Genomic DNA, 115343 nt, shown 5'->3' on the forward strand with positions numbered 1-115343 from the left:
ATCAGGCGAAACAGACGCAGACGGCCGCGCATAAATCGCGCCTTCAGCACCGATTCCGCTTTACCGTCGTGGCCAAAGGCGAGAGTCAAATCTTCCCCTGGCCGCCATACCGGCCAGTCAGGTTCTCCGTCGAGCCGCAGCCGATGGCTGAACTCACTGGCATCCCGTGCAAAGGCCACCCACCAGGCGCTGACGCGACCGGCAAAGGCGATATCGCTGGCACTGTAATGCCAGTCACCCGGCGGCGGCAGCGTCGCGAGCGTATTGAAGACATAAGGAATTTCGTTGCCGTGCCAGGTGCCGTGCGGGTAGAGATGACGCGCGTTTTCTGACACATAATCAAACCAGTAACGCCACGCAGGCATGCCGATGCTGTGCTGTGACTGTGCCACCAGCAGCGGCATGACGGTAAACGCCATGTCGCGCGCCACCGCGCGCCCCAGCAGGCTGTCATCATGGATATCGTACAGCCACTTCAGCAGGCGATAACTCAGGCGACTTTTGCTGCGCAGCTGTTGTAACACGCTGCGGGCATCCACGCCGAAGTAGTCCAGCACGCTGGCTTCGTCGCTGTTGCTGCCAATCATCAACGGCACGCGATGCTGTTTACCCGCCATAAAGGTGTCGAGCATGGGTCTGGGTAGCACCGCATCGCCGCTGATGGCCACCGGCCCGAGCGCCAGCGGTCGCTCCAGCGGCCAGAAACTGTCGGCCGGCAGTGCGCGCAGCTGCTCCGCACTGGCATCCGCGGCCAGATTGAAATGCGCTGCCACCTGCAGGCCGGTTTGCTGCGCCTGCTTATGCGGCACGTCCGGCAGACTGTAGGCACTTTGCACAATACCCTTATGAAACAGCCCTTCGGCCAGCGGCGAGCAGCACAGCGACAATACGCTGCGCGCGCCGGACGATTCGCCAAACAGCGTGACGTTATGGCGGTCGCCGCCAAATGCCGGGATGTTACGCTGAATCCACTGCAGCGCGGCAATCTGATCCAGCAGCGCAAAATTATTGACCACCTTGCCCGGCGGATACTGGGCGTCGAGCGCCGGATGCGCAAAAAAGCCGAAATGGCCAAGGCGGTAATTGAGTGTCACCACCACCACGCCCTGCGCTGCCAGCGCTTTGCCGCGATAGGGATCAAGGCTGCCGGCGCCGATGCTGAAGCCGCCGCCGTGCAGCCATACCATCACCGGTAACGGCGTAGCGGGTTCGACATCCGGCGTCCAGACATTCAGATAGAGGCAATCTTCGCTGAAGCGGCCCGGATCGCCGCCGCCGGCCGCCACGCAGTAATCACGATTTTGCCAGCTGGCATCGCCCCACGCGGTGGCGTCGCGCAGCGTTTGCCACGGTACCACCGGCTGCGGCGGACGCCAGCGCAGTGCGCCAACCGGCGGCGCTGCATAAGGTATTCCTTTAAAGATAAACAGTTCATCATCCATCAGGCCTCTGAGTTCACCTTCTGCCGTCATGATCCTCAGACGTCGTTCATTTTTCATTGCGGGTTCCTGGTAAAGCCTGATTCCATTATTTGCAGGCCTCAGTGGAATGTCTATGTTCTGCAAGCATTTGCAGATTAAGCCGAATAAGCGACCGATTCATTGAACAACTTCATCAAATTTTTTGGTTAACTGCAGCGGTGCATTCTGTTTTATGGTTGCAAGTTAACCTGGCGTGACGGAGAGACGCGATGTTTGCTGGCATCAATCAGCTGTTCACCCGGATGAGCGATCACCCGGATTTCGGTAAATTGCTGTTACGCTTAACCTTCGGCGGGCTGTTGCTGTTTCATGGCGAGTTTAAGGCGATTCATGGCGTCGGCTGGATCGCCCATCTGCTCAGCGTCAAAGGCATGCCAGGTTTCATCGCTTACGGTGCTTACATCGGGGAAATTGTGGCACCCATTATGGTCATCGTTGGCCTGCTGACGCGCCCGGCGGCCTTTATCATTGCCGTTAACATGGTAGTCGCAACGCTGCTGGTGAAAATGGGCGCACTCTGGCATCGCACCGATGTCGGCGCCTGGTCGCTGGAAACGGAAGCGCTTTACCTGCTGGGCGCGCTGGCCATCCTGTTCCTGGGTGCCGGAAAATATACGCTGGTGCGCGACGCACGCCTGCAATAATCATTAGAAAGAAAACCAGCCGGCCTGTAAAAGTGATCCTGTCACTTTTCAGGCCGCTTTTTTACGCCCTACTCCTGCACGCCGCAGCGCGCCAGACTGCGCTGTTGAGTCTGCTGATACAGCACCATCTCATCCTGCACGGCGGCACCGAGCGCGGCTTCAAAATCAGCACGACTGGCATTGCCGGCGCTGCGCGCCTGAGTCTGGTTGCCCAGATTAGACTGGAAGATGCCGGCCGCGCTCACCGGCAGAAAATCTTCGTAGACAATCGGTTCCGCCTGTAAACGTCCGGTGGCCAGCAGCTGCGCCACGGTTTCCCCGGCGCGCGGCGGCTGATGCTCGCCCTGCGGCGTCAGACGGTAGCGGAACCACGCCAGCTCCTGCTCGCGCAGCGTCTGTTCATCATCAGGAAAATCACGAAACACCGCGCTGAGGTGCTGCTGATGCTGCTGGTTATCGCTGCCGGTACCGGCCTGCGCCAGCAGCCGGTCGTACAGCGCGCGGCCTTTAGGCGTAAGCGCCGCGCCGCGCTGCTCAATTTCACCAAAGCGCGCGGTATGGGTGCCAGGCGTGCCATCATTAAAATGCACCGCCTCTTCCAGCGCTTTGAAGCTGGTCTGGCGCAGCAGAATCGGCACCGCGCGCGGCGGCGGCCCCTCAATCAGGATTTTCGGTTCGATGCCGCGCGAAGGCATCAGGGCCTGCACGCGATCGATGTCCAGCGTGCGTGGCGTCAGGTGATTGATGTGGCAGCCGCGGAAGCACACGACGTCGGCAATCAGGCGATGCTGCTGGCTCAGCGCGCGGTAGGTGGCGCTGTCCACCGTGGTGTGCGCATGCCAGCGAAAGGTTTCCAGCGCCTCCTGAACAAAGCGGGCGGCATCGGCAGCATTGAGACCGCCCTGCTGCTGATGCTGCGCGATCAGTGCCCGGCAGCCAGGCGTGAAGATGTCGCGCGCCGCCAGGATAGCCGCGGCTTTGTCGCGCAGTGCGGCATCGTCGATCAGATCCAGCCGCAGCAGCGAGGTGAAAACGCGGAAGGGATTGCGCCGCAGCGCGCTGTCGCTGACCGGGCGAAAGGCAGTTGAGTGCACCGGCACGCCCGCCTGTGACAGATCGTAATAGCCCACCGGCTCCATCCCCATCACGGCAAACATCTGCCGCAGCGTGCTGAGCTCTGCGGCAGTGCCGACGCGAATGGCACCGTGACGCTCCACGCCGAGGCGGCTCAGCTCATCGGCGGCGGCCAGACGGTTTTTCAGCGCCGGCTGCGCTTCTAAGGTGCGTTCGTTAACGGCGGTAACCAGCTGCGTCAGGGTGCCATACTGCGGCACCTCCTGCTGGTACATGGCCGACATGGCCTGAGAGAACAGCGTGCGGATGGCATCGCGGGTGAGAAAGTTATCCATGGTCATCACCTTGGGCTAAAGGGTTGCTGCTACTGTAGATCAACCCTTTAGCGGCGGGTAACATTTTCGCGGAACTGTGATCGCCCTGTCACTCGGTGGCGCGCGGCTGGTCACCAAAGCGGCATTTCAGTACCAGCATCAGCGTGGTCAGCGCCGCCGGCAACGCCAGCAGCAGAAAGATCTGGCTAAACGACCAGCCGAGGGACAGCAGCTCAGCGCCGACGAAGGCGCTGATGATCGCGCCGATGCGGCCAACGCCGTGCATCCAGCTGGAGCCGGTCGCGCGGGCATGAGTGGGATAGTAACTGGCCGAGAGTGCATTCATGCCGGTGTTGGCACCGTTAAAACAGAAGCCGCTGCAGAAGGCGATGGCGCTCATCAACCCGACCTGCGCCGGGGAAAACCCGAGCGCCACGATGGCGATGCCGCCGCAAAAGTAAATAATGGCCAGCGCCAGATTGGCGTTGATGCGGTCCATCAGCCAGCCGGCAAACAGTGAGCCAACGGTGCCGCCCGCCTGATACATGGCGGTGACGATGGCCGCTTCGGTGACAGACATGCCCAGCGTGTTGATCAGCGATGGCAGCCAGCTGCCAATCAGATAGACCAGAAACAGTCCCATGAAGTAGCCGCCCCACAGCATCAGGCTGCCAAACAGATAGCGGGGTGAGACGACGGTGGCCACTGCACCGTGGCGCGCGGCCAGCGGTTCACTGCTTTGAAAATGGCTGTCAGGCCGGACGCTACCCGGCAGCATGCGCGCCAGAATAGCGTGAATGCGCGCAGCGGGCGCGCGCTGGCTGATGAGAAAGCGCACCGACTCCGGCAGGCCGCGCAGCAGAAACGGCAGCACCAGCAGCGGCAGCACGCCGCCCATCAGCATCACCGAATGCCAGTCATAGCGCGGCAGCAGCCACGAGGCGGCAAAACCGCCGGAGGCCGCGCCAAAGGTGAAGCCGCAGAACACCACGGTGATAATAAACGAGCGACGCCGCTCGGGCGCGTATTCGGCCACCAGCGTGCCGACGTTGGGCATCGCCGCTCCCAGCCCCAGACCGGTGAGGAAGCGGAACAGCATCATCTGTTCGATGTTTTGCGCCATGGCGGTCGCCAGCGTCCAGAGGCCAAAAAACAGCACGCTGAGCAGAATCATCACGCGGCGGCCGTAGCGATCGGCCAGCGGTCCAGCCACCATGGCACCCAGCGCCAGGCCAATCAGCGCCGCGCTGATCACCATCCCCAACTGATGATTGGTCACGCCCCAGCTGGCTTTCAGCGTCGGTGCGATAAAGCCCATCAGCGCGATATCCATGCCGTCCAGCGCCACCACGACAAAGCACAGCGCAATTAAACGCTTCTGCCAGCTGCTTAACGCGCTCTGGTTGATGAGCTGGCGGACGTCAATGGCTTCAGCGCTGGTCACGGTACCACTCCTGCAGGATTATCACGAATAGGTCATCAGTTTTGGTAAAAAAAACGGCGCTTATGATAGCGCATCGTTAACAATAACGGGCAGGATTTTTAAGTGAAATTGAGAATTATTCAACATTTTACCCGCTAAGCTACTGATAACGCTGAATGCAGAAACGCGCCCGGATGCCCGGTTATTTATAAAGCCAACCAATACAGCCACTTACTAAAACTTCTCACGCTGACCGTTTTTGTTAATATAATTTTGCAGGTAAGTTAACAGAATCTCGGTCAGCCACTTGCCGCTGACCGCTCTGACTCATTACGCTGGCGTTTATGGACAAAAATCATCTCTTTAATCAGCGCATTCGTCTGCGCCATTTACACACCTTCGTGGCAGTCGCGCAACAGGGCACGCTGGGCCGCGCGGCGGAAACCCTCAATCTGAGTCAGCCGGCGCTGTCTAAGACGCTGAATGAGCTGGAGGAACTGGCGGGCGCGCGTCTGTTTGAGCGCGGTCGTCTCGGTGCTCAGCTGACGACGCTGGGAGAACAGTTCCTGACCCACGCGGTGAAAGTACTGGATGCGCTTAACCACGCCGGACAAAGTTTCAACTCGCCGGTTTCCGGACGCCCGATCGTGATCCGCCTTGGCGCCCTCACCACCGCCGCCATGGGGATGCTGCCGCAGATCCTGGATCGCTTCCATGAACAGCAGCCGAACACCACGGTACAGGTGGCCACGCTGCACAATAATGTGCTGCTGGCTGGCCTGCGCGCCGGGGAGTTTGATATTGGCATTGGCCGTATGGCGGACAGCGAAATGATGACCGGCCTGACCTACGAATTGCTGTTTCTCGAATCGCTCAAGCTGGTGGTGCGACCGGAACACCCGCTTTTAAGTGACAACGTCACACTTTCCCGCGCCATGCAGTGGCCGGTGGTGATATCGCCTGAAGGCACCGCGCCGCGGCGTATTGCCCAGCACATGCTGGATGAACAAGGCTGCTCGCTGCCGGGCAACTGTGTCGAAACCTCGTCCACCTCGCTGGCCCGCCAGCTGGCGCTGCGTTATGACTATGTGTGGTTTGTGCCATCCGGCGCGGTGAAGGAAGATTTAAGTCACAATGCGCTCAGCGCACTGCCCATCGCATCGCCCGGCCCCGGCGAGCCGGTGGGCATTATTACCCGCAGCGGCCACTCGCTCTCGCTAAGCGCGGAAGTGCTGATGGCCACCATCCGCAAATTTCACAGTTAACGGCTGCGTTTGGCGTGGCGTTCGCGATTGTCGAGGCGCGCGCGATCGGTTTTGCGCAGCCCGACATAAACTGCACCGCTGCCACCGTGCTGCGGTTGCGCGCTGCAGAAGGTCTGAACGTCGTCAAATTGCCGCAGCCAGCGTGCCACGTAGCTGCGGACAATATTGGCGTGCGCTTCATCATCCCGCCCTTTACCATGAATAATCAGCAGATTGCGCAGGCCCTGTTTGCGCGCTTCCAGCATAAAGCTGAACAGCGATTGCCGGCAGGTCTCCACCGGCTGGCGCAACAGATTAAGACTAGCGTCCAGCGTATATTTGCCCAGCCGCAGCTTATCGAGCACGCCCTGCTGAATGCCATCGGCTTTATATTCCAGCGGCGTGTCGCGCGGGATAATCTCAAGGAAGCCACGCGTCAGGAAGTTTTCCGGTGCGTCGTCATGCGGCTGCTGGCGCGGCGCTTTAGTTGACGGCGCGCGCAGCCACTGGGTGTTGGCGCAATCTTTTAACGGGGTTACATCACCCATGGCATCGCGGAAAAGGTCTTCATCATCAAGGTTCATGGTGTTTTCCTCACGCCTGGTGGTGAATCGGGCGCAACATGCCACCCGAAAGCAAAATAGTAGCAAAGGTTATCGGCTATCACATCCGTCACTTTCTGCGCGGGATCAGGTTGTGTCCGGATGTAAATATGGAAAGAAAACGTTCCAGATCAAAAACCGGCTGGTCATTTGCAGACTTCAAAGCCGCGAATACCCAGCATTTGTGCGGTTTTGATCATTATTACTGCTCGGATGAGTTCACATGACAAAGAAAAATGTTAAAATTGACGACAGTCAATAATCATCGAGCGTACCTATATGATCCCGGAAAAACGCAGCATTCGACGTATTCAGTCTGGCGGTTGTGCCATCCACTGTCAGGATTGCAGTATCAGCCAGTTGTGTATTCCCTTCACGCTGAACGAACATGAACTGGATCAGCTGGACAATATTATTGAACGCAAAAAGCCGATTCAGAAAGGCCAGACGCTGTTCAAAGCCGGTGATGAACTGAAATCCCTTTATGCTATCCGCTCCGGCACCATTAAAAGTTACACCATTACCGAACAGGGTGATGAACAGATCACCGGTTTCCATCTGGCGGGCGATCTGGTGGGCTTTGACGCCATCGTCAGCGCGCATCATCCGAGCTTCGCTCAGGCGCTGGAAACGGCCATGGTATGTGAAATTCCGTTTGAAACCCTCGACGATCTGTCCGGTAAAATGCCGGCGCTGCGTCAGCAGATGATGCGTCTGATGAGCGGCGAGATCAAAGGCGATCAGGATATGATCCTGCTGTTATCGAAAAAGAACGCGGAAGAGCGTCTGGCGGCGTTTATCTGGAACCTGTCGCGCCGCTTCGGCCAGCGCGGTTTCTCACAGCGTGAATTCCGCCTGACCATGACGCGCGGCGACATCGGTAACTATCTGGGACTCACCGTCGAAACCATCAGCCGTCTGCTGGGACGTTTCCAGAAAAGCGGCATGCTGGCGGTGAAAGGCAAATATATTACCATCGAAAACCATGCGCTGCTGGCTGAACTGGCCGGCCAGACCGATCAGGCAGCGTAACCGCCTGCCGGGTCGATAAATGTTATTTTATTGATCCGGCAACAACTTTTCCGCTTCTGCCCTGCGCCATCTTAGGCTATCTTTAATCCAACTTCGCTTTGGTTTGAGGAGAGTGCCTTATGTCCCGGTATCAGCATATTCTGGTGGCGATTGATGCTCAGCAGGACGACCAGCCGGCGCTGCGGCGTGCGGTGTATCTCAATCAACGTATCGGCGGAAAAATCAAAGCCTTCCTGCCTATCTACGACTTCTCCTACGAAATGACCACCCTGCTGTCGCCCGACGAGCGCGTCAACATGCGCAAAGGGGTGATTAGCCAGCGTACCGAATGGATCCGCGAACAGGCGCAGGCCTATCTGGAAGCCGGCGTGGATATCGAGATCAAAGTGGTGTGGCATAACCGGCCGTACGAAGCCATCATTCTGGAAGTGCTGGCGCATCAGCATGATTTGGTCCTGAAGATGGCGCACCAGCACGATCGTCTGGAAGCAGTGATTTTCACCCCCACCGACTGGCACCTGCTGCGTAAGTGCCCGTGCCCGGTATGGATGGTCAAAGACCAGCCGTGGCCGGAAGGCGGCAAAGCGGTGGTGGCGGTAAATCTTGCCAGCGAGGAACCGCATCATGATGAGCTTAATCAAAAACTGATCCGCGAGACCACACGACTGGCCGAAATGGTGAATCACACCGAGGTGCATCTGGTGGGCGCTTATCCTGTCACGCCGATTAACATTGCCATCGAACTGCCGGATTTTGATCCCAGCGTCTATAACGATGCGATTCGCGGCCAGCACCTGGTGGCGATGAAAGCGCTGCGCCAGAAATTCTCCATCGGCGAGGAGTTCACTCACGTGGCGAAGGGCCTGCCGGAAGAAGTCATCCCGGATATCGCTTCGCATCTCGACGCCGGGATTGTGGTGCTGGGCACCATCGGTCGTACCGGTCTGTCAGCTGCGTTTCTCGGCAATACCGCTGAACAGGTGATCGATCACCTGCGCTGTGATTTGCTGGCGATTAAGCCGGATGATTTCAAATCGCCGATTGACCTCGACGATGAGGAAGATGAAGAGGATTAAATAACACAGGGCGGCCATCCTGCGCCGCCCCGGTTTGAGCTTGTCAGGGCGGTGACATCACCGCCCTTTTCGTTTCCTACAGCGCGCGCAGAATGCCTTCGACGCTGGCTTTGGCATCGCCAAACAGCATCTGGGTGTTCTCTTTAAAGAACAGCGGGTTCTGCACCCCGGCATAGCCGGTGTTCATCGAGCGTTTGAACACGATGACGTTTTGCGCTTTCCACACTTCCAGCACCGGCATACCGGCAATCGGGCTGCGCGGATCGTCCTGGGCCGCCGGGTTGACGGTGTCATTGGCACCGATAACCAGCACGGTGTCGGTATCGCTGAAATCATCGTTGATCTCATCCATCTCCAGCACCACATCGTACGGCACTTTGGCTTCCGCCAGCAGCACGTTCATGTGCCCCGGCAAACGACCGGCTACCGGGTGAATACCGAAACGCACCTTAATACCGCGCGCGCGCAGCTTCTCGGTGATCTCTGCCACCGGATACTGCGCCTGGGCGACCGCCATCCCGTAGCCCGGCGTGATGATCACTGAGGTCGAGTTTTTCAGTAATTCTGCCGTCTCTTCCGCGCTGAATTCACGGTGTTCGCCCGCCTCTTCGCTCTCGCCGGCGCCGCTCACGTCGGTGCCGAAACCACCGGCAATCACGCTGATAAACGAACGGTTCATCGCTTTACACATGATGTACGACAGGATGGCACCGGAAGAGCCCACCAGCGCACCGGTGACAATCAGCAGGTCGTTGCTCAGCATGAAACCTGCCGCCGCCGCCGCCCAGCCCGAATAGGAGTTGAGCATGGAGACCACTACCGGCATATCCGCGCCGCCAATCGACGCCACCAGATGCCAGCCGAACACCAGCGCAATCACCGTCATCAGCAGCAGCGCAACGACCTGCGCACCGGTGCTGTCGGTGCGCACAAACCACAGCATCAGCAGGAACGAGACCACCAGCGCCGCCAGGTTCATTTTATGGCGATGCGGCAGCATCAGCGCTTTTGAGGAGATCTTGCCGCGCAGTTTGCCAAATGCCACCACCGAACCGGTGAAGGTCACCGCGCCGATAAAGATGCCGAGGAACACTTCGGTCAGATGGATATTTTCCATCACCGCCGACAGTCCTGGCGCGTGATCAAGGTAGCTGTTGACCCCGACCAGCACCGCCGCCAGACCGACAAAGCTGTGCAAAATCGCCACCAGCTCCGGCATTTCGGTCATTTCGACTTTCTTCGCCAGACGCACGCCAATCGCACCGCCGATCACCATCGCCAGCAGAATCCACGCCACGTTGCCGCTGTGCGGACCAAAAATGGTGGCGAGCAGCGCCAGCGCCATGCCGCTGATACCAAAGATATTGCCCTGCTTTGAGGTCTCATGCTTCGAGAGCCCGGCCAGGCTGAAAATAAACAGAATTGCGGCAACAATGTATGCTGCAGTCACTAATCCGCCAGACATGTTGTTACCCCTTAATTCTTACGAAACATTTTCAGCATGCGCTGGGTGACGGTGAAACCACCGAAGATATTGATGCTGGCAATCAGGACGGCGATAAACGCCAGAAAAGTGACCCAGCCGCCGTGGCCCATCTGCAGCACCGCGCCCACCACAATAATGCCGGAGATGGCGTTGGTGACGGACATTAACGGCGTATGCAGCGCGTGACTGACGTTCCACACCACATAATACCCGACGACGCAGGCAAGCGCGAACACGGTAAAGTGCGACAGGAATTCCGCTGGCGCGACGTTGGCCAGGCAGCCGAACAGCACTACCGCCAGCGCCAGCAGCAGATATTTGCGCCACGGCGCAGCGGGCTTCTCTGCCGCTTTCACCTGCGGCTGTGCGGCAGGTTTTGCGGCCTGTGGCGCAGCAGAGACCTGAATCGGCGGTGCTGGCCAGGTGACTTCGCCATCACGGATCACCGTGACGCCGCGCACCACCACATCATCGAAGTCAACGGTGATCTCGCCGTTTTTCTCTTTACACAGCAGCTTCAGCAGGTTCACCAGGTTGGTGCCGTACAGCTGCGAGGACTGCGTTGGCAGCCGGCTCGGCAGATCGGTGTAGCCGATGATTTTGACGCCGTTGTCGCTCAGCGTGACGCGGTCGGCGACGGTCAGATCGCAGTTACCGCCGGTGGCTGCCGCCAGATCAACAATCACGCTGCCCGGCTTCATGCTGGCGACCATCTCTGCGGTGATCAGCTTCGGTGCCGGCTTGCCTGGGATCAGCGCGGTAGTGACGATAATGTCCACCTCCTGCGCCTGCGCCGCGAACAGCGCCATCTCCGCCTTGATAAAGGCTTCGGACATCACTTTGGCGTAACCGTCGCCGCTGCCCGCTTCCTCTTCAAAGTCGAGTTCAAGGAACTCGGCGCCCATACTCTGCACCTGCTCCTTCACTTCCGGACGGGTATCGAAGGCGCGCACGATGGCGCCGAGGCTGCCCGCCGCGCCAATCGCCGCCAGACCGGCCACGCCAGCCCCGATAACCATCACTTTTGCCGGTGGCACTTTACCGGCAGCGGTGATTTGCCCGGTGAAGAAGCGGCCAAACTCATGGGCTGCTTCGACAATGGCACGATAACCGGCGATGTTCGCCATCGAGCTGAGCGCATCCAGCGACTGCGCGCGTGAAATACGCGGTACGGAATCCATCGCCATTACGGTGATGTTGCGTGCGGCTAATTTCTCCAGCAGCGCCGGGTTCTGCGCTGGCCAGATAAAGCTCACCAGCGTGCTGCCCGCGCGCATCAGGGCGATCTCGCTGTCGTCTGGCGCGTTCACCTTCAGTACGATGTCGGACTGCCAGACATCCTGTGTGTTACTGATGCTGGCACCGGCGGCGATAAAACTGTCATCATCAAAGCTGGCGCGTAAACCGGCGCCCTGCTCAACGGTGACGCTGAATCCCAGCCTGATGAGCTGCTCAACGGTCTTTGGCGTCGCTGCGACGCGGGACTCATTGGCTAACCGCTCTTTGGGTATCCCAATTAACATACTGTTTCCTTTCCATGATTAAAGGATGAGGTTCTGTAAGGGGCACATGCTTAAAAGCCGAAACGCTGTTTCAGCTTTTTATGAGCGAAATGCACTATGTAACAAAGTCTTTATAACCTACTGAAAATGCCCAGGACGATCTAGCGCCATAACGCACACTTATGACATTCACACAGATATTCAGATGCCAGCGATGAATACCGCGGTATGCGACCAGGTTTGCGGCATTATGGAAAATAATCTGCTGTGCCTAATCGTGTCATGACGAATTAACTGTTTTTAAAAACCTATATTTAACAATGCGTTAACTATTCTGGTACTAAGCGATACCGGTTAAAGCGGTAAGCTGACCAAAAAAAAGCCATAACAGCGAAAGATGACAGGCCGATGAATAAAATGCTGGGATTGTCAATGTTATGCGCATAAATTGGCTGAGACAGGCCGATTATTACATGCAATAATCAGCGGCTAATCTGTTATACATCAAGAGTCCAGCACGTTTTCGTACTCAATTTGCGTAAGGCGAAGGATCATTTTTATGAAGCTGAAGAACACCATTCTGGCGTCGACCCTGTTATCACTGCTGGCAGCCAATGCGTTTGCTGCCAAAGAGTTAACGCCAGAACAAGCGGCCGCGTTAAAACCATTCGAACGCATCAATATTAGCGGCCGTTTTAATGCAATTGGCGATGCAACAGACGCCGTGTCTAAAGCCGCCGACGCCAAAGGCGCGGACTCTTTCTACGTGCAGGGCATCAACGACAGCAACGGTAACGGTGGCAACTGGCGCGTTACCGCCGATCTGTACAAAGCCAATGCAGCGAAAGTGGAACAAAGCACGCAATACCGGATGTTCAACGGCGTGAAAGAGCTGCCGAAGGCGGAAGCATATCGCCTTGAGCCGTTTGACACCGTCTCCGTCAGCGGCTTCTTCTCCAGCCAGCCGGACGTGAACGAAGCCATCGCCAAAGCGGCGAAAAACAAAGGCGCGGCCTCCTTCTTTATTGTGCGTCAGGTGGATGCTAACAACGGTGGTAACCAGTACGTGACCGCCTACGTGTATAAAGCCGATGCCAAAGCGCGCGTGGTACAGGATACGTCTGACTCCATTCCGGCTGATTCAGAAGCCGGTAAAGCAGCCCTGGCTGCGGGCGGCGCAGCGGCGAAGAAAGTGGCAATCCCTGGCGTTGCTTCATCAGATACGCCAAGCACCAGCGTGGGTCGTTTCTTTGAAACCCAAAGCTCTACCGGTCAGCGTTATACTGTGACGCAGCCGGATGGCCGCAGCGTGCAGGAAGTCAATGCGATCACGGCCGCACAGATGCAGCCGTTTGACACCATCTCCTTCTCCGATCACTTCGGCACGCCAACCGAGATCTCAGAAGCCGTGGGCAAACGCGCCATCGCCAAAGGCGCGAAGTATTATCACATTACGCGCCAGTGGCAGAACCAGAGCGGCGGCAACCTGACCGTTACCGCTGACCTGTTTAAATAATCCCCGCGCAGGGCGGCGCCCGTCGCCCTGCCGTTTGCATAATCCGTGTGCAAATCTGCATAGTCTTGCATTGCCTTCACCGTTCGCTCTCCGTAAAATCTGCCGCCTGTTTTCAGGGTATTCCGTTTTAAACGGGACTGATTGCCACGTTACACTCTGGCTGAACAACTACTACCCAGCACACTCTGCTGCTCAGGAATGGCGTTTTGGATAAAAAATTAGGTCTTAGCGCGCTCACTGCGCTGGTGCTCAGCTCGATGCTCGGCGCGGGCGTCTTTAGCCTGCCACAAAATATGGCGGCGGTTGCCGGTCCGGCCGCGCTGCTGATCGGCTGGCTGATCACCGGTGTCGGTATCCTCTTTCTGTCGCTGGCGATGTTGCTGCTGACGCGTCTGCGCCCGGAACTGGATGGCGGCATCTTCACTTACGCGCGCGCCGGCTTCGGCGAGCTGACCGGCTTCTGCTCGGCCTGGGGTTACTGGCTGTGCGCGGTGATTGCCAACGTCTCGTATCTGGTGATTGTATTTTCAGCGCTGAGCTTCTTTACCGATACGCCGGATCGCATCGTGTTTGGCGATGGCAATACGTGGCAGGCGATGCTTGGCGCTTCCGTGCTGCTGTGGCTGGTGCACTGGCTGGTGCTGCGCGGCGTACAGACGGCGGCCAGTATCAACCTGCTGGCGACGCTGGGCAAACTGGTGCCGCTGCTGCTGTTCGTGGTACTGGCGCTGCTGGCGTTTAATTACGATCGCTTCCGTTTTGATTTTGACGGCGCGGCACTCGGCCAGCCGCTGTGGCAGCAGGTTAAACAGACCATGCTGATCACCCTGTGGGTGTTTATTGGTGTGGAAGGCGCGGTGGTGGTCTCCGCCCGCGCGCGGCACAAAAAAGATGTCGGGCGTGCGACGCTGCTGGCGGTGCTGGCCGCGCTGCTGGTCTATCTGCTGGTGACGCTGCTGTCGCTTGGCGTGGTGCCGCGTGCGGAACTGGCGCAGATGCGCAATCCGTCGATGGCCGGTCTGATGGAACGCCTGCTGGGTCACTGGGGCGATGCGGTGATTGCGGTTGGCCTGATTATCTCGGTATGCGGTGCCTACCTCAGCTGGACCATTATGGCGGCAGAAGTCCCGTTCCTCGCCGCGCAGCAGGGCGCGTTTCCGCGCAGCATTGCCCGGCAAAACCGCCATAACGCGCCGGCGGCGTCGCTGTGGCTGACCAACGGTAGCGTGCAGGTGTGCCTGATTCTGATTGCGGTTACCGGCGCGGATTACAACACACTGCTGACCATCGCCTCAGAAATGATCCTCGTGCCCTATTTGCTGGTCGGTCTGTTTCTGGTGAAAGTGGTGCGCGGTCAGCATAAACCGCTGGCCCTGCTGACGGGCCTCGGTGCCAGCGCCTATGGACTCTGGCTGCTGTACGCCTCGGGGCCGCTGCATCTGCTGTTGTCGGTGGTGCTTTACGCGCCGGGTCTGCTGCTGTTCCTGTATGCACGACGCGGTGGCCGCGGCGATCAACCGCTGTTTGCGCTGGAGCGCATCGCCATCGTGCTGTTAATTGCCGCCTCACTGCCCGCGCTGTGGCAGCTGACGCGCTAATCAGTGCGGTTGTAAGGGAATGGAAACGCACAGCAGATCGTTCTGCTGTGTCAGATTGAGCGGCTTGCGGTATTCCAGATGGATGGCGTCAAGCTGCTCAGCGGACAGCGGATAAGGCAGCTGAATATCGAAGCGGCTGATGTGCTGCTGTTCGGCCAGGGTGATCAGTCGGGCGATGTTAATTTCGTCGCTGACCTGGGTTGAAATGATTTGTAATGCTAATTCTTTCAGATGGTCGTCGCTGGCCTGTAAACTGTGCCCGGACTTGCGCGTCACCATGCCAAAAATTGGCATCACGCCGTAAATGGCATCGACAAAGCTCCAGCGTTTTTTGCAGGAAGCGGAAAGGAAGTCACTGTAGTTGAAGCAGATGCGGTCACTGTATCCGGCTGAAGCCAGCTCTTTATCAGACACCCTCGCACTCCTCCTGTTTTCAGTACGATTCCGAACCTTGCGCCAGAACGCGCCGGTAATAATGGCACATTTCACGGTGTACATACCAGTAAGACAAGGATAATTCGTGCGGTAGCGTAGAGCTCAGGACCAGGAAAAGCTATGCTGCTGACATTCTCAGCCATGACAGAGCATTATGAACAAAATTGTCTATGTGGAAGATGAGCCGGAAGTCGGCGAACTGATTGCGGCTTATCTTGGCCGCCACGATATTGAGGTGCTGGTTGAGACGCGCGGCGATCGCGCGGAAGCGACCATTCTCGCCGCCGATCCGGATCTGGTGTTGCTGGATATCATGCTGCCGGGCAAAGATGGCATGACGCTGTGCCGCGACTTACGCGCCCACTGGCAGGGACCGATTGTGCTGCTGACCTCGCTCGACAGCGACATGAATCACATTCTGGCGCTGGAGATGGGCGCCAATGATTACATTCTGAAAACCACGCCGCCCGCGGTATTACTGGCACGCCTGCGCCTGCATCTGCGCCAGGCGCACGTGGCCAAACCGGAAGCCGCGCCCGCCGTGCAGAGCTCGCAAAAGGTACTGCGTTTTGGTTCACTGACCATTGATGCGCTCAACCGCCAGGTGATCCTGTTCGACGAACCGATCACCCTTTCGACCGCCGATTTTGACCTGCTGTGGGAGCTGGCGAGCCACGCCGGAGAAATTCTCGACCGTGACGCGTTGCTGAAAACCCTGCGCGGCGTGAGCTATGACGGCATGGATCGCAGCATCGACGTCGCCATTTCACGCCTGCGCAAGAAACTGTACGACAGCGCCACCGAGCCGTTCCGCATCAAAACCATCCGTAACAAAGGCTATCTGTTCGCGCCGCAGGCCTGGGATACCCGCTCCTGATGAGAAAGCTCTTCATTCAGTTCTATCTGCTGCTGTTCGTCTGCTTCCTGGTGATGACGCTGCTGGTGGGTCTGGTGTACAAATTCACCGCCGAGCGCGCCGGACGCCAGTCGATGAACGACCTGATGGCCAGCTCGCTGTTTCTGATGCGCAGCGAACTGCGTGAGATCCCGCCGCGCGACTGGAATAAAACCATCCGCAACCTCGATCTCGATTTATCCTTTGAGCTGCACATCGAACCGATGAGCAAATATCAGCTGGACGAAGCCGACATGAAGCGGCTGCGCGCCGGTGAGATCGTCGCCCTTGACGATCAGTACACCTTCCTGCAGCACATCCCGCGCAGCCACTATGTGCTGTCGGTCGGACCGATTCCTTACCTGTTTTATCTGCACCAGATGCGCATCCTTGATATCGCCCTGCTGGCGTTTATTGGCATGTCGCTGGCGCTACCGGTGTTCATCTGGCTGCGCCCGCACTGGCAGGAGATGCAGCGGCTGGAGAAAGCGGCTCAGCGCTTTGGTCGCGGCGAGCTTGACGTGCGCACCCATTTTGAAAACACCTCCAGCCTGCACAGCCTTGGCGTGGCGTTCAACCAGATGGCGGACAACATCAATACCCTGGTGGCGAGTAAAAAACAGCTGATTGACGGTATCGCGCACGAACTGCGCACGCCGCTGGTCCGGCTGCGTTACCGGCTGGAGATGAGTGAAAACCTCAGCGCGGCAGAATCCGCGGCGCTGAACCGTGACGTCGGCCAGCTGGAGAGCCTGATTGAGGAGCTGCTGACCTATGCGCGCCTCGACCGGCCGCGCGTTGACCTCAATCTGCAATCTTTCGATCTGGCCCAGTGGCTGCGCGTGCACATCGCTGACGTGCAGACCATGAATCCGCAAACGCACATTACGCTGGATATTCCGCAGCTGGAAAACATTGGCGCGGCAGATACGCGCCTGATGGAGCGCGTGCTGGATAACCTCGTTAATAACGCCCTGCGCTATGCGCAGCAGCGGCTGCGCGTCAGCCTGTGGTTTGACGGCGCCATCGGCAATCTGCAGGTTGAAGATGATGGTCCGGGCATTCCGCCGGATGAACGCCAGCGGGTATTCGAGCCTTTCGTACGGCTCGATCCCAGCCGCGATCGCGCCACCGGCGGCTGCGGCCTCGGTCTGGCGATTGTGCACTCTATTGCCCAGGCGCTGCAGGGACAGGTCTCGATTGAGAGCAGTCCCCTCGGCGGTGCCTGCGTGCGCTTCTGCTGGCCGGTTGATCTCCCCCTGCGCGACGTTACGCCGCGCTTACCTTCATAAGGAGCTTGTTACATGACTGCAGCTTATCAGGAACTTAGCCGCACTTTTCAGCGCCTGGCGCGTTTTGGCCATCTGGGCGCGATTGCCGGCGTGGATATGCAAACCACCATGCCGCCGGGCGGCAGCCAGGCGCGTGGAGAAGCGATGGCGGAGCTGAGCGTATTTATGCACGAGCTGCTGACCGACAAGCGCCTCGGCGGGCTGTTTGACGCCGCCGGGCAGGAGTCGCTGAACGATGTGGAGCAGGCCAATCTGGGCGAAATGCAGCGCGCGTGGCGCCAGGCAACGCTGCTGCCGGCCTCGCTGGTGGAAGCCAAATCGCTGGCCGGCTCGCGCTGTGAACACGCGTGGCGCAGTCAGCGTCCGGCCAATGACTGGCAGGGCTTCAGCGCTAACCTGAAAGAAGTGGTGAAGCTGAGCCGCGAAGAGGCACAGCTGCGCGCCGATGCGCTCGGCGTATCACGCTACGATGCGCTGCTGGATGTGTTTGAGCCAGGCATGACCAGCGCGCAGCTCGACAGCACCTTTGGCGATCTGAAAAGCTGGCTGCCGGATCTGCTGCAAAAAGCGGTAGCCCGCCAGCAGGCAACGCCGATTGCCCAGCCGGTCGGCCCCTTCGCCATTGAATCGCAGAAGCAGCTCGGCCTTAGCGTGATGGCGACGCTAGGGTTTGATTTTAATCACGGCCGACTGGACGTGAGCGCCCACCCGTTCTGCGGCGGCGTACCGGAAGATGTGCGTATCACCACACGCTACAACGAAAACGATTTTCTCAGCGCGCTGATGGGCGTGATCCACGAAACCGGCCATGCGCGCTATGAGCAGAATCTGCCACAGCAGTGGCGCGGACAGCCGGTGGCGCTGGCGCGCTCGACCGCGATGCATGAATCGCAAAGCCTGTTTATGGAGATGCAGCTGGGGCGCAGTCACGCCTTCCTGCAGCATATTCATCCCCAGGTGGTGGCGCTGATGGGCGACCAGCCGGCACTGGAGCGCAACAACTTTATTCGGCTGACCCAGCGCGTGAAGCCGGGCTTTATCCGCGTCGATGCCGACGAGCTGAGCTATCCGGCCCATGTGATTTTACGTTACGAAATCGAGCGAGCGCTGATTGAAGGCGAGATTGAAGTCGAGGATATTCCGGCGCTGTGGGATGAAAAAATGCAGCAGTCGCTGGGGATCGATACGCGCGGCAACTACCGCGACGGCTGTATGCAGGATATTCACTGGACCGACGGCGCCTTCGGCTACTTCCCGACCTACACGCTGGGCGCGATGTACGCTGCTCAGCTGTTCCAGGCGGTAAAACGCGCCATTCCGCAGGTGGACGAATTGATTCAGCAGGGCGAACTGCAACCGGTGTTTGACTGGCTGCAGCAGAACATCTGGCAGCACGGCAGCCGCTTCCCGACGCAGCAGCTGCTGATCAATGCCACTGGCGAAGCGCTCAATCCACACTATTTCCGTCAGCATCTGGAACAGCGTTATCTCTCTGCCTGATCCGTGCGGCGGCCTGCCCGGCCGCCGTTTTTTGCGCGGAGAGTGGTCCGCAACCATCCCCGCCCTGACCGGTTTTCCTGCTTTGTACAATCCGTTACACGCCGATACCATTCCCTCACTGAAGGCGCGAATTGTTTTACATATAGTGCATTCACCGGCCCCGCAGTGGGCTACACATGAAAAAATAGTTCGAGGGTTTTGCAATGAAAAAATTATTTGCGCTGGTGATCGCCGCTGCTATGGGTCTGTCTTCTGTAGCCTTCGCTGCTGAGACAACAACTGCTGCTCCTGCTGCTGCTGCAACTACCGCTGCACCGGCTAAGCACAAAGCTGTTCACCACAAAAAAGCCGCTGCTCAGAAAGCGCAGGCTGCCAAAAAGCACAAGAAAGTAGAGAAGAAAGCACCAGCGGCTCAGAAAGCGCAGGCGGCTAAAAAGCACCACAAGAAAGCCACCAAACCAGCTGCTCAGAAAGCCCAGGCCGCTAAAAAGCACCACAAGAAAGCCACCAAGCCAGCGGCTCAGAAAGCCCAGGCTGCTAAAAAACACCACAAAGCCACCAAGCCAGCTGCACAGAAAGCTCAGGCGGCTAAAAAGCACCACAAAAAAGTAACCAAACCTGCTGCTCAGAAAGCTCAGGCTGCTAAAAAGCACCACAAAGCAAAAAAAGCTGCTAAATAAGGTTGCCTTGCGCGCCAACACCGCATTAATGATTGAAAACACCCGGTTCTGCCGGGTGTTTATTTACTGGAGTAGCGAAAAATGGTGCGTCGCTATCGCTTCGAAATTATCCTGATTGTCATGATTCTGTGCGGCATTATTGCGGCCAGCTTTTTTATCTAGTCGTTGTAGCGTGCTGATTACTCCAATATTTCTCCCTTTTTTACCGCTCACCGACTATAGTTATCGCTCAAGCGTGATGACCATAACCTCTATTTATTCTCGCCATTGAGAGAACTATGCGCCTGGCTATCCTGTTATTTGTAGGTCTTTTTAGCTTTAACCTCACAGCACATGCCGATGATGAAGACGGCCCCAGCCCGGAAGAGATTAAGACCCTGTTCTTCGGCAAAGATCATCGTAAAGCCATTACCGACGTCAGTGCGGCGCCGTGGGATGCCATTGGTCAGTTAGAGACGGAAAGCGGCAATCTGTGCAGTGCCACGTTGATTTCGGCCCATCTGGCGCTGACGGCCGGACACTGCTTACTGACGCCCCCGGGCAAATTCGACAAGCCGGTCGCGCTGCGCTTTATGGCGGGTGCCAAAGGCTGGCGTTACGAAATTCATGATATTGACGCGCGCGTGGAGCCTTCGCTGGCGCGGCGTCTGCAGGCGGATGGTGAAGGCTGGATCGTGCCGCCAGACGCGGCGCCTTACGATTACGGCCTGGTGATACTGCACAATCCGCCATCCGGTATCGTGCCGATTCCGCTGTTTGACGGTTCGCGCAGCGATTTAACCGCCGCGCTGAAAACCACCGACCGCAAAGTAACACAGGCCGGTTATCCCGCTGACCATCTGGATACGCTCTACTCGCACAGCGATTGCCTGATCACCGGCTGGGCGCAGCGTGCCGTGCTGTCGCACCAGTGCGACACCCTGCCGGGCGACAGCGGTTCACCGCTGCTGCTGAAGCGCGACGGCGAGTGGCAGCTGATTGCGGTACAGAGCTCGGCACCGGCACCGGCCGATCGCTATCGCGCCGATAACCGCGCCATTGCCGTTACATCCTTTAAAGACAAGCTGGAAGCGCTGGCGCAATAAGTCAGCCCAGCTGCTCCATCGCCTGCAGGATACGTTTGTCGGAGATCGGATACGGCGTGCCCAGCTGCTGCGCAAAATAACTGATGCGCAGCTCCTCCAGCATCCAGCGAATCGCCTGTACCTCTTCATCGTCCTGACGCTGCGGCGGCAGCTTGTTACGCCAGCTTTGCCACGCCTGCTCTACCGCCTGCACTTTCAGCATCCGCGCCCGATCGCTGTGCGGATCGACCGGCAGCTTCTCCAGCCGGCGCTCAATACCGTGCAGATAGCGCAGTGTGTCGCCCAGCCGCTGATAGCCGTTGCCGGTGACAAAACCGCGATACACCAGGCCGCTCAGCTGCGTTTTGATATCCGCCAGCGCCAGTGCCAGCGTCATGTCCACCCGCCCCTTGAGGAACTTGTTGATGTTGAACACGCTGGTGAGAATCTGCTCGACCTGGCTGGCGATGGTCACCACCGTGTCGTTGAGTTCGGCGCGTACTTTATCGCGCAGCTGCTCGAAATTTTCCTGCTGCCACGCCGGCCCACCGGCGTCCGCCATCAGCTTATCCACGCCGCAGGCGATACAGTCATCAATCAGCTCCAGCACTTTGCCGTACGGATTAAAATAGAGTCCGAGCTTGGCTTTGTTTGGCAGCTTCTCGTGCAGATACTTGATCGGCGAAGGGATGTTCAGCAGCAATAACCGCCGCTGGCCGCGCCACATCATCTTCTGCTGCTCGCGTTCACTGTCAAACAGGCGAATCGCGACGCTGTCTTTTTCATCCACCAGCGCCGGCCAGGCTTTGACCTGATAATTGCCGCGCTTCTGCTCGTAGCTTTGCGGCAAATCACCGAAGCTCCACAGATGCAGCCCGCGCTGTTCCAGCCCGTCATCCGCCACGTTGGACAGCGTCTCCTGCACCTTGCCTTTCAGCACCTGCTTCAGCTGATGCAGGTCTTTGCCTTCCTGCAGCTTACGGTTGTGCTCATCCACCACGCGGAAGGTCATTTTCAGGTGATCGGGCACCTGATCCCACTGCCAGGCGTCGCGCTCAATGGTGACGCCAGACATGCGGCGGAACTCACGCTCCAGCGCATCCAGCAGCGGCTGCTCCAGCGCCGTCACGCGGCCAAGGAAGGCTTCGGCATAGTTGGGCGCCGGCACAAAGTTGCGTCGCACCGGCTTGGGCAGCGACTTGATTAGTGCGATGATCAGCTCGCGGCGCACGCCGGGGATCTGCCACTCGAAGCCGGCTTCGTCGACCTGGTTGAGCAGCGGCAGCGGGATGTGCACCGTCACCCCATCCGCATCGGCCCCCGGTTCAAACTGGTAGCTGAGCTTCAGTTTCAGGTTGCCCTGATACCAGAAATTCGGGTAATCCAGCTGGCTGACCTTCTCCGCGCCGTCTTTGATCAGCATCTGCTTATCAAAGCTCAGCAGATCCGGATTGTCCTTACTGGCCTGTTTCCACCAGCTGTCAAAGTGCCGCGCTGAGACCACCTCGCTGCCAATGCGGCGATCGTAAAACGCAAACAGCGTCTCGTCATCGACTAAAATGTCGCGCCGCCGCGATTTGTGCTCCAGATCCTCGATTTCACTGCGCAGTTTCAGGTTATTGCGGAAGAAGGCGTGACGCGTCTGCCAGTCGCCTTCCACCAGCGCATGACGGATAAACAGCTCCCGGCTGAGTTGCGGATCGATGCGGCTGTAATTGACCTTACGCGCCTGCACAATCGGCAGCCCGTACAGCGTGACCTTCTCGGTGGCCATGACTGCGCCCTGCGCTTTCTCCCAGTGCGGTTCACTGTAGCTGCGCTTCAGCAGATGCTGGGCCAGCGGTTCGATCCACTCCGGGTCGATGCGCGCCGCAACGCGGCCCCACAGGCGACTGGTTTCCACCAGTTCCGCCACCACGGTCCATTTTGGCGGCTTCTTAAACAGCCCGGAACCGGGGAAAATAGCAAAACGCGCGTTGCGTGCGCCGGTAAACTCCTGCTTTTCCGCATCTTTCTGACCGATGTGTGACAGTAAACCGGTGAGCAGCGCGCAGTGCACTTCGCGATACGGTGCCGGCTCGCTGTTAAGCGGCATGCCCAGTTCCCGCACCACCTGACGCAGCTGGGTGTAGATGTCCTGCCATTCGCGCACGCGCAGGTAATTGAGATAATCGCTTTTACACTGGCGGCGGAACTGGTTACCGGACAGCGCTTTCTGCTGTTCCTGCAGGTAGTTCCAGAGATTAACAAAAGCGAGAAAATCCGACTCTTTGTCGGCAAAACGCCGGTGTTTCTCGTCAGATGCCTGCTGTTTCTCCACCGGACGCTCGCGCGGATCCTGAATCGACAGCGCAGCGGCAATAATCATCACTTCGCGCACACAGCCAAATTTCTGCGCTTCCAGCACCATGCGCGCCAGCCGCGGATCGACCGGCAGCTGCGCCAGGCTGCGCCCGGACGGCGTCAGTTTGTACGCACCTTCCTCGCTCAGGGTGATCGCGCCGAGCTCCTCCAGCAGGCGCACGCCGTCCTGAATATTGCGCTTATCCGGCGCTTCGACGAACGGGAATGCGGCGATGTCGCCCAGTCCAAGCGCCGTCATCTGCAAAATTACCGACGCCAGGTTGGTACGCAGAATTTCCGGGTCAGTAAACGCCGGGCGGCTGAGGAAATCATCCTCTGAATAAAGGCGGATACAGATCCCTTCCGACACGCGGCCGCAGCGCCCTTTGCGCTGGTTAGCCGACGCCTGCGAGATCGGCTCGATCGGCAGACGCTGCACTTTGGTACGGTAGCTGTAACGGCTGATGCGCGCGGTGCCCGGATCGATGACATATTTAATGCCCGGCACGGTGAGCGAGGTCTCGGCGACGTTGGTCGCCAGCACAATGCGGCGGCCGCTGTGCGCCTGGAACACCCGGTTCTGTTCGGCGTTGGACAGGCGCGCATAGAGCGGCAGAATCTCGGTGTGCGGTAAATCGCGCTTCATCAGCGCATCGGCGGTATCGCGAATTTCGCGCTCGCCGCTCATGAAGATCAGGATATCGCCGCGCCCTTCGCTGCTCAGTTCGTCAACCGCATCGAAAATTGCCTGCAGCTGATCGCGCTCGGTGTCTTCGGCATCTTCTACCACCGGACGATAGCGTACATCGACCGGATAAGTGCGGCCCGAAACCTCGATTACCGGGGCATTATTGAAGTGGCGCGAAAAGCGCTGCGGATCGATGGTCGCGGAGGTGATGATCACTTTCAGATCGGGACGACGCGGCAGCAGCTCGCGCAGGTAACCCAGCAGGAAATCGATGTTCAGACTGCGTTCATGCGCTTCATCGATGATGATGGTGTCATACTGCAGCAGCAGACGATCCTGCTGAATTTCCGCCAGCAGAATACCGTCGGTCATCAGTTTGACCTGGGTGGTTTCGCTGACCTGATCGTTAAACCGCACCTTATAACCGACGGTGCCGCCGGGTGTGGTTTCCAGCTCTTCGGCAATGCGGTTCGCCACGGTGCGTGCCGCCAGGCGACGCGGCTGCGTATGCCCAATCAGCCCTTTCACACCGCGCCCGAGCGCCAGACAGATCTTTGGCAGCTGGGTGGTTTTACCTGAGCCGGTCTCACCGGCGACAATCACTACCTGATGATCGCGAATCGCGTCGGCGATGTCCTGCTGCTTCTGGCTGACCGGCAGATTGTCCGGAAACGTAATACGCGGCGTCGCGGCGGCGCGCTGCGCCACGCGCTGTTCTGCCGCGGCGAACACCGGCTCCAGCTCAGCCATAATTTCCTGCTGCGCAGCGGGATTTTTCACCTTTGCCGCACCGTGCAGACGACGCTGCAGCGCTTTGCGGTCGCGCAGCATCAGGTTATCGAGCCGCGACCAGAGGGGGGCCAGAGGTGACGTAACGGATGATGACATAGTGATGAATTACCTGTTGTTGCAGTGAGCCGGCACTTGCGGCTCGGCGCCGGGCAGAATTTTCCGGCGGATTCAATCGATTAATGCCCGCCATCTTAGCACAGATTGGAACATCTCACCTGACCGGACGTGCCACCTTATTCAATAATTTCGAACATAGGCCTCGAAATATTGCGCTTTTACCTGCCGGACGAACTCCGTAGAGTGTAACGCATTGAGCGGTAAGCCAACCGCGTAACGTACAGGAAAATACCATGAGCAAAGTTTTAGTTCTGAAATCAAGCATCCTTGCCGGTTACTCACAGTCTAACCAGCTGGCAGACTTCTACGCTGATGAAGCCCGCGCCAAAGGCGACGAAGTCACGGTACGCGATCTGGCTGCCCAGCCGATTCCGGTACTGGACGGTGAACTGGTTGGCGCCCTGCGTCCTTCAGACGCGCCGCTGTCGCCACGTCAGCAGGACGCGCTGGCCCTGTCCGATGAACTGATTGCTGAACTGCAGGCGCACGATACCGTGGTTATCGCCGCTCCGATGTACAACTTCAACATTCCTACTCAGCTGAAAAACTACTTTGACCTGATTGCCCGTGCCGGCGTCACCTTCCGCTACACCGAAGCAGGCCCGGAAGGTCTGGTGAAAGGCAAACGTGCGGTGATCCTCTCCAGCCGTGGCGGCATTCACAAAGACACCCCGACTGATCTGCTGACCCCGTACGTGAAACTGTTCCTCGGCTTCATCGGCATCACCGACGTTGACTTCGTGTTCGCCGAAGGCATTGCCTACGGCCCGGAAGTGGCAACCAAAGCCGCCAGCGATGCCAAAGACGCCATCAAACAGATTGTTGCTGCGTAATCATCATTAAAACAATGCTATCTGTCTTGCCGGGCCTGAGTGCCCGGCTTTTTTATGCCTGCGCTGTCGTGGAAGCAGTTATTTCTGCACCCACTGGCCATTTATCCCGCGCACATATTCGCCGCTGCCGGCACGGTTAACCAGCTTCTCGCCGGCGATGCGCGCCACCTCGGCGGTGGTGAGGTTGTTCTGCTGCGCCACGCGTTGATACTGCTGGCTGCGGCCGTCATTGATGCGCTTAACCAGCGCCAGCGTCTCGTCATCCTGCTGACGGGCGGCGATGTAACCGCTCAGCGTTTCGCCCACGCGCCCCTGCTGGCGCGCCTGATCCAGCGTCAGCGCCCAGGCCGACGGCACCAGCAAAAACGCCAGCAACAGCGCTATCCCCTTGCGTTTCATCGGGCCTCTCCTCAAAACAGTCCGCTCTGATTCTTCAGCAGCGCTTCGACGTCTTTATCCACCTTGATGTGGATTTCATGTTCGATTTTTACGTTCATGTTGATGGTGATTGGCTCTTTGGGTGCGGCGACTTCGATGCGCGGCACACAGCCCAGCAGCGGCAGTCCCGCTGTCAGCACCAGTAATGCCCTCAGGCTCATGGTTTCGGGTCCTTGTTGGATGGCAGGGTGGCGTTTTGCTCCACCCAGGATTGCAAATTATCGCCAAAGCGCAGGCTGCGCCACAGCTGGAACAGGTTTTCCTGATGACGGTAATTAAGATTGACGGACTGGCGGCGGTTACTGAACTGGCTGGTGCCTTTCACCTCGCTTTGCAGAATCAGGTTACCGAAGTTATCCAGATCCAGCGTCGCCCACGAACGGGCAATCTCCATGTAGCGCAGCCAGTCCATCGCCGCCCCGGCGGCCACATTATTGCTGACAATCGCATCCGCCATGTCTTTGTCCATGCGGAACGTCAGCGGGCCACTGTTGGCGACCCAGCCCTTTTCAATCAGCCAGTGCGGATTGTTCACCCACAGCGGCAATTCGCCATTCACTTTACCGGACATGGCAAACTGCTTCGGCTTGAGCGCCGTCACCAGCCGGCTGAGATCAATGTCACGCAGCGAAATCCGCGCCGGCTGATGCTGCGGTAAACGCAATGCTGGCATGCTGACGTGCCCGCCGAGCAGATCGAGATTGACGTTGCTGAGCGTCAGCGGCTGGCGCTCCTGCCACGGATAGTGGCCCTGCAGATCCGCAGTTATGTTTTGCAGCGCAAACTGGTTTTTCACTTCGGCGATGCGCAGCGACACCGGCCCGCGGCGCCCCAGCTGCCACTGATGATCTTTCAGGCGGAACGGCAGGGTAAAATCGATGCCGTTAATTTCACTGTCCGGCATCCATACGCTGCCCTGTTTCACCGCCCAGAAACCGCCCGCCTCAAACCCCTGGCCGCTGGCGGCAGAAAAGGCCATCTGCGCGCGCAGTTCGCCAGACTGAATGCGCATTTTCAGATCGCTGCTCAGCAGCGGCTGAAAGACACTGAGCGACTGCGCCGGCCACCAGGCTTCGCCGCGCAGCCGCTCGCCGTCCCAGCGGCCATGCACGCGCAGCGGTCCGATGTCTTCAGCGGTGAGCTGACCGCGCCACAGAAAATGTCCTGGATCGCGCCCTTTGGCATCGAAACGCAGTTCGGACGGCGGCAGCCAGCCACCGTAGCTAAAGCGGGTCTGGCCGGAACGCAGCGCAAACCCGCCGTTAAACGCCGGCTGTGCCACATCGCGCTGCCAGCGCACCGGCGCGGTCAGCGTCAGGCGCGGCTTATCCACCTGCACCATGCCGTACGCCAGCTGATCAAACCCGGTGTTCAGCGTATCGAGGCTGATCAGGGTGTCGTGCCAGCTGCCGGTGCCCTTCACATCCCATTTGGCGCTAAGCGGCGCCATCACGCCTTCGCCCCAGTAACGCCAGTTCCAGCGTCCGCTGTCTGGCCAGAAGTCGCTGGCGCGCCCGTCGAGATGCAGCCTGAAGCGGCCGAAACTGGGGTCGTGCGCGTTGAGAATCGCCTGTAACCGGCCGTTGATGCCGCGCGAAGCCACGCTGACGCCGGCCAGCGGCCAGCGCGCTTCATCCACTTCCAGCGTCGAGAGTATGCGTCCGCGCAGGCGCAACAGTGCGCCCGGCTGCAGGCTGAGCTGCGGATCGCTCAGCATGCCATGTAATTGTCCGGGAATGGTGCCGTACAGCTGCAGGTCGGCAAACTTGCTTTCGCCGGTTAACTGGAACGGCAGTGCGCTGTCAGTCAGGCTCAGCTTGCCCGGCCCAACGCTCAGTACCAGGTTGCCTTTCCCGCCGCGTCCGGCGGTCAGTAAATTAAAGCGGCCGCGGATCTGCGTCTGTTCCAGCCCCTGCTGCCAGTCATCCAGCGTCAGCGCCACGCCGCCCGACAGCGGCTGCGACCCGAACGGCCAGCGCCAGTGACCGGCAGTGATGCGGATTTGCTGCGCATCGACCTGCCACGGCAGCTGCAACAACGGCTGTGGTTCCTGTTGCTGGCGCACCACCAGTTCGCCCTGCTGCTGCTGCCAGTTAAGCGTCAGCGCCAGCGGCTGCGGCCACTGCGTCAGGTTAAGCGCACCGCTGAGCTCACCCGCCACCGGCAGGCCATCGGCAAACGTTGGCAGCGTCAGATTGCCATGCAGTTCGACCGGTTGCGGCAGAATGGGATGGCTGAGCTGGAGCTGATCAATGTGCAGCTGCTGCCCCTGCAGGCGCGCGGCGACGCGCAGGTTGTCGCCCTGATAACGCAGCTGCTGAAGGTCTTTGTCTAAAGTCAGATCGAAGCGGCCGGCATATTGCTGCCATGGCAAAATACTGAGCTGTTGCAGATGGATATCCGCGCCGGGCAGCATCTGCTGCCACTCTGCGAGGCTGCGCGGCGCATCGCGCGTGGCACTGTGCGGCAGCGCCTGCAGACAATCGCTGTTGAGCGCCACCTCGCGCGCATCAAGCTGCCAGCGCTGTTGCGTCCGGCCAAGCGCCACGTCGGCGACCTGCGCCAGCAGGCAGTCACCGGCCAGATAGCGCACATCAGGAAACACAAGCCGGCCCTGCTGCCAGTGCGGCGCGCCGTGTAGCTCGACGCGGGTATTTTCCGGCAGCCAGATACCTGCCAGCCGCGGCAGCCAGTGCGTCAGCGTCAGCAGCAATCCCAGCAGCAGCAGTATCAGCGCCAGTAGCGCAGCAAGTAGTCGACGGAGGCCCCGCGTCATGGCTGTTAACGTTCCTGTTCTTTACCCAATCCTGACAGAGATGATGGCATGTTACGCCCGGCAAATGAAGGCGTTACCGCTTTAGTCTGGCTGAAGAACAGCAAAATGACGCGGAAAACGTTATCCTGATGTGATACCGACGTAACATTTTTCAGGAGCGAAACAATGAAAGTTGCGGTTTACAGCACCAAGCATTACGACCAGAAATACCTCGAGCACGTTAACGAAAGCTACGGATTTGAGCTGCAGTTTTTTGACTTCCTGCTGAGCGAAACCACGGCGAAAAACGCCGCTGGCTGTGATGCGGTCTGTATCTTCGTTAACGATGACGGGAGCAAAGCGGTGCTGGCGGAGCTGGCGGCGCTGGGCGTGAAATATATCGCGCTGCGCTGTGCCGGTTTCAACAACGTCGACCTCGACGCAGCCGCCGCGCTGGGACTGCAGGTGGTGCGCGTGCCCGCTTACTCGCCGGAAGCGGTAGCGGAACACGCGGTAGGTCTGATGATGACGCTCAACCGCCGCATTCACCGCGCTTACCAGCGCACGCGCGATGCCAACTTCTCGCTGGACGGCCTGACAGGTTTCAACATGCATAACAAAACCGCTGGCGTGGTCGGCACCGGCAAGATTGGTGTGGCGACGATGCGCATCCTGAAAGGTTTTGGCATGCGTCTGCTGGCGTACGATCCGTATCCCAGTGACGCCGCGCTGGCGCTCGGGGCGGAGTATGTTGATTTGAAAACGCTGCTGGCGGAGTCCGATGTCATCACCCTGCACTGTCCGCTGACGCCGGAAAACCACCATCTGCTCAATGCGCAGGCGTTTAGCCAGATGAAAGATGGGGTGATGATTATCAATACCAGCCGCGGTGGGCTGATTGATTCACAGGCGGCGATTGAGGCGCTGAAACAGCAGAAAATCGGCTCGCTCGGCATGGACGTGTATGAGAACGAACGCGACCTGTTTTTTGAAGACAAGTCGAATGACGTGATTCAGGACGACGTGTTCCGCCGCCTGTCGGCCTGTCACAACGTGTTATTTACCGGCCATCAGGCCTTTCTCACCGCCGAAGCGCTGACGGCGATTTCAGAAACCACGCTCAGCAATTTACAGCAGCTGGCGCGCGGGGAAACCTGTGCAAATCAGGTGAAGGCGTAACGTTCTGCGCCTGCGTTAGCGGGCGCAGGCACCGCCAATCAGCGCCTGTTCGTCGCAGCGACGACCATTTGCCAGCTGACACATCCCGATGCGTGAACCGTCTAACTGACGCGAGAACGCCAGCGTGCCACCTGCGCTGTTGCAGTTGGCTTCTGCCATGGACGACATCACGACGTGCGGCTGCACGTGCGCGGCGGTGGCCTGTTGCGGCGGTTCATTGTCGCTGTTGCTGCTGCAGGCAGAGAGTAACAGCGCTGCGCCGGCCAGCAGTAAAGTTGCGGCTTTCATCGGTCGGGCTCCGGGAGTGTGAGCGGAAAAGTCGCACCAGCATATGTCAGCAGCGGTGCGCGATCGATAGGCGACACAGCTTTTTACAAAATTTAATATCGTCGTTGGCAAGCAGAATTATCCTGATTGCAGCGTTTTCCCTCTTTCTCTGCCTGTTCATACGCAACATCAATCAATAAGGAGGAAGGATGTTAGCCGACATGCTCATCCGCATCGCGTTAGCCGGAATACTGGGCGGACTGATTGGCCTGGAGCGCCAGATGCGCGCTAAAGAAGCCGGCCTGCGCACTCACATTCTGGTCGGTATTGGCAGCGCCATGTTCATGCTGGTGTCAAAATATGGCTTTGCCGATATGCTGACTAACGAACATGTGGCGCTGGATCCCAGCCGTATTGCGGCGCAGGTGGTCAGCGGCATGGGCTTCCTTGGCGCTGGCACGATCATCATTCAAAAGCAGATTGTGAAAGGCCTGACAACCGCCGCCGGCCTGTGGGTGACCGCCGCGATTGGCCTGGTGATCGGTAGCGGTATGTACGAAATCGGTATTTACGGTACGGTGCTGGCGCTGGTGGTGCTGGAAACGTTCCGCCGTATCAGCCACTGGCTGATTGGCCGCCATCACACTCTTATCGTCCATCTCAAAGCCAAAAGCGTACCGCTGGTGTTGCTGGTACTACAGCGCGAAAATTTGCGCTATGGCCACATCGCTGTGGTCAATCGTAACGAAGAGAGCGGCCTGTGCGAGCTGAGCGTTGAGGTGACGTTGTCACGCAGATTTCCTATGCACAGCATTTATGACAAAGTGATGGAAATCAAAGGCGTGCAGTCGCTGGAAATGGTTTGACTGCGCTGCCGCTGGCGGGTTAATCGCTGCGGTGGAGGGGAGATAAAAAGCCCGGCGCTGAAGGCCGGGCGGCTGGGTTAGCAGGGTTTGAGTTGTCCAATCGCCATTTCAACGGCGCGGTTAGGCGCGCCGGTTAATTCCCGGTAGCGCAGTTGCAGGTTACGCAACTCGCTGGCCAGCACCTCTTTTTCGGTAGCGGCACCGCGCTGCGCCAGTTCCAGATAGCATTGCCCCACCAGCCGGCATGCCTCCTCAAACACCATATCGTACGTTTGCATTGTCCTCTCCTCACCTTTAAAAACTAAAAAAAGCGCTGAATCCATCCTGTCAGCGCAGTGAGAAGAAATCTTTACCCAGATCAATAAATATGCAGTTACCGCTGGCAAAATGTGCGCAATGGTAGCCGACTGCGGCGCTGCGCGATTAGAACGGGTCCTTTTTATCGTCATCGCTGGCGCTGCTCACACCGGTAATACCTTCCAGCGCCTGCTGGTTGATGACATCATCGGCGCTGTCAACCGCACGCGAAATCGTCAACAGATCCTGAAACTCGCTCAGCAAAATAGCGGCGTCCGACTTAAGCATATCGTCAGCCTCGGCTGACTCAATCACCATGTTGATGGCTTTGTTGGCGCTTTCAATAACTTCAGTGACGCCGCCTTTCTTACTGACGGCCAGTACCAGCGCACCGATCAGCAGCGACTGAGCCTCAACGCGCGCGGTCAACTGCTTGGTGGTGGCATCAATTTGTGAAATCTTCGCCAGCATGCTTAACACAACATTTTTCATCGCTTATTCCTCCCTGGGGAAGCAGGCAGTGTACCGCTTGCCAAATCCGCGACAAACTAAAAATTGTGAATAGCGCAACAGGTCTCTGACCGCGATCGCGCGGCGCACAGAGCGCATCACCGGCAAACCCATAAATCGTGCTGGAATTTGGCGCTGTAATCCGTACCATACGCCACAGACTTTTCCTGCTGACTGCGGTCAGCCGGCACCCATAAAGGCCAGCGCAGCGACCCGCAGCGTGCGCGGACACGGTTAATGCAGGCCTGACCAGGGCCGCATCAACGCGACATCCGCAGCTGACCAGCGATCACCGAGACCGAAATTCATGTCTGAACATCAAGAAGTTAATAAAAAAGAGCAGTACAACCTGAACAAACTGCAGAAGCGCCTGCGCCGTAACGTCGGTGAAGCGATTGCGGATTTCAACATGATTGAGGAAGGCGATCGCATCATGGTGTGCCTGTCCGGCGGTAAAGACAGCTACACCATGCTGGAAATTCTGCGTAACCTGCAGCAGAGCGCGCCGGTCAACTTTTCGCTGGTGGCGGTGAATCTTGACCAGAAACAGCCGGGATTCCCGGCACACGTGCTGCCGGCTTACCTCGACACGCTGGGCGTGGAGTACCAGATCGTCAACGAAGACACTTACTCCATCGTTAAAGAAAAAATACCGGAGGGCAAAACCACCTGCTCGCTCTGTTCACGCCTGCGTCGCGGTATTCTTTACCGTACCGCCACTGAACTGGGCTGCACTAAGATTGCCTTAGGTCACCACCGCGATGACATCCTGCAGACGCTATTCCTCAACATGTTTTACGGCGGCAAGATGAAAGGCATGCCGCCAAAACTGATGAGCGACGACGGTAAACATATCGTAATCCGCCCGCTGGCCTACTGCCGCGAAAAAGATATCGTGCGGTTTGCCGAAGCGCGCCAGTACCCTATCATTCCGTGCAACCTGTGTGGTTCACAGCCGAACCTGCAGCGCCAGGTGGTTGCCGATATGCTGCGTGACTGGGACAAGCGCTATCCGGGCCGCATTGAAACCATGTTCAGCGCCATGCAGAACATCGTGCCATCACATATGGCTGATATTAATCTGTTTGATTTCAAAGGCATTAAGCATGGTGATGCGGTGGTTGACGGCGGGGACATTGGTTTCGATCGCGAATCGCTGCCAGCGCAGCCAGTCGGCTGGCAGGCTGACGAGGACGATCAGCCGGACCTGAGCGCTCGCCTCGACGTGCTGGAAATTAAATAACGCGGTGACTTTGCAGCATAAAGGCGCGTCGCTCCGGCAACGCGCCTTTTTTATTAGCGGTGCGGTGGAGGATCGCTAATCGGCGGAAATTCAGGATCGTGCGGCGGCTCAGGCTCGGGGATCGGCTGCGGTTGCGGCACGGGTTCGGGAATCGGTGGCGGATCGGTCGGGATAGGTTCGCTGGCGTGAATCATGCGCATGCCGTTCTCCTGTTCGCTGAATGTCTGTTAAGCATAGGAAAGGATGCGGCAGCAAGCCAAACGGCAAAAAAAAAGCCGGCGGATAAGCCGGCGTCGTACGAATCAAATGTGCTATGCAGTAATTCAAAAAAAGGAAGTAAGACAATATGGAGCGCAACGCCCATCGCTTGACGTTGCATTCACCTGCGGGAGAGAGTTTGCCCCGGTTGGGCTATGCGCTTATTGATGTCGATCAGGTTTTTTCCGCTTTTCTCCCCTGCACCGCCACAATTACCCGTACATGACCTGCAGATAACGCCGTAGTAACATCACAGCCAGTTGCGGCGTTTCAGCCACAGCGCGACCCCCAGCACCATCACCAGTAACAACCCGCAGAACATGGTAAAGCCGTGCGGCCAGCTGCCACCGGGAATGCCACCGAGATTGACGCCAAACAGCCCGGTGAGAAACGTGGCGGGCAGGAAAATCATCGCCATCAGCGACATGGTGTAAGTGCGCCGGTTCATGGATTCCGCCAGCAGCGAGGCCACTTCATCCGCCAGAATACCGGTACGCGCCACACCCGCATTGAGGTCATCCAGCCCGCGCCCCAGCCGGTCCGCAACATCCTGCATGCGGCGGCGATCGTCGTCGCTCATCCACGGCAGTTTCTCGCTTGCCAGCCGCGCATAGACATCACGCTGCGGCGCCATATAGCGGCGCATCACGATCAGCTGTTTGCGCAGCAGCGCCAGTTCACCGCGCGCCGGGACCTGCTGGTCCATCAGCGCATCTTCCAGCGCGATAATTTTATCGTGCATCTCTTCAATGAATTCGCTGGCGTGATCGGTGAGCGCATCGCAGACGTCCACCAGCCAGCTGCCGCCGTCCACCGGGCCGTTGCCGTTTTGCAGATCGGTCAGCACTTCATCGATGGCATACACTTTGCGACGGCGGGTAGAAACAATCAGCTTGTCATTGATAAATACCCGCATCGCCACCAGCTGGTCCGGGCGCGAATCGGCATTATGATTCACGCTGCGCAGCACGATCATAAAGCCGTCACCGAGACGCGTCACGCGCGGTCGCATGCTGTCACCGGCCAGCGCATCCCGCACCGCATCAGGGATCAGCGGCGTGTGCTGCAACCAGTCGGCGCTTTGCCGCTGGGTATAGTTCAGGTGTAGCCAGCAGTGACGCTCGCAGTTGATGACATCTTTATCTTCAATGGCGATAACGCCACCCTTGCCGTCGAACTGGCAGGCGACAATCGCATCCGACACCTGCAGCGCTTTTCCTTCAATGACGTTCACGTACTCGCCTCACTAGCAAAAACAATACGATACAGTCTAGCGCGGCGCGGGACAGTTGCAATTACCAGGGTGTGAGTAAAAATGACAGCGCAACCGGGCCGTTTGCCGCCCTCCCTGGCGGTTCAGCGTCAGTGCTTCTCAATCCACAATTCCCGGCTGTAGGCAACGTCTTCCGGATTAGCGATAGGATAGCCCTTAACCCACGGCTTGATCAGCCGCCCGTTGGTGTACTGGTAGATCGGCGCAATCGGCGCCTGGTCAGCGATGATCTGCTCGGCTTTGTTGTAATCGGCATTACGCGCCGCCACGCTGGTTTCATTGCTGGCCTTACTCAACACCGCATCATATTCCGCGTTACTGAAGCGGGAAATATTGCCGCTGTGGCTGGCGGTCAGCAGGCTGAGGAAGGTCGACGGCTCATTGTAATCGCCCACCCAGGAAGCGCGGATCACATCGAAATTACCGCTGTTGCGGCTGTCGATATAGGTTTTCCACTCCTGGTTCTGCAATGTCACGTCAACGCCGAGATTCTTTTTCCACATCGAGGCCACCGCAATCGCAATCTTCTGGTGACTTTCAGAGGTGTTATACAGCAGCGTCAGGTGCAGCGGTTTAGCCGGGCCGTAACCGGCGGCGGTGAGCAGGGCTTTGGCCTGCGCATTCAGTTCCTGCTGGCTGTGCTGCTGCAGATAGCTCTGCTGCGGCGTGAAGCCGGCGGTGACGTCTGGTGTGAAGTGCCATGCCGGTTTCTCGCCGGTGCCCAGCACTTTTTCCGCGATGATGCGGCGGTCAATGCTCCATGACAGCGCCTTACGCACCCGCACATCCGCCGTCGGCCCTTTCTGGGTATTAAACGCGTAATAGTAGGTGCCAAGCTGATCCGGCGTATACACCTGCCCCGGCAGCTCTTTTTTCAACAGGCCGTACATATTTTTCGGGAAGGATTCCGTGATATCGATGTCCCCGGCGCGGTAACGCTTGGTGGCGCTGGATTCTTCATTGATGGGAATAAAGGTCACTTTCGTCAGCACCGAATGGGCGTTATCCCAGTAGTGCGGGTTACGCACCAGCACAATCTTTTCGTTAACTACGCGCTCCTGCAATTGATAAGCGCCGTTGCCCACCAGCTTACCCGGCACAGTCCAGCCATCGCCGTTTTGCGCGATGACCTTTTGCGGCACCGGGAACATCGCCACGTTAGCCACCATGCTGGGGAACCACGGCAGTGGACGTGACAATGTCACCTTAAGATGCGTTTCATCGGTCGCCACCACGCCCAGCTTGTCCGGGCTCATCTGCCCTTTGGTGATGGCTTCAGCATTCTCAATGCCGCTCAGCGCGGCAAACCAGGCGAAAGGCGAGCTATTTTTGGGATCGACCAAACGTTGCCAGCTATAGACAAAATCCTGTGCGGTCACCGGTTCACCGCTGGACCAGCGCGCATCTTTGCGCAGCGTAAACAGCCAGGTTTTGTTGTCATTGCTGCTCCAGCTCTGCGCAACGCCCGGCACGATTTTGCCCTGTGCGTCCTGGTTAGTCAGCCCTTCAAACAGATCGCGCAGCACCTGAATCTCCGGCAGACCGACCGCTTTGAGCGGATCAAGCGAGGCCGGTTCATCTTTGATATGGCGGACGATTTCCTGACTGCTGGCCAGTTGCGCCCCGGCTGGCACACTGGCGGCATAGGCGGATGAGAGAGCGCTGCTGATGATGAGCGCGGCCAGCGTGGTGCGGAAAGTTAGTTTCATCACGACTCCTTGACCCGAAAAAAGGGCGACGGCCAAACCAATGCGTCGCCAGCAACTTTTCGCACTTTATCGCAAATCGCTGATTGATAAATAGCTATTTCCCCGTCTGCTGTTTACCGTTATGTTGAGGCTGGATTGCAGCTCACAATTTTTGCGGCTGAACGCGATGCATGACAGAGAGGAAGGTTATGTCGACACACCACCCGCGCCCGCTGCGCGGTAAGCTGGACGCCGTCTGGCAACAGTATGGACATTCGGTGCTGGGTGCGCCGCTGCTGTGGTTTCCGGCACCGGCGGCTGACGAGGACAGCGGACTGATTATTGCCGGCACCCACGGCGATGAAAACGCGGCGGTGGCCACGCTCTCTGCCGCCATGCGCACGCTGCCGGACACGCTGCGGCGTCATCATGTGATTCTGGCGGTCAATCCGGATGGCTGCCAGCTCGGGCTGCGCGCCAATGTCAACGGTGTCGATCTCAACCGCAACTTCCCTGCCGCCAACTGGCAAGCGGGCGATACTGTCTATCGCTGGAACAGCGTGGCCGACGCGCGCGATGTGCTGCTCTCAACCGGAAACGCACCAGCGTCAGAGCCGGAAACCGCCGCACTGTGCCAGCTGATTCATCGCATCCGGCCGCGCTGGGTCGTCTCCTGGCACGAACCGCTGGCCTGTATTGACGATCCGCACCACAGCCCGCTGGCCAGCTGGCTGGCGGAACAAACCGGTCTGCCGGTGGTGAGCAGCGTCGGCTACGCCACGCCGGGCTCGTTTGGCAGCTGGTGCGCCGATCTCAGTCTGCCCTGCATCACCGCCGAAATGCCGGCCATCTCGGTGGACGAAGCCACCGAGATGTATCTTGATGCGATGATCAACCTGCTGCGCTGGCAGCCGTCGTCTTAAGCACGCCGTGCGAGAAGTGCAGCGACGGTTCCACATCGGCCGCCAGCCACGTCGGACCGTCGAGGTCAGCAAACGTGGCCTGCGGCGTTAACGGTAGCGCGGCGCGAATGGCGCGTGAGGTACACAACATACAGCCCAGCATGATGGCAAATCCCTGCGCGCGCGCGGCCGTGGCCAGCGCCAGCGCTTCGGTCAGCCCACCGGTTTTATCCAGTTTGATATTCACCATGTCGTAGCGCCCGTGCAGGGCTGCCAGACTGTCGCGCGTGTGGCAGCTCTCATCCGCACAGATCGGTAGCGGATGGATAAAATGGGCCAGCGCCGCATCCTGCGCGGCAGGCAGCGGCTGCTCCAGCATCGCCACCTGCAAATCCGCCAGCAACTGGCAACGCGCCGCCAGCCCCTCTGCCTGCCAGGATTCATTGGCATCGACGATCAGCGTGGCGTCCGGCACCGCACTGCGGATCGCCACCAGCCGTTCGCTGATCAGATGGTTATCCAGCTTAATTTTCAGAAGGCGCGCGCCGTGCTGCCACAGCGCCAGCGCGCTGCTGGCCATCGCTTCTGGCGTATCGATGCTGACGGTATGCGCCGTGACGATCTCCTGTGCCGGCAGCGCCTCACACAGCGCCGCCAGGCTGGTGCGCTGCTGCTGACGTTCCAGATCCCACAGCGCGCAATCAATCGCGTTGCGCGCGGCACCGGCCGGCAACGCCTGTTGCAGCGCTGCCCGCGTCATGCCGTTTTGTAACGCACCGAGCTGTGAAGCAATCTGCTGCAGCACCGAAGCCTCACTTTCGCCATAGCGCGCATAGGGCGTGGCCTCGCCAATCCCTTTGAGGCCATCCTGCTCAATCTCCACCACCACCACGTGCGCCTCGGTGCGGCTGCCGCGCGAAATCACAAACGGCGAGTGCAGCGGCCAGGCTTCCGGATAACTTTTCACTGTTCTCATACTGACTCCTCAAATCCATGACGTCATAACGTGCTGGTGCAGCTCCACGTTGAATTAGGCTCGTAAACCCTTAAAATTTATGTCATAAACAAACGCTATACCTGTTCTGGTGGGGTTAACGCCAGATATTTCATCGTTAAAAGGAAATTGTATGTCGCAGAATGTTCACTTTCAGGGCAATCCGGTGCCGGTTGCCGGCCACTTCCCGCAGGCTGGCGAGCAGGCAAAACCGTTCAACCTGGTAGCGAAAGATCTCAGTGATGTGTCCCTTTCTCAGTATGCAGGCAAACGCAAAGTTCTGAACATTTTCCCAAGCATTGATACCGGCGTGTGTGCCGCGTCGGTGCGCAAATTCAACGAGCGTTCTGGCGAAGCTGACAACACCGTGGTGCTGTGCATCTCTGCCGATCTGCCGTTTGCGCAGTCGCGCTTCTGCGGCGCCGAGAACGTCAACAACGTAGTGACGCTGTCTACGCTGCGCGGTGCAGAATTTATTGAAAATTACGGCGTCGCGATCGCCGATGGCCCGCTGAAAGGCCTGACCGCCCGCGCGGTGGTGGTGCTGGATGAGAACGATAAGGTGCTGTACAGCGAGCTGGTGAATGAAATCACCGAAGAGCCGAACTATGAAGCGGCACTGGCAGCGCTGAAGTAAGGCTATTGCTGATAAAAAAGCCGTCTGTCACAGACGGCTTGTTGATGCAGAACGCGGATTATTCGCCTTCGCTGCGTTTCTGACCGAGGCCATATTCGCGCAGCTTGTTGGCAATCGCGGTGTGTGACACCCCAAGGCGTTTCGCCAGTTTACGCGTGCTGGGATACGACAGATAGAGACGAGTCAGCACTGAACGCTCGAAACGGCTGGTGATTTCATCCAGCGACCCTTCCATTGCCTCTTCGCCCAGCGACACATCCAGCGCCTGCTCCGGCAGTACGATATCCTGCGGACGCAGTTCATAACCTTCCAGTTGCGTGAGCGCGCGGTACAGCGCATTTTTCAACTGGCGCACGTTGCCCGGCCAGTTATAGCGCGTCAGGAACGGCGTCAGCTGCGGTGACAAACGCGGGCGCGGCAGTCCCTGCTCATCGGCGAAGCGCGCCACAAACATTTCGGTGAGCGGCAGAATATCCAGCGGACGTTCGCGCAGCGGCGGCAGATTCAGCGTCAGCACGTTCAGACGATAGAACAGGTCTTCGCGGAACTCACCGCGCTGCACCAGCTCAATCAGGTTCTTTTGCGTGGCGCAGATCACGCGCACATCCACATGCACTTCATGATCCTCGCCGACGCGGCGGAAGGTGCCATCGTTCAGGAAGCGCAGCAGTTTGGTCTGCATGCGCGGCGACATCTCGCCGATTTCATCCAGCAGCACCGAGCCGCCGTTCGCCTGCTCAAAGAAGCCCTTCTTCCCTTCCAGCGCGTTGGGATACGCGCCCGCCGCGTGACCAAACAACTCGCTCTCAGCGACGTCATCCGGAATCGAGCCGCAGTTGAGCGCCAGGAACGGTTTTTTACCGCGTGCGCTGCGCAGATGGCAGGCGCGCGCCAGCATATCTTTACCGGTGCCGGTGTCGCCGACAATCAGCAGCGGCGCATCGTGCATCGCCAGCTTGCGCGCCTGGTCGATCACCTGACGCATTTTCGGCGTCACCGCCACGATGTGATCGAATTCGGAGTCATCGGTAACGCTGAGATTCTGCAACTGCCGCCCCATGCGTGCGGTGGATTTCAGAGTGATCATCGCGCCTACCGGCTGGTCGTTCTGCTCATCTTCCTGCGCCAGATAGATCGGGCGCGCTTCCATGAGAAAATCACGCCCCTGGATCACCACATGCTGCGCCTGCGCGTCAACACGTTCACTCTCCAGCCAGCGCTGGAAATTAAAGCCGGCAATCAGCGTGCCGGCGTTCTGATTACGGATCTTCTGTTCGTCGAGGTTAAACAGGTTTTGCGCCGCCGGATTCGCCAGTTCGACTTTACCTTTCAGGTCGAGGGAGAACACCGGCTCGGGCATCGCCACCAGCAGCGCGCTCAACGCGCGATGTTCACGCTCAGACGGCATGAAAGACACGGTGCGAACGTCTGTCACGCCCGGTGTGCGGCGAATCTCCGCCATCAGGTTGCTGAATGCGTCAAATTCCAGCGCAGAAAAGTTGAGGTAGATGCGGCCCAGCGAGGCAATTTCAATGCCGCGCAGGTCAATATTACGGGCAACCAGCAGGTCGAGTAGCTCGCGCGCCAGACCGATACGGTCCTGGCAGAAAACTTCCAAACGCATTGCGATGAGCCTTAGTCAGGTTTTGATTTTAGAGATAATACGCTAACTTGCAGCGCCTCAGAAGGGTTCTGTCATGAAAAGTTGACACTCTGAGGCAGGTGACGAAGAGAAGTGTAGCGGAACAACCAACAATAATCCCGCCAGAAATCACTCTGAGCACAGATAATTTCACCTTTCACGCCATCGGCAGCGTGAAAGGCAGACATGGTGAGATTATTTAGCAGCCTGACCTGCTTTATCACCGCTTTTGGCCAGCGATTCTTTAAGCTGTCCCACCAGTTCACGGCGGAAATCGCCGAGCCGCGGTTTGTCCTCCGCCAGCCACGGCAGCGGACGGCATAATTCCATGGCTTTGATCCCCAGTCGGGCGGTGAGCAGCCCGGCACCGATGCCCTGCGCCGCACGCGCCGAGAGACGGGCGGCGATGTCCTGCGACATCCAGTCCATGCCCACCTCACGCACCAGCTCTGACGCACCGGCAAACGCCATATTCAGCAATACCAGCCGGAACAGCCGGATGCGACTGAAGTAGCCAAGTTCAATGCCGTAGATGGCCGCGATGCGGTTCACCAGCCGCAGGTTGCGCCAGGCGATAAACGCCATGTCCACCAGCGCCAGCGGGCTGACGGCAATCATCAGCGTCGATTCTGCCGCGTGGCGGCTGATTTCGCGCCGCGCCTGCCGGTCCAGCACCGGCTGCACCAGCTGGGCATACAGCGTGACAATTTCGCGGTCGTTATGGGTTTCGTGCAGTGCCGCGTGCCAGCGCTGCAGTGCCGGATGCGCCTGATCCAGCTGCGCCTGGCGCGCCAGCTTTTCGCAGAACGCCCGGCCTTTGCCGATGCCGTGGCTGGCCAACAGCTCACGGCCAACGTCCCGCTCTTCCGCCCGCTGACGCAGACGATACAGCCGACGCCATTCGCCAATCAGCGCGCCCGCGCCAGCGGCGACAATCAGCCCACCAGCCACGCCGCTGCCCAGTGCAAACCAGTCGCGCGTCAGCCAGGCATCGTGCAGCCACTGGGCGCCCTGCGCCACCACGCTGATGCCAAAGATGCCCAGCCCGACGCCCACCATTTTGCGCCACAGGCTGCGCTTTGGCCGCAGCGCGGCTTCCACCACTTTCTCGCCGGCGCCCTCTTCCAGCGGCTCCGCGTCAGGCGTCACCAGAAACCCCTGTTGCGCGTCGCTGCTAAAGGTGTGCGCCGCGCGCAGGGTCGGCTCCACAGGCTCCTGCAACGGGCGGGCAAAATCTATCCGTGGTTTGAGTGGCGTTTCATTGCTCATCGCAATTTATCTCCCAGTAAAAATTCCAGCGCAGCATCCATGCGGATATGCGGCAATGGCCGATCGACATCCAGCTGCTGCGGCCGGAACTGTTCAAACTGAAACCCCTGCTGCTGCCAGAAGCTGTTGCCCGGCAGGCGCGGCGGTACTTCGCCCGGGTAAAAAGTCAGCGGTTCACCGTCGGAGAGGCGATGACCGCGCAGCGCCGGTAATTTTTCTCCGCGATGATCCACCAGCCCGCTCTCGGTCGCCTGCACCGACGCCAGCCCCAGGCAATCCATGCTGATGCCTTCAAACGCGGCGTTCTGCCACGCGTCCTGCACCAGCTGCTGCAGCAGAGACACCATATTGGCGTGCTGATCGGCAGTGATGTGATCGGCCTTGGTGGCGGCAAACAGCAACTTATCGATGACCGGCGAGAATAGACGGCGGAACAGCGTGCGCTGGCCATAGTGAAAACTTTGCATCAGCTGGGTCAGCGCCAGCCGCATATCATTGAACGCCTGCGGTCCACTGTTGAGCGGCTGCAGGCAATCGACCAGCACGATCTGACGATCGAAGCGCAGGAAGTGATTTTTATAAAACCCTTTCACCACATGCTGACAGTAGTAGTGAAAACGCTGCTGCAGCATGGCGAAATTGCTGCCGGCCGGCGCCTGAAGCAGCTTGCCGGCCTGCTGTTCATCGACGTTGGGCCACGGGAAAAACTGCAGTGCCGGCGCGCCAGCCATGTCACCCGGCAACACAAAACGTCCCGGCTGGATGAAGTGCAATCCTTCGGTTTTGCACTGATGCAGGTAGTCGGTCCAGGCCGCGGCGATCTCCGCCAGGCGGTTTTCATCGGCGGGCGCGAACGGGTCGAGATCGGCGCTCAGGCTGTGCCAGCGCGCGGCCCACTGCTGACGATCGCCCTGCAGCAGGCCGACCATCTGGCGTGACCAGCTGAGATAATCCTGCGCCAGCATCGGCAGATCGAGCAGCCACTCGCCGGGATAATCGACAATTTCGAGGTAAAGGGTGGCGGTATCTTTGAAATGACGCAGCAGAGACTGATCCGGCCGGTAGCGCAGCGCCAGGCGCATCTCGCTGACGCCGCGCGTCGGGGTCGGCCACATCGGCGGCGTGCCGTACAGCTGGGCCAGCCCTTCGTCATAGGTAAAGCGCGGCGTGCCCAACTCACGCTGGGGTACGCGCTTCACGCCCAGCAGTCGCTCTTCGCGTACCACGGAAAACAGCGGCAGACGCGCGCCGCTGTGGACATTAAGCAGCTGGTTAACCAGCGAGGTGATAAAGGCGGTTTTGCCGCTGCGGCTCAGGCCGGTGACGGCGAGGCGCAGATGACGATCCACGCCGCGGTTCATCAGCCCCATCAACTCATTTTGCAGTCTTTTCATCGCTCTCCCTGATGAAACGTGCTGACAGGCGGTTAAACGCCTTACTCAGCAACGGTTCCAGGGCGGCCGCCAGCAACAGGCGCAGCGGACGGCGCGCCACCGATTTCACTGCCCAGCCGGCCAGGCCGCCGGGCGCATAGGTTACTGCACTGATGATGATGAATTTTCCCGCCGACTTCAACGCAGGCGTTGCGCGGCGGCGCAGAGCAGTAAAACGTTGCGTATGCATAGCGCCTCTCTTAGAGCAGCGGACCCGCTGACGGGCCCGCGACAGGGATTAAATCTGGCGGAAACGGCTGCGTACGCTGAAGGTTTCTGAGGTCACGTAACGCTCAATATCGCGTACGTTACGCTCATCCGCGGTGAGCGTGTTCTCCAGCTCATCCAGCAGTTCGCGCGCCGTTGGTGTGCGCTCAGAGGGTGCGTCCAGCGGTTTTTCATCCAGCACGTAGCCGAGGATAAAGTAGGCGGTCACGGTGATCATAAACAGACCGAAAAACAGTGACAGCACCACAATCACACGCAGCAGCCGCACCGGAATATCCAGGTACTCGGCCAGCCCGGCACACACGCCGCGCACTTTGCCCTGCTGCGGAATACGCCACAGTTTGCGTCCGTTCATCATGGCTGCCTCCAGTTCGGGTGTTCGGCATCGAGGATCGCTTCCAGCGCCTCGACCCGGTCACGCATGCGGCGCGCTTCCTGCGTCAGCTGCTGCAGGCGCTGCAGGTCACCGGACGATAGCGTCCCGCCGTTGCGTTTGTTGCTGTAGTGCAGCCATAACCAGATCGGTGCCACAAACAGCACGAAGATCGTTAACGGTATGGCCAGAAATAGTGCGCTCATTGACTCTCCTTTTTCAGTACACCCGGCAATCCGGGCCCGTTAGCAGGCCCGGGGCGATCACTCGCTGCGGTTCATTTTGGCTTTCAGCGCAGCCAGCTGCTGGCTGATTTCGTCATCGGCTTTCAGATCGGCAAACTGCTGGTCCAGCGTTTTGCTTTTACCGAAGCGCTGGCTTTCCGCTTCTGCTTCCATGTGATCGATGCGACGTTCAAACGATTCAAAGCGTGCCATTGCCTCATCCAGCTTGCCGCTGTCGAGCTGACGACGCACATCGCGTGACGATGAAGCCGCCTGGTGACGCAGCGTCAGGGCCTGCTGGCGGGCGCGGGTTTCGCTGAGTTTTTTCTCCAGCTCGCCAATCTCGCCTTTCATGCGATCCAGCGTCTCTTCAACGTGGCTGGCTTCCTGCTGCAGCGCAGCGATCAGGTCGGTCAGCTTCTGTTTCTCAATCAGCGCCGAACGGGCTAAATCTTCTTTCTCTTTACTCAGCGCCAGCTCAGCTTTTTCCTGCCATTCGGCCTGCTGAGTTTCGGCCTGCTCAATACGGCGCAGCAGCTGTTTCTTTTCTGCCAGCGCGCGGGCCGAGGTGGAACGCACTTCCACCAGCGTGTCTTCCATTTCCTGAATCATCAGGCGTACCAGTTTCTGCGGATCTTCGGCACGCTCCAGCAGCGAGTTGATGTTAGCGTTCACGATATCGGCGAAACGAGAAAAAATACCCATAATGATGTTCCTCTGGTTGTCATGTCTTTACGCTCATGACTAATACAAGATGCGTGCCAGTTTTTAATATGCTGATTTTACTGGATTTGACTGTTTTACACGCGCGGCGCAATCCGTTAAAGTAGTGAAATTAATTAATCAGTGGTGAATTTCATCATGGCAAATGGTAAAGACAATCTGCTGGGCGAGTCGAATAACTTTTTAGAGGTGCTGGAACAGGTATCGAAACTGGCACCGCTGGAGAAACCGGTGCTGGTGACTGGCGAACGCGGTACCGGTAAAGAGCTGATTGCCAGCCGCCTGCACTACCTCTCCGACCGCTGGCAGGGGCCGTTTATTTCGCTCAACTGCGCCGCGCTGAATGAAAACCTGCTGGATTCCGAGCTGTTCGGCCATGAAGCCGGAGCCTTTACCGGCGCCCAGAAGCGCCACCTTGGCCGCTTTGAGCGCGCCGATGGTGGCACGCTGTTTCTGGATGAGCTTGCCACTGCGCCGATGCTGGTGCAGGAGAAACTGCTGCGCGTGATTGAGTATGGCCAGCTGGAACGCGTTGGCGGCAATCAGTCGCTGCAGGTTAACGTGCGGCTGGTGTGCGCTACCAATGAGGATCTGCCCGCGCTGGCCGCCGCCGGCCGTTTTCGCGCCGACCTGCTCGATCGCCTGGCGTTCGATGTTGTCCAGCTGCCGCCGCTGCGCGAGCGCCGCAGCGATATTCTGGTGATGGCCGAGCATTTTGCCATTCAAATGTGCCGCGAGCTGGGCCTGGCGCTGTTTCCCGGCTTTAGCGAGCGCGCTCAGCTCACCCTGTTGCAGCACAGCTGGCCGGGCAACGTGCGTGAACTGAAAAACGTGGTGGAGCGCTCGGTGTACCGTCATCACAGCACCGAACAGGCGCTCGACACCATCATCATCAATCCGTTTGCGCCACGCAGCGCTCCTGCGATAACAGAGCCAGCAGCAGAACAGCGTGAAAACGCCCTGCCGGCGCTGCCGCTGGATTTACGCCAGTGGCAAAACCAGCAGGAGTGCGCCCTGGTCGAAGCCAGTCTGCAACAGGCGCGATACAACCAGCGCCGCGCCGCTGAACTGTTGCGCGTCACTTATCATCAGCTGCGCGCGATGATGAAAAAACACGGCATCGAAGCACAGTAGGGTTTAACTGACGGGTATCGCTGCGGCAGCTGTCAGTTTTGCACGCCGGGTTGTCAGCTATGCGTGAGCCGCGTCCGGCAGGTTACTGCAGACTACAGGCAGACCTCAAGGAGACCCCCCATGCTGACTCAACCTGCTGAAAAATATCGCCCGTGGCCTGTCATCAATCTGGCGGATCGCCAGTGGCCGTCACGCCAGATCACCCGCACGCCGCGCTGGCTCTCAACCGATTTGCGTGATGGCAATCAGGCGCTGGCCACGCCGATGGACAGCGCGCGCAAATTAGCATTCTGGCAACTGCTGCTGCGCTGCGGCTTTAAAGAGATTGAAGTGGCGTTTCCCGCCGCCTCGCAAACCGATTTTGACTTTGTGCGCCTGCTGATTGAACAGCAGCACATCCCTCACGACGTCACTATTCAGGTATTAACTCAGGCGCGCGGCGATTTAATCGATCGCACCTTTGCAGCGCTGCGTGATGCGCCGCAGGCGATTATCCATCTGTATAACGCCACCGCACCGCTGTTCCGTGAACGCGTATTTCGTCAGAGCAAAGCTGAGATCGTCGAGCTGGCCTGCGCCGCCGCGCGACAAATCCGCGCACGCTGTGCGGCGCAGCCCGCCACGCGCTGGACCTTTCAGTACTCGCCGGAAACTTTCTGCTTTACCGAGCCGGAATTCGCGCTGGAAATCTGTGAAGCGGTCGCCGCCATCTGGCAGCCGGGACCGCAGCGGCCGATGATCATCAACCTGCCCGCCACGGTGGAAGTCAACACGCCCAACGTCTATGCCGACCAGATCGAGTATTTCTGTCGCCACTTCAGCCAGCGCTCGCAGGTGGCCATCAGCGTCCATCCACATAACGATCGCGGCACCGGCATCGCCTGCGCCGAGCTGGCGCTGCTGGCCGGGGCCGATCGCGTTGAAGGCTGTCTGTTTGGTAACGGCGAGCGCACCGGCAACGTCGATCTGGTGACGCTGGCGCTGAATCTCTATACCCAGGGCGTGACGCCTGAGCTGGACTTTAGCGATATGCGCGAGGTGCTGGAAGTGGTGACGCGCTGTAACCAGCTGCCGGTCCATCCGCGCCATCCTTACGCCGGCGAACTGGTGTTTACCGCCTTCTCCGGCTCGCATCAGGATGCCATTCGCAAAGGCTTTGCCGAACGCAGCGCGCGTAATGAAGTGGTATGGCAAATGCCCTACCTGCCACTCGATCCGCTGGACATCGGCTGCAGCTATGAAGCGGTTATCCGCGTGAATAGCCAGTCCGGTAAAGGCGGTGCCGCCTGGCTGCTGGAACAAAATCACGGCCTGCAACTGCCGCGCGGCCTGCAGCAGGATTTCAGCCGCTGCGTGCAACAGCAGACCGATGCTCACGGCCAGGAGATGACGCACCACGCGCTGTGGCAGCTGTTTTGTCAGCAGTACGGCCTGCAACAGCCACGGTGTCGCCTGCTGCAGGCGGAGAGCCATAGCGATGATCAGGGCGAGACGCGGATTAAAGCGCGCCTGCAGCAGGGTCCGCAGCAGCTAACCCTGGAAGGGCGCGGCAACGGTCTGCTGTCAGCGGCGGTGGCCGCGCTGCGTCAGCGCTACGATCTGGCCGTAACCATTGCGGATTACCATGAACACACGCTGGGCAAACGCAGCGACAGCCGTTCGGTGTGCTATATCAGCTGCATCACGCCCCATGGCGAGCGTGCGTGGGGCGTGGGTATTGATAATGACGTAACGCGCGCTTCGCTGCAGGCGTTGCTTAACGCGGCGGGCGCTTTTCTGCCGCCGGAAAGTAGTTCGCTGGCGTAACGCCCAGCACGCGACGAAACATGGCGCTAAAGGCGCTCGGGCTGTCATAACCGAGATCGAGCGCCACGGCCAGCACCGTATCGCCCTGCGCCAGCCGGGTCAGCGCCACGCTCAGCCGGGCACGCCGCAGCCAGTCGCTAAACTGCAAACCGGTTTCGCGACTGAAATGGCGCGCCAGCGTGCGTTCCGCCACACACAGCTGCGCTGCCGCGCGCGCCAGCGTCCAGCTCTCGCCCGGCGCCTGCTGAATCTGCTGGCACAGCGCCAGCAGCCGGTCGCTGTGTGGCAGTGGCAGGCCAAACGGCAGCACGTCCATCACGCGAATTTCATCGAGAATCAGCTCGTAAATGCGCTCGGCGCGACTGCCAGACGCGTAATGCTCCGGCAGCGTGAGCGCGCTGACAATCAGCTCCCGCAGCAGCGGCGATATCTGCACCACCTGACAGCTGGCGGGCAGATCGGCGCGCGCCAGCGGATCGACAAACAGCGTGCGCGCCGCCACGCTGCCAACGATGTGCAGCGCATGACGCGTGCCGGCCGGCAGCCACACGCCGCGGCTGGGCGGCACAATCCAGCTGCCGTGTTGCGTTTCCACTTTCACCACGCCGCTCAGGGTATGTATCAGCTGCGCGCAGTGGTGATAGTGCCACGGCTCCGCATCGCCGTGCGCGTAATCATGCGCATACGGCACCAGCGGACGCTGCGAGAAGTCAAAGTCGAGCCGCTGACTCATTTAGCGTTTCAGGTACTGATAAACCGCCGCCAGATCCTGCTCGCCGTAACCGGCATCGACCGCCTGCTGCCAGACATCGACGATGTTTTCCAGCGCCGGCAGCGAGGTGTCGCCGGCCGCGTCCAGCGCCAGCCGCGCATCCTTCAGCGCCCAGATCAGATGCATCTGCGGCGTAAAGTCGCCGCTGGCAATCATGCCGAGTTTCATTTTGGCGTACGGCGCTGCCAGCGGACCGCCCTCCAGCACCTGCCAGAGATCGTCGGTAGTGAAACCGAACTGCTCTGCCAGCCGGGTGCTTTCGGCAAGACTCTGCATCAGGCCAATCAACCAGCTGTTCACCACCAGCTTCATGCGCGAGCTGGCGCCGGCGGCACCCAGCCACTGCGTCCCTTTACCAATCGCGGCGAACACCTGCTCCGCCGCCTGGGCGCGCTGCCGGTCGCCGCTGGCCATCACCAGAATCTGCGCGTTTTCAGCCGGCGCTTTGGTACCGGAAACCGGCGCATCAATAAACACCACGTCCGGCCGTGCGGCCGCCAGCCCGGCGATCAGCGCGTCGGTCGCTTCAACACCGATGGTGCCCATCTGCGCCACGGTAGCCCCCTGCTGCAGTGCGTTCTGCACCTGGTTAAGCGTGGCGCGCGTGGTAGCGCCGTCCGCCAGCATGGCAATCACCACCTCTGCGCCTTCCACAGCCTGCGCGGCGCTGTCGCTCAGCGTCAGGCCTGCGGCCACCAGATCTTCACCTTTGGCACGGGTGCGGTTCCAGCCGCGCACGGTAAAGCCCTTCTTCAACAGATTGGCGGCAAATGCGTGTCCCATCGCGCCTAATCCCAGTACCGCCACTACAGGTTGCTGACTCATGTTTTCTCCTTCCTCTGACCGCAGGCAAAACGATCACACTGACAGAAATTGGGGCTGACAGCCAGGCCAGAGGTGCGGTGAAAGGACATTTTTCCCGCCACACTTAACAGGGTTTTGCCCTACTATTAACGCTTTTCAAACCCGCGCTAAAACGATTAACATACGCGCGATAAATGTCCCAATTGGTTCATTTCACGTCTTTTACGGTTATTAAAATGAAAATTGCTCTTTTGCGACAGGCGCCGTTGCTGATGCTGCCTGCACTCCTGCCGCTGCCGCTGCCGCTGCTGGCGGCGGACAATGCCAGCAATACCCTGGTGGTGAGCGCCGCGCCCGCGGCCAGTGGACTCTCCGAATTGGATACCCCGGCGGCGGTCAGCGTCGTCAGCGGCGACGATATGCGCCACGCCGCACCGCGCGTTAACCTGTCTGAAAACCTCACCAGCGTGCCCGGTCTGCAAATTCAAAACAGACAAAATTATGCGCAGGACCTGCAGATTTCGGTGCGCGGCTTTGGCTCGCGTTCCACCTTCGGCGTGCGTGGCATCAGAATGTACGTTGACGGCATTCCGGCCAGCATGCCGGATGGCCAGGGGCAAACCTCGAATATCGATATCGGTTCCATCGAACGCGTGGAAGTGCTGCGCGGCCCGTTCTCCGCGCTGTACGGCAACGCATCGGGCGGCGTGATCAATGTGGAAACCGAGCGCGGCCAGCAGCCGACCACGCTGGAGGCCAGCAGCTGGTACGGCAGCTACGGCAGCTGGCGCAACAGTGTGAAAGCGAGCGGTGCCACCGGTGATGGCAGCCACGCCGGCGATGTTAACTATACGGTGTCGGCATCGCGCTTCACCACGCACGGCTATCGCGACCACAGCGCCGCGCAGAAAAACCTCGGCAATGCCAGGCTTGGCGTGCGCATTGACGATGTCAGCACCCTGACGCTGCTGTTCAACAGCGTTCACGTTGAGGCGCAGGATCCGGGCGGCCTGACGCCGGATCAGTGGCGTGATAATCCGCGCCAGGTGGCCAGCAACGTCACGCTGTACAACGCGCGTAAAACCGTCGACCAGACCCAGGCGGGCCTGCACTACCTGCGCCAGATGAGCGACAACGACGATCTCAGCGTGATGCTCTATGCCGGTGAACGCGAAACCACCCAGTATCAGTCCATCCCGCTGGCAACCCAGCTGAAAGCCGGCTATCCCGGCGGTGTCATTTCGCTGGCGCGCCACTACCAGGGCATTGATACGCGCTGGACGCACCGCGCTACGCTGTTGACGCTGCCGGTGACCCTGACCGGCGGCCTCGACTATGAGACCATGAGCGAGAAGCGCAAAGGCTATCAGAACTTCACCCGCAGTGACGGCACCACCGACTACGGCGTGCAGGGTGATCTGCGCCGCAACGAGCGCAACCTGAAGTGGAACCTCGATCCCTATCTGCAGACCGCGTGGCAGCTGAGCGATCGCTGGTCGCTGGACGCCGGCGTGCGCTTCAGCACGGTCAATTTCGATGCTAACGACTATTACGTGACCGCCAGCGATCCGGATGACAGCGGCAATCGCCGCTATCACCGCTGGCTGCCTGCGGCCTCGCTCAAATACGCGATTAATGATGGCTGGAACGCCTATGTTTCCGCTGGTCGCGGCTTTGAAACGCCGACGCTCAATGAACTCTCCTACCGCGCGGCGGATCAGGCCGGGCTCAATCTCAACCTGCAGCCGGCCACCAGCAATACCGTGGAGCTCGGCAGCAAAAAACGCCTCGGCAACGGCCTGCTGACCGCTGCGCTGTTTCAGACCGATACCAAAAACGAGATCGTGTCAGACAGCAGTTACGAAGGCCGCACCAGCTACAAAAACGCCGGTGAGACGCGCCGCCGAGGCCTGGAACTCGGACTCGATCAGCAGTTTGGCTATGACTGGCACCTGAAAGCCGCGTGGACGCTGCTCGACGCGCGCTACCGCAGTAACGCCTGCGGCAGCGACAGCTGTGACGGCAAGCGCATCCCCGGTATTGCACGCAATATGGCTTACGCCGGACTGGCCTACGCGCCGGAGCAAGGCTGGTATGCCGGCGGCGACCTGCGCTACCTGAGCGACATTGCGGCCAACGACCAGAATGATGTCAAAGCGCCGGCGTATACGGTGGTGGGACTGAACAGCGGCTATAAATGGCTGGTGCAGAACTGGACGCTGGATCTGTTTGGCCGTGTGGATAATCTGCTCGACCGCCACTATATCGGCTCGGTCATCGTTAATGAGAGCAATGGCCGGTATTACGAACCCGCACCGGGGCGTAATTACAGCGTCGGCCTGACGCTAAGCTACGCTTTCCAGTAATCTAAATGGGGCACCGGCGCACGTCGGTGCCTTATTCAGGTGCGATAACGCGCTGAGCCGACAAATTTCGAAAATTGCTCACTCCAGATTTGTACGGCACAATATTCCTGCGGATCGATGCCTTCCGGCAGCGATTTAATAAAATCACCAAAGTTATTTAAATCGCCAATTAACGCCGATTGATGTTTTATTTGCAGAAATGAGTGCTGATCAAACGCCTGAGTTTTGGTGAGGTAAATTTTATAGTGTGGACCGGGGGCAATTTCCCCCTCAAAGGCGATGACGTTTTCATTGAGATAGACCTTGCCGCTGGCCCAGTACAGCGCATCACTGCCCGGCTGATGGCGATCAAACTCACCGCTATATAGTGCTTGCTGTTTCACCAGATTAACCTCCTTTTGCGTGGCATTTACTTCCGCGGTAATTAACGGTGACAGCACCAGACCTAAGGTAATACCGGTGCCCAGAAAAAACAGGCTGGCGATGAGATAAAGCACGTTTAATTTTTTTAGCATCCCTACCTCCCTGCAGCAGAATAGCGCTGTACTGCTCTGCCCGATCCTGCTGCTCACTGGTGTTAATAAAAACGTAAAGTCAGGCTAAATATTGGTTATCGTGTTGCTGTGCATACTGTGACAGTAACCAGCGCTGTTACAACCAACTCTCAACGGCGGCAGGGAAAGCGAGGCGCAGCAGAATAACCAGTGTCAGGGAGCGGCAAAGACAAGGGCCGGCAGCACCAGCCCTGGAGGGAAAAGATCAGTTCAGCAGCGCGAGAATTTCGTCAGTGGTGCCGGTTTCGCATTTGCGCATCTGAGCGCTCACACCACATTTGTTAGCCAACACATTTTGCGCCGCGCAATAGAATTACTTATATTGTTTGCTGCAGTCAGGCGTGCAGGATGTTAGTCAGGGAAGGGAGAAAGGATTCATGACACGTAACATCGCCCCGGGATATTGTGTTGTCGAACGCGCTGGATCACTGGAGTACCAGGCCAGAGAATTGTTTCGCGACACCCGTGCTCCGGCAGTTACCATGTTTATGCAGTTGAACGCTGACACGCCCTGGTTAAGGCCGGGACAGATACTGATTGTTGCTGACCCAGAGACGCCGGCCCCTCTAACCATGCAAGCACTTACAGCATTAAAACAGGCAAAGTCCCGCACTAATAACGCCCTGGTCGGAGTCAGCGTTGACGAGTCCGGTTTTATGCAGAAACACTATGGCATAATTGCTGCGCTAACCAGTGCTGGAGATAAGGTTTTCGGAACCGTCGGTGATGCTGGTGAAAAATACTTCAATGCCATTGAGCAGACGCTTAAGAAAATCGAAGCAAGTTATCAAAACCAGTTTCGCACTCAGGGAACACTGATAAGCCAGCAATTTTTTATTGAGCGAAATCAGTTGTTGAACCAGCTGAAAGAACTGGTCAACAAACCTGTGCTTAGTAATCTTGCTCGATATTCAGTTAAGTTTCAGCAATACGAGAATATGAAACGCGCACTTAACCTGTCCAGTAGATCTATTGTGCATGAGTGGTCTACCGTTGGGATGGGTGGAATTCCAGGCTATTCATATTACGTAGGGAATGCCGCCAGGGCGGCTCGTTTTCTCAGGATGGGCGGTTTTATTGGTATCGGTTTCTCATTTGCAAACACCACTAATGAGGTAGTTAACGCGTGCACCAGGGGACGCGAGAGTGAATGTGGCAAAACTGCCTTTAAAGAATATAGTAAATTCGCCAGCGGTACATTTGCTGGTATTACTGGAGGGACGCTGGGTGCATCTGCTGGTATCGGTATTTGTTTTGCTGTAGGCATAGCCACTGCAGGAGCCGGAGGGGTTGCTTGCGCCGCTGTAGGTTCATTAGTGGCTGGGACTGCTGCCAGCTCAGCAAGTGATTATCTTATGGATCTATGGTTGAAATAGCATGAACACGACTCTTTCTTATGTTGCTCTCGGATGCGCGATCATCCCTTTTTTTATAACTACGCTACAGTTTATTATTTATTTAATTAACAAACGCAAATATAACACTTTGTTATCGCAATATCTCGACAGCGCATTCGAATTACCACCACTGTATAGATTCTACGGCTCCATGGGTTTTTTTGGCTCTTTTGGCATGTCCTACTTCTTCTCCAGGCTTAAAAAAGGCCAGAAAATTATTTTTCAACCCAAAGAGCAGGCGGCTATTTCTACCTTTCTTAATGCTATCGATGTAAACGTAACAAAGTGGCTTGACACTTATTATTACCTGTCAATATTTTCATTACTTTTATATGCGGTTTTTGTGGTAATGAGCCTGATAAAAATGGTTACTGTGCAACTTTAAAGCCTACATCGTGGGCTGTTTCTTTCTTTAAATTAACTATTGATCGCCAGCCTAACATCCAGCATCGCCAGACAGCCTTCAGGGAACGGTAAAGATAAGGGCCGGCAGCGCCAGCCCTGGAGGGAAAAGATCAGTTCAGCAGCGCGAGGATTTCGTCAGTGGTGCCGGTTTCACCGAGGCGCGGGAAGATACGCTCAATGCTGTTGTGGTGGGTTTCGGCGTTCAGGCAGCTCATCGCATCGGTCGCCAGCGTAACGTTGTAGCCCAGCTCGTAAGCCTGACGCGCTGTGGATTCCACGCCGATACTGGTGGCAATCCCGCACACCACCACCTGCGTTACGCCACGCTGCTGCAGCTGCTGGTGCAGATCGGTATTGTGGAACGCGCCCCAGGTTTTTTTCGTTACGCTGATATCGCCCGGCTGCGGGGTCATTTCCGGCACCAGCACCGCCCAGTCTGCTGGCAGAGCAGCATCGTGACGCGGCTGCTGATTGCGGCCCGGCGCGCCGCCCGCCACGTTCACCAGCACCACCGGCAGCTGTTTCGCGCGAAACGCCTGCGTCAGCTGCGTGGCGCGTGCAATCACTTCATCCGGATGGCGCGGCGTAACCGGCAGGCGGACGATGCCGTGCTGCAGGTCGATGACAATCAGGGCGGTTTGGGCATCTAACGTGGTGACAGCCATGGTGAGTCCTCTCAAATTAAGGGTCAGCGAGTCGTTGCAGTAAGGGAATGGCGGCCAGCAGTGTTTGCTGTTCCTGCGGGCTGAGCAGGCTGCTGATGCTGTGCAGTAGCCAGTCGTCACGCTGGGCGCGATTGCTGGCGACGAGCTGCAGGCAGGCAGCGGTAGGCTGATAGCGGGTTTTGCGGCCATCCTGCGCATCGGCCACGCCCTGTACCAACCCCAGCGTCTGCAGGCTGGCGACCGTGGCACTCATCGACTGGCTGCGCACCCCTTCGCGCGCGGCCAGCTCGGTCACCGTCATCGCGCCGTCACGCACCAGATAACCCAGCACGGAAACCTGCGGCCAGGTGAGATCGCCCGGCGGGGCCGATTCACGCAGGCGGCGCATCAGTTTGCCATTGATGCTGCGTAACGCGGCAGCGGCGCTAATCAGCTCGCTCATCGCCCTTCTCCTTTACTGATGAGACCGCAGTATATAAATACGCAGGTAAACTGTGTAGTTTGCCTTCGTATCAATTTGTAATTGCGCATCCCGCCGCTCAGCTGCGCTGCAAATAGTGAATCAGGCTATGAAAGCGCAACGGGCTGGCCAGCGGATTGCGGTAGCTGTGCGGCTGATCGGCGGCGAACTGGCTGGCCTCGCCGGCCTGCAGGCGACGCCAGCTGCCCGCCATGCCCAGCAACAGCTCACCTTCCAGCACCACCACCTGCTCAATCACCCCGCTTTCGTGCGCTGACGAATCGCTTTGCGCGCCCGCCGCCAGCGTCACTTCCAGCAGGTCGAAGCGCAAACGCGCGTCATACGGCAGCAGCGGCTTCACCTGCATTTGTGCATTAGGCTGGCTGAAGGTCGCCACATCGCCCGACGGCTGCGCCCCGCTCTGCACAAAAAAGGAGAACGGCACATTAAAGCCGGTGGCGATTTTCCATAGCGTGGCGATCGTTGGACTCGACTCGCCGCGCTCAATCTGACCGAGCATGGCTTTACTCACGCCGGTGCGCGCCGCCGCCAGCGTCAGGCTCCAGCCATTGGCCTGACGCAGCTGCTTCAGCGCCTGGCTGAGATGTTGATGCAGATTTTCCATGAATTCTCCTGAAAAGCGGGCGCGCAGTGTACCACTTGTGCGCGCCATACTGTGCGTGCCACAATGTGCGTTATAACGCACAACAGGATGTGATTCCATGACCACTGCGACTGTTCGTCCGGCTTTTTCCTTTCCGATGCTGATTTCCGGCCTGATCGCCGTGCTGGTCGGCTACAGCAGCACCGCGGCGCTGATCTTCCAGGCGGCGCAGGCCGCAGGCGCCTCACCGGCGCAGATTGGCGGCTGGCTGTCAATGCTGGGCGTGGGCATGGGGCTGGCGTCACTCGGCCTGTCGCTGTGGACGCGGATGCCGGTGCTCGCCGCCTGGTCGACGCCGGGTGCCGCGCTGCTGGCCACCAGCGTGCACGGCCTGACGCTGAATGAAGTGGTCGGGGTGTTTGTCGCGACCAATCTGCTGATTGTGCTGAGCGGCGTGACCGGCCTGTTTGCCCGGCTGATGAACCACATTCCCCAGTCGCTGGCGGCCGCGATGCTGGCGGGGATTCTGCTGCGTTTTGGCATCGGCACCTTCAGCGGCTTACAGGATCATTTTGCCCTGTGCGGCAGCATGTGTCTGGTGTGGCTGCTGGGCCGCCGCTGGCTGCCGCGTTATGCCATTCTGCTGGCGCTGGTGGCGGGCGTGCTGGTGGCGCTGGGTCAGCGCGCCATCCACTTTCCGCCTCATGCGCTAACGCTAAGCGTGCCGGAATTTATCATGCCGCACTTTAATCCTGCCGCGCTGATTGGCGTCGGCTTGCCCTACTTCCTGGTGACCATGGCGTCGCAGAATGCGCCCGGTATTGCCACGCTGCAGGCGCATGGTTACCGGCCGCCGGTCTCCGCGCTCACCGGCTGGACCGGCCTGATCGCGCTGCTGCTGTCGCCGTTCGGTGGCTTTTCGGTGTGTATTGCGGCGATCACCGCCGCGATCTGTATGGGCGATGATGTCGATCCGGACCCGGCGCGCCGCTGGGTGGCTTCCGCGCTGGCGGGCGTGTTCTATCTGCTGACCGGCTTTACCGGCGCGCTGATCGCCGTGATGCTCAGCGCATTGCCGCCGGTACTGATCGCCACGCTGGCCGGTCTGGCACTGCTGGCCACGCTGGCGGGCAGCCTGCAGCGCGCGCTGGCGGAACCGGCGCAACGCGACAGCGCCATCGTGGCATTCCTGATCACCGCCAGCGGCATCTCCCTGCTCGGCGTCGGTTCGGCGTTCTGGGGCCTGATCGGGGGCGTCCTCACCCATTTGCTGCTCAGCCCACGCCGGAACGGTTAACATTTCACCACCCCGCGTACCGTGGGGGGAATAACGCCCTGTTTTCCCCCCTTTTTCCCCCGTTTGATTGCGGCGCATTTGGCTTAAGATCACTACCATCGCCCATCACACCCGATGTTTGGCTTCAGATAACCACCGATAAGGGCCCAACGAGTGGCAAAAACTTTTCTGCGCAGCGGCAATCTCGACGCGTTACTGGCACTGGGGGAGAACGGCCAGCCGGTCTGGGCTTCTGCCCTGCAAATTCGCGAAACGTTACGTTTGCGCCGCCAGACGACACTGGCCAACTGCCTCGCGATCCCGCAGGCCAACGAGCGCGGTGACCGCCTTGACTGGTACGCGCCATTCAGCGGCAAAGTGAAATCCTGGCTGGCGGCCAGCGATCGCGAAAAGCGTCAGGCGCTGGATCAGCTCACCCTTAATCAGCAGGATTTGCAGGCGCTCAGCCTGCGCGCCCGGGATGCCGACAATCCGGCGATGCGCCTGTTTGGGGCGCTGCTGGCGAAGACGCTGCAGTTTCCCGATCAGCAATACGTCTATCTGGTGGATGGCAAGCCGGTGATCACCTTCTGGGGCTTTGTCGACCCGCAGGCGCGCACGCGTGATGATGCGCTGGCCTGCCTGCGCGACAGCCTTGATGAAGAACTGCCGCCGCTGTTGGTGCCCGCGCCGGAGCCAGAAAGGGCTGCCGCGCCTGAACCGGTTGCGGCCCCCGTTGTGGCGGAGCCCGAGCCGGAACTGCTGGCGGAACCCGAACCACAGCCCGAACCCGCACCGCTGAGCGTTGTCGCCGACGCGCCCGCGCGGAAGAAATCCGCACTGCGCCCGCTGCTGCTGGTGCTGCCTCTGGCCGCTGCCGCCGCAGCGGGTGTGGCCTTCTGGTTACACAACGCGCCGGTCCAGCCGGCAGAAACCGAAACCGCGCCTGTGGTCAGCGCCGCGCCCGCGCTGGCCCCGGCGATGCTGGCGAAAGCACAGACGCTGGCCGCCACGCTGCCGCATAGCAGTGCGACGGTGACGCCTGCGCCGGCACCGGCTGCCCCACCGGCACCGCCGGAGGTCGTAGCGGAACATACCGAACCGGCCAAAGCGGACGATCTGGTGATGACGGCCGATGACGCGCGCCTCGGCTCGGTGAAATTTATCAATGGTACCTGGCGCGTGACGCTGCGTCAGACCAATCTGCCGACCGGCAAGCCGCCGAGCCTGCGCTATCAGATCCGCAACGGTAAAGGCAGCGCAGTGATTACCCAGGGCGACAATATTCGCTGTAAAGCCGATGTCACCGCTGCCATGACCAGCGCCGGCACCATGGTAGTGCGCAGCCGCTATACTGCCAGCTGCAGCGATAAATCACGCTATCGCATGCCGGAGCTGTTGTGCAAAGCCGGTGATGGCATTGCCAGCTGTACGGCGCAGTATGGCGCCGATCAGGTGTTCCCGTTGACGATTAAGCGTGAGAGTAAGTAACCATGTTGGCTCCCCTGATTGATGACAAACAGAAAATCACGCTGATCGAAGACAGCGGTGTGCAGTTTCTTGATTTTGGTCTGCGCCTGCCCGCGTTACAGGCGCGGCGGCAGTTTGTGCGCCAGACCGCCAACGGCCCGCTGCTGCGCCTCAACGTTGATGGCAACAGCGGCAAGTTTCTGCTCTATCCGCAGGATGGCGGTGCCGCTGAGGTGGTGCGCCCGGAAACCGATATCGCGCTGGCCGATTCCCTGACGCTGCTGGCCGGGCAGTGGCTGCCGCTGCCGGTGCTGCGCTGTTCCAGCGGCCGTCGTTTCATCGGTGGCCCGGATAACTGGGCGCGTCTGCGCCTTGCGCCGCTCAGCCAGCCCGACGCGGCGGGCAATACCCATCGCATCACCCTCGCCTTCGATACGCGCCTGGTGGCCGACGCGGACGGCGGTGAGCAGCTGGGGTTGAGCAAAGCCGATGCGCAGAACGGCGTCAGCTTTGCGCTGGCGTGGCACAACTATGAACTGGGCGAGTTCCTCGACCTCACCTGGGTTGACGGCTGGCTGCGCGAGACGTTCAGCCAGCAGGTGTATGCGCTGGAATCACGCCGTGAGCAGGAAGTGAACCAGGCGCTGCGCGAATTTGAATATCAGGCGCACTATCTCAACGTGCTGGAACTGCTGGGCGAACAGCTCGATCTGGCAGAAATCACTACCCAGGCGGCCTCACCGCAAACGCCGGCGGTCAACGTGGATATCATTCTCGACGTCGGCAACTCGCACACCTGCGGCATTCTGGTGGAAGATCACCCCGAAGAGAGCAACGGCCTGCGCCAGACCTATGAGCTGCAGCTGCGCGATCTGTCGCAGCCGCACCAGGTCTACAACGAGCTGTTCGATAGCCGACTGGAGTTTGCCGAAACGCACTTTGGCAAAGCCAACTTCTCGCTGGAGAGCGGCCGCGAAAACGCGTTTATGTGGCCCTCGCTGACCCGCGTCGGTCGCGAAGCCAGTCGTCTGGCGCTGCAGCGCGCCGGCACCGAGGGCAGCACCGGCCTCTCCAGCCCGCGCCGCTACTTATGGGACGAAGCGCGTTATCAGCCAGGCTGGCGCTTCAACGCCAGCGGCGGCAGCGACGAGCCGCAGGCCACCGCGCTGCCGTTTACCCTGTTGCTCAACGATGAGGGGCAGCCGCTGCATGCCCTGCCGGAAGATGACCGCCTGCCGGTGTTTTCTGCCAGCTACAGCCGCAGCTCGCTGATGACCTTTATGCTGTGTGAGCTGCTGGCGCAGGCCATGATGCAGATGAACAGCGTGGCCCAGCGCCAGCGTATGCCGCAAAGCCAGGCGCCGCGCCAGCTGCGTCATGTGATCCTGACGCTGCCATCAGCCATGCCGAAGCCGGAGCGGGAAATTTTCCGTCGCCGCATGCAGGAAGCCATCGCGCTGGTGTGGAAAGCCGAAGGCTGGCATCCGGCCGACGCCGCGTTTGACGCCGCCAGCCAGGCACACAGCCTGCGGCCGGTACCGGATGTGCAGATGGAGTGGGATGAAGCCACCTGCGGTCAGATGGTGTGGCTGTTTAACGAAACCCAGGTGAATTTTGCCGGTCGCGCGGAAGATTTCTTCAGCAGCATGGCGCGCCCGGATCGCCCGCGCGAAGCGGATGAGCTGCCGGGCAAAAGCCTGCGCATCGCCTCGATTGATATCGGCGGCGGCACCACCGACCTCGCCATCACCCAGTATCGTCTGGATGATGGTCAGGGCAACAACGTGAAAATCACCCCGCGCCTGCTGTTCCGGGAAGGGTTTAAAGTGGCCGGCGATGACATTCTGCTGGACGTGATTCAGCTGTGGATCCTGCCGGCGCTACAGCAGAGCCTGCAAAAAGCCGGCCTGGCGCTGGCGGAACCACTGATGAACAAGCTGTTTGGGCACGACAGCCGTATGGACGGTCAGGCCACGTTGCGCCAGCAGGTCACCCTGCAGCTGTTTATTCCGCTGGCGCAGGCGGTGCTGGAACGCTATGAAAACTGGAATCCACTCGACAGCCACAGCGAAATTAACGCGCTGTTTGGCGAGCTGGTGCCGCAGAAGCCAGCCAGTAGCGTGCTGGCGTTTGTCAACGGAGAGATTCAGCGCACGCTCGGCGGCGACAGCCGTTTCGATCTGCTTGACGTGCCGCTGGTGGTGAGCATGGCGCAGTTGCATGCTGAGTTCCTGCAGCACCGGATGGCGATTATCCCGGCGCTGCGCGCCATGTGCGAAGTGGTTTCCCTCTATCAGTGCGATGTGCTGCTGCTGACCGGTCGCCCGTCGCGCTTCCCGGGCATTCAGGCGCTTGTGCGTCATTTGCAGCCGCTGCCGGGCAGCCGCATTTTGTCGCTGGAGGGGTATCACACCAGCGACTGGTATCCGTTCAACAAACAGGGACGCATTGATAACCCGAAATCCACCGCGGCGGTCGGTGCCATGCTGTGTCTGCTGGCACTCGATCTGCGTCTCAGCAGCTTCTGGTTCCGCGCCGGCGATTTTGAACCCTACTCGACCATTCGCTATCTTGGCGTACTGGATGAAAACGCCACGCTGAGCGATGACAATCTGTGCTACAGCGAGATTGATCTCGATAGCCACAGCTTCGCGCTGGACCGTAAAAGCAGCTTCCGCATTCGCGGTAACGTCTGCCTCGGTTTCCGCCAGCTGGAGAACGACCGCTGGCCGGCGACACCGCTCTACAGCCTGAGCATTACCGATCCGCAGCTGGCGCGCCAGGTAGCGGGCGAAAGCGTGCTGCGCATCAGGCTGGCGGTACAACCGGGGCCGGATAACCTCGGCCCGGAGCGGCTGGTGCTGAGCGAGGCGCGCATGGACGATGGCACGCGCGTGCCGCTGGAGCAACTGAGTCTGAAACTGAATACGCTGTCGGCCACCGGCAACGCCAATGCGCAATACTGGATCGACAGCGGGAGCGTGTGTAAACGATGAGAACTGCCAAAAAAGCCACGCCGGCGACGCCTGCTAAACGCCTGGGTCTGCTGCAGGAGACGGTTGACGGCGCGCTGAACTGGGTGGAGAGCCACCAGGCGCACTCGCCGCGTCTGGCGCTGGAAGCCGATACGCTGCGGCTCCAGCTGCGGCGCGCCCGCGTTGAAAGCCACGCGCTGGCGCGACAGCTGGCGCGGCCGGTCACCCTGGCGCTGTTTGGTCAGTCGCAGGCGGGTAAAGCCTGGCTGCTGAGTGAAATGGTCGGCGACGCGCAGGGCCAGCTGATCGCCCGTCTCGGCGACAAAACCCTGAACTATTTTCAGCACATCAATCCCGGCAATCTCGATTTTGCCATCGCCACCCGTTTCAGCCATCAGCGTGAAGCGCAGTCAGGCGCGTGGCCGCTGGAGATGACGCTGCTGAGCGAAGCCGAGCTGATTCGTCTGATGCTGGCCGGTGCCAGCGCGGACACCCAGCCGGACAGCGCGGCGATTGATGCCGCGCTGCAGCGCCTGCAGCGCCATCGCCAGAGCGAGATGCAGCCCGGCCTCGACAGCGACGCGCTGGTGACGCTGTGGGCGTGGCATCGCCGCCAGCCCGACCACGCCGAGGTGCTGGACCGTCATTTCTGGCCGCAGGCGATTGAGCTGGCACCGTGGCTCAACGTAGACGACCGCGTGCAGCTGTTTGCGCTGCTGTGGCCGCAGCGTCCGGCGCTGAATGAAACCCTGCGCAGCCTGCTGCATCTGCGCCATCAGCTGCGGCACGCGCCGCGCGTGCTGGCACCGCTCAGCCTGCTGGTGGATGACGCCTCGCTGCCCGCTGAAAAGCTCATCGGCCATGACGCCGACCTGAACGAATTGATTGAAGTGTGTCCGGTTGTCGCCAACCGCGTGGGCAAACCGCAGTCAGTACCGCTCGGCTGGCTGGCGCTGCTGACGCTGGAAATCACCCTCCCGCTCAGTTCGACGCCGCGTCAGGCGCTGTATGACGAAGCCGATATGCTGGAACTGCCCGCACCGGGCACGCCCGCCGACCGCGATCAGCAGGACGAGCGCGCAAGGTTGCAGGCGCGTGATGCGCTGCGCGCCACTCTGCTGGAACAGAAACGTGCCCTGCTGCCGGGCTTCTATGCCGCGCGTCAGGGCATCGATTTAATGCTGATTTGTACCGCCGCCAGCCAGCGTCAGGATGCGGATCTCGCCGCCAGCGCGCTGCGCGAGTGGCAACTGCAGCAGAGCGCGACGGCCAGCGCAGACAAGCCGCGCCTGATTTGGGCGATTACGCCGCACGATGCGCGCTATCAGCAGTCGCAAATCAACGTCGATGAAGCGGTACAGCGGCAGATTGGTCAGCCTGGCCAGAGCTGGGGCTCCATGCTGGCGCGCGATCGCGCCGGTGTCGACCGCATGAGTAGCTGGCTGCAGGATGAGATGCAGCCGGAGGCACGGCGCGACCGGCTGGCGCTGCAGCTCAGCACGCTGCAGCAGAAACTGGTGGAGCGTCTGCAGCCGTGGACCGAAGCCAGCGCCACGCCGGAACAGGCCGCGCGGAAACAGGCCATCGCCGATACGCTGCTGAAGTGTTTACAGCATCGCACCGGCCTGCACGGCGAGCTGCTTGAGCGTCTGCAGCCGTCGCGCGAGGCGGTGCGCCAGCTGTGGCTGAGTCAGAGCCACGGCAGCACGCCGTCCACCGGTGGCCAGCCAGCCGCGGCAGAGCAGAGCTATTTTGGTATTGGTTTTGAGTTTGACCTGTTTAACGATGAGCCGGTAACCACCGCCGAACCGCGCAGCAGCAGCGGCCAGCGCGATCAGCAGTTTCCCCAGCAGGTGTTCGCGCTGTGGCTGGCGCACCTGCGTCAGCTGCCGGAGAGCCAGAGCCTGCTGGCGCTGCTCAACGTTGATAAGCCAACGCTGGAACTGCTGGTGGAGGAGCTCATCACCGCCAGCTTCCGTCTGCAGGTGCTGAGCAAACTGCAAAGCGCGCTGAACGAAACGGAGACGCAGGCCAGTGCCCATGAAGCGCGCACCGATCGCCAGGTGTCGCGTGCCATGACGGTGCTGGGTGACTTTGTCGCCTGGCTCGGCTTCCTGCAGCGGGATGAACGTGAACGGCCACAGAGTCGCGTCAACCGCGGCAGTCCGATTTTCGCCCGCCCGCCGGCGCCCAGCGTCAGCTTTTCGTCAGGCCAGCGTCTGACGCGGCTGTCTGCCGCGCCGGCTAACCACACCGCCTATTACATTTATGACTGGCTGGTGGGGTTAAATTCGCTGATCGTCGAGAATAACGGCTACACCGGCGGCGGCGATTTGCCGGCCAGCGCACGCCAGACGCTGGCGATTATGCTGCTGCCGCTGCACGCGTAGTCAGTGAGTAATCAGGCGCAGCTCACCCGCCAGCTGCTGCGCCGCCTCTTCCAGCAGCGCCAGCACCGGGGCAAACTCCGCACTGGCGCTGACCTCGGCGACATGCTGCAAATGCAGCGTTGCCGGCAGCGCCATACCGCCGGTCAGCCAGTCCCACAGCGCATCCAGATTGTAACCAAAGCGTTCACCGCAGCCGCTCTGTTCGACCAGCGCCTGATAAAAGGCCTGGCGCGTGCGCAGCGTGCGAAAATCAAAATGGAGTGTCAGCATAGTCAGGGTACCGGCGTGAAGCTGCGATAGTGATCGGTGGTGAGAAAGATCAGCCCATCGGAAGAGTAAAGCAGACGATCGGCATCGCGGTGGCCGCAGTCGTAATTGACGTCCGCTTCATACCACTGGCGCCCCGCCTGCATCGGCAGCCGCCGTTCGCGGTTACTGAAGCGATCGCCGCCAATCGCCCGCCCTGGCAACACCTCACACAGGTTACCCTGCGCCGGGTTCCAGCCCTGACGACGTGCCGCGCTTTTGGTGAGATAAAAATCAGGCAAACGGTGATGCTGCTGCAGCCAGCGCGCCACGCGATGTACATCGGTCAGTTGCGCAATATCCGTCTGTTTTTCTGGTGCAGTACCGCTCAGATGGGGCTTCAGCCCGATCCAGCAAACCACCAGCGCAAACAGTAATCCAATCCAGAGTTTTTTCGACATAGTGACATCCTGAAAAGCAGGACGCCGATAATAGCAGGTTTCAGGCGGGGAAAAACGCGGGCCAGCATGGCTGGCCCTGGCGGAGGTTTACTGCTGCATCGCGCTCGGGGTGTGCGCGGCGTGACGACGCCATGCGCCCGGTGCCACGCCATACTGGCGCTTGAAGCTGCGGTTAAACGACTGCTGTGAATCGAAGCCCAGCGAAACCAGCAAACCACCAGCGCAAACAGTAATCCAATCCAGAGTTTTTTCGACATAGTGACATCCTGAAAGGCAGGACGCCGATAATAGCAGGTTTCAGGCGGGGAAAAACGCGGGCCAGCATGGCTGGCCCTGGCGGAGGTTTACTGCTGCATCGCGCTCGGGGTGTGCGCGGCGTGACGACGCCATGCGCCCGGTGCCACGCCATACTGGCGCTTGAAGCTGCGGTTAAACGACTGCTGTGAATCGAAGCCCAGCGAAATCGCCACGTTGAGGATCGGTTCGTTGGTGGTGGTCAGGCGGTCGGCCGATTTTTTCAGCTTCTTGGCCCGGATGTACTCACCCAGCGGATAGCCGGTGTGCTCTTTGAACATGCGCTGCAGGTGCCACTTCGAATAGCCGGCGCGCCCCGCTACGGTGTCCAGATCCAGACGTGCTTCAATGTTGTTATCAATCCAGTCGATCAGATCGTGAATAAAAGCGTCGCTCATCATCCCATTCTCTCCCGTCGCCATGGCGAACAGTATCAGTATCAGTTGCAATTACACTTTAAGGGTGACTGACTATCGCACTTAATGCAAGTTTTATTATTGCATTAAATGCCGCACTCGCCGTAGGGGCTTTCGTTACCTGTTACGAATTGATCAAAACCGCACATAAAGTGTATCAGATATTCTTGCAGATGCAGTTCGCCCAAGCCTACACTCCTGTGGTTTTAATGCAATCTTAAAAGTTGCAGATTTTTCGTACGTCTCCTTTCTTTTTCACCAACGCGGAATAACAACAATGCATCTGCAAACATATGGGGTTCGTCGGGCCGTAAGCCTGTCAGGAGTGATGTTGCTGGGAAGCCTGCTGGCCGGTTGTGATCGCGGTGTGGCGCAAAACGCGCCGCCGCCTCCGCCCGAAGTGAGTGTCGCGCAGGTGGTGCAACAAAAAGTCAGCCAGTGGGATAGCTTCAATGGCCGCATTGAAGCGGTGCAGAGCGTGCAGCTGCGTCCGCGCGTCTCGGGCTACATCGATCAGGTTAACTATCGCGAAGGCGATGAGGTGAAGAAAGGTCAGGTGCTGTTTACCATTGATGACCGCACCTACCGCGCCACGCTGGAGCAGGCGCAGGCCGAACTGGCCAGCGCGCGTAGCCAGGCGGCGCTGGCCCGCAGCGAGTCGGCCCGTACCGACAAACTGATCGGCACCCAGGTGGTATCGCGCGAAGAGTGGGAACAGCGTCGTTCGACCGCCAGTCAGGCGCAGGCCAGCGTGCTGGCCGCCCAGGCGGCAGTCGATATGGCGCAGCTGAACCTCGACTTTACCCGCGTCACCGCGCCGATCGATGGTCGCGCCAGCCGGGCGATGATCACCACCGGTAACCTGGTGACCGCCGGCGACAGCGCCAGCGTTCTCACCACGCTGGTTTCGCAGGACCGCATGTACGTCTACTTTGACGTCGACGAAGCGATTTATCTGCAGTACCAGGCGATGGCGCGTCAGGGCCAGAACCGCGGTTCGCTGCCGGTAGAGATTGCGCTGACCGGCGAACAGGGCTATCCGCACCGCGGCACCGTCGATTTTCTCGATAACCAGCTGACCGCCAGCACCGGCACCATTCGCATGCGCGCCACGCTCGACAATCAGCAGCGTCAGTTTACCCCAGGCCTGTTTGCCCGCGTGCGGCTGCCGGGCAGCGCAGAATTCAACGCGCTGCTGGTCGACGACCGCGCGGTACTGACCGACCAGGATCGTAAATACGTTTACGTGGTTGATGCGCAAGGCAAAGCCGAACGCCGCGATGTTCAGCTGGGCGATCTGGCTAACGGCCTGCGTATTGTGCAGCAGGGTCTGAAGCCAGGTGACAAGGTAATTGTCAACGGTCTGCAGAAAGTGTTCATGCCCGGTATGCCGGTAAAAGCGCAGCCGGTGGCCATGCGCTCCGCTCAATAATAATCGAGACTGCCCGTTATGGATTTCTCCCGCTTTTTTATCGACCGACCGATTTTCGCCGCGGTGCTGTCGATTTTGATATTTACCACCGGACTGATCGCCATTCCGCTGTTGCCGATCAGTGAATACCCCAACGTGGTACCACCCAGCGTGCAGGTGCGCGCAGAATATCCCGGTGCCAACCCCAAAGTGATTGCTGATTCGGTGGCAACGCCGCTGGAAGAAGCGATCAACGGGGTGGAAAACATGATGTACATGAAGTCGGTGGCCGGCTCAGATGGCGTGCTGGTTACCACCGTGACCTTCCGCCCGGGGACCGATCCCGACCAGGCGCAGGTCCAGGTGCAAAACCGCGTGGCACAGGCTGAAGCGCGTCTGCCGGAAGAGGTGCGTCAGCTCGGCCTGACCACCCAGAAGCAGTCACCTACCCTGACACTGGTGGTGCATCTGTTCTCGCCCCACGGCAAGTACGATTCGCTCTATCTGCGTAACTACGCCACGCTGAAGGTGAAAGATGAGCTGGCGCGCCTGCCAGGCGTCGGCCAGATTCAGATCTTCGGTGCCGGTGACTACGCGATGCGCGTCTGGCTCGACCCGAACAAAGTGGCGGCGCGCGGCATGACCGCCGGCGACGTGGTCAGCGCCATGCAGGAGCAGAACGTGCAGGTTTCTGCCGGGCAGCTCGGCGCCGAGCCGACGAAGAAAGAGAGCGATTTTCTGCTGTCGATCAACACCCAGGGGCGGCTGGAAGATGAGGCGCAGTTTGGCAACATCATCCTGAAAACCGCCGATGACGGCACGCTGGTGCGCCTGCGTGACGTGGCGCGCATCGAGATGGGCTCCGGCAGCTATGCCCTGCGTTCGCAGCTGAACAACAAGGATGCGGTCGGTATCGGTATCTTCCAGTCACCGGGCGCAAACGCCATCGACCTGTCGAATGCGGTACGCGCCAAGATGGCCGAGCTGGCAACGCGCTTCCCGGATGACGTGCAGTGGGCCGCGCCTTATGACCCGACGGTGTTCGTGCGTGACTCGATCCGCGCCGTGGTCCAGACGCTGTTCGAAGCCATCGTGCTGGTGGTGCTGGTGGTGATTCTGTTCCTGCAGACGTGGCGCGCCTCGATCATCCCGCTGCTGGCCGTGCCGGTGTCGGTGGTCGGTACCTTCAGCGTGCTCTATCTGCTGGGCTTTTCGCTCAATACCCTGAGTCTGTTCGGGCTGGTGCTGGCGATTGGTATCGTGGTCGATGACGCCATCGTGGTGGTGGAGAACGTCGAACGTAACATTGAGCAGGGCTTAACACCGGTGGCGGCGGCTCACCAGGCGATGCGCGAGGTCTCCGGGCCGATTATCGCCATCGCGCTGGTGCTGTGTGCGGTATTTGTGCCGATGGCCTTCCTCTCGGGCGTAACCGGTCAGTTCTATAAGCAGTTTGCCGTGACCATTGCCATTTCGACGGTGATTTCGGCGATTAACTCGCTGACGCTCTCTCCGGCGCTGGCGGCGAAACTGCTGAAGGCGCACGGTGCGCCGAAGGACCTGCCGACGCGCCTGATCGATCGTCTGCTGGGCTGGGTGTTCCGGCCGTTTAACCGCTTCTTCCAGCGCAGCTCAGACGGCTATGAATCGATGGTCGGCAAAACCCTGCGCCGGCGCGGTGCGGTGTTTGGCGTATACGTGCTGCTGCTGGCCGGTGCCGGCTTTATGTTCCATACCGTGCCAGGTGGCTTTATTCCGACGCAGGATAAGCTGTACCTGATTGGTGGCGTGAAGATGCCGGAAGGCTCATCGCTGGCGCGTACCGATGAAGTGATTCGTAAGATGAGCGAAATCGGCATGAACACCGAAGGCGTGGCCTACTCCGTCGCCTTCCCCGGCCTGAATGCGCTGCAGTTCACCAATACGCCGAATACCGGCACGGTGTTCTTCGGTCTGAAGCCGTTCAGCGAGCGCAGCCGCACTGCGGCGGAAATCAACGCTGAGATCAACGCGAAAATTTCCAAAATCCAGCAGGGCTTCGGTTTCTCCATCATGCCACCGCCGATCCTCGGTCTGGGCCAAGGATCGGGCTATTCGCTGTATGTGCAGGACCGTGCGGGCCTGGGCTATGGTGCTCTGCAAACCGCGATTAATACCCTGTCCGGTGCGGTGATGCAGACGCCTGGCATGATGTTCCCGATCTCCTCCTATCAGGCCAACGTGCCGCAGCTGGATGTGCAGGTCGATCGCGACAAAGCCAAAGCACAGGGCGTATCGCTGACCGATCTGTTCACGACGCTGCAGGTGTATCTGGGTTCCTCTTACGTCAACGACTTCAATAAGTTTGGTCGTACCTGGCGCGTGATGGCGCAGGCCGACGGGGATTTCCGCGACAGCGTGCAGGATATCGCAAACCTGCGCACCCGTAACGATCGCGGTGAGATGGTGCCGATTGGCAGCATGGTGAACATCACCACCACCTACGGTCCGGACCCGGTGATTCGCTATAACGGCTATCCGGCGGCCGACCTGATTGGCGATGCCGATCCGCGCGTGCTCTCTTCTGCGCAGGCGATGGAGAAACTCGAGGCGATGTCCAGCCAGGTGCTGCCGAACGGCATGAATATCGAATGGACCGACCTGAGCTATCAGCAGGCAACCCAGGGCAACACCGCGTTTATCGTGTTCCCGGTGGCGGTGCTGCTGGCGTTCCTGGTACTGGCGGCGCTGTATGAGAGCTGGACGCTGCCGCTTGCGGTGATCCTGATCGTACCGGTGACGATGCTGTCCGCACTGGTCGGCGTGTGGCTGACCGGCGGCGATAACAACGTGTTTGTCCAGGTCGGTCTGGTGGTGCTGATGGGGCTGGCATGTAAGAACGCCATCCTGATCGTCGAGTTCGCCCGCGAACTGGAGATGCAGGGCAAAGGGATTGTGGAGTCGGCGCTGGAAGCCTGTCGCCTGCGTCTGCGCCCTATCGTTATGACCTCCATCGCCTTTATCGCCGGCACCGTGCCGCTGATTCTGGGCGAAGGTGCGGGCGCCGAAGTGCGTGGCGTCACCGGCATCACCGTGTTCTCGGGCATGCTGGGGGTTACGCTGTTTGGCCTGTTCCTGACGCCAGTGTTCTACGTGACGCTGCGTAAGCTGGTGACGCGCAAACAGCAGCCAGCGGTGGAAACGCAGACGGTGTAAACGCTAAGGAGTAAAACCCATCCGGGCCACCGTGCCCGGATTTTTTTTGCCTGGCGCAGCATGACGATGTTACACAGCAACAGCGCGCCTCTGCGCCAGAGCACAGCAGCGTGATTTCACAGGATTTACAGGGGTAGATTGTGCGTACAGAAGCGGAATGGAAAGGTGCGCATCAGCGATGCGCACGGGAGGTTAGCGGTCTTTTTTGCAGAGTTCGGCGATTTCGAGGTCAGGCAGCGGTTCGCAGTTGCTGGTATCGTGCTTTTTCAGCTCGTTAAGGGCATCGGCGACGGTGCGGGTTTCCAGCACTTTAAGCGACGCCTCTTCCGCTTGCTCCGCGATCGATTTGAAGTACCAGCACAGGTTGGCGCTGACCAGGCAGCGCGGTGCGACATCGGGGCGCGACGCCCACAGTTTTTTGTCTTCAATCACTGAGGTGTAGATATCGCGCAGCGTGATCTCAGCGGCCGGACGACCCAGATGGATCGAGCCGGTACGGCCAAGCGTCGAGACAATGATGCCATCGCGCGTTAACGGAACCATGAGTTTCCGAATGAAACTGGGGTTCGCTTCAAGACCGTACGCCAGAATGGCACTGGTCGAGCGTTTACCCAATTGCTCCGCCATCGCTACGCTCAAAACCATCTGCAAAGCTGTCGGGAAGCGGTAATCTAGCATTTCTGTTTCCTGAGTTGCGGCCTATCTTCTTGTTTTCATACCGCGGCAGTGAATAATCAATGAGCAATAAATATAACAAACACTGTTGCTTTTTAGAATACCGAAAATGCTTTCCACCCGTGACTAACCTGCGCTATTACCCGCCTTGATATCGACTTAATATATTGAATTTAAATAAAAAGATTCCAGTATAACATGCCGCTGACCGCTTTAGCACTCTGAGCCTCGCGCAACAATATGCGCGATGTGTCACTTTTTTGCCCCCACCGCTGTAGCTGCGGGCTGGCAAAGGACGTTGTGACAAAGGGATGATTATTTCTGCACGCGTGGTGCGCCGTGTGCGCATCCGACCTTCAGACAAGCCATTGTTTCTGTGTAAGAAACAAAAACACCCCGGCGAAGGGGGCTGCGTCAGGGTCGATTAACCGGCTTCTGAAAGGAATAATATTGATCCGTGTCAGGATTCCCTTGCTATTTTTTGCACAAAATGCGCGCCGTTACTATTTTCGAGGCGCGAAATAATGTCTGTATTATCCCCGGTCGTCGGCGCGTTATTGCTGACCGTTCTCCCGCTGATGGTAGGCATCATCACGGCGGCAACCAGCTGCCTGAACGCGCCAACCTTATGGCAATGCGTACGGATGGCACCGCTGCCTTTCATTGTCTCGGCTGGCTGCACTCTGCTGTTAAGCGCGTTGTGTTGCCTGCTGCAATATCTGACGGATCGCCACTAAAGCGCAGCAGCGGCCATCTCTGCCCGTTAGCCGTCAGTGGCGGTTTCAACCTGCGGATTCCGGAGCGCCTGCCGGCAATTTCCGCTTCAGCACCACCACCAAAAGCACGTTGATGAGCGCCAGCCCGCATAACAGCCACAGCGTAGCCTGCGCACCGGAATGCTGGAAAATATAGCCGCCAATCAGCGGTGTGAGCGCCTGACCAATCAGCGCCGGTCGCGCCATGCGGCCAACCACAATGGCGTACTCTTCCGGTTTCACCATCGCCAGCGGCAGCGTACCGCGCACGATAGCCCGCAAGCCATTCCCTGCACCGTACAGCACCATACTCACCAGCGCCCACGCGGGATAACAGGCCAGCAGCAGTAATCCCAGCGCCACCAGTCCGACCGAGAAGAAAGTGGTCCAGATGGGATGGCCGCGTTTGAACGCCATATCGACAATGCGCGACGCCACCTGGCACGGCCCCAGCAGCGTGCTGATCGCCAGCGCGGCGCTCAGCGAATGCCCGCTCGCCTGCAGCAGGGTAATCAGCTGCACCGATATCGCCGTCATGATCACCGACGCGAGGGTAAAGATGCTGCACAGCAGCCAGAACAGCGTGGGAGCCAGTGAATTCTGTGCGGTATGCTGTTGCGTGGCTTTTGGTATGGATGGCGTGCGCGGCGCTGGCAGCGCATACAGGTAAGCCGGCAGCACCGCCAGACACAGCAGCGCGGCAATAGCCAGACAGGCGCCGCGCCACTCCAGCCAGTGGATCAGCAGCGCGATGCCGGGCCACACCAGCGAGGTGCAGAATCCTGAAATCAGCGTAATACCGGTAATCGCGCCACGCGCCTGGCCGCCATATAAGGTGCCCAGCGTGGCGAACAGCGCGTCATACAGGCCCATCGCCATGCCCGCGCCGATAATCAGCCAGGCGAACAGAAACAGCGGCAAATTGTGGCTCAGCGCCATGATCACCAGCCCGAGCGCCATCACCGCCCCGCTCGCCGCCAGCAGCCGGCGACCGTGTGCGCGGGCAATCAGCTGGCCGCACAGCGGTGCCAGCAGGCCAGAGACCAGAATGCCGAGCGAAAGTGCGCCATACACCCACTGCTGCGACCAGCCGGTTTCCGCGATGATCGGGTTAGCCATCACGGCCATCAGATAAAATGATCCGCCCCATGACAGGATCTGCACGGCGCCGAGCGTGACGATAGCGGGCGCGCCCGGTTTTGGCTGATACTCCACAGCTAATATCCGTTAACAGGTAAATCACGGTTATAACATGTTCATCCGACAGGAAAAATGCCCGCGCGCCCTGTTGAGCCGAATTCCACGCCGGGGTTTCAGCGACTGGATGGATAAACCTTATTTCAGTATGTTGTAACTAGTATGCCTGCTTGCTCGCCACGTCATTCAGTGCCACCCTTTGGTATGTTGTAACTATGGAGAACCGCGATGGCTCGCTATGATTTGGTGGCTGATTTACATGAATGCGTCAATACGCTGGAGCGCGAACTCACTGCACTGCGGGCGTCGGTTGAACAGCAGCCGCTGTTGCTGGCGCGCGTGTTCAGCCTGCCGGAAATCGAGAAAGGCAAAGAGCATGATGAAATCAACCGCATCGCGGTGACCCAGCATCTCGGTAAACGCGCGCGCGAAATGGCCCTCGCCCACTATTGCCGCCTGTTTATGCAGCATCAGTCAGAAAAACTCAGCACCAAAGCGGCGGTGCGTCTGCCTGGCGCCCTCTGCATTGAGGCGGATGAGGCGGCCAGCCAGGGACTGGAGCAGCAGGTCACGACCATCAACACCCTTAAACAGCGGCTGGAGCAATTGATCACCGTCGACTCCGGCCTGCCAAGCGAGGCGCGTTTTGAGTTTGTGCACCAGCATCTGCGTGGCCTGATCACGCTCAACGCCTACCGCAGCGTCACGCTACTGCAGGCGCCGGATACGCTGCGTTTTGGCTGGGCGAATAAAAACATCATCAAAAAGGTGACGCGCGAGGCCATCGTCGGGCAACTGGAGCGCAGCCTGAAGGCGAACCGCGCGCAGGCGCCGTGGACGCGCGAACAGTGGGCAGAGAAAGTGCAGCAGGAGCTGGAGCGGGTGCGGTCATTGCCGGACGGCGCGCAACTGAAGATCAAGCGGCCGGTTAAAGTGCAACCTATCGCGCGGCTGTGGCGCGCCAGCGAGAAAAAACAGCTGCAGCTGGCCTGCCCTTCGCCGCTGCTGGTGTTGTGCCGCGATCGTACGCAGGTGCCGACGCTGGGTGAACTGCTGGATTACGATGCTGAAAACATCACGCACCGTTACAAGCCGCTGGCGCAGCCGCTGCATCTGATCATCCCGCGGCTGCATTTATGGAGTGACCGTCTGTAAGGCAAAAAAACAGCGCGACAGGTCGCGCTGTAGTGTCCGGCAGTAAAGCAAAGCTATTGCTTCATGCTGCCAACCATCTCTTCCGGCCGCACCCATTCGTCAAACTGCGCTTCGGTCAGGTAGCCGAGCTGCAGCGCCGAGGCCTTCAGCGTCAGCCCCTGCTTGTGCGCCTGCTTGGCAATTTCCGCCGCTTTGTCATAGCCGATATGGGTATTCAGCGCGGTAACCAGCATCAGCGACTCGTTGAGCAGCTGATCGATGCGCTCGCGGTTGGGCTCAATGCCCACCGCGCAATGGTGATTGAAGCTGTCCATGCCGTCGGCCAGCAGCCGTACCGACTGCAGGAAGTTGTGGATCACCATTGGCCGGTAGACGTTGAGTTCGAAGTTACCGGACGCACCGCCCATGTTCACCGCCACGTCATTGCCCATCACCTGGCAGCACAGCATGGTCAGCGCTTCACACTGGGTAGGATTGACTTTGCCTGGCATGATCGAGCTGCCGGGCTCATTTTCCGGGATGCTGATTTCACCGATGCCGCAGCGCGGACCGGACGACAGCCAGCGCACATCGTTAGCGATTTTCATCAGCGAGGCGGCCAGGCCTTTCAGCGCGCCGTGCGCATGCACCAGCGCATCGCAGGTCGCCAGCGCTTCAAACTTGTTGGGCGCAGTGACAAAGGGTTGCTGCGTCAGGTCGGCCAGCGCTTTCGCCACGCGCACCGCATATTCCGGATGGGTATTCAGGCCGGTACCGACTGCGGTACCGCCCAGCGCCAGTTCGGCGACGTGCGGAATACTGTGTTCGATGTGCTTCAGATTGTTCTCCAGCATGGCAACCCAGCCGGAAATCTCCTGGCCGAGCGTCAGCGGTGTGGCGTCCTGCAGGTGGGTACGACCAATTTTAACGATGTCTTTAAACGCGGCGGACTTCTCGCTCAGGGTATTTTTCAGCACCTCGATTTGCGGGATCAGCTGTTCGCGCAGCGCAATCACCGCGGCAACGTGCATCGCCGTCGGGAACACATCGTTGGAGCTCTGGCTCTTGTTAACATCATCATTCGGATGCACTTTGCGTGACATGCCGCGCTCGCCGCCCAGCAGTTCGCTGGCGCGGTTAGCCAGCACTTCATTCATGTTCATATTGGTCTGGGTGCCGGAGCCGGTCTGCCAGATGGCCAGCGGGAACTCGTCGCTGTGCTGGTCGGCCAGCACCTCGTCAGCGGCGTCGATAATTGCCCCGGCCCGTTCAGCCGGCAGCAGCCCCAGATCGCGGTTAACCTGGGCGGCGGCGCGCTTGGTCAGCGCCAGCGCGTGCACCAGCGCCACGGGCATCTTCTCGGTGGAGATGCGGAAGTGCTCCAGCGAACGCTGCGTTTGTGCGCCCCACAACTTATCTGCCGGAACTTCGATCGGACCCATTGAATCTTTTTCAATGCGGTTGGCTGCCATGACTACGTCTCCTTAGCTCAGATTTTGAGGTTTCCGCCTAAGTCGTCTTCCCGCGACGCCTTAGAGCGAGCAAGATGGTCACATACAAGAAATTAACATTATGCGAGCCCATCGCGTTTATTGCACTTGTTCGTGTATTTTCTATGGCACTTTCTGCTTTAATACGCTTATTTACTTACCGTTATTAAGGGTAAACGATGCAAAAATTGAACAATTCGCTGCAAAATTACGCATGGGGCAGCAAAACCGCGCTGACCGAACTCTACGGCATCGAAAACCCGCAGGGATTGCCGATGGCGGAATTATGGATGGGCGCGCACCCGAAAAGCCCCTCTACCGTTGAAGTGAATGGCGTCACCCGTTCGCTGCGTGACGTGATCAATGACGATCCGCTCGCGACGCTGGGCGCCACGGTAGCGCAGCGTTTCGGTGAGCTGCCGTTTCTGTTTAAAGTGCTGTGCGCCGATCAGCCGTTATCGATTCAGGTGCATCCCAGTAAAACTGCCGCAGAAGCCGGTTTCGCGCGTGAAAACGCGGCGGGCATTCCGCTCAGCGCCGCCGAGCGCAACTATAAAGATGCTAACCACAAGCCCGAGCTGGTCTATGCCCTGACGCCATTCCAGGCGATGAACGGCTTTCGCGAACTGCCTGAGATTGTCTCGCTGCTGGAGCCGGTCGCGGGCGCGCATCCGCAGATCGCCCATTTCCTCGAAAACGCCAGCGAAGCCGCGCTGGCTAAACTGTTCGCTACCCTGCTGTCGCTGAAAGACGAGAGCAAAACCCGCGCGCTCGGCGTGCTGAAATCCGCGCTGAACGCGCGCGAAGGCGAACCGTGGCAGACCATCAAAACCATCGCCAGCGACTATCCGGACGATAATGGCCTGTTCTCACCGCTGCTGCTGAATGTCATCACCCTGCAACCGGGTGAGGCGATGTTCCTGTTCGCCGAAACGCCGCATGCCTATCTGAAAGGCGTGGCGCTGGAAGTGATGGCGAATTCGGATAACGTGCTGCGCGCCGGCCTGACGCCGAAATTCATTGATATCCCGGAACTGCTGGCCAACCTGAAGTTCGAGGCCAAACCGGCGGCGACGCTGCTCACGCAGCCGCAGACGCAGGGCGACAGCCTGATTTTCCCGATCCCGGTTGAAGATTTTGCCTTCGCCATCCATACGCTTTCAGCCACGCCGCAAACGCTGGCGCAGCACAGTGCCGCCCTGCTGTTCTGCATTGAAGGCCAGGCGGTGATTGAAAAGGCCGGGCAGCAGCTGGTACTGCAACCGGGCGAATCCTGCTTTATCGCAGTCAGCGAGTCGCCGGTGAGCGCGGCGGGGACCGGCCGTCTCGCCCGGGTGTTCAACGCGCTGACGTGAGGCGGCTGACGCCTGCAGCATTAACTGCTATTATTTCAAACTATTAATTAAAAAACGCCTGCGGGCGTTTTTCTTCACCCGTCGCGCGGCCCAACGGTATGCGCACGCAAGGATAAGGACGACTCAGCGATGAAAAAGACCAAGGTTGCCGTAGGTGTGATTGTGGCGCTCGGCGTAATCTGGACTGGCGCAGCGTGGTTTACCGGTAAACAGCTGGAAAGCCACATGGATGAGATGCTGCAAAATGCCAACAGCCAGATCAACGCGTACGCGCCGAATAGCCGTCTGACGCTCAGCTATCAGGATTACCAGCGTGGCGTATTCAGCAGCAAAACCAAACTGGTAATTCAGGCCAGTTCGCAGACCGAAGACAATCCGCTGCTGAAGCCGGGCCAAAGCATCGTGCTCAACGAAACCATCGACCACGGTCCTTTCCCGTTTGCTCAGCTGAAGCGCGGCAACCTGATCCCCAGCATGGCCTCGGTGCACACCGAACTGGAAAACACCGATGCGGTGAAGAAACTGTTTGAACTGACCCAGGGCAAATCGCTGGTTAATGCCGATACCCGCGTTGGTTACAGCGGCGCGACCGATACCGCGCTGCACCTGCTGCCGGTGGATTACAGCAATGCGCAGACCGGTGATCGCCTCGCCACCAACGGCGGCACGCTCAACGTCAGCGCGGACAGCAAAGGCGACAAAATCAGTCTGCAGGGCGACTTCACCAGCATCGCCGTCACCAGCAAAAACCAGCTGCAGCAACCGGTGCTGTTTACCCTTAACGGTCTGAAGCTGGGCGGTGACACCCACCTGAGTCCGGAAGGCGTGCGCGTCGGCGACCAGACCATCACGCTGGATAAGCTCGACGCCAGCATCAACGGTCAGGAAGGCCTGACGCTGGAGAAGCTGGACGGGAAGTCCTCGTTCGACAACAAAGACGGCAAGATTGGCGGCCAGATTGATTATCAGGTCGATAACATCAGCCTGCAGAAACAGCCGTTCGGCGAAGCTAAACTGGCGATGAAATTTGCGCAGTTTGGTGCTCAGGCGGTGAAAACCTTCTCTGACCAGTACAATGCGCAGATGCAGGATCTGCTGAACCAGCCTGGCGTGGTGGACGATCCTATCCGCTACCAGGCCAGCGTGCAGACCATTTTGAGAAATAACCTGCCGACCCTGCTGAAAGGTTCGCCGACCGTAAGCGTGGCGCCGCTGAGCTGGAAAAATGACAAAGGCGAGAGCACGTTCAACCTTAACGTCGGTTTTAACGATCCGGCGACCGTCACCGGTGAACCGCAGAGTCTGGGTGCCGCTGTGGATCGCGTGCTGAAAACGCTCGACGGCAAGCTGAGCATCAATATGCCGATGGCGACCGAAGTGATGCGTCACGTCGGGCTGGCGGAAGGTTATCAGGGTGGTGACGCGCAGAAGCTGGCCGATCAGCAGGTGAAAGGCCTGGCGGCGATGGGCCAGATGTTCCGCCTGACGCAGCAGCAGGACGATAACATCACTACCAGCCTGCAATACGCTAACGGTCAGGTCACCATGAATGGCGACAAAATGACGCTGGAGCAGTTTCTGTCGCGCTACATGTTAGGCGCGCCAACCAGCGAAGGCATGCCAGAGTAATCCCCGCGGCAGCCCTCTCCGGGCTGCCGTTTTCCCCCGGCAAAAATATTTCACCCTTTTCTGCATCCGTTCAGCCGCACCGTACGTATATCCCTTTGTGAGCACCTTTCTGCTCCTTCAATGAGGATATATGATGAAAAAGTTAATCAGTCTTGCCGTTCTGTCTGCTGCCCTGCTTGGCGCTAACACTTCGATGGCGGCCATGCACACCGACTCGGTGATGGTGGGCGGTGCGGCAATGTATCCACAAAAAAACATTATTGAAAATGCCCTGAACTCGAAGGATCACACCACGCTGGTCGCTGCTGTTAAAGCCGCGGGTCTGGTCGATACTTTACAGGGTAAAGGTCCGTTCACCGTCTTTGCACCGACTAACGCCGCCTTTGCCAAACTGCCTGCCGGCACCGTTGATGCACTTCTCAAACCGGAAAACAAAGCCAAACTCACCAGCGTGCTGACCTACCATGTGGTCGCCGGTAAATATGATATGAAAGCGCTGGAGCAAAAAATTAAACAGGGTGGCGGTAAAGCCGAATTGAAAACGGTGAATGGTCAGCCGCTGTGGATTATGAACAACGGTCCGCACAATATTCAGCTGAAAGATGGTCAGGGTAATGTGGCGAATATCAGCACTTATGATGTTAATCAGAAAAATGGCGTGATTGATGTTATTGATACTGTTTTGATGCCTGAATAACTGTCTATACTCGGTAAGGTTAAATAAACCCGCCAGGAGTATTATGGACGCGTCTCAGGCTGAGCAACAAATAGCCTTAATCAGGGCGGTCGCCAGTGGCGATCGCCCTGCGTTTGAACAGCTGTACCGGCTGACGTCACCGCACCTGTTTGCGGTAGCGCTGCGCATGTTACGCCAGCGGGCGTGGGCGGAAGAGATTCTGCACGAGTGCTATATCACCATCTGGCACAACGCCGCGTCATTTAACAGTGCGCTAAGTTCGCCGCTTACCTGGATGACGCACATTGTACGCAACCGCTGTATTGACTGGCTGCGCAGCGGCTATGCCAGACAATTTAACACTGACGAAACCTGGCTCGACGAACACAGCAGCGCGCTGGATGACACCCGCATTGATGAGCAGTGCGATCCGCAGGTCGCCCGCTTACACCAGTGTATGAAGCATCTCAGCAGTGAGCAGCGCCAGTCTATCTCGCTGGCCTACTATCAGGGCTTGTCACATGCGGACATCGCCGGATGGCTGCAGCAGCCGGTGGGCTCGGTGAAAAGCTGGATTCGACGCGGGATGGAACATTTACGGGAGTGCGTAGGACTATGAGCGACAAGGTGCAGCGAGACGAAGCCCTGGCTGCAGAATACGCCCTCGGCACACTGCGCGGCAGCGCACGCCTGCGTTTTCAGCGCCGGCTGCAGGCCGAGCCGGCGCTGGCAGCGCGCGTGGCGCACTGGCAAACGCTGTTAGCCGGACTCGATCTGGCGCAGCCGCCGATCACGCCGCCGGCGACGCTATGGAAAAAAATCGTGCTTTCCCTGCCAGCGGAAACACGCACCGCGCCCAAACGTCGCACTCTGCCGTGGCTGGCGGCCGCCTGCGTCGCGCTGGGATTGGCGCTGTCGGCATACTGGCTGCGCGAGCCGGCGATGACGCCGTTAGCGGTACTGACCGATGCGCAACACAGTGGACAATGGGTGGTAAGCGCCAACCGCCAGCAGGATGTGATTAGCCTGGCCCCGCTGCAGGCCAGAGCGGTCAGGGCGGATCAGAGCCTGGAACTCTGGCTGATTCCGCCGGGTGAGTCACCGGTGTCGCTCGGCCTGATCAGCGGCACGGCGTCGCAGCACTACCCGATTGAAAAATCACAGTCCTTGGCCAAGGCTACGCTGGCGATCAGCCTGGAACCGCACGGCGGTTCGCCAACCGGACGCCCTACGGGCCCGGTGTTGTACAGTGTGAATTTATAAATGGTCAGGGTCGCGGCAAAAAAGACCACGTTAGCGTGGCATGCTATTCAGACATGTTACGCCGGGCGGATATTAACGGATAGGGTTAATAAAATAGCCGCGCGTGACTTAATGCAAATTATTAAGTCGTGGAGAATACTATTTCAGCAAACGGAAATAACGATTAATCATTATTTACTTTTTCGCCATGTTTAATGCTGCGGCCGGGCTGATATCGTCAGCATGAAAATTAATTTAACGCATCTTGCGGAAAGAAATATTTTATCGACGATTCATTTTCTTTTTCCGAATTCCCTGCCATGCTTAAAACGCTAAACCATAGTACGCGATATTATCGCGAACAATAAATAATAACGCTCGACACCATTGTGTCTTAAACGACACCGGGGAAACTCACCATGCAATTTCTTAAAAACTTCACCATTCGCCGGGTTGTGCAGTGCATCCTGGTCGCGGCGCTGCTGATTGTGGCGCTGGCCGGGATCTATGGCAGCACGGTGCTGCGCGACATGCATCAGCGCGAACTGCATAACGCCACCCTGACCAGCCAGCTGCTGTTTCTAAATCGCGCCAGTTTAGTGATGGCATCGGGAACCACGGCGGCGAAAGCGGCCGTAGCGGCCGATGCGCCGGCCGATAGCGACTGGGCGCCGCTGCGTGCCGCTCTCACCGCATCGCCGGCTGACTTTGCGGTGCCTGCGGCTGAGCGCCTGCAGTTGCTGCAGCGTGACATCGCAGCGAATAACCATGCCGACCAGTCCGATCGCCAGCGTCTGCAAATGGCCTTTGGCATTGCTGCACTGCTGATGCTCGCGCTGCTGCTGTTCTGTGACCGTTTTCTGGTCACGCATCTGGTACGGCCGCTGGGGGCGCTGCGGGAACATTTCCGCGGCATCGCCGCTGGCGATCTTACGCGGGAACCGCAGGATTTTGGCCGCAATTGTGTGGGTCAGCTGATTCCGCTGGTCAGGCTGATGCAGCAGAGCCTGCTGACCACGGTGCGCGCCGTGCATGACAACACCGACGTGCTGCGCAAGGAGTCTGCGGATATCGCCAGCGGCAATGCCGATCTGTCCGACCGCACCACCCGCCAGGCGGCTGCGCTCGAGCAGACCTCGGCCAGCATGGAGCAGCTTAGCGCCACCGTAGAGAAAAATGCCCACAGCGCCGGCGAAGCGCGCGAGCTGGCTGAGGATGCGGCGCGCACCACGCGCGACGGCGAAGCGCTGGTCAAAAGCGTGTCAGCGATGATGGCAGACATCGCCGCCGAAGCCGATAAAATCCGTCAGTTTACCGCCACGGTTAACAGCATCGCGTTTCAGACCAATATTCTGGCATTGAACGCGGCGGTTGAAGCCGCCCGCGCCGGTGAGCAGGGACGCGGCTTTGCCGTGGTGGCAGCTGAAGTGCGCACGCTGGCACAACGCAGCGCCAGCGCCGCGAAGGAAATTGAAGGCCTGATTAACGGCACGGTGACGCGTGTCGGCGAGGGCGCACAAACCGCGCAGCGCGCCGGCGCCATCATGGACAGCGCCACGCAAAGCGTTTCCGCCGTCACGTCGCTGATTGGCCAGATTGCGCTGGCGTCAGACGAACAGAGCAAAGGCATTGCCCAGGTTACGCTGGCCGTGACCGATCTGGATCGCGTTACCCAGCAGAATGCCGCACTGGTGAAAGAGATCGCCACCTCGGCCGGCAGCCTGAATGGCCGTACCGGAACGCTGGCGGCGGTGATCAGCCATTTTCGTTTTTCTGACAGCCCACCGCCCGGGGCTCAATCCGAGTTAACAACATCCGGCACCGGCACCGCTGCTGTTGCGGCCAGCCTTGCCAGCCTCTGACCGACGCTGCGTGCAGCACATAACAACACCGCCAGGGAAAGGCCACAATAAGAGAAAAATTTATGAGTCATCAATTATTGCAGCACCTTGTACCGGTTCAAACCGATGTCCGCGACTTGCGTATTGCCGCAGGCATGACACAACTGCTTGCCGCGGAGCGCTTCGACCTCAGCCTGCGCGTCTGGCAGATGAAGGAGTCCACCGCAAAACCCTCCCCGCTCAGTCAGGGAGAATATGAGTTTTTGCTGCTGCTGGCGGGCAAACATCCCTTTCTTGATCTGACGACGAAAGCACGTTAACTCACCTGGCGCTGGCCGTCAGGCCAGCGCCGCTCTGCCCCCAGGGTTGATGAGAAGCGGCTAAACCGGCCGGTCATATATCCACTCGCTTTGGTGCGTTCACGCCTGAGGCCCGATCGGCCTCGCCAGCTAACTGATAAAAAGCGTCCAGGCTGGCGCGAAAGCGCGCCGGATCGTGCTGGTCTTTAATTCTTTGCAGCGCCCGCGCCGAGCGGGTGCTGATCGCCTCGCGCTGCGCCATCATCTGCGTGATGATCTGTTTGAGCTGCGCAATAATTCTGTCCCTGATCGCCTGTTTCTCCTGCGCTGAACCGATAGCGATTTCAAACATATCATTCAACGGACACTCAATAAGCCAGCCGGCCGAGGCCGGGTTTATTTCCGGCAGTGCCCGCACATTAGTGGTAATGACCGGACAGCCGCACGCCTGCATTTCCAGCACTGAAAAGCCGTAGGTATCCTGCCAGGTCGGTAATAATCCCACATCGGTCTGTTCGAGCATTTTCATCAGCCGATCATTTTGCAAAAATGTTTCATGCCTGAAGATTGCCTGCTGATTAATCAGGTCTTCAATCCGCTGATGAAATTGCGCGTCATCCTGCTGCGCGCCGTGCGCGATATTATAGCGATGCTTCAGGTTGCCCGTTAAATTCACCTGCACGCTGTCAGGGTGAATGATGCCTTCTGCCAGCAACTCGCTAAACGCCAGCACCACTTCCGCCCCACCTTTACGATAAAACTCATTGCCGACAAAGCTGAACGTCAGCTTCGCCTGATTCACCGGCCTGACCCGATCACAGATAATTGCCTGTGGCGGATGCAGGGTGTGCAGTTTGGGCAAAATGGCTGCAGCCTGCTGCGGAAACGCCTGTAACAGCTTGATTTGAATTTTTTTCGTCGCGTCGGAGATAGCCAGCAGCGCCGTACACTGCGGTGCCGCGATCAGTTTGAGTTGTTTCTGCAATTGTGGATTATGCAGTTTGGCCATGCCCGGCACCGGCAGCACGCGCGGAATTTCGGTTTCAAATGTCGCCATCCAGCGTTTTTTCGTGCAGGCCACCTCATTAAAAAGATGGATGATTTGCGCATCGTCCGGCACCGAGAACGGTAGTGGCGCGAAAATAAACAACTTATTGGCTTTGCGGATTTTCTGCCTGACGGCGTTACGATAAAACCAGATATTTTTATATTTCAGATTGAGATAATGGTGTGAATCGTTGACGATGATATTTCTCTTTTCCGGATAACCTTTCCCGTTTACGATTATTTTCATACGTGCCCCGGCACAGGAAAAATAAGCATAGCTGGCAGTATATTCCTCGCCAGTCACAAATCCAGCGAGCAAGTAAACCCGCGCTAAACAATAAGAAAATACACATTTTGTGACAGGTAATAACATCAGCCAGCCTGAATAAAATACAGGCGCGGCCGGTAAAGAATATTAATCAATACAAAATTTGCGTAATTTATAAAAATGGCTAACGCGTTGATTTTTATTTAACGCTGGCCATATTATGACAATTTCGTGTCAGGATTTGATGCCGAAGTTTAATCTTTATTTTCTGCTGGCCCGCAATGCATAAGCAGAACGATGATCACAGGCCGGCTGAAAATCGGTAAGCAGCGGTAACAGAAACGTGGCGAATAATGACCTGACGCCGGGCGGGCGACAGGCTTAACGGCCCTGCACCAGCTGCGGCGGCACGATTAACGTCTGCACATCGGCCTGTGGCTGCGCCAGGCGCTGTAATATGCGTTCTGCCGCGCGCCGCCCGACGATGCGCGCTTCACTGCTGACAAACGTCAATGCCGGATCGTTCAGCTCAGGCTGCGGATCGTCGTTGAAGCCGACCAGCGCCAGCTGCTGGGTGTAGTAACTGTCCACGGCATCTTCCCCGAGGGTGCGGCCGCTGCGCAGCGCGCCGAAATAGCAGCCGAGCGTGGTGCTGGCATTGTGGGCCAGAATAGCAGTAATACGCGGATGCTGATGCAGCAGCGCCTGCGTCAGCGCAGAGACACTCTGCTGGCGATCGTCACATTCGATAATCCAGTCCGGGCGAAACGGCAAACCGTACTGCAGCAGCGTGGCGCAATAGCCGCCGATACGTTCGGCGCGCGTCAGTGAGGAACCCAGACCGCCCACCCAGGCAATGCGCTGATGTCCCTGTTTGATTAGATACTCGGTGGCCATCCGCGCCGCCTGGCTGTTATCCGGACGCAGCGAATCGACTTTTTCCAGACTGCTGGCGCGCGCGGCGCAGATCAGCGCAATATTTTGCTCCTGCGCCTGCAGCCGCAGCGATTCCGCCTGCGCCACCGCGCCGCCCAGCACAATGCCATCGGCACCCTGCGCCGCCAGCGAATCAAAACAGCGCTGCAGATGCTGGCCGTGCTGGCCACTCTGCGTCAGCACCAGCACTTTGCCCTGCTGCTCCAGCACCTCGCTCAGTCCCGCCGTCATTGCCGCATAAAAGGGCTGGCTGAGATCGCGCACGATCAGGCCAATCACCCCGCTCTCACCGCCGCGCAGCATGGAGGCTGAGCGGTTACGCACATAGCCGAGTTGCTCAATCGCCTGATTCACCCGCGCGGCGGTGGCGGGTGAAATCCGCCCTTTGCCGGACAGCACCAGCGATACCGTGCTGACCGATACGCCAGCGGCCTGCGCGACATCATGGATGGTGATTTTTTGCTGGGACATAGTGTGACGCTATTCGTTGCCGGAAAATTCAAAGAGGTAAAACGTTACACTGATTCACATAAAAATAAAGCCTGATGCTCGTCACGCTTTGTGATTATCACCACAAAAAGCCGTGATAAAACGTTTTATCATCCCCCACCACTTTACCCGCTTGTTACTTTTTAGCCAGGAGAGACTATGCCTCACAGCCAACCCAAAATGTCGCTCTGGGAATTTTTCCAGAGCCTGGGGAAAACCTTCATGCTACCCGTGGCGCTGCTGTCGTTTTGCGGCATCATGCTGGGCATCGGCAGTTCACTCAGCAGCCATGATGTACTGACGCTGATTCCGTTGCTCGACCAGCCGTTCCTGCAATACCTGTTTATCTGGATGGCGAAAATCGGCTCCTTTGCCTTTAGCTATTTGCCGGTGATGTTTGCCATCGCCATCCCGCTGGGCATGGCGCGGGAAAACAAAGGCGTGGCGGCATTTGCCGGCTTCGTCGGCTTTGCGGTGCTCAATCTCAGCGTTAACTTCTGGCTGAACATCAACGGGATTCTGCCGACTACCGATGCGGCGGTGCTGAAAGCCAATAACGTGCAGAACATTCTCGGCATTCAGTCCATCGACACCGGTATTCTCGGCGCGGTGATTGTCGGCATTGTGGTGTTCTGGCTGCACGAGCGTTTCCACAATATTCGCCTGCCGGATGCGCTGGCATTCTTCGGCGGCACGCGCTTTGTGCCGATTATCACAACCGTGGTGATGGGCCTGCTGGGGCTGGTGGTACCGCTGATCTGGCCATTCTTTGCGCGCGCGATCACCGGTCTTGGCTGGATGATCAACAGCGCAGGCGAATTCGGCCCGATGATCTTCGGCACCGGTGAACGTCTGCTGCTGCCGTTTGGCCTGCAGCATATTCTGGTGGCGATTATTCGCTTCACCGATGCCGGTGGTACCATGGAGGTGTGTGGTCACAGCGTCAGCGGCGCGCTGACCATCTTCCAGGCGCAGCTGGCGTGTCCGGAAACTCACGGCTTCGCGGAAAGCGCTACCCGCTTCCTGTCGCAGGGTAAAATGCCGGCATTCCTTGGCGGCCTGCCGGGGGCAGCGCTGGCGATTTACCACTGCGCGCGCCCGGAAAACCGTCACAAAATTAAAGGCCTGCTGATTTCGGGCGTGGTTGCCTGCGTGGTTGGCGGCACTACTGAACCGATCGAATTCCTGTTCCTGTTTGTCGCACCGGTGCTGTATCTGATCCACGCACTGCTGACCGGTCTCGGCTTCACCGTGATGGCAATGCTTGGCGTGACCATTGGTAATACCGACGGTAACGTGATCGACTTCTTCGTGTTTGGCGTGCTGCACGGCCTTTCGACCAAATGGTACTGGGTGCCGGTGATTGCCGCCGTATGGTTTGTGGGTTACTACGCCATCTTCCGTTTCGCCATCACCCGTTTCAACATCAAAACACCAGGCCGCGAAGCAGAAACCAGCCGCGTTGAGCAGCAGGTCAGCCGCGCCGGCGTGGGCAAATCCGGCTACAACACGCCAGCGATTCTCGCGGCGCTGGGTGGCGTTGACAACATCACCTCGCTGGATAACTGCCTGACGCGCCTGCGCCTGTCGGTGGCCGACATGAGCAAGGTCGACGATGCCGCGCTGAAAGCCAACGGCGCCATCGGCGTGGTGCACCTCAATCAGACCAATCTGCAGGTAGTCATTGGCCCGCAGGTGCAGTCGGTCAAAGATGAAATGGCCCATCTGATGAGCGCGACGGTGTAAACATGCAGGCGTTTAATTTTGATCGGGTAGTGGATCGCCACGGCAGCTGGTGCACGCAGTGGGACTTTGTCGCCGACCGCTTTGGCGTGCCAGATCTGCTGCCCTTCACCATCTCGGACATGGATTTCGCCACCGCGCCCTGCATCATTGACGCGTTGCAGCAGCGGCTGAATCACGGCGTGCTGGGCTACAGCCGCTGGCAGCACGAGGATTTTCTCTCCGCCCTGCAGCACTGGATGCGCAGCCGCTTTGCCAGCGAGATCGCGGCAGAGTCGCTGGTGTATGGCCCGTCGGTGATTTATATGGTGGCGCAGCTGCTGCGCCACTGGACGCAGGCGGAGGATGAAGTGCTGATTCACACACCCGCCTATGATGCGTTTTACCAGACAATCATCGGTAATCAGCGCAGGGTGCTGGAGTTACCGTTGCAGCGCGCTGGCGACACATGGCGCTGTGATATGGCTCAGCTGGAAACCCTGCTGGCGCGGCCGCGCTGTAAGGTGATGTTACTGTGCAGCCCGCACAACCCCACCGGCAAAGTGTGGCAGCGCGCAGAACTGCAGCAGATGGCGGCACTGTGCGAACGGCATGGCGTGAGCGTGATCAGCGACGAAATCCATATGGATATGGTGCTAAGCGAGGCGCGCCACACGCCGTGGTGCGAGGTGGCACAAGGCCGCTGGGCACTGTTTACCTCAGCCTCGAAGAGCTTCAATATTCCGGCGCTGACCGGCGCCTGGGGCATTATTCCGCACGCGGACGACCGCCGGGCGTGGTTTCACGCGCTGAAGCAGCAGGACGGGCTGTCGTCACCGGCGGTGATGGCGCTGGCTGCCACCATTGCCGCCTACCGTCACGGCGCACCCTGGCTCGACGCGCTGCGCGATTATCTGCGCGCCAATATGCAGCACATTGCGCAACGGCTCAACGCGGCGTTTGCCGGGCTCAACTGGCAACCGCCGCAGGCCACTTATCTGGCATGGATTGACACCGCGCCGCTGGCCATTGATGACGTCGCGCTGCAGCAGCGGCTGATCCAGCAGCATAAGGTGGCGATTATGCCAGGCAGCACCTACGGCAGCGCCAGCCGCAGCTATCTGCGTCTCAACGCTGGCTGCCCGCGCAGCAAGCTGGATGACGGGCTGGACCGGCTGATTGCCGCACTGCAATCGTTCTGAACCACAGCGGATGCTGATTAATTCAGCATCCGCTATCCGCTTTGCGCAAATCACTGGCGCGGTTGCGCAAGATGTTTTTATAATGGTCTGCACTTTACGTTAATTCAGCGAGTGCGACATGATTGATGCGAAACTTCCCCTCACCGACCTTCACCGCCACCTCGATGGCAATATCCGCGCCCAGACCATCCTTGATTTAGGTCGTCAGTTCAATCTTGCGCTGCCCGCCGATACGCTGGATACCCTGCGTCCACACGTGCAGGTGACCGCCAACCAGCCGGACCTGGTGAGCTTCCTGCAGAAGCTTGACTGGGGCGTCAAAGTGCTGGGCGATCTCGACGCCTGCCGCCGCATTGCGCTGGAAAACGTCGCTGACGCCGCGCAGGCCGGTATCCATTACGCTGAGCTGCGCTTCTCACCGGGCTACATGGCGATGAACCATCAGCTGCCGATTGCCGGCGTGGTGGAAGCGGTAATTGATGGCGTGCGCGCGGGCGTACAGCAGTATGGCGTTGATGTGAAGCTGATTGGCATCATGAGCCGCACCTTCGGCGAAGAAGCCTGCCTGCGCGAGCTGGAAGGTCTGCTGGCGCACCGCGACGGCATCACTGCCGTCGATCTGGCCGGCGATGAACTGGGCTTCCCGGGCAGCGAATTCCTCAGCCACTTTAACCGCGCCCGCGATGCCGGATTCCGCATCACCGTGCATGCCGGTGAAGCCGCCGGACCGGAGAGCATCTGGCAGGCGATCCGCGAGCTGGGCGCTGAGCGCATCGGTCACGGTGTCAAAGCGATTGAAGACCGCGCGCTGATGGATTTCCTCGCCGAACAGCGCATTGGCATTGAATCCTGCCTGACGTCGAACATTCAGACCAGTACCGTAGCCTCGCTGGCCAGCCATCCGCTGAAGGCGTTCCTGCAGCACGGTATTCTGGCAACCATCAACACTGACGATCCGGCGGTACAGGGCATTGAGCTGGCGCATGAATATGAGGTGGCTGCGCCACAGGCGGGCCTGAGCGCCGCCGAGATTCGCCAGGCGCAGGAAAACGGTATTGCCATCGCCTTTTTAACCGAGGCGGAGAAAGCCGCGCTGCGCCAGCGCGTGGCGGCATAAGCCATAAAAAAGGAGCGCAGATTGCGCTCCTTGTTGATCGGCTGGCGATAACGCCGTCCGGTTTACTTTAGTGACAAGGTCTGGCGTTTCTCCGCCGACTGCAGGCCAAGCTCAATCAGCTCCATCACCTGAATCGCCTCTTCCGCCGTAACCGGGTTGGCACCGTTACCGGCAATGGCGTCGCGGATCGCCGCATAATAGGCCGGATAGTTGCCCGGCAGCGTCAGCAGCTCTTTCTCCACCATCACTTCGCCCTCGGCCAGCGTCAGCGTGCCGTTGCGCATGTCGTAGCCCCACTCTTCACGCGGCGGACGTTCACCGGCTTTCAGACGGTCCTCCTGCGGATCGAGCCCGTACTTAACGTAGCTGCCGCGCGTGCCGTGCACCACAAAACGCGCCGATTCCGCGGCCACCAGCATGCTGGCATGCAGCACCACGCGCCGGGAGGGATAAGTCAGCACCGCGTGGAAGTAATCGGTGGTTTGCGCGCCCGGACGCAGTTCAGCCATGTCGACGTTGATCGCCACCGGCGGTCCAAACAGCTGCAACGCCTGGTCCAGCACGTGCGGTCCAAGATCGAACCAAATCCCGCTGCCCGGGCCTTTCATTTCGCGCCAGCGCTGACGCACTTCCGGACGGAAACGGTCAAAGTGCGACTCCAGATAGCGCACCTCGCCCAGCGTGCCGTCGTTCAGCAGCGTTTTCAGCGTCAGGAAATCGCTGTCCCAGCGGCGGTTGTTGAACACCGACAGCAGCAGCCCTTTGGCTTTGGCCAGCTGATCGAGCTCGCGTGCCTGTGACAGTGTCACGGTAAACGGTTTATCGACCACCACATGCTTGCCGGCATTGAGTGCCGCTTTGGCGAGCGGGAAATGGGTGTCGTTCGGGGTAGGAATTACAATCAGGTGCAGCGTCGGGTCATCCAGCAGTGCCTGAGGATCGGCCACCACCTGCACCGACGGCCAGTCAGCGTGCACTTTACTGGCATCGCTGCTGGAGATCGCCGCCAGCTCAACGTCTGGCGTACCGGCGATCAGCGGCGCATGGAAGGTTTTGCTGGCAAATCCGTAGCCGATCAGGCCGACACGTAGTTTATCGCTCATTCTCATTCCTCTTGTTCGTGACCTGACTGATTTAAGACGAATCAGTCAGTAAGAACAAGGCGGAATCACCTGAAAGCTCAGGAGATCGCACTCCGTGCCGGTTGCCAGCTCTCCTGGGCCACCAGCGCGTCGTGCGCATCCTGACTGCGGCGGCGGAAATCGCTCGGACTGACGCCCACCCGCTTGCGGAACACGCGCGAGAAGTAGAGCTGGTCGTCGTAGCCGACCTCGCGCCCCACCGAGGCGATCGGTTCCTGAGTGGTTTGCAGCAGCAGCTTGGCGCGGATCACCCGCTGATCTTCGCGCCAGCGCAACAGGTTGATTCCCATCTGCTCGCGGAACAGGTGGGCCAGGCGCGACGGCGACAGACAGACGTGGCGCGCCACTTCCTCGATTTTCACCTCGCTGGCCAGATGATTGGTGACGTACTGGCAGGCTTCAATCACGCGCGGATCGCGAATTTGCTGATGGCTGCGCGGATCCTCTTCCACCGCACGCAGCAGCAGACGCTCCAGCAGATTCATCGCCAGCTCCTCGGCAAAGCGACGTCCGGAGTTGTGCGTCTGTTCGATGCTGGCAAACAGACGGTCAAATTCGGCGCGCAGCGCATCCGGCAGCCGCAGCCGGCCAACGCCCTGGTTCTGATCCTGCCACTGCAGCCAGTCGGTCCAGTAGGCGCGCGGACGGAAATAGACCCAGCGATGATGCCAGCACGGACTGTCCGGCGCGCGGCCATAGTAGTGCGGCGTTTTCGGCTGAAACAGCAGCAGGTCGCCTGGCTCGCAGTCAAACGCTGACGCCCCGTCAAACACCCGTCCCTGACCTTTGATGGTCAGATTGAGGATGTAACCTTTCATGCCGTGCGGGCGATCGATAAAAAAATCGAGCTGATCGCCGGCGTTGATTGGCGTCAGACCGGCCACCAGCCAGGCGTTAAACGGATAGCCCGGCAGTAACGGATTTTGCTGTTCACTCGGCGCTTCGCGGTGGTACATAAGGATCTCCCGGTTCGCATGACATTGGGGCGCAGCGTTGCGGCTGCGCCCGCGGGATCAGGCGGTTCTGCTTTTTTGTTTGTAGCGGTCAAAGATCACCGCCGCTAACAGTATCAAACCGCGCACCACATACTGTGAGAATGGCGAGATATTCAATAAATTCATCGCATTCTCGACGGTACCCAGAATTAACACCCCGGCGACCACGTAGGAGATCTTGCCAATACCGCCCTTCAGCGACACGCCGCCCAGCACGCAGGCAGAGATAACGATCAGCTCATAGCCGAGCGAGGTCATCGGCTGACCGCTGGTCATGCGTGAAGCCAGGATAATGCCGGCCGCCGCTGATACCAGCCCGGAAAGGATAAAGATGATGATGCGCGTGCGCACCACCGGCACCCCGGCCAGCCGCGCCGCTTCTTCATTGCCACCAATCGCCAGCGTGTTGCGGCCAAAGGTGGTTTTGTTCAGCAGGAAACCGAACACGATCATGGTGGCGATGGTCAGCCAGATCGGTGCCGGCACGCCCAGCCAGTTGGCGTAGCCGAGGGTGAAAAAGCGCTCATCCTCAATCCCCACCGCTTTACCGTCGGAGAAAATATAGGCCAGGCCGCGCACAATCTGCATGGTCGCCAGCGTGGTGATCAGCGCGTTAATCTTCAGACGCGCAATCACGAAGCCGTTAACGAAGCCAGTGGCCATACCGAGCAGCAGGCCGGCGGCGACGCCGATCCACAGGCTTTCGGTCATGTTGATCACCACGGCGGTGACGACGCCAGCGCAGGCAATCACCGACGCCACCGACAGGTCGAAATCGCCGGAGGCGAGGCAGAACAGCATGCCGCACGCCACCATGCCGGACATCGACATCGCCAGGCCCAGCCCTTTCATGTTGATAAAGGTGCCAAAATTAGGCACGAAGATGGCGCAGACGATAAACAGCAGCGCAAACACCACCAGCATGCCGAAGTTGTCCCAGATGCGCCCGAGCTGCAGGCCACTGCGCTGCACCGGTGGCGTATTGGACGTGGTAGATGAAGCCATTTTTACTCTCCTTTACCTCAGGCCACGGCGGCCGCTTGAGTGGTTTTCGGCATGGCCAGGCTCAGCGTCAGCTGCTCCGTGGCGGCGTCGTGGGGCAGTTCACCGGCAATCTCACCTTCGCGCATCACTACGATGCGGTCGGCCAGTCCCATCACTTCGGGCAGATCGCTGGAGGCAAACAGCACCGCGATCCCTTTGTTCGCCAGTTGATAAATCAGGTTATAGATTTCATGTTTGGCGCCGACATCAATGCCGCGCGTCGGTTCGTCGAGCAGGATCACGTTCATCTCCTCCGACAGCCAGCGGCCCAGAATTGCCTTCTGCTGGTTGCCACCGGACAGATTCATGATCAGCTGATGCGCGCCCGGCGTTTTAATGTTCAGCGAGCGAATGTGGTGGTCCGCGTTTTTCGCTTCCCAGCCCGGCTTGATCAGACAGCCGGCACTCAGGTTGTGGCGGCGCGCGCTGATATTGATGTTTTCGCGCACCGAGTGCACCGGGATGATGCCTTCGGCTTTGCGATCTTCCGGGCACAGCATGATACCGGCGCGGATGGCATCAATCGGTTCGCGGATGTTGAGCTGCTTACCGTCCAGCGTGACCGTGCCTGCGCGCAGCCGGGTGGCACCAAACAGCCCTTTCATCAGTTCGCTGCGGCCGGCACCGACCAGTCCAAACAGACCGACAATTTCTCCGGCGCGCACCGTCAGCGATATCGGCATCCGCACGCCTTTCGCTTCCACCTGGTCCAGCTGCAGACGCACGGGCCCCAGCTCACGTGGCGCGTAGCCATAGATATCTCCAAGATTGCGTCCGACCATCGCCTCCACCAGATCGTCATGGTGGGTATTGGCCATATCCGTGAAGGTACGCACGTAGCGCCCATCCTTAAACACGGTGATGGCATCGCTCAGCGCGAAAATTTCTTCCATGCGATGCGACACGTACAGCACCACCCGGCCCTGTTCGCGCAGCTGGCGAATCACGCGGAACAGATGCTCAATTTCGCGCGCCGACAGCGAACTGGTCGGCTCATCAAAGGCGATGATGCGCGCGTTGCGCGCCAGCGCTTTGGCGATTTCGACCATCTGCCACTGACCGAGCGACAGGTATTTCAGCGGCATGTCGGGGTCGATATCCATGCCAAGATTTTTCAGCTGCAGACCGGCTTCGTAACGCAGCAGCTTGCGGTTAACCAGCCCGCGCTTGTGCGGCAGCTGGCCTAGATAGATGTTCTCCGCCACGCTCATTTCCGGTACCAGATGCAGCTCCTGGTAAATGATCGCCACGCCGGCATCCAGCGCATCAACGGTATTGCTGAAGCTTTTCGCTGTGCCTTTGATGCGGATTTCGCCGCCGCTGGGCTGATAGCTGCCGCTGAGGATTTTCAGCAGCGTGGATTTGCCCGCGCCGTTTTCTCCCATCAGCGCGTGCACTTCACCGGCGCGGCACTGAAAAGAGATATCCTGCAGCGCTTTCACGCCAGGGAAGGTTTTGCTGATGCCATGAAATGACAGAAATGCTGGATCCGTGTTCATGGGAACTCCTGAGCCTCTATGTTTCGCACCGTAGCGGCGTTGGCTGCGCACATTTACCCCGGTCACTGACCTCAGTAAGCTCCCGGGGATAAACGTGTTTGCCGCCTTGCTACAGCACGAACTATGCCGGCTGCCTGTTAATTAACATCACATTGAGGACGGCTTAAAACCGACTTACATCAGCCCTTTCTTCGCCAGCTCGGTTTTGAAATTGTCGCGGGTGATCAGCACCACGTCGGTCACTTCGGTGAATTTCGCTGGCTCCTGTCCTTTGGTCACCCAGTTGTAGAGCATTTCGCTGCTCTTATAGCCGTGCACGTCCGGGCTCGGCAGCAGGGAACCGTAGAAGCCGGTTGGCGCGCCTTTTGACAGCTCGCTTACCGCATCCACGCCGTTGATGCCGATGCCGATCACGTCCGGTGCCTTGAAGCCCTGGCCTTCGGTGGCGCGCACGCCGCCCAGCACGGTGTTGTCGTTCATGCCGACAATCAGCCAGTGCTTCACTTCCGGATGCTGCACCAGCAGCGAGTTACCGGCGTCAAACGCGCCCGGGATATCGTTAGATTTGGTCGGCACCTGATAAATCTGCTTCTCCGGGAAGCCGGCGGCTTTCAGCGCGGCCATCGAGCCACCGGTGCGGCGGCGCGCGGTATCCAGTTCGTTAGCGGTAATCGCCATGACGGCGGTTTGCTTCACATCCCAGCCGCGTTTCTGCATCTCTTTGTACAGCTCCTGGCCCTGACGCTCGCCGATTTTGGTCGCCGCCATCATCACCAGCGGCACGGTATCCATTGGCTTGCCTTTGGCGGTGACAAACTGATCATCCACGGCAATCACTTTCAGGTCATAGCTGCGTGCTTTGGCGACGATGGCCGAGCCCAGCTTGGGATCCGGCGTACAAATGACAAAGCCTTTGGCACCGCTCGCCGCCAGGCTATCGATAGCGTTCAGGGTTTTTTCACCGTCCGGCACTGCAATTTTGATCACTTCAAAGCCGAGATCTTTGCCGGCCTTATCGGCGAATTTCCACTCGGTCTGGAACCAGGGTTCCTCCGGCTGTTTGACGAGAAAACCGAGCTTCATGGTCTCGGCGATAGCGGATTGTGACATAAGCGCGGCGAGGCCTGCGGCCGCCAGTGCTTTAGTGAATTTATGCATGATGCTCTCCGGCACAATGGTGTTTTATCGCTGTTATCAACGAATCGGTGTAAACGCTACCAATCAGATTTCACGTTCGGGTACAGCGCAAAATCAGCGCGTTAGCTCAAAGGTTGTACAAAGGCTGTGCAAACGCTGGGCTAGTTGTAGCGGGAAAAGCGCGGAAAAATGTAGAGCGGTATCACATCCCAAAACGATGACTAAATCCTCCATATATTCAGCAAAATTAACCGGACATTAACTTTTGCTGTCGATCACACAACCCCGCCGATGACAGAAAAGTGCATATTCTCAGCCGCTGATGACTAACCGCCGCCCGCGCCCCATTCCAGGATAGAGCGAGACAACTCACAAAGGAGAATCCCGATGAGCGCGGGTGCCATAACAATTGGGCTGGATTTCGGCAGTGACTCGGTACGGGCGCTGGCCGTGGAGTGCCACAGCGGTAAAGAGCTGGAAAAGGCGGTGGTCAACTATCCGCGCTGGGCAAAGGGTGAATTCTGCGATGCACACGCCAACCGCTTTCGTCATCATCCTCAGGATTATATTGATGCGCTGGAGCAGGCCATCGTCAGCGTGGTGCAGGCGTTAAGTCCGGTGCAGCGCGCCGCGGTGGTGGGTATTGGCGTCGATTCTACCGGCTCGACGCCGGCCCCCATCGATCGCGACGGCAACGTCCTCGCGCTGCGTCCGGAATTCGCCAGCAATCCCAACGCCATGTTTGTGCTGTGGAAAGATCACACCGCCATAGAAGAAGCCGAAGAGATCAACCGCCTGTGCCGCAGCGGCCAGTTCACCGACTATACCCGCTACATCGGCGGCGTTTACTCCTCCGAATGGTTCTGGGCCAAAATTTTGCACGTGTCGCGTGCCGATGCCGCAGTGCGAGAGGCGGCGGTGTCGTGGGTAGAACTGTGCGACTGGGTGCCCGCGCTGCTGAGCGGCACCACCGCACCGGCCGATCTGCGGCGCGGACGCTGCGCCGCCGGGCACAAATCACTGTGGCATCCGGAATGGCAGGGTTTACCGCCGGCGGCGTTCTTTCGCGCGCTCGATCCCATGCTGGTGGAACAGCTCGATTCGCCGCTGTTCAGCGATACCTTTACCGCCGATGTGCCGGTCGGCACGCTGTCGGGCGAATGGGCGCAGCGCCTCGGTCTGTCAGAACAGGTGGTGCTGTCCGGTGGCGCCTTTGACTGCCACATGGGCGCGGTTGGCGCGGGCGCACAGCCGTACACGCTGGTGAAAGTCATCGGCACCTCCACCTGCGACATCCTGATCGCCGACAGCGAACAGGTTGGCGATCGCGCGATCAAAGGCATCTGCGGTCAGGTCGACGGCAGCGTAATGCCGGGCGCCATCGGCTGTGAAGCCGGACAATCGGCGTTCGGCGACATCTATGCCTGGTTCAGTCGCCTGCTCGGCTGGCCTTTGCAGCAGGCGGCGCAGCGCCATCCTGAATTACAGCCGCAGCTGGCCGCGCTGCAGCAGGATTTGATCCGCCAGCTGACCGACGCCTGGGCGGCAAATCCGCAACTCGATCACCTGCCGGTGGTGCTGGACTGGTTTAACGGTCGCCGCACGCCGGACGCCAACCAGCGCCTGAAAGGCGTGATTACCGACCTCAACCTCGGCACCGATGCGCCGGCGCTGTTCGGTGGCCTGATTGCCGCCACCGCCTTTGGCGCACGCGCCATCATGGAGTGCTTCGAGCAGCAGCAGATTCCGGTGCAGAACATCCTGACGCTCGGCGGCATTGCGCGCAAATCCCCTGCCATCATGCAGGCCTGCTGCGATGTGATGAACCGGCCGCTGGACATTGTCGCTTCCGATGAGTGCTGCGCGCTGGGCGCGGCGATTTTTGCCGCCGTTGCCGCCGGCGTTTACCCCGATGTGCCGGCGGCGCAGCAGGTGATGGCCAGTCCGATTGCCGTCACCCTGCAGCCGGACAGCGCGCGCGTGGCGACTTATCAGCAGCTTTATCAACGTTATCAACACTGGTGCCAGGCGGCTGAACCGCAGTACGCCGCGCGCGCCGCATCCGCTAAGTAAAGGAGCGATGAATGGAACAGAAAGTCTGGTTTGTGATTGGTACACAGCATCTCTACGGAGCGGAAACCCTGCGCCAGGTTGAGCAGCATGCGCGCCAGGTGATGGACGGCCTGAACCAGGCCGGTACGCTGCCGGTGCCGCTTGAGCTGAAGCCGCTGGTGAAATCACCGGATGAAGCGCTGGCGCTGTGCCGCGAGGCCAATCACGACAGCCAGTGCGTCGGTATCATTACCTGGCTGCATACCTTTTCGCCGGCAAAAATGTGGATTGGCGGACTGAGTATTTTGCATAAGCCGCTGCTGCAGTTTCACACCCAGTTCAATGCGGAAATTCCGTGGGACAGCATGGACATGGACTTCATGAACCTGAACCAGACCGCGCACGGCGGCCGTGAGTTCGGCTTCATTGGCGCGCGCATGGGTCTGCAGCACAGCGTGGTGACCGGTCACTGGCAGGATAAAACCAGCCAGCAGCGTATTGCGCGCTGGATCAATGCCGCCCTGGCGAAGCAGGCCAGCCAGCAGCTGAAAGTGGCGCGCTTCGGTGACAATATGCGCGAAGTGGCGGTCACCGAAGGCGATAAAGTGGCAGCGCAGATTCAGTTTGGCTATGCGGTTAACGGCTGGGGCGTCGGCGATCTGGTTGAGGTGGTGAACAGCGTCAGCGACGGTGATGTCAACGCGCTGGTCGACGAATATGAGAGCCAGTATCTGTTCAGCGCGGCGGCGTCTGTAAACGGCGACAAGCGGCAGAATGTGCTGGATGCCGCACGCATTGAGCTGGGCCTGAAGCGCTTCCTCGATAGCGAAGGCTGTAAAGCCTTTACCACCAATTTCCAGACGCTGCACGGTATGACCCAGCTGCCCGGTCTGGCAGTTCAGCGCCTGATGGCTCAGGGCTACGGTTTCGCCGGTGAAGGCGACTGGAAAACCGCCGCGCTGCTGCACATCCTGAAAGTGCAGGCCGGCACGCGCGCCGGTGGCACCTCGTTTATGGAGGATTACACCTACCACTTCGCGCCGGGCAACGAGCTGGTACTGGGCTCGCACATGCTGGAAGTGTGCCCGTCGATCGCCAAAGAGGAGAAGCCGCTGATTGATGTGCAGTTCCTCGGCATTGGCGGTAAAGCCGATCCGGCGCGTCTGATTTTCTCAACGCCGGCGGGTCGCGCGGTGAACGCCAGCGTCATCGATATGGGCGACCGCTTCCGTCTGCTGGTCAACGTGGTCGATACCATTGAACAGCCGCAGGCGCTGCCGAAGCTGCCGGTGGCACGTGCGCTGTGGCGCGCACAGCCGTCGCTGGCCACCGCTTCTGAAGCGTGGATCCTGGCGGGCGGCGCACACCATACGGTGTTCAGCCAGGCGCTGGATGTTGAGGATATGTATCTGTACGGCGAACTGCACGGCATCGAAGTACTGGTGATTGATGACGAGACGCGCCTGCCGGCCTTCAAAGATGCGCTGCGCTGGAACGACGCGTACTACCGCCTGAAACGTTAATTGCCTGAGATGTTGAAGTAAGCCGCGAGTGTATCGCGGCTTTTTTTTGGCTTAAAACGTGCGGTCCAGTCAACAAAGGCAGGCGTTATGTAAAGCCGGCGTGAATACCTCCCTGTAGCCTCGACCGCCGCATCCCTGCGGCGTACGCTTTACTCCACTGCCCGCCTTTATTTCCTTCATATCCGTGTGCTGCGAGTGGTCAGATTTAAACGCCGCGCAGCGCATTAATGACAGCGATGAACAACTTAACTGTCCCATCAAGACCAGCCCGAATAGCAAAGCGTCCGCGCCAGGGATGGCGCGGCCGATCGGCATGGATGCGGGGTTTCTTTGCGATCGGGCTGGCCTTGATGGGGCCGGGCACCCAATTAACAGCAACCCCACTAAACATCCACGAATCAGGGCATAAAAAAAGGTGCGCCAGTTTGCGCACCTCTTAACACACATGCGATCACGACTAAGAGGTTAAACGCTTAACCGGCGCGTTCTGCTGGCGGTCCCACATCACCGTCAGCAGACGCTGCAGCGCAATAAAGGCAAACAGCAGAATACCGATGGCAATTTTGGTCCACCACGAACTCAGCGTGCCGTCGAAGTTAATCCATGTCTGAATCAACCCCTGAATCAGCACCCCAAACAGCGTGCCCAGCACCGTACCGACGCCACCCGACAGCAGCGTACCGCCAATCACCACCGAAGCAATGGCATCCAGCTCGACGCCCAGCCCGGCCAGCGCGTAGCCGGCCGAGGTGTAAATGGAAAATACGATGCCTGCCAGCGTCGCCAGCGTGGTCGACAGCATATAAATCTTAATCGTGGTGGCGCGCGTCGACACGCCCATCAGCTGAGCCGACGTCAGATTGCCGCCAATGGCGTACACCTGATTACCGAAGCGCGTACGGTGCGCCAGCAGAATGCCCCCCGCCACCACCACCAGCATAATCACCGCCAGCAGGCTGAGACGTCCGCCGCCGGGAATTTTCCACGCCAGGCTCGACAACGTGGTATACAGCGGATGATCGATAGGAATCGAGTTCTCCGACACCAGATAGCTGCAGCCGCGCAGGAAAAACATCCCGGCGAGCGTGATGATAAAGGCCGGGATTTTTAATGCATCAATCAGCCAGCCCATCATGGCACCAAACAGCGCGCCTGCCGCCAGAATCAGCGCAAAGGCCAGCAGCGGATCGACATGGTAGTCGCCGATGATGCGCGCCAGGAACACGCCGGTGAAAGCGATCACCGCGCCAACGGACAGATCGATGCCGCCGGACAAAATCACAAACGTCATGCCGACGGCGATGATGCCGAGAAACGCATTATCCGTGAGGATGTTGCAAATCACCCGCGTTGAGGCAAAGCCGGGAAACTGGCTGAGGCAGAACAGGTAACCCGCGACAAACACCAGCAGGGTAATCATTAACGGTAAATGACGCTTGATCATGGTTTACGTCTCCCCTTCAGCATGGCGATAAAGCGCGGCGACTGCAGCAGCAGAACGCACATCACCACCACCGCTTTCACCACCTGGTTCAGCTCTGGCGGAAAACCTGACAGCAGGATGCCGGTATTCATTGACTGGATTATCAGCGCGCCAACCAGCGACAGCACCAGGTTAAAACGCCCGCCCATCAGCGAGGCGCCACCAATCACCACCGCCAGAATGGCGTCCAGCTCCAGCCACAACCCGGCATTATTGGCATCGGCACCGCGAATATCGGCGGCGACAATCAGCCCGGCTACCGCCGCACACACGCCGCTGATGGCGTAGGTGGACATCACCACCAGCCAGCCGGTCACCCCGGCATTGCGCGCCGCGCGCAGGTTGATGCCTACCGCTTCGATGAACAGGCCAAGCGCGGTTTTGCGCGTCAGCAGCCACACCGCCACGGCCACCAGCAGGGTAATCCACACCGGTACCGGCAGCAGCCACAGCGAACCGCTGCCAAACCACGCGAGGCTGTCACTGTTAAAGGTGACGATCTGTCCCTGGGTGATCAGCTGCGCGATGCCGCGCCCGGCCACCATCAGGATCAGCGTGGCAACAAACGGCTGAATCTTCAGCAGCGCCACCAGCACGCCGTTCCACAGGCCGCATAGCAGCCCGGTTCCGAGCGTGGCCAGGATAATAAAACTCAGGCTGTGCCCCGCCACCGTCAGCGTCGCCGCCGTCGCGCCGGCAATCGCCATTACCGCGCCCACCGACAGATCGATCCCGCCGGTGGCAATCACCAGCGTCATACCAATCGCCAGCAGCGCCACCGGTGCGGCGCGGTTGAGAATGTCAATCGGGCTGCCGAATAACCGCCCGTCCTGAATGTGAATAGCAAAAAAGTTATTCGCCACCAGGCTGTCGATCAGCAGCACCAGAATCAGCGCGACGATCTGCGGCATGCCCGGCGGCAGCTTCGGCTTCCGCCGTTCCGGTTTTTCGTGTGTCATAGGCGATTCAAGCATGTTGTGCTCCTCCGTCCGCGATGGCGTTGACGATCGACGCCACCGACAGCTGTTCCAGCGGAATTTCGGCGACCTGCTTCAGATCGCGCATGATCAGCACGCGATCGGCATAGCCCACCAGTTCTTCCAGTTCAGAGGAGATGACCAGCAGCGCCAGTCCGTCGGCGCACAGGGATTCTATCAGCCGAATGATCTCGGCGTGGGCGCCTACGTCGATACCGCGCGTCGGCTCATCCAGAATCAGAAACTGTGGTTTAGTCACCAGCCACCGTGACAGCAGCACCTTCTGCTGGTTGCCACCCGACAGCAGCTCCACCGGCTGGTCGGCGTGCGGCGTGCGAATACCCAGGCTCTTGATAAAACGCTCGGCTATCGCCTGCTGCTCACGGCGTTTGATCGGCCGCAGCCAGCCACGCTGCGCCTGCAGCGCCAGAATGATATTTTCCCGCACCGAGGCCGCGCCGATGATGCCGTCAGTTTTACGATCTTCCGGGCAGAAGCCCATGCCGAGACGCGAGGCTTTGGCCGGCGTGCGGATGTGCTGCACTTTGCCTTTGATGGTGGCGGTACCGCGATCGGCGCGGCGGATGCCAAACAGCACCTCGGCGGTCTCGGTGCGCCCGGAGCCGAGCAGTCCGGCCAGCCCCACCACTTCGCCCGGCCGTACCTGCAGGCTAAACGGTTCAATGGTGCCTTTCTTGCCGTAATCCTCAAACGACACCACCGGCTGATTGCTGCGTAACGTGCTGCCCTGGCGCTGCAGTGCGGTTTCCAGCAGCTCTCGCCCCAGCATCAGCTTGATCAGCTCAATCTGCGGCAGCGTAGCGGTGTCCCGCGTGGCGATAAACTGGCCGTTGCGCAGTACGATAATCCGGTCGGTAATGCGGTACACCTGGTCGAGAAAGTGGGTGACGAAAATCAGGCTCATGCCTTTGGCTTTCAGCTGCGCCATCAGGGTAAACAGCATCTCCACTTCGCTGGCATCGAGGCTGGCAGTCGGTTCATCCAGAATCAGTACCTGCGCGGAGAGATCGACTGCGCGGCAGATCGCAATGATCTGCTGCATCGCCACCGAGTAATGGCCGAGCGGACGCGTCACATCCAGCGCGAAGCCGTAGTTGCGCATCAGCGCATCGGCGTCGCGCACCATGCGCTTGCGATCGATCATGCCGAAGCGGCGCGGCTCGCGGCCAATGTATAGGTTATCCGCCACCGACATATTCGGCAGGAGATTCACTTCCTGATAAACGGTGCCAATGCCCATCTGCTGCGCATCGGCGGTACTGTGCGGCGCAATCACCGCGCCGTTGAGGGTAATGGTGCCGGCATCCCGCGTGTAGACGCCGGTCAGCACTTTAATCAGGGTCGATTTCCCCGCGCCGTTCTCACCCAGCAGCGCCATAATTTCGCCCTTGCGGATGCTGAACGACACGTTATCCAGCGCTTTGACGCCGGGAAAGCCTTTGCTGATGCCGTTGAGGCTCAGCAGGGGTGTTTCATCGTAGCTGCTCATCAGATTCTGCCTCGCTTACGTCATAAAAACCGCCCCGAAGGGCGGTTGCGGGGATCAGTAACCCATGCCTTTTTTCTTATCCAGCTCCGCCTGAGCGTCAGCCGGTAAGAACAGTTTTGATTCGGTTTTGATGATCTTCGGCGGCAGCGTGCCGTCTTTTTTGAATTTCTCCAGCGCGTCAAACGCCGGGCCAGCCATGTCCGGCGTCAGCTCAACGTTGGCGTTGGCCTCGCCGGCCAGCATCGCTTTATAGATATCCGGCACGCCATCAATCGAACCGGTAAGAATATCTTTGCCCGGTTTCAGGCCGGCTTCTTTAATCGCCTGGATGGCGCCGATCGCCATGTCGTCGTTATGCGCATACACCATGCAGATGTTTTTGCCGTTGTTCTCGGCTTTGATGAAGCTCTCCATCACCTCTTTACCCTTACTGCGGGTAAAGTCACCGGACTGCGAGCGAATCACTTTGATGTTGTTGTGGCCGGCGATGGCTTCGGCAAAGCCTTTCTTACGGTCGATCGCCACGCTGGCACCGACGGTACCCTGCAGTTCCACCACGTTACACTGCTTGTCACCGACGGTTTTCACCAGCCAGTCACCAATCAGTTTGCCTTCCAGCACGTTGTCGGCCGTCACCACCGCCATGTACAGCGATTTATCTTTCACCACGATGGCGCGGTCCAGCAGGAACACCGGGATTTTGGCGTCTTTGGCCTCTTCCAGCACCGGTTCCCAGCCAGTCTGTACCACTGGCGCGATGAATATGGCGTCAACGCCCTGAGCGATAAACGAGCGCACCGCTTTGATCTGGTTCTCCTGCTTCTGCTGACCATCGGCAATTTTCAGGGTGATACCGCGCTTTTGCGCTTCACTTTTTGCCACGTTGGTTTCGGCAGAACGCCAGCCGGATTCAGAACCGACCTGCGAGAAGCCCACCGTCATGTCGGCAGCCAGAACCGATGTGCTGAGTGCGGCGCTGACCATGGTGGTCAAGAGTAAACGTTTCCACATAATTTTCATTCCTCTGAAGGGAGTGTGCTGTAGGGGTACAAACGCGCTTCAAGCCTGGCGCAATTGCGCTAAAACAAGCGCGACACACCTCACAAAACAGAATGAATTAAAGGGGTTACGCGTATCAGCGTGTCAGACAGCTGACTCAGCTTATGGACAAAACGCCTGAACTTTATGTCAGCGGAGGTTAAATAACTGTAATAAACAGAAGCGGTTATGACCGCAGGCACTGGAAACGATTACAACGGACACGTAAAGAATGGTTATTCATGCGCGCAGCAGGCAATGTTCTGTTTTGTGATAATTCGCACACTTGCGATTTGACGTTTCATCACAGCTGCACCCTTGTGCGTCACCCGTTACCGATAAATCGCTTTTTCGCGCCTGCTGCGTTTCAAAATAAGCGCAACGAAAGTGCGAAAAATAGCGTCTGGAATACCGTTTAAGGCAGCTGTTAAATTTTCTCACCAGCCCCCGGTTAACGGGGCCAAAAACGGGCCTGACGCGCAGAAAAATGCGCGTTAAAAAAGATAAAAGCGTAAAAAAGTCCCTTTTGATGAGCGAATTAGCGCACGTTGTCTGAATTTTGAATTTTTTTAACCGCGGTGTCTGGACTCTGGCCGCGTGCTCCCTATACTTGAGCACTTCCCCGTTCTTTATCTTTTATGGCAATCATGACTGCGCTCGATTACCTGCTGAAATTTCGTAAAGTGAATAATCTTGAGAGTCTGGAAAAACTCTACGATCACCTCAATTATTCGCTCACTGATGATAACGAGATCATCAATATGTACCGCGCCGCCGATCACCGCCGTGCTGAACTCGCCTCAGGTGGCCGTCTGTATGACCTCGGCTGTGTGCCGAAATCCGTCTGGCGCTACGTGGTGTAAAGCGCGCTTATCCCTGTTTCTGCCCCTGGTGCGCTGTCCGAATCGGGCGTGACCCGTTTGGACATGGTACGCTCTGCCTCGTCTTTTTTCTTACATCAGGATGAACAACATGTCCGAATCGGTAAACCCGCCGCGTATTGCCGGCTGGCTGCTGCTGCCGCTGGCCTGGCTGATTATGACGATGCTGACCAGCGCGCTGGTGGTGGCGCTCTATCTGCGGCCGCTGTTTGACACGGAACTGCGCACCACGCTGTTTTCTCACGCCAGTATTTTAATGACGCAGTGGCTGGTGTCCTTACTCACCGCCGCCGCGGTGTGGCTGTACAGCATCTGGGTGTGCTGGATCTTTTGTCAGCGTTCGCGCCGTCTGCCACGTCACTACATTCTCTGGCTGCTGATGACCGTATTGCTGGCGCTGAAAACCTTCGCTTTTACGCCGGTGGCCGATGGGAAAGCGATCCAGACATTGCTGCTGGCCCTGCTCTCGGCGGCAGTCTTTGTGCCCTACTTCAAACGCTCACAGCGGGTCAAACAGACCTTTATTCAGCCCTGATGACGCTCTTTTCGTCAGGAATTTAATTCTGAGTGCTCTCAGCCAGCGCACGAATCGCGCAAAGGTTGAGATGCACCTCTCAATTCCGGATAATAAACGCCTTTCGGCTTCCCAGGTTAAAAAATGACCGATTACTTACTGCTCTTTATTGGCACAGTGCTGGTGAACAACTTCGTGTTGGTCAAATTCCTCGGCCTTTGCCCTTTTATGGGCGTGTCAAAAAAACTGGAAACGGCCATTGGCATGGGACTTGCCACCACGTTCGTCATTACGCTGGCGTCGATTTGCGCCTGGCTGGTGAATCACCTGATTCTGCTGCCGCTCGATCTGGTGTACCTGCGTACCATGGCCTATATCCTGGTGATTGCGGTAGTGGTGCAGTTCACCGAAATGGTGGTGCGTAAAACCAGCCCGTCGCTGTATCGCCTGCTCGGTATCTTTTTGCCGCTGATCACCACCAACTGCGCGGTGCTGGGCGTGCCGCTGCTGAGCGTCAACCTCAATCACACCTTCCTGCAGGCGGCGCTGTACGGTTTCAGTGCATCACTCGGCTTTTCGCTGGTGATGGTGCTGTTCGCTGGCATGCGTGAACGTCTGGTGCTGGCCAACGTGCCGGCACCGTTCAAAGGAAACTCCATCGCCCTGATCACCGCTGGCCTGATGGCGCTGGCGTTCATGGGCTTTACCGGTCTGGTGAAATTCTGATATGACCGCGATTTGGATTGCTATTGCTGTTCTGGCGGCGCTGGCACTGGTGTTTGGTGCCTTGCTGGGCTACGCCTCGCGCCGCTTTGAAGTAGAAGAAGACCCGATTGTTGAGCAGATCGATGCGATTCTGCCGCAGAGCCAGTGCGGCCAGTGTGGCTATCCCGGCTGCCGTCCGTACGCCGATGCGGTGGGCAATAACGGTGAAGCCATTAACAAATGTGCGCCGGGCGGCGAACAGACCATGCTGAAGCTGGCCGAACTGCTCAACGTTGAACCGCAGCCGCTGGACGGCGGCGCGGAGGTGCTGACGCCGGTTCGCACCGTGGCGTGGATTGACGAAGCCAACTGCATTGGCTGCACCAAATGTATTCAGGCCTGTCCGGTTGACGCCATCGTCGGTGCCACGCGCGCCATGCATACCGTGCTGAGCGATGTCTGCACTGGCTGCGACCTGTGCGTCGCGCCCTGTCCCACCGACTGTATTGAGATGCGCCCGGTTGCCACCACCACGGCCAACTGGAAGTGGGATCTCGACACCATACCTGTACGGGTGATCCCGGTAGAACATCATGCTTAATCTGTTATCACTGCTGCGCAAAGACAAGCTGTGGGATTTCGAAGGGGGAATTCATCCGCCGGAAATGAAAACCCAGTCCAGCGGCACACCGCTCAGCCAGTTACCGCTGCCTGAGCAGTTCATCATTCCGTTAAAACAGCATATTGGCCACGAAGGCGAAATCTGCGTGGCGCCGGGCGATAAAGTGCTGCGCGGCCAGCCGCTGACCTTTGGCAGCGGCCGGATGCTGCCGGTGCATGCCCCGACCTCCGGTACCATTGAAGCCATCGCGCCGCACATGACGGCACACCCATCCGGCCTGTCCGAGCTGTGCGTTTTTCTGCGCGCCGATGGCGAAGACCGCTGGATACCGCGCGATCCGCAGCCGGACTATCGCACGCTCGGCCGCGAGGCGGTGGTAAAACGCATTCACGATGCCGGCATCGCCGGCCTCGGCGGTGCAGGTTTCCCGACCGCTACCAAGCTGCGCGGCGGACTGCGCGGCGTCAACACGCTGATCATCAACGCCGCCGAGTGCGAGCCTTACATCACGGCGGATGACCGCCTGATGCAGGATTGTGCAGCGGAAGTGCTGGAAGGCTGCCGCATCCTTGCCTGGGTACTGCAGGCGGAGCGCGTGCTGATTGGCATTGAAGACAATAAGCCGGAGGCGATTGCCGCGCTGAAACAGGCGCTGGCAGGCGACCGCGAGCTGCAGCTGCGGGTGATCCCGACCAAATACCCGTCGGGCGGTGCCAAACAGCTGACCAAAATTCTCACCGGGCGGGAAGTGCCGCACGGCGGGCGCTCCACCGATATCGGCGTGCTGATGCAGAACGTCGGCACCGCCTGGGCAGTGAAGCGCGCCATCGTTGACGGTGAACCCATCACTGAACGCGTGGTCACTCTGACCGGCGAAGCCATTGCCCGGCCGCGCAACGTCTGGGGTCGTCTCGGCACCCCGGTGAGCCATCTGCTGCAGCAGGTCGGTTTCACGCCAGGCGCACGCCAGATGGTGATCATGGGCGGGCCGCTGATGGGCTTTACCCTGCCGTCCCTTAACGTGCCGGTGGTGAAGATCACCAACTGTATTCTGGCGCCGTCAGCCAGCGAGATGGGCCAACCGCAGGAAGAACAGTCCTGCATCCGCTGCAGCGCCTGTGCTGATGCCTGTCCGGCCAAACTGCTGCCGCAGCAGCTGTACTGGTACAGTCAGGGTGGCGATCATGACAAAGCGCGGGCCCATCACATTGATGACTGCATTGAGTGCGGCGCCTGTGCTTATGTCTGCCCCAGCAATATTCCGCTGGTGCAGTATTACCGTCAGGAAAAAGCCGAACTGCGCGCCATCGATCTGGAAGCCAAACGCACCGCCGAAGCCAAAGCACGCTTTGAAGCACGCCAGGCGCGCCTTGAGCGGGAAAAACTGGCGCGAGAAGCCCGTCACGAGCAGGCCAAACAGCGCGTGGCGCGCAGCGACAAAGCAGAGCTGGAAGCAGCAACCGGGCGCGTAAAAGCGCGTCCGGCGAAGACGCCGGAGCAGGAAGCGGCAGAACGCGAAGCGCGTCACGCCCGGGCGCTGGCGCAGCAGGCAGAGAAACAGGCAGAAACCGAACCGCTGAGCCGACAGGCGATCGATCCGCGCAAAGCGGCGGTGGAAGCCGCCATTGCGCGTGCCAAAGCGAAAAAAGTGGCCGCGCCGGCACAGCCAGCCGCTGATGCGGTACCGGCTGAAAGCGATCCGCGCAAAGCGGCAGTCGAAGCGGCTATTGCGCGAGCCAAAGCGAAGAAAGCCGCTGCCGCGCAGGCATCGACGGATACCGAGCCGGCAGCCGAAGCGCCGGCGGCAGAGGTCGATCCGCGCAAAGCGGCAGTCGAAGCCGCTATTGCGCGAGCCAAAGCGAAGAAAGCGGCTGCCGCGCAGGCATCAACGGATGCTGAGCCGGCAGCCGAAGCGCCAGCGACCGACGTCGATCCGCGCAAAGCGGCAGTCGAAGCGGCTATCGCCCGCGCCAAAGCGAAGAAAGCCGCTGCCGCGCAGGCATCGACGCACGCTGAGCCGGCAGCGGAAACGCCAGCGGCTGAAGTCGATCCGCGCAAAGCGGCGGTTGAAGCGGCGATTGCCCGTGCCAAAGCGAAGAAAGCCGCGGCCGCGCAGACGCCGGCCGATGCTGAGCCGGCAGCGGAAACGCCAGCGGCTGAAGTCGATCCGCGCAAAGCGGCGGTTGAAGCGGCGATTGCCCGTGCCAAAGCGAAGAAAGCCGCGGCCGCAGCGCAGCAGACAGCCGACGCGCCCGCCGCATCCCCTGAAGTGGAGGCCGCTGCCTCTCCTGACTCCGCCGACCCACGCAAAGCGGCGATTGCCGCAGCGGTCGCCCGTGCCAAAGCGCGTAAAGCGCAGCAGCAGCCTTCGACGACTGAGGATTAAATGGCTTTTCGTATTGCAAGTTCGCCTTATACCCATAACCGCCGCAGCACCGGCAACATCATGCTGCTGGTGGTGCTGGCCGCGCTGCCCGGCATGGCGGCACAGTGGTATTTCTTCGGCATCGGCTTCCTGATTCAGGTGCTGCTGGCGGTCGCTACCGCATGGATCACCGAGGGCGTGATTCTGCGCCTGCGTCACGCGCCGGTAGTGCCGACGCTGGCAGATAACTCTGCCCTGCTGACGGCGCTGCTGCTGGGCATCAGCCTGCCGCCGCTGGCGCCGTGGTGGCTGGTGGTGCTCGGTACCGTATTTGCCGTGGTTATCGCCAAGCAACTGTACGGCGGCCTCGGCCAGAACCCGTTCAATCCGGCCATGGTCGGTTATGTGGTACTGCTGATCTCCTTCCCGGTGCAGATGACCAGCTGGCTGCCGCCGGATGTGCTGCAGGCGATTAAACCTGGCCTGATGGACTCACTCAGTATGATTTTTACCGGCCACACGCTGGCCGGTGACACCATGCAGCAGTTGCAGCTGGGAGTGGATGGCGTGAGCCAGGCCACGCCGCTCGATACCTTTAAAACCGGCCTGCGCGCCGGGCACAGCGCCGAACAGCTGCTGGCCCAGCCGATTTACGGCGGCGTACTGGCCGGCCTCGGCTGGCAGTGGGTCAATCTCGGCTATCTGCTCGGCGGCATGCTGCTGCTGGCGAAGAACGCCATTCGCTGGCATATCCCGTTCAGCTTCCTGCTGTCGCTGGCGCTGTGCGCCACGCTCGGCTGGCTGTTCGCGCCGCAGTCGCTGAACTCGCCGCTGGTGCATCTGTTCTCCGGGGCGACCATGCTCGGTGCCTTCTTTATTGCCACCGATCCGGTCACCGCGTCCACCACCAACCGTGGCCGGCTGATTTACGGTGCGCTGATTGGCCTGCTGGTGTGGCTGATTCGCAGCTTCGGTGGCTATCCGGATGGCGTCGCCTTTGCGGTGCTGCTCGCCAACATCTGCGTGCCGCTGATTGACTACTACACGCAGCCGCGCGTGTATGGACATCGCAGGGATTGATGATGATCGAAACCATTCGTAAAAACGCGTTCACGCTGGGCATGTTTGCCGTGATCACCACCGGCGTGACGGCGGTGGTCAACTATGTCACCAAACCGACGGTCGATCACCAGACCGCGCTGCAGCAGAAAAACCTGCTCGACCAGGTGGTGCCCACCGATTTGTACGACAACAATATTCAGCAGGAGTGTCTGCTGGTGACTGATGCCCGCGCGCTCGGCAACGACAAACCGCATCATCTGTATGTGGCGCGCAAAGGGGATCAACCGGTGGCCGCCGCACTTGAGACCACCGCCCCTGACGGCTATTCTGGCGCAATACAGATGCTGGTCGGCGCTGATTTCCATGGCAAAGTGCTGGGCGTACGCGTAATTGAACATCATGAGACGCCGGGTCTGGGTGATAAAATTGAGCTGCGAATTTCCGACTGGATCAACAGTTTTAACGGCAAAGTGGTGCACGGTGCCGACGATAAAGCCTTTGCGGTGAAAAAAGACGGTGGCGAATTTGACCAGTTTACCGGCGCGACCATCACGCCGCGCGCGGTGGTCAACGCCACCAAACGCACGGCGCTGCTGATTGAAACGCTGCCAGCGAAGCTCGCTTCGCTGCCTGAATGTGGAGATGCACCATGAGTGAAGCGAAAAATTTACTGATTGGCGGACTGTGGAAGAACAACTCGGCGCTGGTGCAGCTACTGGGGCTCTGTCCGCTGCTGGCGGTGACCTCAACCGCCACTAACGCGCTGGGCCTTGGACTGGCAACCACGCTGGTACTGACCATCACCAACAGTGCGATTTCCGCTTCGCGCCGCTGGGTGCCGGGTGAAATTCGTATTCCGATCTACGTGATGATCATCGCCTCGGTGGTGAGCTGCGTGCAGATGCTGATCAACGCCTATGCCTATGGCCTGTATCAGTCGCTGGGCATCTTTATCCCGCTGATCGTCACCAACTGCATTGTGGTGGGACGCGCGGAAGCGGTGGCATCGAAAAGCAGTATTCCCCTCTCCGCGCTGGATGGCTTTGCCATCGGTATGGGCGCAACCTGTGCGATGGTGACGCTGGGTTCGATTCGTGAACTGATTGGTAACGGCACGCTGTTCAACGGTGCTGATCAGCTGCTGGGGCCATGGGCTAAAGCGCTGCGTATTGAAGTGGTGCATTTTGATTCACCGATGCTGCTGGCGATGCTGCCGCCGGGTGCGTTTATCGGCCTCGGTATGCTGCTGGCCGGCAAATACCTGATCGATCAGAAAATGAAGCAGCGCGCCGCACGTCAGCTGGACGCTGCTGCTGCCGCGCCGCAGGGCGAAACCGGGAAGGCTGTGTGAATAAGGATAAACGCCTGCAGATCCTCACGCGACTGCGTGACGCCAATCCCCATCCGACCACCGAACTGAATTTCAGCTCACCGTTTGAGCTGCTGATCGCTGTGCTGTTGTCGGCACAGGCAACCGATGTCAGCGTCAATAAAGCCACCGCCCGACTCTATCCGGTGGCTAACACGCCAGCGGCAATGCTGGCGCTCGGCGTGGAAGGCGTTAAAGAGTACATCAAGACCATTGGCCTGTTTAACAGCAAAGCAGAAAACGTCATCAAAACCTGCCGCATTCTGCTGGAGCAGCACGGCGGTGTGGTGCCGGAAGACCGCGCGGCACTGGAAGCCCTGCCCGGGGTCGGGCGTAAAACCGCCAACGTGGTGCTCAATACCGCCTTTGGCTGGCCTACCATTGCCGTAGATACCCACATTTTCCGCGTCAGCAATCGCACCCGCTTTGCGCCGGGTAAAAACGTTGAGGAAGTAGAGCAGAAGCTGCTCAAGGTGGTGCCGACTGAATTTAAGGTTGACTGCCATCACTGGCTGATTCTGCACGGTCGCTACACCTGCGTGGCGCGTAAACCGCGCTGCGGCTCCTGCCTGATTGAAGATTTGTGTGAATTTGCGGAAAAGACCGACTGATCGGTAACGGCGCGACATCGCGCGCCGTACTCTCAGCAATAATCGTTATCGCGCCGCCTGCAGCCACGCCACGACCAGCGGTGACAGCCGGTTTTGTAACGCGGCGCGTTCAGACTGGAACAGCGTGGCGACAAAGAACGGATGATCGGTCAGCTCTACCCCGCGCACATCCCCCTCCAGATCCCATGAGGTAATACGCAGATTGCGCGTGGCCAGCGCCTCGCTGAACTCAGCGTTAACGCCAAAGTTGCAGTGATAGCCTTCGTTACTCTGCAGCGCGCCGTAGGCCTGAGCAATACGCGAACCCGGCTCAAACGTGACCTCACCGCGCTGCTCGACCAGCGAGCAGGCCAGTGGCGCAATCACCCAGCGCGCGTCAGGGTCGGTCTCGGCATGGCCAGCATCCTCCCAGCCCAGCACGTTGCGCGCGTATTCCACCACCGCATATTGAAAGCCGGCGCACGAGCCTAAAAAGGGTTTACCGCTTTCGCGCGCCCAGCGAATGACGTCGAACACGCAGGCATCATTCAGGAAGGGACTGCCAGGCACCACCCAGACGGCATCATAGTCGTGCAGACGCGGCAGATCGATTTCCGGCGTCGCGATCCAGTCGGCGGTTACGTTAAGTGAGAGAGAGGTTGCGGCAAGCTGAACAGCGGGAGGAATAGCCTGGTGCGCGACAGCACTGGCACGGTAATCGCCCACGAGAGCGACACGAACGGACTGCTTCATGATGAGTTCCTTGCAGGGAAAAAACGAGGTTACAGCAATTTCTTCAGGCTGTCTAAGGGCTGGCGATCGGCTATCCATCTTTCCCCTGCCTGGCGCAACAGGTCACTGCCGCCGGGGGTGCTGCAGAGCTTATACGATGAAAGCCGCGATTAAGTGGTGAAATTGTCGGCAAACGGGAGAGCGGCAATCGTTTTCTTTTTTTACATTTCTAATTAATTGATAATTTTGTGCGCAGGATCAACAAATTAGCCTGCAGCGAACTGTCAGCCGCTTATTGTGCTCAACAATCAGACAATTGCGCTTACTTCTTCGGCAAAAATCAGGGGAATCATCCAGCTTAATGGGCTGGATAATATTATGTCCTGCCCGGAGCAGGAAAAGCAGTTTATCTCAGGAAAATCCATCAACCGATCTGCAACAAGAACAATTATCCTGCTATAATGTCACGCAGTGATATTTAACACTGATTTACAAGTTATTATCCTGGTTATAACCCTGCCTGTAACAAGTATTTCAGCGTGCAGAAAATGCTTGCCCTGTTGGCCTGATTCAGCCAAATTAGGCGCCGTTTTTCCTTTCTAATAACAATGTTGCGCGGGATTACCCAGCCCGACGCAGACTTAATTCCTGTTGTAAAACAGGCGATGTATAAACTGAGGTATACGTGTCAACTGCAAACAAACACACTGATGAGGCGGTAAGCCTTAACGCCTTCCGTCAGCCGAAAGCGTTCTATTTGATCTTCTCCATCGAACTGTGGGAGCGTTTTGGCTACTACGGTCTGCAAGCCATCATGGCGGTCTATCTGGTGAAACAGCTGGGGATGTCCGAAGCGGACTCCATCACCCTGTTCACTTCGTTCAGCGCACTGGTTTACGGCCTGGTTGCCATTGGCGGCTGGCTGGGCGACAAAGTGCTCGGCACCAAACGCGTGATTATTCTCGGCGTCATTGTGCTGGCGCTGGGCTATGCGATGATTGCCTTCTCCGGTCATGACACCACCATGGTGTATGTCGGCATGGCGACCATCGCCGTGGGTAGCGGGCTGTTCAAGGCTAACCCTTCTTCACTGCTGTCGACCTGCTACGAGAAAGACGATCCGCGCATCGACGGTGCCTTCACCATGTTCTACATGTCGATCAACATCGGTTCGCTGTTCTCGATGATGCTGACTCCGTGGCTGGCGGCCAAATATGGCTGGGGCGCGGCGTTTTCGCTGTCGGTGGTGGGCCTGGTGATCACCCTGCTGAACTTCCTGTTCTGCCAGCGCCTGGTGAAGAATTACGGCTCCAAACCAGACTTTGCGCCGCTGCAGGTCGGTAAGCTGCTGATGACCCTTGTCGGCGTGGTTGCGCTGATCGCGCTGGCCACCTGGCTGCTGCATCATCAGAGCATTGCCCGCATGACGCTGGGCGTGATCGCGATCGGTATCGTGCTGGTGTTTGCCAAAGAAGCCTTTGCGCTGCACGGTGCGGCACGCCGCAAAATGATCGTTGCATTCCTGCTGATGGTCGAAGCTATTGTGTTCTTCGTGCTGTACATGCAGATGCCAACCTCGCTGAACTTCTTCGCCATCCGTAACGTCGAGCACGCGATTCTCGGTATCACCTTTGAGCCGGAACAGTTCCAGGCGCTCAATCCGTTCTGGATCATGGTGGCCAGCCCGATTCTGGCGGCAGTCTATAACAAGCTTGGCGATAAGCTGCCGATGCCGCACAAGTTTGCCATTGGCATGGTGCTGTGCTCTGCAGCGTTCCTGGTGCTGCCGTTTGGCGCGAAATTCGCGAACCAGGCGGGTATCGTTTCGGTGAACTGGCTGATTCTGAGCTATGCGCTGCAGAGTATCGGTGAGCTGATGATCTCCGGTCTCGGCCTGGCGATGGTGGCGCAGCTGGTGCCACAGCGTCTGATGGGCTTCATTATGGGCTCCTGGTTCCTCACCACCGCTGGCGCCGCGATGATTGCCGGTAAGGTAGCGAACCTGATGGCGGTGCCGGAAAACGTCACCGATCCACACGCCTCACTGGCCGTGTATAGCCAGGTGTTCCAGCAGATTGGTATCGCCACTGGCGTAATCGCGCTGCTGATGCTGATTACCGCCCCGCTGCTCAACCGCATGACGCAGGATGACGCGCAGGCAGAACTGAAGCGCGCCAGCGCTAACCAGTAATCGTTTCTGAGCCGGGCTAAGCCCGGCTTTTTTTATCCCCCTTCACAACCCCTGCTTTCCGCTGTAGTTTAAGCAACACGCTTTTTATGCTCGCCTTGCACGGCTGAGATCGGGAATGGCTCATGGACAGATTTGACGAGCTGCAGGTGTTTGTTGCGGTGATTCAGCAGGGCAGCCTGGCTGGCGCGGCGCGCGTATTGCAGCGTTCGCCGCCGGTCATTACCCGCACGCTGAATGCGCTGGAAGCACGTTTCGGCACCACCCTGATTGAACGCACCACGCGCCAGCTGGCTCCCACCGAGAGCGGCTGGCAGCTGTTTGAGCAGGCGCAGCGCTTGCTTAACGATTACCAGAGCGCGCTCGACAGCGCCCACCACAGCGGACTGCACGGCCTGCTGCGCATCACCGCCCCGGTGATGTGTGGCCGTCGCCACGTGATGCCGCTGGTCAATGCCTTTCTGCAACAGCATCCGGAAATGCAAATCGAACTGATTCTTAGCGACAGCTATCAGGACCTGATTGAAAACGGGCTGGATATTGCGGTGCGCATTGGCGAGCTGCAGGATTCGTCGATGGTGGCGCGCAACGTCGGCAGCGTACGCTCGATGCTGGTCGCCAGCCCGGACTACCTTCGCCAGGCCGGAATCCCAGCCCATCCGGCTGAGCTCAGCATGCATGCGCTGGTGGCAGGCGTGCGCCACACCCGTGAGTGGCGCTTCGCGCACGACCTGCGTGTGCGCATCACCCCACGCCTGCGCGTCAATGATATCGCCAGCCAGCTGGATGCATTGCGCAGTGGCCAGGGCATTGGCCGTCTGTTGTCTTATCAGGTGATAGATGAACTGCAGGCTGGCACGCTGATCCGCCTGCTGAGCGAGTGGGAGCCGGCACCGCTGCCGGTGCATCT

The 115343-nt window shown here is 59.1% G+C and carries 103 protein-coding genes (2 of these 103 only partly in view); 53 read left to right on the forward strand and 50 right to left on the reverse strand.

Annotated elements, in window-relative coordinates:
* A protein-coding gene (locus C1N84_RS09725) for a carboxylesterase/lipase family protein (RefSeq protein ID WP_264441281.1) crosses the window boundary here: on the reverse strand, nucleotides 1–1499 show its 5' portion. 25 nt of this gene lie to the left of the window's left edge; 1499 of the gene's 1524 nt are visible here — the first part of the coding sequence; its start codon is at nucleotides 1497–1499; its stop codon lies off the left edge, out of view.
* Nucleotides 1500–1690: 191 nt separating this feature from the next.
* On the opposite strand from C1N84_RS09725, the gene C1N84_RS09730 reads away from it, so the two are divergent.
* Nucleotides 1691–2125, forward strand: coding sequence for a DoxX family protein (locus tag C1N84_RS09730; RefSeq protein WP_058769762.1), 435 nt, complete (start codon nucleotides 1691–1693; stop codon nucleotides 2123–2125).
* A 68-nt stretch (nucleotides 2126–2193) separates the two neighbouring features.
* Here the strand turns inward: C1N84_RS09730 and C1N84_RS09735 are convergent, their stop codons facing one another.
* Together C1N84_RS09735 and C1N84_RS09740 are read right to left on the reverse strand one after the other, a co-directional pair.
* Nucleotides 2194–3534: a 2-oxoadipate dioxygenase/decarboxylase HglS gene (locus C1N84_RS09735; RefSeq protein ID WP_264441282.1), complete on the reverse strand. Its 1341-nt coding sequence runs from the start codon at nucleotides 3532–3534 to the stop codon at nucleotides 2194–2196.
* A gap of 88 nt (nucleotides 3535–3622) precedes the next feature.
* Nucleotides 3623–4957, reverse strand: coding sequence for an MFS transporter (locus C1N84_RS09740; protein WP_058758506.1), 1335 nt, complete (start codon nucleotides 4955–4957; stop codon nucleotides 3623–3625).
* Between the two features lie 323 nt (nucleotides 4958–5280).
* Between C1N84_RS09740 and C1N84_RS09745 the strand changes: the two genes are divergently transcribed.
* Nucleotides 5281–6201 (forward strand): LysR substrate-binding domain-containing protein, encoded by a 921-nt coding sequence (locus C1N84_RS09745; RefSeq protein WP_021506104.1) that lies wholly within the window; start codon nucleotides 5281–5283, stop codon nucleotides 6199–6201.
* Here the strand turns inward: C1N84_RS09745 and smrA are convergent.
* Complete coding sequence (smrA, locus tag C1N84_RS09750; protein WP_021506105.1) at nucleotides 6198–6764, reverse strand: DNA endonuclease SmrA; 567 nt, start codon at nucleotides 6762–6764, stop codon at nucleotides 6198–6200. The genes C1N84_RS09745 and smrA overlap by 4 nt on opposite strands.
* A gap of 297 nt (nucleotides 6765–7061) precedes the next feature.
* On the opposite strand from smrA, the gene C1N84_RS09755 reads away from it, so the two are divergent.
* Together C1N84_RS09755 and uspE are read left to right on the forward strand one after the other, a co-directional pair.
* Nucleotides 7062–7814 carry an FNR family transcription factor gene (locus tag C1N84_RS09755; protein ID WP_031279133.1) on the forward strand — a complete coding sequence of 251 codons (753 nt, stop codon included), beginning with the start codon at nucleotides 7062–7064 and terminating at the stop codon, nucleotides 7812–7814.
* 119 nt (nucleotides 7815–7933) lie between these two features.
* The gene (gene uspE, locus C1N84_RS09760; RefSeq protein ID WP_264441283.1) at nucleotides 7934–8890 is read left to right on the forward strand and encodes a universal stress protein UspE; all 957 of its coding nucleotides are present in this window, start codon (nucleotides 7934–7936) and stop codon (nucleotides 8888–8890) included.
* A 76-nt stretch (nucleotides 8891–8966) separates the two neighbouring features.
* Here the strand turns inward: uspE and pntB are convergent, their stop codons facing one another.
* The gene (gene pntB, locus C1N84_RS09765) at nucleotides 8967–10355 is read right to left on the reverse strand and encodes a Re/Si-specific NAD(P)(+) transhydrogenase subunit beta (RefSeq protein ID WP_264441284.1); all 1389 of its coding nucleotides are present in this window, start codon (nucleotides 10353–10355) and stop codon (nucleotides 8967–8969) included.
* Nucleotides 10356–10366: 11 nt separating this feature from the next.
* Nucleotides 10367–11899, reverse strand: a complete 1533-nt coding sequence (gene pntA / locus C1N84_RS09770; protein WP_394541612.1) for a Re/Si-specific NAD(P)(+) transhydrogenase subunit alpha — start codon at nucleotides 11897–11899, stop codon at nucleotides 10367–10369.
* A 538-nt stretch (nucleotides 11900–12437) separates the two neighbouring features.
* Here pntA and ydgH point away from each other — a divergent pair.
* Together ydgH and C1N84_RS09780 are read left to right on the forward strand one after the other, a co-directional pair.
* Nucleotides 12438–13394, forward strand: a complete 957-nt coding sequence (ydgH, locus tag C1N84_RS09775; RefSeq protein WP_021506110.1) for a DUF1471 family protein YdgH — start codon at nucleotides 12438–12440, stop codon at nucleotides 13392–13394.
* 206 nt (nucleotides 13395–13600) lie between these two features.
* Nucleotides 13601–14992, forward strand: a complete 1392-nt coding sequence (locus tag C1N84_RS09780) for a basic amino acid/polyamine antiporter (protein ID WP_125308773.1) — start codon at nucleotides 13601–13603, stop codon at nucleotides 14990–14992.
* Here C1N84_RS09780 and C1N84_RS09785 read toward each other — a convergent pair whose 3' ends face one another.
* Complete coding sequence (locus C1N84_RS09785) at nucleotides 14993–15406, reverse strand: hypothetical protein (RefSeq protein ID WP_021506112.1); 414 nt, start codon at nucleotides 15404–15406, stop codon at nucleotides 14993–14995.
* A gap of 175 nt (nucleotides 15407–15581) precedes the next feature.
* Between C1N84_RS09785 and rstA the strand changes: the two genes are divergently transcribed.
* The 5 genes from rstA to C1N84_RS09810 all read left to right on the forward strand — a co-directional run bounded on the left by rstA (nucleotide 15582) and on the right by C1N84_RS09810 (nucleotide 20879).
* Entirely contained in the window at nucleotides 15582–16304 is a 723-nt protein-coding gene (gene rstA, locus C1N84_RS09790) for a two-component system response regulator RstA (protein WP_021506113.1), read from the forward strand.
* Entirely contained in the window at nucleotides 16304–17614 is a 1311-nt protein-coding gene (rstB, locus tag C1N84_RS09795; RefSeq protein WP_021506114.1) for a two-component system sensor histidine kinase RstB, read from the forward strand. Before rstA ends, rstB begins: the two co-directional genes overlap by 1 nt.
* A 12-nt stretch (nucleotides 17615–17626) precedes the next feature.
* A complete protein-coding gene (locus tag C1N84_RS09800) occupies nucleotides 17627–19114 on the forward strand; it encodes a carboxypeptidase M32 (RefSeq protein WP_125308779.1) in 1488 nt (495 codons plus the stop codon).
* A 203-nt stretch (nucleotides 19115–19317) separates the two neighbouring features.
* Nucleotides 19318–19794 (forward strand): acid resistance repetitive basic protein Asr, encoded by a 477-nt coding sequence (gene asr, locus C1N84_RS09805; RefSeq protein WP_071813568.1) that lies wholly within the window; start codon nucleotides 19318–19320, stop codon nucleotides 19792–19794.
* Between the two features lie 278 nt (nucleotides 19795–20072).
* The gene (locus C1N84_RS09810; protein WP_021506118.1) at nucleotides 20073–20879 is read left to right on the forward strand and encodes a trypsin-like serine peptidase; all 807 of its coding nucleotides are present in this window, start codon (nucleotides 20073–20075) and stop codon (nucleotides 20877–20879) included.
* 1 nt (nucleotide 20880) lies between these two features.
* Here the strand turns inward: C1N84_RS09810 and hrpA are convergent, their stop codons facing one another.
* A complete protein-coding gene (gene hrpA, locus C1N84_RS09815; protein WP_058758500.1) occupies nucleotides 20881–24777 on the reverse strand; it encodes an ATP-dependent RNA helicase HrpA in 3897 nt (1298 codons plus the stop codon).
* Nucleotides 24778–25031: 254 nt separating this feature from the next.
* Here hrpA and azoR point away from each other — a divergent pair, with 254 nt between their 5' ends.
* Nucleotides 25032–25631 carry an FMN-dependent NADH-azoreductase gene (azoR, locus tag C1N84_RS09820; protein ID WP_021506120.1) on the forward strand — a complete coding sequence of 200 codons (600 nt, stop codon included), beginning with the start codon at nucleotides 25032–25034 and terminating at the stop codon, nucleotides 25629–25631.
* Between the two features lie 78 nt (nucleotides 25632–25709).
* Here azoR and C1N84_RS09825 read toward each other — a convergent pair whose 3' ends face one another.
* The 3 genes from C1N84_RS09825 to C1N84_RS09835 are packed head-to-tail and all read right to left on the reverse strand — an operon-like array spanning nucleotide 25710 to nucleotide 28845.
* The gene (locus C1N84_RS09825; protein ID WP_021506121.1) at nucleotides 25710–26030 is read right to left on the reverse strand and encodes a YdbL family protein; all 321 of its coding nucleotides are present in this window, start codon (nucleotides 26028–26030) and stop codon (nucleotides 25710–25712) included.
* 11 nt (nucleotides 26031–26041) lie between these two features.
* A complete protein-coding gene (locus C1N84_RS09830) occupies nucleotides 26042–26230 on the reverse strand; it encodes a YnbE family lipoprotein (protein WP_010618431.1) in 189 nt (62 codons plus the stop codon).
* On the reverse strand, nucleotides 26227–28845 hold the full coding sequence (locus C1N84_RS09835; protein ID WP_264441286.1) for a YdbH family protein: 2619 nt from the start codon (nucleotides 28843–28845) through the stop codon (nucleotides 26227–26229). Before C1N84_RS09835 ends, C1N84_RS09830 begins: the two co-directional genes overlap by 4 nt.
* Nucleotides 28846–29010: 165 nt before the next feature.
* On the opposite strand from C1N84_RS09835, the gene C1N84_RS09840 reads away from it, so the two are divergent.
* Nucleotides 29011–30003 (forward strand): 2-hydroxyacid dehydrogenase, encoded by a 993-nt coding sequence (locus C1N84_RS09840; protein WP_215800138.1) that lies wholly within the window; start codon nucleotides 29011–29013, stop codon nucleotides 30001–30003.
* A gap of 15 nt (nucleotides 30004–30018) precedes the next feature.
* Here the strand turns inward: C1N84_RS09840 and C1N84_RS09845 are convergent, their stop codons facing one another.
* Entirely contained in the window at nucleotides 30019–30291 is a 273-nt protein-coding gene (locus tag C1N84_RS09845; RefSeq protein ID WP_021506124.1) for a putative hemolysin, read from the reverse strand.
* A 188-nt stretch (nucleotides 30292–30479) separates the two neighbouring features.
* Between C1N84_RS09845 and C1N84_RS09850 the strand changes: the two genes are divergently transcribed.
* On the forward strand, nucleotides 30480–31136 hold the full coding sequence (locus tag C1N84_RS09850) for an MgtC/SapB family protein (RefSeq protein ID WP_264441287.1): 657 nt from the start codon (nucleotides 30480–30482) through the stop codon (nucleotides 31134–31136).
* 77 nt (nucleotides 31137–31213) lie between these two features.
* Here C1N84_RS09850 and C1N84_RS09855 read toward each other — a convergent pair whose 3' ends face one another.
* Together C1N84_RS09855 and iraP are read right to left on the reverse strand one after the other, a co-directional pair.
* Nucleotides 31214–31414 (reverse strand): DUF2767 family protein, encoded by a 201-nt coding sequence (locus C1N84_RS09855; protein ID WP_010618426.1) that lies wholly within the window; start codon nucleotides 31412–31414, stop codon nucleotides 31214–31216.
* Between the two features lie 145 nt (nucleotides 31415–31559).
* On the reverse strand, nucleotides 31560–31925 hold the full coding sequence (gene iraP / locus C1N84_RS09860; protein ID WP_136546798.1) for an anti-adapter protein IraP: 366 nt from the start codon (nucleotides 31923–31925) through the stop codon (nucleotides 31560–31562).
* A 325-nt stretch (nucleotides 31926–32250) separates the two neighbouring features.
* Here iraP and ttcA point away from each other — a divergent pair, with 325 nt between their 5' ends.
* A complete protein-coding gene (gene ttcA, locus C1N84_RS09865; RefSeq protein WP_021506126.1) occupies nucleotides 32251–33186 on the forward strand; it encodes a tRNA 2-thiocytidine(32) synthetase TtcA in 936 nt (311 codons plus the stop codon).
* A 53-nt stretch (nucleotides 33187–33239) separates the two neighbouring features.
* On the opposite strand, the gene C1N84_RS09870 is transcribed toward ttcA, so the two are convergent.
* From C1N84_RS09870 to C1N84_RS09880, 3 genes are all read right to left on the reverse strand, one after another.
* The gene (locus C1N84_RS09870) at nucleotides 33240–33386 is read right to left on the reverse strand and encodes a hypothetical protein (RefSeq protein WP_021506127.1); all 147 of its coding nucleotides are present in this window, start codon (nucleotides 33384–33386) and stop codon (nucleotides 33240–33242) included.
* A 308-nt stretch (nucleotides 33387–33694) separates the two neighbouring features.
* Nucleotides 33695–34678, reverse strand: coding sequence for a zinc transporter ZntB (zntB, locus tag C1N84_RS09875; RefSeq protein ID WP_021506128.1), 984 nt, complete (start codon nucleotides 34676–34678; stop codon nucleotides 33695–33697).
* A gap of 128 nt (nucleotides 34679–34806) precedes the next feature.
* Entirely contained in the window at nucleotides 34807–36426 is a 1620-nt protein-coding gene (locus C1N84_RS09880; protein WP_264441288.1) for a peptide ABC transporter substrate-binding protein, read from the reverse strand.
* 188 nt (nucleotides 36427–36614) lie between these two features.
* Here C1N84_RS09880 and mpaA point away from each other — a divergent pair, with 188 nt between their 5' ends.
* Nucleotides 36615–37328: a murein tripeptide amidase MpaA gene (mpaA, locus tag C1N84_RS09885; protein ID WP_152391032.1), complete on the forward strand. Its 714-nt coding sequence runs from the start codon at nucleotides 36615–36617 to the stop codon at nucleotides 37326–37328.
* Here the strand turns inward: mpaA and ycjG are convergent.
* The gene (gene ycjG / locus C1N84_RS09890; RefSeq protein ID WP_141495472.1) at nucleotides 37297–38283 is read right to left on the reverse strand and encodes an L-Ala-D/L-Glu epimerase; all 987 of its coding nucleotides are present in this window, start codon (nucleotides 38281–38283) and stop codon (nucleotides 37297–37299) included. The two genes, mpaA and ycjG, sit on opposite strands and share 32 nt — an antisense overlap.
* A gap of 151 nt (nucleotides 38284–38434) precedes the next feature.
* On the opposite strand from ycjG, the gene tpx reads away from it, so the two are divergent.
* Nucleotides 38435–38938, forward strand: coding sequence for a thiol peroxidase (gene tpx / locus C1N84_RS09895; protein ID WP_058780606.1), 504 nt, complete (start codon nucleotides 38435–38437; stop codon nucleotides 38936–38938).
* A 58-nt stretch (nucleotides 38939–38996) separates the two neighbouring features.
* Here the strand turns inward: tpx and tyrR are convergent, their stop codons facing one another.
* The 7 genes from tyrR to pspA form a co-directional block, all read right to left on the reverse strand.
* On the reverse strand, nucleotides 38997–40562 hold the full coding sequence (tyrR, locus tag C1N84_RS09900) for a transcriptional regulator TyrR (RefSeq protein WP_021506133.1): 1566 nt from the start codon (nucleotides 40560–40562) through the stop codon (nucleotides 38997–38999).
* A gap of 213 nt (nucleotides 40563–40775) precedes the next feature.
* Complete coding sequence (locus C1N84_RS09905; RefSeq protein WP_264441289.1) at nucleotides 40776–41849, reverse strand: YcjF family protein; 1074 nt, start codon at nucleotides 41847–41849, stop codon at nucleotides 40776–40778.
* Complete coding sequence (locus tag C1N84_RS09910) at nucleotides 41846–43243, reverse strand: YcjX family GTP-binding protein (RefSeq protein ID WP_264441290.1); 1398 nt, start codon at nucleotides 43241–43243, stop codon at nucleotides 41846–41848. The genes C1N84_RS09905 and C1N84_RS09910 overlap by 4 nt, the downstream gene beginning before the upstream one ends.
* Nucleotides 43224–43472, reverse strand: a complete 249-nt coding sequence (gene pspD / locus C1N84_RS09915; RefSeq protein ID WP_058769747.1) for a phage shock protein PspD — start codon at nucleotides 43470–43472, stop codon at nucleotides 43224–43226. The genes C1N84_RS09910 and pspD overlap by 20 nt, the downstream gene beginning before the upstream one ends.
* A gap of 48 nt (nucleotides 43473–43520) precedes the next feature.
* Nucleotides 43521–43868, reverse strand: a complete 348-nt coding sequence (gene pspC, locus C1N84_RS09920) for an envelope stress response membrane protein PspC (protein WP_058758492.1) — start codon at nucleotides 43866–43868, stop codon at nucleotides 43521–43523.
* Nucleotides 43865–44089: an envelope stress response membrane protein PspB gene (gene pspB / locus C1N84_RS09925; RefSeq protein WP_021506138.1), complete on the reverse strand. Its 225-nt coding sequence runs from the start codon at nucleotides 44087–44089 to the stop codon at nucleotides 43865–43867. The genes pspC and pspB overlap by 4 nt, the downstream gene beginning before the upstream one ends.
* A 57-nt stretch (nucleotides 44090–44146) precedes the next feature.
* Nucleotides 44147–44812: a phage shock protein PspA gene (pspA, locus tag C1N84_RS09930; protein WP_021506139.1), complete on the reverse strand. Its 666-nt coding sequence runs from the start codon at nucleotides 44810–44812 to the stop codon at nucleotides 44147–44149.
* Between the two features lie 156 nt (nucleotides 44813–44968).
* Here pspA and pspF point away from each other — a divergent pair, with 156 nt between their 5' ends.
* Nucleotides 44969–45964, forward strand: coding sequence for a phage shock protein operon transcriptional activator (gene pspF, locus C1N84_RS09935; RefSeq protein ID WP_125308797.1), 996 nt, complete (start codon nucleotides 44969–44971; stop codon nucleotides 45962–45964).
* Nucleotides 45965–46084: 120 nt separating this feature from the next.
* Nucleotides 46085–47770 (forward strand): 2-isopropylmalate synthase, encoded by a 1686-nt coding sequence (leuA, locus tag C1N84_RS09940; RefSeq protein ID WP_264441291.1) that lies wholly within the window; start codon nucleotides 46085–46087, stop codon nucleotides 47768–47770.
* Here the strand turns inward: leuA and C1N84_RS09945 are convergent.
* Nucleotides 47721–48503, reverse strand: coding sequence for an AraC family transcriptional regulator (locus C1N84_RS09945; RefSeq protein ID WP_021506142.1), 783 nt, complete (start codon nucleotides 48501–48503; stop codon nucleotides 47721–47723). The two genes, leuA and C1N84_RS09945, sit on opposite strands and share 50 nt — an antisense overlap.
* Nucleotides 48504–49367 carry an NAD(P)-dependent oxidoreductase gene (locus C1N84_RS09950; RefSeq protein ID WP_264441292.1) on the reverse strand — a complete coding sequence of 288 codons (864 nt, stop codon included), beginning with the start codon at nucleotides 49365–49367 and terminating at the stop codon, nucleotides 48504–48506.
* 215 nt (nucleotides 49368–49582) lie between these two features.
* On the opposite strand from C1N84_RS09950, the gene pqqU reads away from it, so the two are divergent.
* Nucleotides 49583–51712 carry a TonB-dependent receptor PqqU gene (gene pqqU, locus C1N84_RS09955; protein WP_394541613.1) on the forward strand — a complete coding sequence of 710 codons (2130 nt, stop codon included), beginning with the start codon at nucleotides 49583–49585 and terminating at the stop codon, nucleotides 51710–51712.
* 35 nt (nucleotides 51713–51747) lie between these two features.
* Here the strand turns inward: pqqU and C1N84_RS09960 are convergent, their stop codons facing one another.
* Nucleotides 51748–52227 carry a DM13 domain-containing protein gene (locus C1N84_RS09960; protein WP_058769739.1) on the reverse strand — a complete coding sequence of 160 codons (480 nt, stop codon included), beginning with the start codon at nucleotides 52225–52227 and terminating at the stop codon, nucleotides 51748–51750.
* Between the two features lie 416 nt (nucleotides 52228–52643).
* Between C1N84_RS09960 and C1N84_RS09965 the strand changes: the two genes are divergently transcribed.
* Both C1N84_RS09965 and C1N84_RS09970 read left to right on the forward strand, forming a co-directional pair.
* Nucleotides 52644–53642, forward strand: coding sequence for a hypothetical protein (locus C1N84_RS09965; RefSeq protein ID WP_264441294.1), 999 nt, complete (start codon nucleotides 52644–52646; stop codon nucleotides 53640–53642).
* A 1-nt stretch (nucleotide 53643) separates the two neighbouring features.
* On the forward strand, nucleotides 53644–54048 hold the full coding sequence (locus C1N84_RS09970; RefSeq protein WP_058769737.1) for a hypothetical protein: 405 nt from the start codon (nucleotides 53644–53646) through the stop codon (nucleotides 54046–54048).
* A 130-nt stretch (nucleotides 54049–54178) separates the two neighbouring features.
* Here the strand turns inward: C1N84_RS09970 and C1N84_RS09975 are convergent, their stop codons facing one another.
* The 3 genes from C1N84_RS09975 to C1N84_RS09985 form a co-directional block, all read right to left on the reverse strand.
* Complete coding sequence (locus C1N84_RS09975) at nucleotides 54179–54733, reverse strand: isochorismatase family protein (protein WP_058758482.1); 555 nt, start codon at nucleotides 54731–54733, stop codon at nucleotides 54179–54181.
* Between the two features lie 16 nt (nucleotides 54734–54749).
* A complete protein-coding gene (locus C1N84_RS09980) occupies nucleotides 54750–55175 on the reverse strand; it encodes a MarR family winged helix-turn-helix transcriptional regulator (RefSeq protein ID WP_264441295.1) in 426 nt (141 codons plus the stop codon).
* 97 nt (nucleotides 55176–55272) lie between these two features.
* On the reverse strand, nucleotides 55273–55818 hold the full coding sequence (locus tag C1N84_RS09985) for a helix-turn-helix domain-containing protein (protein WP_021506147.1): 546 nt from the start codon (nucleotides 55816–55818) through the stop codon (nucleotides 55273–55275).
* Nucleotides 55819–55915: 97 nt separating this feature from the next.
* Here C1N84_RS09985 and C1N84_RS09990 point away from each other — a divergent pair, with 97 nt between their 5' ends.
* From C1N84_RS09990 to C1N84_RS10005, 4 genes are all read left to right on the forward strand, one after another.
* On the forward strand, nucleotides 55916–57094 hold the full coding sequence (locus tag C1N84_RS09990; RefSeq protein ID WP_264441297.1) for a benzoate/H(+) symporter BenE family transporter: 1179 nt from the start codon (nucleotides 55916–55918) through the stop codon (nucleotides 57092–57094).
* Nucleotides 57095–57247: 153 nt separating this feature from the next.
* A complete protein-coding gene (locus C1N84_RS09995; protein WP_264441298.1) occupies nucleotides 57248–58564 on the forward strand; it encodes an SrfA family protein in 1317 nt (438 codons plus the stop codon).
* A 2-nt stretch (nucleotides 58565–58566) separates the two neighbouring features.
* A complete protein-coding gene (locus C1N84_RS10000; RefSeq protein ID WP_264441299.1) occupies nucleotides 58567–61539 on the forward strand; it encodes a virulence factor SrfB in 2973 nt (990 codons plus the stop codon).
* Entirely contained in the window at nucleotides 61536–63908 is a 2373-nt protein-coding gene (locus C1N84_RS10005) for a virulence factor SrfC family protein (RefSeq protein WP_059008716.1), read from the forward strand. Before C1N84_RS10000 ends, C1N84_RS10005 begins: the two co-directional genes overlap by 4 nt.
* Here the strand turns inward: C1N84_RS10005 and C1N84_RS10010 are convergent, their stop codons facing one another.
* From C1N84_RS10010 to C1N84_RS10025, 4 genes are all read right to left on the reverse strand, one after another.
* The gene (locus tag C1N84_RS10010) at nucleotides 63909–64178 is read right to left on the reverse strand and encodes a barstar family protein (RefSeq protein WP_264441300.1); all 270 of its coding nucleotides are present in this window, start codon (nucleotides 64176–64178) and stop codon (nucleotides 63909–63911) included.
* 2 nt (nucleotides 64179–64180) lie between these two features.
* On the reverse strand, nucleotides 64181–64615 hold the full coding sequence (locus C1N84_RS10015; RefSeq protein ID WP_166710087.1) for a ribonuclease domain-containing protein: 435 nt from the start codon (nucleotides 64613–64615) through the stop codon (nucleotides 64181–64183).
* 87 nt (nucleotides 64616–64702) lie between these two features.
* Nucleotides 64703–64828 carry an AraC family transcriptional regulator gene (locus C1N84_RS10020; RefSeq protein WP_394541614.1) on the reverse strand — a complete coding sequence of 42 codons (126 nt, stop codon included), beginning with the start codon at nucleotides 64826–64828 and terminating at the stop codon, nucleotides 64703–64705.
* A 131-nt stretch (nucleotides 64829–64959) separates the two neighbouring features.
* A complete protein-coding gene (locus C1N84_RS10025) occupies nucleotides 64960–65310 on the reverse strand; it encodes a helix-turn-helix domain-containing protein (protein ID WP_021506154.1) in 351 nt (116 codons plus the stop codon).
* 292 nt (nucleotides 65311–65602) lie between these two features.
* Here C1N84_RS10025 and C1N84_RS10030 point away from each other — a divergent pair, with 292 nt between their 5' ends.
* Both C1N84_RS10030 and oqxB read left to right on the forward strand, forming a co-directional pair.
* Complete coding sequence (locus tag C1N84_RS10030; RefSeq protein ID WP_031279145.1) at nucleotides 65603–66757, forward strand: efflux RND transporter periplasmic adaptor subunit; 1155 nt, start codon at nucleotides 65603–65605, stop codon at nucleotides 66755–66757.
* A gap of 18 nt (nucleotides 66758–66775) precedes the next feature.
* Nucleotides 66776–69931 carry a multidrug efflux RND transporter permease subunit OqxB gene (gene oqxB, locus C1N84_RS10035; protein ID WP_058758475.1) on the forward strand — a complete coding sequence of 1052 codons (3156 nt, stop codon included), beginning with the start codon at nucleotides 66776–66778 and terminating at the stop codon, nucleotides 69929–69931.
* A 192-nt stretch (nucleotides 69932–70123) separates the two neighbouring features.
* On the opposite strand, the gene C1N84_RS10040 is transcribed toward oqxB, so the two are convergent.
* Nucleotides 70124–70609 carry an RrF2 family transcriptional regulator gene (locus C1N84_RS10040; protein ID WP_031279147.1) on the reverse strand — a complete coding sequence of 162 codons (486 nt, stop codon included), beginning with the start codon at nucleotides 70607–70609 and terminating at the stop codon, nucleotides 70124–70126.
* A gap of 521 nt (nucleotides 70610–71130) precedes the next feature.
* Here C1N84_RS10040 and C1N84_RS10045 point away from each other — a divergent pair.
* Nucleotides 71131–71343: a hypothetical protein gene (locus C1N84_RS10045; RefSeq protein WP_104092896.1), complete on the forward strand. Its 213-nt coding sequence runs from the start codon at nucleotides 71131–71133 to the stop codon at nucleotides 71341–71343.
* 45 nt (nucleotides 71344–71388) lie between these two features.
* Here the strand turns inward: C1N84_RS10045 and C1N84_RS10050 are convergent, their stop codons facing one another.
* Nucleotides 71389–72576 (reverse strand): MFS transporter, encoded by a 1188-nt coding sequence (locus tag C1N84_RS10050; RefSeq protein WP_264441301.1) that lies wholly within the window; start codon nucleotides 72574–72576, stop codon nucleotides 71389–71391.
* Between the two features lie 210 nt (nucleotides 72577–72786).
* On the opposite strand from C1N84_RS10050, the gene tus reads away from it, so the two are divergent.
* On the forward strand, nucleotides 72787–73713 hold the full coding sequence (gene tus, locus C1N84_RS10055; protein WP_264441302.1) for a DNA replication terminus site-binding protein: 927 nt from the start codon (nucleotides 72787–72789) through the stop codon (nucleotides 73711–73713).
* A 53-nt stretch (nucleotides 73714–73766) separates the two neighbouring features.
* Here tus and fumC read toward each other — a convergent pair whose 3' ends face one another.
* Nucleotides 73767–75164: a class II fumarate hydratase gene (gene fumC / locus C1N84_RS10060; RefSeq protein WP_394541615.1), complete on the reverse strand. Its 1398-nt coding sequence runs from the start codon at nucleotides 75162–75164 to the stop codon at nucleotides 73767–73769.
* Between the two features lie 197 nt (nucleotides 75165–75361).
* Between fumC and manA the strand changes: the two genes are divergently transcribed.
* The 7 genes from manA (at nucleotide 75362) to C1N84_RS10095 (ending at nucleotide 82245) form a co-directional block, all read left to right on the forward strand.
* Nucleotides 75362–76537, forward strand: a complete 1176-nt coding sequence (gene manA, locus C1N84_RS10065; RefSeq protein WP_264441303.1) for a mannose-6-phosphate isomerase — start codon at nucleotides 75362–75364, stop codon at nucleotides 76535–76537.
* 129 nt (nucleotides 76538–76666) lie between these two features.
* Entirely contained in the window at nucleotides 76667–78166 is a 1500-nt protein-coding gene (locus C1N84_RS10070; protein WP_394541616.1) for a YdgA family protein, read from the forward strand.
* Between the two features lie 133 nt (nucleotides 78167–78299).
* Nucleotides 78300–78863: a fasciclin domain-containing protein gene (locus C1N84_RS10075; RefSeq protein WP_136547780.1), complete on the forward strand. Its 564-nt coding sequence runs from the start codon at nucleotides 78300–78302 to the stop codon at nucleotides 78861–78863.
* Between the two features lie 43 nt (nucleotides 78864–78906).
* Entirely contained in the window at nucleotides 78907–79461 is a 555-nt protein-coding gene (locus C1N84_RS10080) for a sigma-70 family RNA polymerase sigma factor (protein WP_125309644.1), read from the forward strand.
* Complete coding sequence (locus C1N84_RS10085) at nucleotides 79458–80105, forward strand: anti-sigma factor (protein ID WP_125309646.1); 648 nt, start codon at nucleotides 79458–79460, stop codon at nucleotides 80103–80105. Before C1N84_RS10080 ends, C1N84_RS10085 begins: the two co-directional genes overlap by 4 nt.
* A 398-nt stretch (nucleotides 80106–80503) precedes the next feature.
* Nucleotides 80504–81946 carry a methyl-accepting chemotaxis protein gene (locus C1N84_RS10090; protein WP_249217842.1) on the forward strand — a complete coding sequence of 481 codons (1443 nt, stop codon included), beginning with the start codon at nucleotides 80504–80506 and terminating at the stop codon, nucleotides 81944–81946.
* 62 nt (nucleotides 81947–82008) lie between these two features.
* Nucleotides 82009–82245 carry a hypothetical protein gene (locus C1N84_RS10095; RefSeq protein ID WP_058769724.1) on the forward strand — a complete coding sequence of 79 codons (237 nt, stop codon included), beginning with the start codon at nucleotides 82009–82011 and terminating at the stop codon, nucleotides 82243–82245.
* A 73-nt stretch (nucleotides 82246–82318) separates the two neighbouring features.
* Here the strand turns inward: C1N84_RS10095 and C1N84_RS10100 are convergent, their stop codons facing one another.
* Complete coding sequence (locus C1N84_RS10100) at nucleotides 82319–83518, reverse strand: glycosyltransferase (protein WP_211726264.1); 1200 nt, start codon at nucleotides 83516–83518, stop codon at nucleotides 82319–82321.
* 402 nt (nucleotides 83519–83920) lie between these two features.
* Complete coding sequence (gene malI, locus C1N84_RS10105) at nucleotides 83921–84946, reverse strand: Mal regulon transcriptional regulator MalI (protein ID WP_031279152.1); 1026 nt, start codon at nucleotides 84944–84946, stop codon at nucleotides 83921–83923.
* Between the two features lie 177 nt (nucleotides 84947–85123).
* Here malI and malX point away from each other — a divergent pair, with 177 nt between their 5' ends.
* From malX to add, 3 genes are all read left to right on the forward strand, one after another.
* The gene (gene malX, locus C1N84_RS10110; RefSeq protein WP_031279154.1) at nucleotides 85124–86710 is read left to right on the forward strand and encodes a maltose/glucose-specific PTS transporter subunit IIBC; all 1587 of its coding nucleotides are present in this window, start codon (nucleotides 85124–85126) and stop codon (nucleotides 86708–86710) included.
* Between the two features lie 2 nt (nucleotides 86711–86712).
* The gene (locus C1N84_RS10115; protein ID WP_264441305.1) at nucleotides 86713–87888 is read left to right on the forward strand and encodes a MalY/PatB family protein; all 1176 of its coding nucleotides are present in this window, start codon (nucleotides 86713–86715) and stop codon (nucleotides 87886–87888) included.
* A 118-nt stretch (nucleotides 87889–88006) separates the two neighbouring features.
* Nucleotides 88007–89005: an adenosine deaminase gene (gene add / locus C1N84_RS10120; RefSeq protein ID WP_127834039.1), complete on the forward strand. Its 999-nt coding sequence runs from the start codon at nucleotides 88007–88009 to the stop codon at nucleotides 89003–89005.
* A gap of 62 nt (nucleotides 89006–89067) precedes the next feature.
* Here add and C1N84_RS10125 read toward each other — a convergent pair whose 3' ends face one another.
* The 5 genes from C1N84_RS10125 to C1N84_RS10145 all read right to left on the reverse strand — a co-directional run bounded on the left by C1N84_RS10125 (nucleotide 89068) and on the right by C1N84_RS10145 (nucleotide 94843).
* A complete protein-coding gene (locus C1N84_RS10125; protein WP_264441306.1) occupies nucleotides 89068–90108 on the reverse strand; it encodes an oxidoreductase in 1041 nt (346 codons plus the stop codon).
* A gap of 77 nt (nucleotides 90109–90185) precedes the next feature.
* The gene (gene araC / locus C1N84_RS10130) at nucleotides 90186–91103 is read right to left on the reverse strand and encodes an arabinose operon transcriptional regulator AraC (RefSeq protein ID WP_021506176.1); all 918 of its coding nucleotides are present in this window, start codon (nucleotides 91101–91103) and stop codon (nucleotides 90186–90188) included.
* A gap of 57 nt (nucleotides 91104–91160) precedes the next feature.
* Nucleotides 91161–92147 (reverse strand): L-arabinose ABC transporter permease AraH, encoded by a 987-nt coding sequence (gene araH / locus C1N84_RS10135; protein WP_021506177.1) that lies wholly within the window; start codon nucleotides 92145–92147, stop codon nucleotides 91161–91163.
* A 17-nt stretch (nucleotides 92148–92164) separates the two neighbouring features.
* Nucleotides 92165–93685: an L-arabinose ABC transporter ATP-binding protein AraG gene (gene araG, locus C1N84_RS10140; RefSeq protein WP_021506178.1), complete on the reverse strand. Its 1521-nt coding sequence runs from the start codon at nucleotides 93683–93685 to the stop codon at nucleotides 92165–92167.
* 174 nt (nucleotides 93686–93859) lie between these two features.
* Nucleotides 93860–94843 (reverse strand): arabinose ABC transporter substrate-binding protein, encoded by a 984-nt coding sequence (locus C1N84_RS10145; protein WP_021506179.1) that lies wholly within the window; start codon nucleotides 94841–94843, stop codon nucleotides 93860–93862.
* A gap of 366 nt (nucleotides 94844–95209) precedes the next feature.
* Between C1N84_RS10145 and C1N84_RS10150 the strand changes: the two genes are divergently transcribed.
* Both C1N84_RS10150 and araA read left to right on the forward strand, forming a co-directional pair.
* Entirely contained in the window at nucleotides 95210–96895 is a 1686-nt protein-coding gene (locus C1N84_RS10150) for a ribulokinase (protein WP_264441307.1), read from the forward strand.
* Nucleotides 96896–96906: 11 nt separating this feature from the next.
* Nucleotides 96907–98397: an L-arabinose isomerase gene (gene araA / locus C1N84_RS10155; protein ID WP_021506181.1), complete on the forward strand. Its 1491-nt coding sequence runs from the start codon at nucleotides 96907–96909 to the stop codon at nucleotides 98395–98397.
* 457 nt (nucleotides 98398–98854) lie between these two features.
* Here araA and yjfF read toward each other — a convergent pair whose 3' ends face one another.
* The 4 genes from yjfF to ytfQ are packed head-to-tail and all read right to left on the reverse strand — an operon-like array spanning nucleotide 98855 to nucleotide 103378.
* Complete coding sequence (gene yjfF / locus C1N84_RS10160; protein ID WP_021506182.1) at nucleotides 98855–99841, reverse strand: galactofuranose ABC transporter, permease protein YjfF; 987 nt, start codon at nucleotides 99839–99841, stop codon at nucleotides 98855–98857.
* Nucleotides 99838–100854 carry a galactofuranose ABC transporter, ATP-binding protein YtfT gene (ytfT, locus tag C1N84_RS10165; RefSeq protein ID WP_058758461.1) on the reverse strand — a complete coding sequence of 339 codons (1017 nt, stop codon included), beginning with the start codon at nucleotides 100852–100854 and terminating at the stop codon, nucleotides 99838–99840. The genes yjfF and ytfT overlap by 4 nt, the downstream gene beginning before the upstream one ends.
* On the reverse strand, nucleotides 100847–102367 hold the full coding sequence (locus C1N84_RS10170; RefSeq protein WP_394541617.1) for a sugar ABC transporter ATP-binding protein: 1521 nt from the start codon (nucleotides 102365–102367) through the stop codon (nucleotides 100847–100849). The genes ytfT and C1N84_RS10170 overlap by 8 nt, the downstream gene beginning before the upstream one ends.
* A 54-nt stretch (nucleotides 102368–102421) precedes the next feature.
* Nucleotides 102422–103378 (reverse strand): galactofuranose ABC transporter, galactofuranose-binding protein YtfQ, encoded by a 957-nt coding sequence (gene ytfQ, locus C1N84_RS10175; RefSeq protein ID WP_021506185.1) that lies wholly within the window; start codon nucleotides 103376–103378, stop codon nucleotides 102422–102424.
* 674 nt (nucleotides 103379–104052) lie between these two features.
* Here ytfQ and ydgT point away from each other — a divergent pair.
* The 9 genes from ydgT (at nucleotide 104053) to nth (ending at nucleotide 111534) form a co-directional block, all read left to right on the forward strand.
* On the forward strand, nucleotides 104053–104268 hold the full coding sequence (gene ydgT, locus C1N84_RS10180; RefSeq protein WP_010618950.1) for a transcription modulator YdgT: 216 nt from the start codon (nucleotides 104053–104055) through the stop codon (nucleotides 104266–104268).
* A gap of 109 nt (nucleotides 104269–104377) precedes the next feature.
* Nucleotides 104378–104821 carry a DUF2569 domain-containing protein gene (locus C1N84_RS10185; RefSeq protein WP_058758460.1) on the forward strand — a complete coding sequence of 148 codons (444 nt, stop codon included), beginning with the start codon at nucleotides 104378–104380 and terminating at the stop codon, nucleotides 104819–104821.
* Nucleotides 104822–104944: 123 nt separating this feature from the next.
* Entirely contained in the window at nucleotides 104945–105526 is a 582-nt protein-coding gene (rsxA, locus tag C1N84_RS10190) for an electron transport complex subunit RsxA (protein WP_010618951.1), read from the forward strand.
* Nucleotide 105527: 1 nt separating this feature from the next.
* Nucleotides 105528–106106, forward strand: coding sequence for an electron transport complex subunit RsxB (gene rsxB / locus C1N84_RS10195; protein WP_021506189.1), 579 nt, complete (start codon nucleotides 105528–105530; stop codon nucleotides 106104–106106).
* Nucleotides 106099–108513, forward strand: a complete 2415-nt coding sequence (gene rsxC / locus C1N84_RS10200; RefSeq protein ID WP_264441308.1) for an electron transport complex subunit RsxC — start codon at nucleotides 106099–106101, stop codon at nucleotides 108511–108513. Before rsxB ends, rsxC begins: the two co-directional genes overlap by 8 nt.
* Entirely contained in the window at nucleotides 108514–109572 is a 1059-nt protein-coding gene (gene rsxD, locus C1N84_RS10205; protein WP_058780632.1) for an electron transport complex subunit RsxD, read from the forward strand. It begins immediately after the preceding gene.
* 2 nt (nucleotides 109573–109574) lie between these two features.
* Nucleotides 109575–110207, forward strand: coding sequence for an electron transport complex subunit RsxG (rsxG, locus tag C1N84_RS10210; protein ID WP_031279157.1), 633 nt, complete (start codon nucleotides 109575–109577; stop codon nucleotides 110205–110207).
* On the forward strand, nucleotides 110204–110905 hold the full coding sequence (locus C1N84_RS10215) for an electron transport complex subunit E (RefSeq protein ID WP_058757701.1): 702 nt from the start codon (nucleotides 110204–110206) through the stop codon (nucleotides 110903–110905). The genes rsxG and C1N84_RS10215 overlap by 4 nt, the downstream gene beginning before the upstream one ends.
* Complete coding sequence (gene nth / locus C1N84_RS10220; RefSeq protein WP_211725409.1) at nucleotides 110902–111534, forward strand: endonuclease III; 633 nt, start codon at nucleotides 110902–110904, stop codon at nucleotides 111532–111534. The genes C1N84_RS10215 and nth overlap by 4 nt, the downstream gene beginning before the upstream one ends.
* 45 nt (nucleotides 111535–111579) lie before the next feature.
* On the opposite strand, the gene C1N84_RS10225 is transcribed toward nth, so the two are convergent.
* Nucleotides 111580–112266 (reverse strand): CTP synthase C-terminal region-related (seleno)protein, encoded by a 687-nt coding sequence (locus C1N84_RS10225; protein ID WP_264441309.1) that lies wholly within the window; start codon nucleotides 112264–112266, stop codon nucleotides 111580–111582.
* A gap of 664 nt (nucleotides 112267–112930) precedes the next feature.
* Between C1N84_RS10225 and dtpA the strand changes: the two genes are divergently transcribed.
* A complete protein-coding gene (dtpA, locus tag C1N84_RS10230; protein ID WP_058757699.1) occupies nucleotides 112931–114436 on the forward strand; it encodes a dipeptide/tripeptide permease DtpA in 1506 nt (501 codons plus the stop codon).
* 122 nt (nucleotides 114437–114558) lie between these two features.
* Nucleotides 114559–115343: the 5' portion of a LysR family transcriptional regulator gene (locus tag C1N84_RS10235; RefSeq protein WP_058776276.1), read on the forward strand. It continues 124 nt past the right edge of the window; the window shows 785 of its 909 coding nt (coding positions 1–785); its start codon is at nucleotides 114559–114561; its stop codon lies off the right edge, out of view.

Source organism: Pantoea sp. SGAir0418 (genome assembly GCF_043529865.1).

Bases quoted from the DNA above. Each gene is read 5' to 3' on its own strand.
- C1N84_RS09730 (WP_058769762.1), top strand. From the start codon at position 1,691: ATGTTTGCTGGCATCAATCAGCTGTTCACCCGGATGAGCGATCACCCG.
- C1N84_RS09735 (WP_264441282.1), bottom strand. From the start codon at position 3,534: ATGGATAACTTTCTCACCCGCGATGCCATCCGCACGCTGTTCTCTCAG.
- C1N84_RS09745 (WP_021506104.1), top strand. From the start codon at position 5,281: ATGGACAAAAATCATCTCTTTAATCAGCGCATTCGTCTGCGCCATTTA.
- smrA (WP_021506105.1), bottom strand. From the start codon at position 6,764: ATGAACCTTGATGATGAAGACCTTTTCCGCGATGCCATGGGTGATGTA.
- C1N84_RS09755 (WP_031279133.1), top strand. From the start codon at position 7,062: ATGATCCCGGAAAAACGCAGCATTCGACGTATTCAGTCTGGCGGTTGT.
- uspE (WP_264441283.1), top strand. From the start codon at position 7,934: ATGTCCCGGTATCAGCATATTCTGGTGGCGATTGATGCTCAGCAGGAC.
- pntB (WP_264441284.1), bottom strand. From the start codon at position 10,355: ATGTCTGGCGGATTAGTGACTGCAGCATACATTGTTGCCGCAATTCTG.
- pntA (WP_394541612.1), bottom strand. From the start codon at position 11,899: ATGTTAATTGGGATACCCAAAGAGCGGTTAGCCAATGAGTCCCGCGTC.
- ydgH (WP_021506110.1), top strand. From the start codon at position 12,438: ATGAAGCTGAAGAACACCATTCTGGCGTCGACCCTGTTATCACTGCTG.
- rstA (WP_021506113.1), top strand. From the start codon at position 15,582: ATGAACAAAATTGTCTATGTGGAAGATGAGCCGGAAGTCGGCGAACTG.
- rstB (WP_021506114.1), top strand. From the start codon at position 16,304: ATGAGAAAGCTCTTCATTCAGTTCTATCTGCTGCTGTTCGTCTGCTTC.
- C1N84_RS09800 (WP_125308779.1), top strand. From the start codon at position 17,627: ATGACTGCAGCTTATCAGGAACTTAGCCGCACTTTTCAGCGCCTGGCG.
- asr (WP_071813568.1), top strand. From the start codon at position 19,318: ATGAAAAAATTATTTGCGCTGGTGATCGCCGCTGCTATGGGTCTGTCT.
- C1N84_RS09810 (WP_021506118.1), top strand. From the start codon at position 20,073: ATGCGCCTGGCTATCCTGTTATTTGTAGGTCTTTTTAGCTTTAACCTC.
- hrpA (WP_058758500.1), bottom strand. From the start codon at position 24,777: ATGTCATCATCCGTTACGTCACCTCTGGCCCCCCTCTGGTCGCGGCTC.
- azoR (WP_021506120.1), top strand. From the start codon at position 25,032: ATGAGCAAAGTTTTAGTTCTGAAATCAAGCATCCTTGCCGGTTACTCA.
- C1N84_RS09825 (WP_021506121.1), bottom strand. From the start codon at position 26,030: ATGAAACGCAAGGGGATAGCGCTGTTGCTGGCGTTTTTGCTGGTGCCG.
- C1N84_RS09830 (WP_010618431.1), bottom strand. From the start codon at position 26,230: ATGAGCCTGAGGGCATTACTGGTGCTGACAGCGGGACTGCCGCTGCTG.
- C1N84_RS09835 (WP_264441286.1), bottom strand. From the start codon at position 28,845: ATGACGCGGGGCCTCCGTCGACTACTTGCTGCGCTACTGGCGCTGATA.
- C1N84_RS09840 (WP_215800138.1), top strand. From the start codon at position 29,011: ATGAAAGTTGCGGTTTACAGCACCAAGCATTACGACCAGAAATACCTC.
- C1N84_RS09845 (WP_021506124.1), bottom strand. From the start codon at position 30,291: ATGAAAGCCGCAACTTTACTGCTGGCCGGCGCAGCGCTGTTACTCTCT.
- C1N84_RS09850 (WP_264441287.1), top strand. From the start codon at position 30,480: ATGTTAGCCGACATGCTCATCCGCATCGCGTTAGCCGGAATACTGGGC.
- C1N84_RS09855 (WP_010618426.1), bottom strand. From the start codon at position 31,414: ATGCAAACGTACGATATGGTGTTTGAGGAGGCATGCCGGCTGGTGGGG.
- iraP (WP_136546798.1), bottom strand. From the start codon at position 31,925: ATGAAAAATGTTGTGTTAAGCATGCTGGCGAAGATTTCACAAATTGAT.
- ttcA (WP_021506126.1), top strand. From the start codon at position 32,251: ATGTCTGAACATCAAGAAGTTAATAAAAAAGAGCAGTACAACCTGAAC.
- C1N84_RS09870 (WP_021506127.1), bottom strand. From the start codon at position 33,386: ATGCGCATGATTCACGCCAGCGAACCTATCCCGACCGATCCGCCACCG.
- C1N84_RS09880 (WP_264441288.1), bottom strand. From the start codon at position 36,426: ATGAAACTAACTTTCCGCACCACGCTGGCCGCGCTCATCATCAGCAGC.
- mpaA (WP_152391032.1), top strand. From the start codon at position 36,615: ATGTCGACACACCACCCGCGCCCGCTGCGCGGTAAGCTGGACGCCGTC.
- ycjG (WP_141495472.1), bottom strand. From the start codon at position 38,283: ATGAGAACAGTGAAAAGTTATCCGGAAGCCTGGCCGCTGCACTCGCCG.
- tpx (WP_058780606.1), top strand. From the start codon at position 38,435: ATGTCGCAGAATGTTCACTTTCAGGGCAATCCGGTGCCGGTTGCCGGC.
- tyrR (WP_021506133.1), bottom strand. From the start codon at position 40,562: ATGCGTTTGGAAGTTTTCTGCCAGGACCGTATCGGTCTGGCGCGCGAG.
- C1N84_RS09905 (WP_264441289.1), bottom strand. From the start codon at position 41,849: ATGAGCAATGAAACGCCACTCAAACCACGGATAGATTTTGCCCGCCCG.
- C1N84_RS09910 (WP_264441290.1), bottom strand. From the start codon at position 43,243: ATGAAAAGACTGCAAAATGAGTTGATGGGGCTGATGAACCGCGGCGTG.
- pspD (WP_058769747.1), bottom strand. From the start codon at position 43,472: ATGCATACGCAACGTTTTACTGCTCTGCGCCGCCGCGCAACGCCTGCG.
- pspC (WP_058758492.1), bottom strand. From the start codon at position 43,868: ATGATGAACGGACGCAAACTGTGGCGTATTCCGCAGCAGGGCAAAGTG.
- pspB (WP_021506138.1), bottom strand. From the start codon at position 44,089: ATGAGCGCACTATTTCTGGCCATACCGTTAACGATCTTCGTGCTGTTT.
- pspA (WP_021506139.1), bottom strand. From the start codon at position 44,812: ATGGGTATTTTTTCTCGTTTCGCCGATATCGTGAACGCTAACATCAAC.
- pspF (WP_125308797.1), top strand. From the start codon at position 44,969: ATGGCAAATGGTAAAGACAATCTGCTGGGCGAGTCGAATAACTTTTTA.
- leuA (WP_264441291.1), top strand. From the start codon at position 46,085: ATGCTGACTCAACCTGCTGAAAAATATCGCCCGTGGCCTGTCATCAAT.
- C1N84_RS09945 (WP_021506142.1), bottom strand. From the start codon at position 48,503: ATGAGTCAGCGGCTCGACTTTGACTTCTCGCAGCGTCCGCTGGTGCCG.
- C1N84_RS09950 (WP_264441292.1), bottom strand. From the start codon at position 49,367: ATGAGTCAGCAACCTGTAGTGGCGGTACTGGGATTAGGCGCGATGGGA.
- pqqU (WP_394541613.1), top strand. From the start codon at position 49,583: ATGAAAATTGCTCTTTTGCGACAGGCGCCGTTGCTGATGCTGCCTGCA.
- C1N84_RS09960 (WP_058769739.1), bottom strand. From the start codon at position 52,227: ATGCTAAAAAAATTAAACGTGCTTTATCTCATCGCCAGCCTGTTTTTT.
- C1N84_RS09965 (WP_264441294.1), top strand. From the start codon at position 52,644: ATGACACGTAACATCGCCCCGGGATATTGTGTTGTCGAACGCGCTGGA.
- C1N84_RS09970 (WP_058769737.1), top strand. From the start codon at position 53,644: ATGAACACGACTCTTTCTTATGTTGCTCTCGGATGCGCGATCATCCCT.
- C1N84_RS09975 (WP_058758482.1), bottom strand. From the start codon at position 54,733: ATGGCTGTCACCACGTTAGATGCCCAAACCGCCCTGATTGTCATCGAC.
- C1N84_RS09980 (WP_264441295.1), bottom strand. From the start codon at position 55,175: ATGAGCGAGCTGATTAGCGCCGCTGCCGCGTTACGCAGCATCAATGGC.
- C1N84_RS09985 (WP_021506147.1), bottom strand. From the start codon at position 55,818: ATGGAAAATCTGCATCAACATCTCAGCCAGGCGCTGAAGCAGCTGCGT.
- C1N84_RS09990 (WP_264441297.1), top strand. From the start codon at position 55,916: ATGACCACTGCGACTGTTCGTCCGGCTTTTTCCTTTCCGATGCTGATT.
- C1N84_RS10000 (WP_264441299.1), top strand. From the start codon at position 58,567: ATGTTGGCTCCCCTGATTGATGACAAACAGAAAATCACGCTGATCGAA.
- C1N84_RS10005 (WP_059008716.1), top strand. From the start codon at position 61,536: ATGAGAACTGCCAAAAAAGCCACGCCGGCGACGCCTGCTAAACGCCTG.
- C1N84_RS10010 (WP_264441300.1), bottom strand. From the start codon at position 64,178: ATGCTGACACTCCATTTTGATTTTCGCACGCTGCGCACGCGCCAGGCC.
- C1N84_RS10015 (WP_166710087.1), bottom strand. From the start codon at position 64,615: ATGTCGAAAAAACTCTGGATTGGATTACTGTTTGCGCTGGTGGTTTGC.
- C1N84_RS10025 (WP_021506154.1), bottom strand. From the start codon at position 65,310: ATGATGAGCGACGCTTTTATTCACGATCTGATCGACTGGATTGATAAC.
- C1N84_RS10030 (WP_031279145.1), top strand. From the start codon at position 65,603: ATGCATCTGCAAACATATGGGGTTCGTCGGGCCGTAAGCCTGTCAGGA.
- oqxB (WP_058758475.1), top strand. From the start codon at position 66,776: ATGGATTTCTCCCGCTTTTTTATCGACCGACCGATTTTCGCCGCGGTG.
- C1N84_RS10040 (WP_031279147.1), bottom strand. From the start codon at position 70,609: ATGCTAGATTACCGCTTCCCGACAGCTTTGCAGATGGTTTTGAGCGTA.
- C1N84_RS10045 (WP_104092896.1), top strand. From the start codon at position 71,131: ATGTCTGTATTATCCCCGGTCGTCGGCGCGTTATTGCTGACCGTTCTC.
- tus (WP_264441302.1), top strand. From the start codon at position 72,787: ATGGCTCGCTATGATTTGGTGGCTGATTTACATGAATGCGTCAATACG.
- fumC (WP_394541615.1), bottom strand. From the start codon at position 75,164: ATGGCAGCCAACCGCATTGAAAAAGATTCAATGGGTCCGATCGAAGTT.
- manA (WP_264441303.1), top strand. From the start codon at position 75,362: ATGCAAAAATTGAACAATTCGCTGCAAAATTACGCATGGGGCAGCAAA.
- C1N84_RS10070 (WP_394541616.1), top strand. From the start codon at position 76,667: ATGAAAAAGACCAAGGTTGCCGTAGGTGTGATTGTGGCGCTCGGCGTA.
- C1N84_RS10075 (WP_136547780.1), top strand. From the start codon at position 78,300: ATGAAAAAGTTAATCAGTCTTGCCGTTCTGTCTGCTGCCCTGCTTGGC.
- C1N84_RS10080 (WP_125309644.1), top strand. From the start codon at position 78,907: ATGGACGCGTCTCAGGCTGAGCAACAAATAGCCTTAATCAGGGCGGTC.
- C1N84_RS10085 (WP_125309646.1), top strand. From the start codon at position 79,458: ATGAGCGACAAGGTGCAGCGAGACGAAGCCCTGGCTGCAGAATACGCC.
- C1N84_RS10090 (WP_249217842.1), top strand. From the start codon at position 80,504: ATGCAATTTCTTAAAAACTTCACCATTCGCCGGGTTGTGCAGTGCATC.
- C1N84_RS10095 (WP_058769724.1), top strand. From the start codon at position 82,009: ATGAGTCATCAATTATTGCAGCACCTTGTACCGGTTCAAACCGATGTC.
- C1N84_RS10100 (WP_211726264.1), bottom strand. From the start codon at position 83,518: ATGAAAATAATCGTAAACGGGAAAGGTTATCCGGAAAAGAGAAATATC.
- malI (WP_031279152.1), bottom strand. From the start codon at position 84,946: ATGTCCCAGCAAAAAATCACCATCCATGATGTCGCGCAGGCCGCTGGC.
- malX (WP_031279154.1), top strand. From the start codon at position 85,124: ATGCCTCACAGCCAACCCAAAATGTCGCTCTGGGAATTTTTCCAGAGC.
- C1N84_RS10115 (WP_264441305.1), top strand. From the start codon at position 86,713: ATGCAGGCGTTTAATTTTGATCGGGTAGTGGATCGCCACGGCAGCTGG.
- add (WP_127834039.1), top strand. From the start codon at position 88,007: ATGATTGATGCGAAACTTCCCCTCACCGACCTTCACCGCCACCTCGAT.
- C1N84_RS10125 (WP_264441306.1), bottom strand. From the start codon at position 90,108: ATGAGCGATAAACTACGTGTCGGCCTGATCGGCTACGGATTTGCCAGC.
- araC (WP_021506176.1), bottom strand. From the start codon at position 91,103: ATGTACCACCGCGAAGCGCCGAGTGAACAGCAAAATCCGTTACTGCCG.
- araH (WP_021506177.1), bottom strand. From the start codon at position 92,147: ATGGCTTCATCTACCACGTCCAATACGCCACCGGTGCAGCGCAGTGGC.
- araG (WP_021506178.1), bottom strand. From the start codon at position 93,685: ATGAACACGGATCCAGCATTTCTGTCATTTCATGGCATCAGCAAAACC.
- C1N84_RS10145 (WP_021506179.1), bottom strand. From the start codon at position 94,843: ATGCATAAATTCACTAAAGCACTGGCGGCCGCAGGCCTCGCCGCGCTT.
- C1N84_RS10150 (WP_264441307.1), top strand. From the start codon at position 95,210: ATGAGCGCGGGTGCCATAACAATTGGGCTGGATTTCGGCAGTGACTCG.
- araA (WP_021506181.1), top strand. From the start codon at position 96,907: ATGGAACAGAAAGTCTGGTTTGTGATTGGTACACAGCATCTCTACGGA.
- yjfF (WP_021506182.1), bottom strand. From the start codon at position 99,841: ATGATCAAGCGTCATTTACCGTTAATGATTACCCTGCTGGTGTTTGTC.
- ytfT (WP_058758461.1), bottom strand. From the start codon at position 100,854: ATGCTTGAATCGCCTATGACACACGAAAAACCGGAACGGCGGAAGCCG.
- C1N84_RS10170 (WP_394541617.1), bottom strand. From the start codon at position 102,367: ATGAGCAGCTACGATGAAACACCCCTGCTGAGCCTCAACGGCATCAGC.
- ytfQ (WP_021506185.1), bottom strand. From the start codon at position 103,378: ATGTGGAAACGTTTACTCTTGACCACCATGGTCAGCGCCGCACTCAGC.
- ydgT (WP_010618950.1), top strand. From the start codon at position 104,053: ATGACTGCGCTCGATTACCTGCTGAAATTTCGTAAAGTGAATAATCTT.
- C1N84_RS10185 (WP_058758460.1), top strand. From the start codon at position 104,378: ATGTCCGAATCGGTAAACCCGCCGCGTATTGCCGGCTGGCTGCTGCTG.
- rsxA (WP_010618951.1), top strand. From the start codon at position 104,945: ATGACCGATTACTTACTGCTCTTTATTGGCACAGTGCTGGTGAACAAC.
- rsxB (WP_021506189.1), top strand. From the start codon at position 105,528: ATGACCGCGATTTGGATTGCTATTGCTGTTCTGGCGGCGCTGGCACTG.
- rsxC (WP_264441308.1), top strand. From the start codon at position 106,099: ATGCTTAATCTGTTATCACTGCTGCGCAAAGACAAGCTGTGGGATTTC.
- rsxD (WP_058780632.1), top strand. From the start codon at position 108,514: ATGGCTTTTCGTATTGCAAGTTCGCCTTATACCCATAACCGCCGCAGC.
- rsxG (WP_031279157.1), top strand. From the start codon at position 109,575: ATGATCGAAACCATTCGTAAAAACGCGTTCACGCTGGGCATGTTTGCC.
- C1N84_RS10215 (WP_058757701.1), top strand. From the start codon at position 110,204: ATGAGTGAAGCGAAAAATTTACTGATTGGCGGACTGTGGAAGAACAAC.
- C1N84_RS10225 (WP_264441309.1), bottom strand. From the start codon at position 112,266: ATGAAGCAGTCCGTTCGTGTCGCTCTCGTGGGCGATTACCGTGCCAGT.